The sequence below is a fragment of the Pseudomonas sp. 1912-s genome, assembly GCF_029269205.1.
GTDB lineage: Bacteria > Pseudomonadota > Gammaproteobacteria > Pseudomonadales > Pseudomonadaceae > Aquipseudomonas.
On sequence record NZ_JARIXR010000011.1, the window covers coordinates 1 to 115343 of the forward strand.

The window sequence follows — 115343 nt, forward strand, 5'->3', positions numbered from 1 at the left end:
ATGTATGTGTTAGGCCTGCCGCCAGCGTTCAATCTGAGCCATGATCAAACTCTTCAGTTCAAACATCTTTGGGTTTTTAAGAAACCCTAAACTTGGCTCAGCAATCGTTGGTTACATCTTTGATTTCTCGCGGAGTAACTTGTGATGCTGATAATCTTGTTGACTATCAGTCTGACTCCACAAGCACCCACACGAATTGCTTGATTCAGTTGTTAAAGAGCGGTTGGTTAAGATCTTTCGTCTCAACCGAGGCGCGCATTCTACAGCAGCCTCATTTGCTGTCAAGTGATTATTTTCAGAAGYTTTCAAAGTTTCCTTTGTAACTTCAACCACTTGCGCTTCCGATCTCTCGTTAGCGGGAGGCGAATTCTACAGCGTTACACGCTGCTGTCAACACCTCTTTTTCTCCGCTTTCGACCGAGAAGATCGAACCGTTAATAGAGCCAAACTACACCGCTCTATCAACTCCTTCCAGGCTTCGATGATCTGAAGCAGCTCGCTGCCGAAACCTACATAACTCTTTGTTTACCAAGGAGTTTTCCGTTTCGACTGCGCCGGAAGTGGGGCGAATTATAGACTTCCAGAATCTGCCGTCAACACCTTTTTTCACAATACTGTCATATCGGTCAAAAAAGCCCGGAAAAGCAAAGGCCGGCCCCAAGGGGCCGGCCTTCTATTACGCGAACTTACAAGCTGGGAAAGGCAAACTGCGACGCTTCATGGCTGGCCCGTTGCGGCCAACGCTGGGTAATCGCCTTGCGACGGGTGTAGAAACGCACCCCATCCGGCCCATAAGCGTGCAAGTCGCCAAACAGCGAACGCTTCCAGCCACCAAAGCTGTGATACGCCACCGGCACCGGCAGCGGCACGTTGACACCCACCATGCCCACTTCAATCTCGTCACAGAACAACCGCGCCGCTTCGCCGTCACGGGTGAAGATACAAGTACCGTTGCCGTATTCGTGATCATTGATCAGTTGCATGGCGGCTTCCAGGCTGTTCACCCGCACCACACACAGCACCGGCCCAAAGATCTCTTCTTTATAGATGCGCATCTCCGGCGTCACACGATCGAACAGACTGCCCCCCAGGAAGAAACCTTCTTCGTGACCGGCAATACTCAGACCGCGACCATCGACCACCAGCTCAGCGCCCGAAGCCACACCCTCTTCTATATAGCCACTCACTTTATCCCGCGCCTGCCCAGTCACCAGCGGCCCCATGTCCAACCCGCAGGAAGTGCCCGCACCAATCTTCAGCGCCTTGACCTGCGGCACCAGCTTGGCGATCAACGCATCCGCCACCTGGTCGCCGACACACACGGCAACAGAGATCGCCATGCAACGCTCACCACACGAACCATACGCTGCGCCCATCAAGGCACTGACCGCATTGTCCAAGTCCGCATCCGGCATCAGCACCGCATGGTTCTTCGCCCCGCCCAGCGCCTGTACGCGCTTGCCGCGTTTGGTGGCTTCGGAATAGATGTACTCGGCAATCGGCGTCGAGCCCACGAAGCTCAACGCTTTGACTTCCGGCGCTTCGATCAGTGCATCCACGGCGCCTTTGTCGCCGTGCACCACACTCAACACGCCTTTAGGCAAGCCAGCTTCCTGCAACAATTGTGCAATCAGCAATGTCGAGCTTGGATCACGCTCCGACGGCTTGAGGATGAAGCAGTTGCCGCAGACGATCGCCAGCGGGTACATCCACAACGGCACCATGGCCGGGAAGTTGAACGGTGTGATGCCGGCCACCACACCCAGCGGTTGGAAATCAGACCAGGCGTCGATGTTCGGGCCGACGTTACGGCTGTACTCGCCCTTGAGGATTTCCGGTGCCGAGCACGCGTACTCCACATTCTCGATCCCGCGCTTCAACTCACCGGCCGCATCTTCCAGCGTCTTGCCGTGCTCTTCGCTGATCAGCTGGGAGATGCGCGCTTCGTTCTGTTCCAGCAATTGCTTGAAACGAAACATCACCTGGGCACGCTTGGCCGGCGGCGTGTTGCGCCACGCCGGGAAAGCCGCCTTGGCCGAGTCGATGGCACTTTGAATGGTTTCACGGCTGGCCAACGGCACCTGGTGAATCACCTGGCCAGTCGACGGGTTGTACACGTCAGCCGTGCGACCGTTCTCGGTCACCAGTTGGCCGTTGATCAAATGCTGGATGAGGCTCATGCAGGGCTCCTGAAAAGTTGTTCTATATAGAAGGAGAAATCAGTCGATCTTGTTCAGCACTTCGCCGACCGCATCGAACAAGCGATCCAGGTCCTGCGGCTTGCTGTTGAAGGTTGGCCCGAATTGCAGGGTGTCGCCGCCAAAGCGCACGTAGAAGCCGGCTTTCCACAAGGCCATGCCGGCCTCGAATGGACGCACGATCGCATCACCATCACGCGGCGCAATCTGGATCGCACCGGCCAGGCCATAGTTACGAATATCGATCACGTTCTTGCTGCCCTTCAGCCCGTGCAACGCATTCTCGAAATGCGGTGCGACTTCGGCCACGCTCTGCACGAGGTTTTCCTTCTGCAGCAGGTCGAGTGCCGCCAGGCCAGCCGCGCAGGCCACCGGGTGAGCCGAGTAGGTGTAACCGTGTGGGAATTCCACCGCGTACTCTGGCGTCGCCTGGTTCATGAATGTCTGATAAATCTCGGTGCTGGCAATCACCGCGCCCATCGGGATCGCGCCGTTGGTGACTTGCTTGGCGATGCACATCAGGTCCGGAGTCACGCCAAAGCTGTCGGCGCCAAACATCGAACCGGTACGACCGAAGCCGGTGATCACTTCGTCGAACACCAACAGGATGTTGTGTTGATCGCAGATCTCACGCAGACGCTTCAGGTAACCCTGCGGCGGCACCAACACGCCAGCGGAACCCGCCATCGGCTCAACAAACACCGCTGCGATGTTCGACGCATCGTGCAACTCGATCAGCTTGAGCAACTCATCCGCCAGGGCAATACCGCCCAGCTCCGGCATGCCACGGGAGAAGGCATTGCTCGCCAACAGGGTGTGAGGCAGATGGTCAACATCCATCAGGCCCTGGCCAAAAATCTTACGGTTGCCGTTAACGCCGCCCAGACTGGTACCGGCGATGTTCACACCGTGATAACCACGGGCACGGCCAATCATCTTGGTCTTCGTCGCCTGGCCCTTCAGGCGCCAATAGGCACGCACCATCTTCACCGCAGTGTCGGCGCACTCGGAGCCGGAGTCGGTGAAGAACACATGGTTCAGGTTGCCCGGGGTCAGGTCGGTAATTTTTTCTGCCAGCTGGAACGACAAAGGATGACCGTATTGGAAGCCCGGCGAGTAGTCCAATGTGCCCAGTTGCTTGGCCACCGCTTCCTGGATTTCCTTGCGGGTGTGCCCGGCGCCGCAGGTCCACAGACCCGACAGCGAGTCATACACCTTGCGCCCCTTGTCATCGGTCAACCAGCTGCCTTCGGCCGCCACGATCAGGCGCGGGTCACGATGGAAGTTACGGTTGGCGGTGTACGGCATCCAGTGGGCGTCCAGCTTCAATTGGCTGGCCAGGGTGGACGGAGCGTTTTCGGGCATGTTCATGAGCAAAACCTCGCAAGGCAAAAGGCAGCGTAGGGATTTGAAAAGCGTTGTTGCAGCTAAATTGCCACGGGGATAAAGTCGGTGAAATTCAACTCTTCTAACCTTCAGTCAGGCCTTCACTAAACTATGAGCAGCCGTCGACCCGACCCACTGGCCCAAGTCAGCGACTTCGATATCCGCTTGTTGCGCATCTTTCGCAGCGTGGTGGAGTGCGGTGGCTTCTCGGCGGCGGAAACCGTACTGGGGATTGGACGCTCGGCCATCAGCCAGCAGATGAGTGACTTGGAGCAGCGCCTTGGCCTACGCCTGTGCCAGCGTGGGCGTGCGGGTTTTTCCCTGACCGAGGAAGGACGCGAGGTGTATCAGTCAGCGCTTCAGTTACTCAGCGCACTGGAAAGTTTCCGCACCGAGGTCAACGGATTGCACCAGCATTTGCGCGGCGAACTGATCATCGGCCTGACCGACAACCTGGTCACCCTGCCCCACATGCGCATTACCCACGCCCTGGCGCAGTTGAAGGAGCGGGGGCCGGACGTGCAAATCCAGATCCGCATGATCGCCCCCAATGAAGTGGAACAAGGTGTGCTCGACGGCCGCCTGCATGTCGGCGTAGTCCCCCAGGCAAGCGCCTTGTCGGGCCTCGAATACCAGCCGTTGTACAGCGAGCGCTCGCTGCTTTACTGCGCGGTCGGCCACCCGCTGTTTTTTGCCGACGACAAGCAACTCGAAGACGAGCGCATCAACAGCCAGGACGCCATCGCCCCGACCTTCCGCTTGCCGGCCGATATCCAGGCTCACTACCAGGCGCTCAATTGCACCGCCAGCGCCTCGGACCGCGAGGGCATGGCCTTCCTGATCCTGACCGGCCGCTACATCGGCTACCTGCCCGATCACTACGCCAGCCTTTGGGTACAACAAGGCCGACTGCGCGCGCTGAAACCGGCCACGCGTTTTTACGATTTGAGCCTCGCTTCGGTCACGCGCAAGGGCCGTCGCCCTCATTTGGTGCTGGAAAGCTTCCTCGAAAGCTTGGCCGCAACGCGCTAGCACGGGCCTCACATAAAAACCTGAGCAACTGGACAGCTTTTTGCAAGGCATGGTGACCTAGAACCGTCAGCCATGAGTTACCACGCCATGCCGCCAGAATCCTCCAGCCCCAGCGACCTGATCTACGGCCTCAACGACCGCCCCAAACCACTGCCCGCCTTGCTTGCTGCATTGCAGCATGTGTTGGCTGCCTTTGTCGGCATCATCACCCCGCCGCTGATCATCGGCTCCACCCTGGGCCTGACCGCCCACCTGCCCTACCTGATCAGCATGGCATTGATGGTTTCCGGTGTAGGCACCTTCATCCAGGCACGTAGGCCGTTCGGGATTGGCGCCGGGATGATCTGCCTGCAAGGCACCAGCTTCGCGTTTCTCGGCGCGGTGTTGTCGGCGGGGTTTCTGGTCAAGCAACGGGGCGGCAGCCCGGAAGACATCCTGGCGATGATTTTCGGTATTTGCTTCTTCGGCGCAGCGGTGCAAGTAGTCTTGAGCCGTTTCATCGGTCAGCTCAGAAGGGTGATCACGCCATTAGTCACCGGCATTGTCATCACCCTGATTGGTATCAGCCTGATCAAAGTCGGCATCACTGACTTGGGCGGCGGCTTCAACGCGCCGGACTTCGGTGCCCCGACCAACCTGGCGCTCGGCCTGTTCGTGGTGTTAACGATCATCCTGCTCAACCGCTCGAACACGCCGTGGGTTCGCCTCAGCGCGATCATCATCGGCCTGGCGTTAGGCAGCCTCGCCGCATGGCTCAGCGGCAAACTCGTCCCACAAGCCCTGCCTGACTTGCCATTGATCAGCCTGCCTACACCGTTCCACTTTGGTTTCAACTTCGACTGGAGCGCTTTCCTGCCGGTGGCGCTGATTTATCTGATCAGCACCATCGAAACCGTCGGCGACCTCACCGCCAACTGCATGATCGCCCGCCAGCCCATCAGCGGCCCTTCCTATATAAGCCGGCTCAAGGGTGGCGTGCTGGGGGATGGCATCAGTTGCATGATCGCCGCCACCTTCAGTGCCTTTCCCAACACGACGTTCGCCCAGAACAACGGTGTGATCCAACTGACCGGGGTCGCCAGCCGTTACGTCGGCCTGTACATCGGCGTGGTGCTGTTTTGTCTCGGAATGTTTCCGTTGATTGGCGCGGTGCTGCAACAAATTCCCAAGCCGGTGCTGGGCGGCGCGACCCTGGTGATGTTCGGCAGCGTGGCGGCCGCCGGCGTGCGCATCCTCGCGCAGGCACCGCTGGATCGACGCAGCATGCTGATCATCGCCACTTCGTTCGGCGTGGGCCTGGGGATCGCCGCCCAGCCAAACCTGCTGCACCTGATGCCCACCCTGGTGCAGAACCTGTTCGACTCGGCCATCACCAGCGGCGGCCTGACCGCCATTGTGTTGTGCCTGTTGCTGCCTGAACCCAAGGCCACCGCGGATGCCGCAAACCGGGCATTGGAAAGCGACACTCTGGAACCGCTTTGACGGTTTTATCGTATCGGGACTTGTCTGGGGCTTGAGGGTGGGTTATCTGTGCACACGTCGTCTTCATCGATCTGCACGGAAACCTCCATGAGCCTCGAAGTTCCTGCCCACAGCAACCACGCCGGAAAACCTGCAAGCCGCATTCGCCAAAAGAACGAACAAGCGATTTTGCAGGCCGCCGAAGACGAGTTCGCCCGTCATGGCTACAAAGGCACCAGCATGAACACCATCGCGGCGAGTGCCGGGTTGCCGAAAGCCAACTTGCACTACTACTTCACCAACAAGCTGGGGCTGTACATTGCCGTGCTCAGCAACATCCTCGAATTGTGGGACAGCACGTTCAACACGCTGACCGCCGAGGATGACCCGGCCGCCGCCCTGACCCGCTACATCCGCACCAAGATGGAATTCTCGCGGCGCCAGCCACAGGCCTCGCGCATCTTCGCGATGGAGATCATCAGCGGCGGTGAATGCCTGACCGAATATTTCAGCCAGGACTACCGCGCCTGGTTCAGCGGCCGTGCGGCGGTGTTCCAGGCCTGGATCGACGCCGGCAAGATGGACCCCGTCGACCCGGTACACCTGATCTTCCTGCTGTGGGGCAGCACCCAGCATTACGCCGACTTTGCCACGCAAATCTGCCGCGTGACCGGGCGCACCAAGCTGACCAAGCAAGACATGGAAGACGCCGGCACCAACCTTATCCACATCATTCTCAAAGGCTGTGGCATCAAGCCCGCCCTCTAAACGAAGTTACCCATGCCTTTCACGCTTACCGGCTTTTGCGAATTTCGCGAAGAAATTCGCAAAAGCCGCTTCATTACCCTCGCCGCCCCCATCGCCAGCCCACAGGACGCCCAGGCCTTCATCGACCAGCACAGCGACCTGAACGCCACGCACAACTGCTGGGCCTGGAAACTCGGCGATCAATACCGCAGCAACGATGATGGCGAACCCGGCGGCACGGCCGGGCGACCGATCCTGGCCGCGATCGAAGCGCAGGATTGCGACCAGGTCGTGGTGTTGGTGATCCGCTGGTACGGTGGCATTCAACTGGGTACCGGCGGCCTGGCCCGCGCCTATGGCGGCGGCGCCAACAAATGCCTGCAGGCAGCCGAGCGCGTCGAACTGATCAAACGCGTGCCGCTGAGTTGTTCCTGTGGTTTTGCCGAACTGCCCTTGGTGAAGTTACGGGTGGCCGAGTTGGGCGGGCTGGTGACAGAAGAAATCTTCACCGCCAATGGCGTCGACCTGCAATTGGCTCTCGGCGAAGCACACATCGACACGCTGCAAACCCAACTCGCCGACCTGAGCCGCGGACGCATTCTGCTGCAGCGCTGAAACTGCCCACATCTACTGTGCACCTGCCTGTGGATAACCTGAGCACACCCGCCTGTAACCCTTCTGTCACAAGGGTTTCAGGCGGTTGTTCAGTTTTTGCTCAGCCGGCCACACTAAAGTATTAATCCGGCTCAAAAACAGTCAGTTAGCCGGGTTATGTCCTTTAGAACAAAGGGCCGCAGCGCTTATATCCACCGATCACGCTTGCGCACAATTCCTGTGGAGCAACCTGTGGATAACCCGTGCAAGAGTGACCCGGCGGCAGAGCCCGCAACGCCCCGGCACAACTGATCATTTTTTAATCAACTCGCTGCCCTACGCACCGGCATTAATTGCGCTATCGCCCACAGCACTTCAAACACCACGACGATCACCAACACCGTACTGGCACCGTGGGCGAGCGCGTAAATCTGCCAGGTAGCAAACAGCACGCGGCCAGCTGCGTCATAGCGACCAAAAATCGCCTGGGGATCGCGGATTCGCAGCACCGACCACACGCAGACAATCGAGCCCATCAGGTTGGCCATCAACCTATGCACAGGCGCGAACGGCGGCAGCTCGCCGGGCAGGTTCAGCGCCACCAGGGCGTTATGCAGCAGGTCAAACGTCCAGGGTGTGACCAGCGCGGCGGTGACGATCAAGTCATACCAGCCGCTGGCCCGGACCAGTCGACGGTATTGGTGTGCAGTCCACATAGCAGCAAGCTCCTTCAATTCAAGAAGCCAGCAGGCTAAAGCCTGGAGTATGCTCAAGGGTCAAGCCCACCAGAGCTCTCTACATGCGTATCGGCGAATTAGCCCAGGCCAGCCAGGTCAGCCGCGACACCCTGCGCTTCTACGAGCAGCGCGGGTTGATTGCCGCGCAACGCAGCGCCAACGGTTACCGCGACTACCCCGCCGACATGGTGCAGTTGGTGCTGTACATCAAGACCGCCCAGCGCCTGGGCTTCAGCCTCAGTGAAATTGGCAACAGTGTCGGCGCATTGTGGCAAGCTCCAGACCCCGACAGCGCCGTCACCCAACTGCTGCAAGACAAGCTCAACCTGATCGAAACCCGCATTACTGAACTCGAACAACTGCGCCAGGAGTTGCAACAACGACTCGGGCAACGTTGCCCACTGAACCCGTGAACCTCCACCGTCAAAGGAAGCCATTCATGTCTACGTCAAAAACCGCACTGATTATCGGCGCCTCCCGGGGCCTCGGCCTTGGCCTGGTCAAGCAACTGCTGGCGGACGGCTGGGAGGTGACCGCTACCGTACGCGACCCGCAAAAGGCCGATGCGTTGAAGGCCCTGGGCCCGGTGCAGATCGAAAAGCTCGACATGGATGATCAACAGGCCGTGATCGCCCTGAGCCAGCGTCTCAAGGAGAAAACCTTCGACCTATTGTTCGTCAACGCCGGGGTCAAAGGTCCCGCCAATCAGGAGCCGGGCCACGCCACACTGGCTGAAGTCGGCCAACTGTTTTTCACCAACGCCGTGGCGCCGATCAACCTGGCCCAGCGTTTTGTCGGGCAGATCCGCCCGGACACCGGCGTGCTGGCCTTCATGAGTTCGATCCTGGGCAGCGTCACCATCCCCGACGGCTCGGACCTGGCCCTGTACAAAGCCAGCAAGGCCGCCCTCAACTCCATGACCAACAGTTTTGTCACCCAGTTGGGCGACCAGAAACTGACCGTGCTGTCGTTGCACCCGGGCTGGGTGAAAACCGACATGGGCGGCGAAAACGCGCACATCGACGTACCTACCAGCGTCCGCGGCCTGGTCGACCAGGTGAATGCCTACACCGGCAAGGGCGGCCATCACTTTGTGGACTACAAGGGCGACACCATCGCCTGGTAAAAACACCAGGATCGTTATCGGCGGATTGCCGTCGATAACGATCCACACGTAAACTGCGCACCTCGCCCTCCCCGGCGACCCTGGATCAGCAGACAGGGCAACACTGAGCTGGCAAACCTGAACCCATCATTCAGAGGAGCCGGCCAATGCCTGCGACCCGTATCTGGTTAAAAAACCCCCTCGCGATTTTCACTGCCAATGGCCTCGATGCCCGTGGCGGCCTGGTGCTGCAAGACGGTGTGATCACCGAAGTGCTGGGCTGGGGCCGAGAACCCGCCGTGCCCTGTGGACAAGTGTTCGATGCCCGTGAGCATGTGGTGCTTCCGGGGCTGATCAACACCCACCATCACTTCTACCAAACCCTGACCCGCGCCTGGGCGCCGGTGGTCAACCAGCCGCTGTTTCCCTGGTTGAAAACCCTGTACCCGGTGTGGGCCCGCCTCACCCCGGAAAAACTCGCGCTCGCCTCCAAAGTCGCCCTCGCTGAATTGCTGCTCTCGGGCTGCACCACCGCGGCAGACCACCACTACCTGTTCCCTGACGGCCTTGAACAGGCGATCGACGTGCAAGTCGACAGCGTGCGGGAACTGGGCATGCGCGCCATGCTCACCCGCGGCTCCATGAGCCTGGGCGAAGCCGATGGCGGGCTGCCACCGCAGCAAACGGTGCAACAGGGCGAAGTGATTCTGGAAGACAGCCGCCGCCTGATCCGCCAGTACCACGAGCGCGGCGACGGCGCGCAAATCCAGATTGCCCTGGCGCCCTGCTCCCCGTTTTCCGTCACCCCGGAAATCATGGAAGCCAGCGCCGAACTGGCGAATAACCTCGACGTGCGCCTGCACACGCACCTGGCGGAAACCCTCGACGAAGAAGACTTCTGCCTGCAGCGTTTCGGCCTGCGCACCGTGGATTACCTCGACAGCGTCGGCTGGCTCGGCCCACGCACGTGGCTGGCCCATGGCATTCACTTCAACCCCGAAGAAATCGCACGCCTTGGTGCCGCCGGAACCGGGATATGCCATTGCCCGAGCTCCAACATGCGCCTGGCTTCCGGCATATGCCCGACCCTCGACCTGCTCGCCGCCGGCGCACCGATTGGCCTGGGCGTGGACGGTTCGGCGTCCAACGATGCGTCGAACATGATCCTGGAAACGCGCCAGGCGTTGTACATCCAGCGCCTGCGTTACGGGGCCGAGAAGATCACCCCGGAACTGGTGCTGGGCTGGGCCACCAAAGGCTCGGCGCAGTTACTTGGCCGCAGCGACATCGGCGAACTGGCCGTCGGCAAACAAGCCGACCTGGCGCTGTTCAAACTCGATGAGCTGCGCTTCTCCGGCAGCCACGACCCGATCTCGGCACTGCTGCTGTGCGGCGCCGACCGGGCGGACCGGGTGATGGTCGGCGGCAAATGGCGGGTGATCGACGGACAGGTCGAGGGCCTGGATCTGAAGGGCTTGATTGCCGATCACAGCCAGGCGGCGCGGGCGCTGATCAGCGGGATCTAAGCCAGGCACAGATCAAATGTGGGAGCCGGGCTTGCCCGCGATGCAGGCACCTCGGTCTTTCAGTTGCACCGAGGTGATGCTATCGCAGGCAAGCCAGCTCCCACATTTGATCAGCGGTGTACTCAGGAAAGGTTACAACCCCAATAGCGACAACATGATAAACGTCGCAAACAACACAAAGTGGGTCATCCCTTCGATGGCGTTGGTTTCGCCATCGTTGAGGTTGATCGCGCTGACGATCAGCGTGATAAACACCATCACGGTCTGCACCGGTGTCATCGCCATTTGAAACGGCTGGCCGGTGTACAAGGCCATGGCTTCCATCACCGGCACGGTCAAAATCACCGTCGACAGCGACGCCCCCAGCGCGATGTTCACCACCGACTGCATGCGGTTGGCCAACGCTGCGCGCAATGCGGTCAAAATCTCCGGGGCGGCGGAAATCGCGGCCACGATGATCGCCGTAATCACCGGTGGAGCGCCCGTGCCCTCCAGGCCCAGGTCGAGAGTCTTGGACATCACCTCGGCCAACGCGCCAATCACAATCACGCCAAACACCAGGGTCCCGATGGAGAACGCCAGGTTGATCGGCGGCGACTCGTCTTCCGGCTGTTTCTTGCGGCGTTTTTCCGGGTAGCTGTAGCTGAAGAAATAACTGTGGGGCCCCACCTGCATCCGCAGGAACAGGGTGTAGAGCACCACCATCGCGCCGATGGTGAAGGCCGAGTAAATTTTCCAGTCGGCCTCAGGGATAAACTCCGGCACCACCATCGACACGCCCATGGCGGTAAGGATCATCACGCTGTAGGTCCGAGCCGAATCGTCGTTGTAGGACTGTTCGCCATGCTTGATCCCACCCATCAGCGCCGCCAGGCCAAGGATGCCATTGATGTCGAGCATCACCGCCGAATAGATGGTGTCGCGCACCAGGGTCGGAGACGGCTCGTTGCTCATCATGATCGCCAGAATCACCACTTCCACCAGCACGGCGGCGAGGGTCAGGATCATGGTGCCGTAGGGATCGCCAACCTTTTCCGCCAGTTGCTCGGCGTGGTGAGCCACGCGCATCGAGGCCACGACGATAAAGCCGATCAGCGCCACGCCGCCCAACAGCGCCACCATCTGCCCGCTGTGCAGCATCCAGTGCTCCAGCGGGTAGGCGGCGATGGCGGCAATCAGCGCCAGCAGCATGAATTTTTCTTGCTTGATTGATGTGAGCATTACAGGCCTTTTATACGCGGCAAATCCGTCATTGATGGGGTACAGACTGCACCGCGCCGCTAACGTTTCGTTACACCTTAGTTCACGCACCGCTTGCACGACGCCCGCGGATGCTCACCGCTTGGTCAGGTTTTACCGATTATTTCGGCGTGCGCCTGTAGAATGCCGCCATTGCACCTGATGAGAATTTATAAATGTACGATTGGCTCAACGCCCTGCCCAAGGCTGAATTGCACCTGCACCTGGAAGGCTCGCTGGAGCCTGAGCTGCTGTTCGCCCTGGCCGAACGCAACAAGATCGCGCTGCCGTGGGACGACGTCGAAACCCTGCGCAAGGCCTACGCCTTCAACAACCTGCAAGAGTTTCTCGACCTCTATTACAAGGGCGCCGATGTACTGCGCACCTCCCAGGACTTCTACGACCTGACCTGGGCCTACCTGCTGCGCTGCAAGGCCCAGAACGTGATCCACACCGAACCGTTCTTCGACCCGCAGACCCACACCGACCGTGGCGTGCCCTTCGAAGTAGTGCTCAATGGCATTGCCGCCGCATTGAAAGACGGCGAGCAGCAACTGGGCATCACCAGCGGTTTGATCCTCAGCTTCCTGCGCCACTTGAGCGAAGAGGAAGCCGAGAAAACCCTCGACCAGGCGCTGCCATTCCGTGACGCGTTCGTGGCCGTGGGCCTGGACAGTTCGGAAATGGGCCACCCGCCGAGCAAGTTCCAGCGCGTGTTCGACCGTGCCCGTCACGAAGGTTTCCTGACCGTCGCCCACGCCGGTGAAGAAGGGCCGCCGGAATACATCTGGGAAGCCATCGACCTGCTGAAGATCCAGCGTATCGACCATGGCGTACGCGCCATTGAAGACGAGCGCCTGATGCAGCGGATCATCGATGAGCAGATCCCGCTGACGGTGTGCCCGCTGTCCAACACCAAGCTGTGCGTGTTCGACGACATGTCCCAACACAACATTCTCGACATGCTTGAGCGTGGGGTGAAGGTCACGGTGAACTCGGATGACCCGGCGTACTTCGGCGGTTATGTCACCGAGAATTTCCATGCGTTGTACACCTCCCTGGGCATGACCCAGGACCAGGCCAAACGCCTGGCGCAAAACAGCCTGGATGCGCGGTTGGTCAAGCCTTAACGACCGACCGATGCGGCAAGCCGGGCAATTTCCAGTTGCCCGGCTTCACTGACCTGCAACGCCTGGGACTCATTGATCACACTGCCCCAGCTCGACTGCATGCACAGTTGCAACAGCGCGGCCCCCAACGCACCGCCCAGGTGCGGCTGCCGTTCGCTCCAATCAAAACACTCACACACGATCGGCTGCACCAGCGCCTGGGTGAAAATCCCCAGCCCTGCCAGTTTGCGCGCCCCCAAGGGCGTTACGTCCGTGCGCTGCTCCGCACGCTCGATCCAGCCGGCCGCCATCATCCGTTGATACACACCCGCTGCCAGTTCGCCACCTAAATGGCCTTGGCAAAGCCTGGCCCGCCGTAACGCAGCAGGCGCGATCAGTGACCGGGTATGAGTCGGCGTATTGCGGGCGACGCTGGCCATGGTGGTACAGGCCAGTGCATCCACGGCGGCCCCCACATCGGCTGCAGCCACACGAAAGAAGCGTTTGCCGCTCCGGGCTTCGACGCGCAACAGGCCGCCGGCCGTCAATCGCGTCAAATGGGCATTGGCTGATGCCGGGGACAGCCCCGCAAGTAGAGCCAATTCATCGGAGGGTTTGGCCGAGCCGTCCATCAACGCCCACACCATCGCGGTACGTTTGGGGTCGGCCAATAATGTTGCGATCTGACTGATGCAAGGTGCCCGTTCCATGTGCTCATTCACTCCCTGTTAAAGCATTCGTCTGCTGCGGTTCGCGCAAAAGTATAAGCGTGAAAACGCCGGGTTCCGTGCCGTCTTACAGCACAACCAACGACAGAGGCTGAAGGAAACTTCCCGATATTCCCGGGTTTATGGTGTAGAAGCCGACCGCTCCGGCAACTGCGCAGTCAATGTCGCACAACGGGCAACGAGCATTTCCCGCAGAAGATTGATCGGCTTGCTCAGTTGCGCGCGATGGGCGCACAACAGGTTGAGGGGCGTACGCTCGCCCCGCAATTCCGGCAGGATCAGGCGCAGGCGCCCGGCCAGCACATCGCTGCTCACATCCAGCCAGGACTTATAAGCAATACCGACCCCGGCCACCGCCCAGCGCCGCACCACATCGGCGTCATCACTGAAGCGGTCGCCGGTTACGGTCAGGCTGACGTCGCGTTTGCCATCGTTGAAACCCCAATGGTCGTGCACCCGGCTGCCGAGCATATACAGCAGGCAATTGTGCTGTGTCAGTTGCTCCAGATGCCGAGGCTCTCCGTGTCGCGCCAAGTAGCTGGGCGCGGCGCAGAGCACGCGGTAGTTGTCCGGGGCGATGGGCAGCGCGATCAGGCTGGAGTCTTCCGGCTCGCCATAGCGCAGGGCGATATCCACCGGCTGACGGAACAGGTCGGCAATCCGGTCGCCCAACAGCAGGCGCACGCTCAGCTCGGGGTACTCGCGCTGAAACTCATCCAGCCAGGGCAGCAGCTGGTTACGCCCGAAGTCCGACGGCGCCGACAGTTGCAGCACCCCGCTGACCTGGTCCTGGCCGCTGGCCAATAAACGCCGGCCTTCATCCAGGCTGCTCAAGGCCGCCCGGGCATACTCCAGAAAGCCCTCGCCCTCAGCCGTCAGGCGCAGGCTGCGGGTAGAGCGCGCCAGCAACCGCGCGCCCAGTTGCTGCTCGATGCGCTTCAACGCCGCGCTGGCCACCGCCGCCGACATGTCCATGACCCGCGCTGCAGCCGAGAGGCTGCCCAGGTCTGCGGCGCGCACAAACAACTGCAAATCGTCGAAACGCAGCATCCCGGCCCCATTATCAAAAAAACATTGAAAGAGACTGCTCTTTTAGCGGGTTTTATCTTCGAGAGAAATAGCCAATCATCTGTCCATCCCGTTCATCACGTGTCAGGAGTCGAATATGTCCGCTGCCTTTAACGTCATCGCCACGCTGATCGCCAAACCCGGCCAACAGGCCACCCTGGAAACCCTGCTGCGCGAGCTGCTGGAACCGACGCGCGTCGAAGCCGGCTGCCAGCAGTACGACCTGCACCAGGATCTGCAACACCCCGAGACCTTCTACATGCTCGAACGCTGGAGCGACGACGCCGCGCTGGCCGACCACGACCAGAGCGCCCATATCCAGAATTTCCGCGCCAAGGCCGCCGACGTACTCGAGCATTTCGAACTCAAGCGCCTGAAGTTTCTTGCCTGATCAACCGACCCCTTTTTTGGAAGCCCTCATGAAAGCCATCGCCTACTACGCCGCATTGCCCATCAACGATCCAAAATCCCTGCAAGACATCGAACTGCCAGAACCGGTCGCCGGCCCGCGTGACCTGCTGGTGGAAGTCAAAGCCATCTCGGTCAACCCGGTGGACACCAAGGTGCGCCAGAACGTCGCCCCGGAAAATGGCGCCGCCAAAGTCCTGGGCTGGGACGTGGCCGGTGTGGTCAAGGCCGTGGGCAGCGAAGTGAGCCTGTTCAAGGTCGGTGACAAGGTGTTCTACGCCGGCTCCCTGGTGCGCCCCGGCGGCAACAGCGAACTGCACACCGTAGACGAGCGCATTGTCGGCCATATGCCAAAAACCCTGGGTTTCGCCGATGCTGCAGCCCTGCCGCTGACCGCCATCACTGCCTGGGAATTACTCTTCGAACGCCTGCAAGTGCGCGAAGGCAAGGCCGATGAAGGCCAGAGCCTGCTGATCGTCGGTGCGTCCGGTGGTGTGGGATCGATCCTGACTCAACTGGCGAAACAACTCACCGGCCTGAAAGTTATCGGCACCGCCTCCCGCCCGGAAACCCAAGCGTGGGCCAAGGACCTGGGCGCCGACCTGGTGATCGACCACAGCAAACCCTTGAGCGAAGAGCTGAAAAACGCCGGCCATCCGCAGGTGAACTACGTCGCCAGCCTGACCCAGACCGACCAGCACCTGGACCAACTGGTGGAAGCGCTGATTCCCCAGGGCAAACTGGCGCTGATTGATGACCCCAAGGCGCTGGACGTGAGCAAACTCAAGCGCAAGAGCCTGTCGCTGCATTGGGAGTTCATGTACACCCGCTCGATGTTCGAGACCGCCGACATGATCGAGCAACACAACCTGCTCAACCGCGTGGCCGAACTGATCGACGCAGGTACCCTGAAAACCACGGTGGGCGAGCACTTTGGCGTGATCAACGCGGCCAACCTGCGCCGCGCCCACGAACTGCTGGAAAGCGGCAAGGCCAAGGGCAAAATCGTGCTGGAAGGGTTCTAACCAAACGATCTGTCAGTGTCGTCTGTTATTCACCTGAGTAATGGACGACACCGCTAGTCAGAGACTTGATCCTTGTCACATTTGTGGACGCATTCAGGTTTATATTGGCCGCCTTTGCCACGATTCTTTTACGCGAGGAAGTCAGCAATGAAGATCCTGATAAAAGCGTTAGCAAAATCCCACGGCAACAAATGGCAGGTTCGTCTCGACCAGAACGCCTTCACCTTCCGCAGTGAGGCCGAAGCCCGCGCGTTTGCCGACACCCTGCAAACCCGTATCCAGGCACCTCACCGATTCCCCGAAAGCCAGCAGCGTTCTGCTGGCTGACCTGCTCATTCCGCCGCTTGCAGTGCCCGTTGGCGCTGCAGGCGTCGGGTCAGCATCGCGAACGTCACGGCCAATACGCCACACAAGCTGATGACCATCGCCATCGGCATCGCCGTGCCGTCGTGCAACACCCCGACCAACGATGCCGCGCCGGCGGCCACACCAAACTGAATGCAACCGAGCAACGCCGACGCGCTGCCCGCCCGTGCGCCCTGCCCGCTCATGGCGCAGGCCGAAGTGTTGGGCAAAATGCAGCCCAGACTGGCGATGCAGATAAACAGCGGCACCAGCAGTGGCCACAAGGCGTCAGTGCGCAAAGCTGTAATGGCCAGCAACGACAGACCCGCCGCCAGGTACACCCACACGGTGCGCGACAACAGGAACGCCGGGCCGCGCGAGGCCAGCAGGCGCGCATTCACCTGTGCAACCAGGATAAAGCCGGCGGCGTTGGAGCCAAAGACCCAGCCATAGTGCTCGGCAGGCACGCCATAGAGTTTGATAAAGACGAAAGGCGAACCCGCGATGTAGGCAAACATGCCGGCAATCGAGATGCCACCGGTCAAGGCGTAGCCCAGGTACACCCGGTCCGACAGCAACCGGCCGTACTGGCGCAGGGCACCCGACAGGGGCTGACGCGGTTGATGGGCGGGAAAACTTTCCGGCAACCCGACTGCCACCGCGAGGGCCGCCATCACACTGAACGCCGTCAGCGCGATGAAGATCGACTGCCAGCCCCACACACCGACCATCACTCCACCCGCCAGCGGCGCAAGGATCGGCGCCAGCCCGGTGACCAGCATCAGTTGGGAAAACACCTTGGCCGAGCCCACCGCGTCGCATTTGTCACTCACCACCGCGCGGGAGATCACCATGCCCGCACAACCGCCCAGGGCCTGGACGAAGCGCGCGCCGATCAGCCATTCCAGCGAAGGTGCGTATGCACAGGCGAACGACGCCAGGGTAAACAGAGTGACGCCGCTGAGCAGCGGCCCACGCCGGCCAAAACGGTCCGCCAGCGGCCCATAGATCAACTGGCCGATCGCCAGGCCCGTGAAGTACACGGCCAAGGTCAGCTGAATATGTTTTTCGTCGGTGCCGAATGCCACGGCCATGGCCGGGAAACCCGGCAGGTAGAAGTCGATGGCCAACGGCGCGAACGCGCTCAAGGCCCCCAAAATCAGGATTATACGAAGGTTCATCAGGCACCCAGGTGAGTCGGCAGCCCAACAGTCTAGCCGGGCTCGGGTGCCTTGAACATTAAGTTAGCTCGCTAACTATCAGAAAGTCAGGCGAGTTTGACGCTGTAGCCTTCTTCGCTGATCAGGTTGATCACCTCCGCCGGGGACAGCAGGCTGCTTTCCACGCCGACTTCCTTTGCCGCGAGGTCGACCCGCACGCTGGCCGCCGGATCCTTATCCTGCACCGCCTGGGTGACCGAGCGAACGCAGTGGCCGCAGGTCATTCCTTCAACGCTGAACACTTGCATGACATGACTCCTTTGATGAGGTTGCCCGCAGTGTTGACCTTGCCACGATGGCAAGGTCAAGTTCTGAAAACATCGGCCGGGCTGGCATTCATTCGCGCCCTCGGCCAAGCTGCACCTATCCACGATGTGAACCTCGGAGAATTCGCCATGCGCTGGTCGTTTTTTGGCCTTGTCAGCCTGATGGGCTTGTTTGCCGCTGTGCCACCGGCCAGCGCGGATGAAGATTATGCGGTGCTGATCATTTCCCGGGAGCGCCTGGAAGTGCCGACCAACTGCGAGATTGGTTTGTATATTCAGGACCAGTTGGCCGGGCGGCTGTTCCAGGAGCAGGCCACGTCCTTCAACTTGCCGGCCGGGAATGTGTCACTGCGCCTGAAGTTACTGCCGGGGCAATCCCAGGGCTGCTTGCCGGGCATGCTCGCGCCGCCGGCGCAAAACATCACATTGAAGGCGGGCGACGTGCGCAAGTTGCGTATCGCGCAAGGGCCGGACGGCATGTATCTGAAGCCGGCGGCATTGGAATATTGAAACATTGATCTGAAGCCTTGACCTTCCCCACAGGTCAAGGTTGATCCTAGGGGCAATCTCTCCTGGAGTACTGCCCATGAACGGATCCACCACCTTCGACCTGCCCATCAGTGGCATGACCTGCGCCAGCTGCGCCGGGCGGGTTGAACGGGCACTGGGAAAAGTGCCCGGGGTGCAAAGCGTCAGCGTCAACCTGGCCAACGAACGCGCCCACATTGAAGTGCTCGGCCAAATGGACCCTGGCGTCCTGATCGCCGCCGTCGACAAGGCCGGCTACACCGCCACCCTGCCCCAAAGCGAAACCGCCACCCAAGCCAGCCAGGAACAACGGCTAAGCCATGAACGCTGGTCGCTGCTGCTGGCAATTTTGCTCGCTGCGCCGTTGGTGTTGCCGATGCTGGTGCAACCGTTCGGCCTGCACTGGATGTTGCCGGCCTGGGTCCAGTTCACCCTGGCCACCCCGGTGCAATTCATCTTCGGTGCGCGCTTCTATATCGCTGCCTGGAAAGCCGTGCGCGCCGGGGCCGGCAACATGGACCTGCTGGTGGCCATCGGTACCAGCGCCGGTTACGGCCTGAGTATCTATGAGTGGCTCACGGCAACCGCGGGCACAATGCCGCATCTTTACTTCGAAGCCTCAGCGGTGGTGATCGCCCTGGTGCTGCTGGGCAAATACCTGGAAAGCCGCGCCAAACGCCAGACCGCCAGCGCCATCCGCGCCCTGGAAGCCTTGCGCCCGGAGCGGGCGATTCAAGTGATCGATGGCCGCGAGCACGACGTCGCCATCACCGCCCTCAAGCTCAATGACCTGGTGCTGGTCAAACCCGGCGAACGCTTCCCTGTGGATGGCGAAGTGGTCGAAGGCCAAAGCCACGCCGACGAAGCATTGATCAGCGGTGAAAGCCTGCCAGTGCCAAAACAGCCCGGAGACGCCGTGACAGGCGGCGCGATCAACGGCGAAGGCCGACTGCTGGTGCGCACCCTGGCCCTTGGCGCAGAAAGCGTGCTGGCGCGGATCATCCGCCTGGTGGAAGACGCCCAGGCGGCCAAGGCACCCATCCAGAAACTGGTGGATAAAGTCAGCCAGGTGTTCGTGCCGGTGGTGCTGGTGCTGGCCCTGGCCACGCTGATCGGCTGGTGGTTGTATGGCGCTCCGCTGGAGGTCGCGCTGATCAATGCCGTCACCGTGTTGGTGATTGCCTGCCCTTGCGCCCTGGGCCTGGCCACCCCCACCGCCATCATGGCCGGTACCGGCGTCGCCGCCCGCCACGGGATTCTGATCAAGGACGCCGAAGCCCTGGAGCGTGCCCACGAAGTCAGCGCCGTGGTGTTCGACAAGACCGGCACCCTGACCTCCGGCGCACCAAAAATCGCGCACCTGGTTGCTGTCGATGGCAATGAAGCGGCACTGCTGCAACAGGCCGGCGCACTGCAACGCGGCAGTGAACACCCGTTAGCCAAGGCGGTGCTGGATGCTTGCGCCGAACGTGGCTTGAACGTGGCCGATGTCAGCGCCAGCCAGTCCCTGACCGGGCGTGGCATTGCCGGCACCCTCGACGGACGGCAGCTGGCGTTGGGCAACCGTCGCCTGCTGGACGAAACCGGCTTGAGCACCGGCGACCTCGCCGATTCGGCCAGCGCCTGGGAGGCCGAGGGCCGCACCCTGTCCTGGCTGATCGAGCAAGGCCCGCAGCCGCGCGTGCTGGGCCTGTTTGCCTTTGGCGACACCCTCAAACCGGGCGCCCTGCAAGCGATACAACAACTCAAGGCCCGGCAAATCAGCAGCCACCTGCTGACCGGCGATAACCGAGGCAGCGCCCGCGTGGTCGCCGAAGCCTTGGGCATCGACGACGTGCACGCCGAAGTGCTGCCCGCCGACAAGGCCGCCACCGTCGCCGAGCTGAAAAAGACCGGCGTGGTGGCGATGGTCGGCGACGGCATCAACGACGCGCCCGCCCTGGCCGCAGCCGATATCGGCATCGCCATGGGCGGCGGCACCGACGTGGCCATGCACGCGGCGGGCATTACCCTGATGCGCGGCGACCCACGGCTGGTGCCTGCCGCGCTGGAAATCAGCCGCAAGACCTACGCTAAAATTCGACAGAATCTGTTCTGGGCCTTTGTGTATAACTTGATCGGCATTCCGCTGGCCGCATTCGGCCTGCTTAACCCCGTCATGGCCGGCGCGGCCATGGCCCTGTCCAGCGTCAGCGTGGTGAGTAACGCGCTGCTGCTGAAAACCTGGAAACCCAAGGACCTGGAGGACGAGCGTCCATGAACATCGGCCAAGCAGCACGCCAAAGCGGCCTGAGCGCGAAGATGATTCGTTACTACGAGTCTATCGGTTTGTTGAAAGCGGCCCATCGCACCGACAGCGGCTACCGTATTTATGGCGCCGATGACCTGCACACCCTGGCGTTTATCAAGCGTTCGCGGGACCTGGGGTTTTCCCTGGAGGAAGTCGGCAAGCTGCTGACGCTGTGGCAGGACCGCGGGCGCGCGAGTGCCGACGTCAAGGCGCTGGCCCGCCAGCACATCGATGAGCTGAACCAGAAGATCCGCGAGTTGGGGCAACTGCGCGATACGTTGCAGGACCTGGTGGAACACTGCCAGGGTGACCACCGGCCGGATTGCCCGATCCTCAAGGAACTGGCGTCGGGCAGCTGTTGCGCCTGACGATTTAACTGACTGCACAAAAAACAAATGTGGGAGCGGGCTTGCTCGCGAAAGCGGTGGATCAGTCAACTGATGTATTGACTGACACTACGCATTCGCGAGCAAGCCCGCTCCCACCTTTGGATATCCACCAGCCGTTGGATCACTGCATCCAGGGCGGCGGTGGAGGCTCCTCCGAGGCTTTGCTCGGTGGCGCATCGTCTGCCGCGCGAATCGCCTGGCGACGCTCTTCATCGAGCCGCGCCGCTTCGATCTCGCGAATAACCCCGCCCACGTCAGCCAACTCTTCCGGCTCGTCGAACTCGCCGGTCAACACGCTGGCCGGGTGCAGGGTGCCGGCTTCGTACAGCGCCCACATCTCCTTGGCGTACTTGGTCTTCTTCAATTCCGGGGCAAAACGCCCGAAGTAGGAAGCCATGTTGCCCACATCCCGCTCCAGCATGCTGAACGCGTGATTGTTGCCTGCTGCATCCACCGCCTGAGGCAGGTCGATGATCACAGGGCCGGTCGGCGTCAGCAGCACGTTGAACTCGGAAAGGTCACCGTGCACCAGGCCGGTACACAACATCAGCACGATCTGGGTAATCAGGAAGGCGTGGTATTCGCGGGCCTGGTCCGGGTCCAGCGTCACGTCATTCAAACGTGGCGCAGCGTCACCGTATTCATCGGCCACCAGTTCCATCAGCAGCACGCCTTCGAGGAAGTCGTACGGCTTGGGCACGCGAACGCCCGCACCGGCCAGACGAAACAGCGCCGCTACCTCGGCGTTCTGCCAGGCGTCTTCGGTTTCTTTCTTGCCGAACTTGGAGCCCTTGGCCATGGCCCGGGCCTGACGGCTGTTACGGACCTTGCGGCCTTCCTGGTATTCGGACGCCTGACGAAAACTTCGTTTATTCGCCTCCTTGTAGACCTTGGCGCAACGTAACTCGTTGCCGCAGCGCACCACGTAAACAGCTGCTTCTTTACCACTCATGAGTGGGCGCAGCACCTCGTCGACCAGACCGTCCTCGATCAGGGGTTCAATGCGTTTAGGAGTCTTCATCAGCTTTTATTGTGGGTCCTTTATTACCAAACACGCGTATGGCACTCGTTATACGGCAATCCTCTCGCCGCGGGGAGAGGGTACCGACCTTTGACCGCTTAAGAATGCATCCAATATGCCAGATTAACCGGCGGCCCGATCATAGCCGAGATCAGCGCTCAATAATCGCCGTGACGCCCTGGCCCCCGGCGGCGCAGATCGAGATCAGGCCCCGGCCCTTGCCGGCGGCGTCCAGCAGCTTGGCCAGGTTGGCGACGATGCGCCCGCCGGTGGCTGCAAACGGATGGCCGGCGGCCAATGAACTGCCCTTGACGTTCAAGCGGCTGCGGTCGATGGAACCCAGCGGCGCGTCCAGCCCCAGGCGAGTCTTGCAGTATTCCGGGTCTTCCCAGGCCTTCAGCGTGCACAACACTTGGGCAGCGAACGCTTCGTGGATCTCGTAGTAATCGAAGTCCTGCAGTGTCAGACCATTCCTCGCCAGCAAACGTGGCACGGCATACACCGGCGCCATCAGCAGGCCTTCGGCGCCGTTGACAAAATCCACTGCCGCCGCTTCGCCATCACGCAGGTAAGCGAGGATCGGCAAACCCCTCTCCTGGGCCCAGGCTTCACTGCCCAGCAGCACCAACGAAGCACCGTCGGTCAGTGGCGTTGAATTGCCGGCGGTGAGGGTGCCCTTTTCGCTGCGCTCAAAAGCGGGTTTGAGGCTGGCGAGTTTTTCCAGGGTCAGGTCGGGGCGCAGGTTGTTGTCGCGGGTCAGGCCGAGAAAGGGCGTGAGCAAATCGTTTTGCCAGCCTTCGGCATAGGACGCCGCCATTTTCTGGTGGCTTTCCAGCGCCAACTGATCCTGCTCGGCGCGGGGAATCTGCCAGGTCTGCGCCATTAATTCGCAATGCTGGCCCATGGACAAACCGGTGCGCGGCTCGCCATTGCGCGGCAGTTCCGGCTTGAGGTGATGGGGACGAAGTTGTAACAGGACTTTTAATTTATCCGCCATGGATTTGCTGCGATTGGCTTGCAGCAGGATCTTGCGCAGGCCCTCGTTCACCCCGATCGGCGCGTCGGACGTGGTGTCGACGCCACCGGCGATCCCGCTTTCGATCTGCCCCAGCGCAATCTTGTTCGCCACCAGCAATGCCGCTTCGAGGCCGGTGCCGCAGGCCTGCTGAATATCGTAGGCCGGGGTCTGCGGCGACAGGCGCGAGCCCAGCACGCATTCGCGGGTCAGGTTGAAGTCCCGGGAATGCTTGAGCACCGCCCCGGCGGCCACCTCGCCAACGCGCAGGCCGTGCAGGTTGTAGCGTTCGATCAGGCCTTCCAGGGCGGCGGTCAACATCGCCTGGTTACTCGCCGTGGCATAAGGGCCGTTGGAGCGGGCGAAGGGGATGCGGTTACCGCCAATGATCGCTACCCGGCGCAATTGAGTCATGGAAAGCTCCCTGAAGGTTGTGGGGTGAGTCTTTGAGACTAGCCTAGGCTCAATCGAACGACTTTCACCTATTGATGGTCCACCGTTTGAACCCCAGCACTCGGAGAGCGTTCCATGTCTGACCGTTATATCGACTTCGCCAACTCCAGCCTCGGCCATCGCCTGGTCGCCGCCATTGGCCTGCCGTCGCCGGTACGCCTGGAACGCTGGCAGGCCGGCCGCCTGCGTCCGGTAGAGGGTGCGTTGCTGATCGGCGGCGGCCCGCTGGCGACAAAAATACTGCCGTTCGCCAACAAGCTGACCGACGCCATCTATAGCTACGGCAGCGAACCGTCGGCGGCCACCCCCTGGATTCCCGGCCACGGGCCCAAGCTAAAGGCCGTGGTGTTCGATGCCAGCCAACTGCAGCACACCGACCAACTCAAACAGCTGCGAGAATTCTTTCAGCCGCTGCTGAAAAATCTCGATCACAGCGCGCATCTGGTGATCCTGGGCCGCGCGCCGGAAAGCCTCAGCGACCCATTTGCCGCCAGTGCCCAGCGCGCCCTGGAAGGTTTCAGCCGGTCGCTGGCCAAAGAGCTGCGCAGCGGCGGCGTCCTGCAATTGCTGTACGTGGGCGACGGGGCCGAAGACCAGTTGGAAGGTGCGTTGCGGTTTTTCCTCTCGCCCAAAAGTGCCTACATCTCCGGCCAGGTGATTCGCCTGAACGCCTGCGCGACCCAGGTCGAAGATTGGACCCGCCCTCTCGCCGGGCGCAAGGCATTGGTAACCGGCGCCGCCCGTGGCATCGGCGCCTCGATCGCCGAAACCCTGGCCCGTGACGGTGCCGAAGTGGTCCTGCTGGACGTGCCACAAGCCAAGGCTGACCTCGATGCCCTGGCCGCGCGCCTGGGTGCCCGCAGCATCGCCCTGGATATCTGCGCCGAAGACGCCGCCACGCAGTTGATCGAACACCTGCCGGACGGCATCGACATCGTGGTGCACAACGCCGGCATCACCCGCGATAAAACCCTGGCCAACATGACGCCGGAATACTGGGACGCGGTATTGGCGGTCAACCTCAACGCGCCGCAAGTGCTGACCAAGGCGCTGCTGGACAGCGGCACCTTGCACGACAACGGCCGCGTGGTGCTGCTGGCGTCCATCAGCGGCATTGCCGGCAATCGCGGGCAAACCAATTACGCCGTGAGCAAAGCCGGGCTGATCGGCCTGGCCCAGGCCTGGGCGCCGCTGCTGGGCGAGCGCGGGATCAGCATCAACGCAGTGGCCCCGGGTTTTATCGAAACCCAGATGACCGCGCATATTCCCTTCGCCTTGCGTGAGGCCGGGCGCCGTATGAGTTCCCTGGGCCAGGGCGGCTTGCCCCAGGACGTCGCCGAAGCCGTGGCCTGGCTCGGCCAGCCGGGCTCCGGCGCAGTCAGCGGGCAGGCAGTGCGGGTGTGTGGGCAAAGTCTATTGGGAGCGTAAGCATGGAGTGGCACACCTTAGGCAGTACCCCGTTCCTGCCGCCGCTGTATTGGCGCGCGGCGCTCAAGCGCAAGATCACCGGCACCACGTTGCCCGAACAAGGGTTGCGCTGCCGGGTCAGCGTGAACGCCAACGATGTGGCGGCTTATCGCAAGGTCTGCGGGTTTGCCGACAGCCCGGTGTTGCCGGCGACCTATCCGCACATCCTCGCCTTCGGCCTGCAGATGCAATTGCTCACCGGCAAGGCATTTCCGTTCCCGCTGTTGGGGTTGATCCACCTGAGCAACCGTATCCGCATCCTGCGCCCGTTGGGCGGTGTGAGTGACCTTACGGTGGGCGTCTACGCGCAGAACTTGCAGCCCCACGCCAAGGGGGCAACGTTCGATATCGTCACCACGGTCGAGGATTCACTGGGGCTGCTGTGGGAAGCCGAAAGCCGGATGCTCTGTCGCGGCGTGAAGCTTGACGGCGTTGCAGCGGATCACAGCCTGCAAGCTCCCGCCAGCGTCAGTGAGTTGACCCGCTGGAAAGCCCCCGCCGATATCGGCCGCCGCTACGCTCGGGTGTCCGGCGACTACAACCCGATTCACTTGAGTGCCCTCACCGCCAGGTTGTTCGGCTTCCCCCAGGCGATCGCCCACGGGCTGTGGAACAAGGCACGCACACTGGCCGCCCTGAGTGAGCATTTGCCGGCGGCCAATATCGAGATAGACGTCGAGTTTAAAAAACCGGTGCGCTTGCCCAGTGAAGTCATCTTGTTGGCAAGTGCCGCCGGCTCCAGCGGTGAGTTGCAACTAAAAGGCGCCGGGGACATTGAGCATATGGTGGGGCGCTGGCGGCCGATCGCGTGATTAATTGTATATATACACCCTAAGTTATAGCGGGCTATCGATAGCCCGCTAAGTTTATTAACACCCTGATTTTAAAGACCTAGCCACTTTTAACCCTTCCCCCTATATACCCTTGGTATTAGTCGCTAAGCGGCCCAATCCTGCGTGTATATAAATCGTTAATACCAAGTTGAGCGTTGCGAGAAAAAGTACCCGGGACTGTTATAGCCATAACGGACGAATGTATCGCTGTCCCTAGAAACAGCGAACTTCGATAACAACAAAGGCTGTACCAGGTGCAAGGATCTCAATCATGAAAACTCAAGTCGTGTTGTGGAAAGCAAGTACCGCGCTGGCCCTGATTCTGGCAGTAAGCCTCGGAGGCTGCAGCAGCGGTGGTGGCGGTCATCACAGTAGCGTCGCAGCTTCGTCTCCGGATGCTGGTGGCGGAACAGGTGGTGGAACTGGCGGTGGTACCGGCGGTGGTACCGGCGGCGGCACAGATGGTGGTGGTACTGGCGGAGGCACGGGTGGCGGTACCGGTGGTGGCACTGGCGGCGGCACCGGTGGAGGTACAGGTGGTGGTACCGGTGGAGGCACAGGCGGCGGCACAGGTGGTGGTACCGGTGGAGGCACAGGCGGCGGTACCGGTGGCGGCACCGGTTCGACCACGCCTCTGGTCACTGGCCAGGTAGTGGGCGCCGTCGGCGGTGTCGTCGGTAATGTCGGCACCGCAGTGGGTGACCTGGGTACAACCCTGACCACCATCCCGATTGTAGGCACGACCGCTGGCGGGCTGGTCACCGCGACGGGCACTGCCGTCAACAGCATCGGCAGCGGCCTGACCAACGGGCTGGGAACATTGGGCACCAATAGCAATGCCTTGGGCACCACCGTTGCCGGTGTGGCTGATGGCGTTGCCGACCTGGGCACCGGCGTGTCCAACACCGGCAAAACCCTGGGCACCACACTGGGCGGCATTCCTGTCGTCGGCGGTTTAACCGGCGGCGTGGGCGGTGCGGCAGGTGGCCTGGTCGATAAGGTCGGCCAAACCGTGACCATGCTCGGCGACACCTTGAGCACGGCCAGCACCACCGGGCCACTGGGCAACGTGACCAATACCGTCGGCAAGAGCGTGCTGGTCCCTGTCGTCTCCCTGCTGGAAAACACCACCGGCAACCTCGGGAATAAAACCGGCCTGGGCAACCCGGTCGGTGGCGTACTGGATAAAGTCGGCTCCACTGTCACCGGCCTTGGCGGCCAGGTGGCCAGTGCCGGCGGCGCAGGCAACCCCCTCGGGACCATCGTGGGCGGCGTGTTGACAGGCGTTGGCACCACCCTTGATAAGTCGAGCGGCTACGTCAATCCAGCCACCACAACCCCGCAATCGGGCCTGCCTGAACTCGTCGGCGGTCTGGTCGCCAACGTTGGCAACGGCTTGAATATCGGTAATACCAACGGCACTGTCAGTGCAGCAGGCATCACCGGCGGCGCTGTGGGTAACACTGTCGCGTCTCTCGGTACGCTGATTGGCGGCAACGGCGTGGCCAACACAGGCGCCACGGCTCCGGTCGCCGGCCTGGCAACGAATGTCGGCGCAGCCCTGAACCCAGTGACGTCGGGCGTTGCCGGCCTGACTCAAAACATCGGCACCAGCACCGGTATCGGCGCCCCTGTCAACGGTCTGGTCACTCAGGTCGGTGGCGCAGTCAGCGGCCTGGGTGCCAACCTGACAGCCGCCAATGCCAACCCGGTCACTAACGCCTTGGGCGGTACCCTGAATGCCGTAGGCGGCACTGTCGGCTCGGTGGGCGGCTTGGTCACCGGTGGCACCAGCGGTAGCGGTGGCGGCCTGCTCGGTGGTTTGAATGTGGGTGCCAGCGCTTCTGCCGGCGGCACTGCAAACGCAAACACAGGCGGTGGTCTGGGAGGCTTGCTCGGCGGGCTGACCGGTAAAAAATAGAATTGCACCTGGCCATTAGACGGCCTCCCCTCCAGCGCCTACGCTTGGTTGAGACGAGAGATTCCAATGAGTCTCTCGTCTTTTTTATTGGCCAGTGAAAGGCCCTCCCGAACCGTGCCCCAGAACCCGGCGGGAATCCGCGAAACGCTGCTGCAGTTTGACCATGGAGTGTCCTATGCGCGCCTTGACACCGTTGTTTCTGCTCACCCTCATTGCCTCCAGTGTCCACGCCGAGACCCTGCCCAGTTTTCTCAACAGCAACGACACCATTCGCAACCTGCCGGTGCCCAACCTCCCCGCCGACGCCTATCGCCCGGTCACACCCCAGACCCAGTTGCCCGAGCCGGCGGCGGCCCAGGGCCAGCCGTTGTTGATGGACACCAAAGTGACCATCCGCAAGCTGCAAATCGACGGAGGTACGATCTATCCGCTCCAGGACGTGGCGAAGGTTTTCGAGCCGCTGATTGGCCATGAAACCACCGTCGCACAATTGATCGAAGCCACCCGCGGCATCACCCGCCGCTACCAGCAGGACGGCTACCTGTTGTCCTACGCCTACTTGCCCGACCAGCGCTTCGAAAACGGCCTGGTGCACGTGATCCTGGTGGAGGGCTACATCAAGGACTACAACGTGCAGGGCGACATCGGTTCAGTCTCGGCCTACGTCGATAAGCTGGCTGCCAAGCTGCTGGCCGAACGCCCGCTGACCCGCAAGACCTTCGAACGCTACACCACGTTGATGGGCCGTATTCCGGGGGTGACGCTGCAGGCGCAAGTACCGCCGCCGGGCACCACCGATGGCGGCACGCGCATGCAGATCCAGGCCTCGCGCAAACCCTTCACCAGCAGCATGAGCATGACGGACGACAGCCGGGGCGGCCTGCAAGCCCTGATCACCGGCACCAGCAATTCCCAGACCTCCATGGGCGAGCAGTTGAGCGTCAGCGGCCTGTTCCCGCCCGGCGAGGACAAGGAGCACTACTACCGCCTGGGCTACAGCCAGTTCGTGAACGCCGAGGGTACCCAACTGGTGGTCAACGCCGAGCGCTACCGCGCCGACCCGCGCAGCAATGTGCAACTGGATGGCGGTTTTGAACTCAAGCCCCACCAAGAGATTGACCGTTACTCCGTCGGCCTCAGCCATCCGCTGATCGCCTCCCCCACCGAGTCGTTGACCCTGGGCACGCGGTTGTATGCCGTGGACCAGACGACCCGTTATAAACTGGTGGGTTTCCCCCAACGTTTCGACCTGGAAACCAACCTGCGCGCCCTGGCGTTTGAAGGTGACTGGCGCAAGTCCGACACGCGCCAACTGCGCATCCTCAGCGCCGGCCTGTACCAGGGCATCGACGGCCTGGGCGCCAAGACCCGCAGCGACTTCGAGGGCATAAAGCCCGACATCGACTTCTTCCGCCTGCGCGTCTCGGGCGTACAAAGCGACAAGTTCTTCGACAACTGGCAAGGCGTGGCATCGGCGGCCTTTTACTGGAGCGACGACACCTTGCCCGACAGCGAACGCGCGACGTTCGGCGGGCAGAATTTCGGGCGCGGTTACCCGGATGACCAGGGGTCGGGCGACAAGGGTTGGGGCGTGGCGTATGAGGTCAACTACAGCTTCAACCGCAGCGGCGAGTGGGTAAAAATCCTGCAGCCCTACGTGGTACTGGACAAGGCCAAGACCTGGTTCAACGAGTTGCCCGTCAAGGGCAACAACATGTCATCGGCGGCCGTGGGCCTGCGCTTCGGCGATAACAAGTACTACAACATCGCATTGGAAGCGGCCAAGCCAATGTCAGACATTGCCCTGGACAGCTTCAATCGGCGGCCGCGGTATACGTTGAGTTTCAGCTACCAACTCTGAACCCTGCTGCAGGAGCGAGCTTGCTCGCGCCTACATCAGTCTGATTTTGGGGATGGGGAAAAGGTTGTTGAGGGTGTCGATCAACCGCACCAGGTAGATCGGCTTGCGAAACAGGTCCAGCACCTGCAAGCGCAGCATGTCACTGACATCGTCCATCTCGGCATGGCCAGACATGACGATCACCGGCAGGTGCTGACGCGAGGTGTGTTCACGCAGGCGCTTGATCAAGGAGATACCGCTTTCCTCGGGCATGCGCAGGTCGGTGATCACCAGGGCAATATCGGGATGCAGGGTCAACTCCTGCAACGCGAAGGTCACCGAGGTGGCGGTAAAACAGACAAAGCCCTCATTCTCCAGCGACTCGGCCAGTTCAATGAGGGCGTCCTCTTCGTCATCCACCAAAAGGATTTGTTGCCGGGGAGACAAAGAGGAATTCATGGAGAAATGCCTGATGCGCAATAGATCATTCAGCGGAACCTGCACGTGTTTGCGTGAGTACCCGCGTCAAGTATGAATGGCGGCCTGTATCGAAGTGAAGACGTTTGTCACCGCAGTCTTGATGGGCGTAATAAAGGCAGCCAGCGCCACAGCAACCATCGCCGCAACCAGCGCGTACTCAATACCCGACGCTCCCTCTCTGGAGTAGAAAAAAATCTGGACTTTGATGAAACCCATGCGAATAAGATCAAGGAACATAATGACTTCTCCTTTGCGCCCATGGCGCTGGTACCGCGGCATCACAAAATGATTCCGGTGTGCCACTAGAGCATTGTCAACAAACCCCATACCAACAACTGTAAGAACTGATTAATCACAAAGTATTAGTCGGCCCGCTGGCGCCAAAAATCCAACTTTTCCAGAGAATCCGGAGATATTTTTTGCCCGGTAATGGCATTTTGTCCTAGCTGAACTACCTTCAAATAGCGAAATAGTTAGATGTTGGAAGCGATTCGAATACGCAGGTATTAGTAGGAAAGAGCAGTGGATGCAGCAGGAAAAGGAGAGCCTTCATGAACAGTCGCATTAGCTTGATCCTCGCCGGACTGCTATTGGTGGGTGCGCTGATTGCAGGCTACTGGGGCCTGGTACTCAGCCGCCCTGCCCCTGTCGCACCGCCCGTGACCCCATCACCTGAAGTGGTGCAACCCGTCGCCGAAGACCAGACACGCCAACCCGTGGTGGTCCTGGCCCACGATGTTGCACCCTTTGTTGCCCTCACTGCCGCCGACCTGACCCTGGAAAGATTGCGCACGGTCCCCGCCGGCAGCCTGACCAGCCTCGACCAGGCCGTGGGCAAGGTCCCTTGGCGGCCGCTGTCGGCCGGTACCTGGCTGACCGAGGAGAGCTTCAACTCCGGCGGCACCCTGGCGCGGATGATCCGCCCCAACGAGCGCGCCCTGGCCGTCGCCGTGGATGAAGTGATCGGTGCCAGCGGGCAACTGGCCCCGGGGGACTATGTGGACGTCCTGCTCTTCCTGCGCCAGGAAGCCAGCAACCCGCAGCAGTCGGCACAAGTGGTGGTGCCCGCCTTGCGCCTGCTGGGCGTCGGCGACCAATTGGGGCTGACCAACGATGGCAAGCCCGGCTCTGTACCACCGACCACCCCGGACGAAAAACTCAAGGCACAGCAGAGTCGCGCCAGCGCACGAACGGTACTCCTCGCCGTGCCGGAGGAACTGCTGAGCCGGCTGATGCTCGCGGCCCAATCCGGCGTGCTGCGCCTGGCCGTACGCAGTGCCGACGAACAACTGCTGAGCCAATACTGGGCCGGTGAAACGGAGTCCGCGATCAACCTGGAAAACGCCAAGCGCGATCTCTACCAGTTCAACCAACTGTCCTTCAGCCAGGCTCCCGCCAACAGCTACGGCCCGGCCACGGCCAATGGTGCTTCAAAACGCTCGGGGGTCGAGGTGATACGCGGCAACCAGGTGACTCAACAAACGCCCTGAAAGCGCTAAGGATGCCTTGAATGAGCAGTCGTTCCGGTTGGTTTTTTTCACGAGTATTCGGGGCTCTTTTCACCCTGAGCCTGCCCGTCGGGGCGGCACTGGCAGCGTCAGGCAACTGCGCTGGCCTGGGCCAGCTTCCGGCGGTGCTGCAGGTGGGCGAAGGCACTCAACAGGCCATTCAATCGCCGGTGCCGATTACGCGGCTGGCCATTGGCGATCCGAAAGTGGCCGATGTGCAGGTCAATGGCAACCAGGCATTCCTGCTCACCGGCATCGCCTCTGGCACCACCAGCCTGATGGTCTGGACGGCCTGTTCCAGCAGCCCGCGCCAGAGCATGGTGTTTGTTCAAGGCAAGGCCACCTCGGCCCTGACCAGCCTGGCCCTGTCGCCGTCCGATGACCCGACGCTGCCCAGCCAGGTGCAAACCGACATTCGCTTTGTGGAAGTGAGCCGTACCAAGCTCAAGGAGGCCAGTACCTCGATCTTTGGCCGGGGCGGCAACTTTCTGTTTGGCGCCCCCAACAACGTCTCCAACGCAGCGGCCACGGGATTTCGCGGGCTCCCGGTGAACAACGACACCTTCAACATCGGCTTTGGCGGCGGGCGTGTCTCGGCCATGATCAACGCCCTGGAAAGCAGCGGTTTTGCCTACACCCTCGCCCGCCCGAGCCTGGTGGCGCTCAGTGGGCAAAGTGCGACCTTCCTCGCCGGTGGCGAAGTACCGATCCCGGTGCCCAGCAGCGGCAGTAACACCATTTCCATCGAGTACAAGGAGTTCGGTATCCGCCTGACCCTGACCCCGACCGTCATCGACCATGGGCGAATTTCCCTGAAAGTCGCGCCTGAGGTCAGTGAGCTGGACTACAGCAACGCGGTCACCATCCAGGGTATCTCGGTGCCCGCGCTGACGATCCGTCGCACCGACACCAGCATCTCCCTGGCCGACGGTGAAAGCTTCGTGATCAGCGGCCTGATCAGCACCAACAACACCTCCAGCGTCAGCAAGTTTCCGGGCCTGGGCGACATTCCGATCCTGGGTGCGTTCTTTCGCGACTCCAGCGTCAGCCGTCAGGAAAAAGAGTTGCTGATGATTGTTACCCCGCACCTCGTTCAGCCGCTGGCCGCCAACGCTCAACTGCCCTCGTTGCCTGGGGAAAAACTGCGCAATTACGACCCTAACTGGTACCGCCTGTATTTCCTCGAAAACGGCAATTTCGACCGCCGCAGTGGACTGTCCGAATGAGCGAGAGCCTGAGCCAGACGTTTTTGGCAATTACCCGCAACACCACGGATCTGGAATGGCTCCAGGGTGCACTCGCGCCTCTGGGCCAAGTGGTCAGCGCCGGCGCCGGCAGCCTCGACGAACTGTTGGCGCTGGTGGACGTGACATTCGCTAACCTGGTGTTTATCGGCCTGGACCGTGAACACGTGACCACCCAGTGCGCCCTGATCGAAGGCGCGCTGGAAGCCAAGCCCATGCTTGCCATCGTGGCCTTGGGCGATGGCATGGACAACCAGCTGGTGTTGAATGCAATGCGCGCCGGCGCGCGGGATTTCGTGGCCTATGGCTCACGCTCCAGTGAAGTCGCCGGCCTGGTTCGCCGCCTGAGTAAACGCTTGCCGGCGGTTACCCCCAACGCCCATCTGGGCGGGCTGACCGTGCTCTACGGCACCCAGGGCAATGCCGACGGCGCGCTGATCGCCAGCCACCTGGCGCTGGTGGTGCAAAAAAGCGGGCAACAAACGTTGTTGCTCGACCTCGGCCTGCCGCTCGCGGACAGCCTGGCGCTGCTGGGGCTGGAAAGCTCATTTCATTTCGGCGATGCCCTGCGCCACTTGCGGCGCCTGGACTCAACGCTGATCAACAGCGCGTTCACCTCGGCCGAAGCCGGCCTGCGCATCCTCGCCTACCACAACAATGACGAGCCCCTGGAGCGTACCAGTGCGGCCGAGCTGTACATGTTGCTCAGCGCCCTGCGCCAGCACTTCCAGCACATTGTGGTGAACCTGACCGGGCAGCCCGACAGTGAAGCCCTGCGCACCTTTGTCAGCCATTGCGACAAGCTGCTGTGGTGCACCGACCAAAGCGTGCCGGACTGCCGCCGTAACCTGGCGGTGCTCAACCTGTGGCGCGAAAAAGGCATGAAACTGGAGCATGCCCGCCTGTTGGTAGACCGCTATCTGAAAGGCGCCGCCCCGGACTCGGAAGCGCTGGGCAAAAGCTTCGGGCTGGAAGTGATCGCCGTATTGCCCTGGAGCCCGGAGGTGCGCCTGAGTGCGAAAAACCAGGCCCAGACCCTGTTCTCCCTGGCGCCTCGGGAAGGCCTGACGCAAGCGTTGCGCGCCTTGGGCGAGCGCCTGGCAAAACGCTCCGAAGGCCTGGAAAAACCTTCCACCAACTGGCTTAACCGCCTGCTGAGGACCAAATGAGCGGCGAGAAGCTGTTTGGTGTTCCCCCGCGCGGCAGCGTCGGCAACACCGATCACGACGGCCTGAAACTGGTGCTGCATCGCTACATCATCGATGCCATCGAAGAGTCGGGGAAAAACCTGCTGGAAGGCACCCGCCAGTCCCTGGCGCAATTTGTGATCGACAAGGTCGCCGAATACATCACGCGGATGCACCTGGCGATTTCCCGCTATGAGATGGAACGCCTGGCCGAAGAGATCGTCGATGAGCTGACCGGTTTTGGCCCGCTGGAAGTGCTGCTGCGCGATCCGACCGTCACCGAGATTCTGGTCAACGGCCCGCATCGGGTGTTCGTCGAGCGCGACGGCCTGCTGCAGCAGAGTGATTTGCGCTTCATTGACGACCACCATGTGGAGCGGGTCATGCAGCGCATCCTCGCGCCCCTGGGACGGCGGCTGGATGAGTCGTCGCCAATGGTCGATGCGCGCCTGCCCGATGGCAGCCGGGTCAATGCGATCATCCCGCCGATTGCCCTCGACGGGCCCTGCCTGTCGATTCGGAAGTTTCGCAAGGACATGCTCAAAAGCAGCGACCTGGTGGCCATGCAAACCATCGACCAGGCGATTTTCGAGTTCTTCCAGGACGCCGTCGGCAAACGCTGCAATATCCTGATCAGCGGCGGTACCGGCACCGGTAAAACCACACTGCTGAACATTCTCAGCCAGTTGATCAACCCTCGCGAACGCCTGGTCACCATTGAAGACGTGGCCGAGTTGCAACTGGGCCACCCCCACGTCGTGCGCCTGGAAACCCGCCCGCCCAATGCCGAGGGGCATGGCGAGGTGAAAGCCAGTGACTTGATCCGCAACGCCCTGCGGATGCGGCCCGACCGGATCATCCTCGGCGAGATACGGGGCGTGGAAGTCATCGATGTGTTGACCGCCATGAACACCGGCCACGACGGTTCGATGAGTACCGTGCACGCCAACAACGCCCAGGACGCCCTGCTGCGCCTGGAAACCCTGGTGGGCCTGACCGGCCGGGTCGTGGCGGAAAAAACCCTGCGGCAAATGATCTGTGCGGCGCTGGATGTAGTGATCCAGCTGACGCGCCTGCCCGACGGCCGCCGCTGCGTCAGCGAGGTGGTGGAAGTGGTGGGCATACGCGAGGACGTGTACGTCACCAACACCCTGTTCCGCCACGACAAGCGCACCGGCTTCGGCTTCCTGCGGGAAGCCGTCAATCCTGCGGGCGACAAGTTGCGCCACGAAGGCCACCTGCCGGTGTAGGAGGCAACCCGATGATCGGTCCGATGCTGCTCGCCCTGCTTGCCCTGGTCCTTCTGGTGCTCGGCGTGGGCCTGATGCGCAACGGTTTGCGCAAGGCCCAGACCGACCGGGTGTTGGAACGCCTGGCCGAAGGGCAGCCTCAGTCCATGAAAGACAACGCGGTAGCCACCAGCCTGGAACGCACCTTTATCCGTGCAGGCCTTGGCAGGCCGACCGAACGCCTGGGCCTGTGGCTGACCCTGTGGGCCGTTGCCGCCCTGCTGGGAGGGCTCCTGGGCCAGTGGATAGGCCTGTTCGTGATGGTGGTGGCACCGCCCTTGGCGTTACGCCTGTACATCGCCGTACGCTACCGGCGCCGGCTGCGCCGAATGATCGAGCAATTGCCGCAGTTGCTCGACCACGCCGTACGCAGCCTCAAATCCGGACGTACCCTGGCGGATGCGATCCTGAGCGGCATCGATGCCAGCGACGACCCGCTGAAAAAATCCATGGGCCGTATCAAGCGCAATGTGCAACTGGGTGTCAGCCTGCCCGACGCGGCTCAAGACTATGCCGAGTTTTATGAACAGGATGAACTGCGCCTGTTTGCCCTGGGCCTCAAGGTCAACCATCGCTACGGAGGCAATGCCAGTGAGCTGCTGGAAAACCTTATCAAGATGATTCGCGAGCGCGACCAGGGCGCACGGCAATTACGCGCCATGACGGGTGAAACCCGGGTGACCGCGCTGGTACTCGCGGTGCTGCCGGTGAGTGTCGCGGGCTACTTCCTGATCGTTAACCCGGTGTACCTGATGGCCATGTGGGATGACCACAGTGGCCAACGCCTGATGCTCGGTGCATTCGCCTTGCAAATCACCGGCTGCGTGGCGCTGTGGCGCATGTTGCGGAGTATTTGAGATGGCGATACTGATCAGTGCCGTATTGTTTCTTGCCGCGCTATCGCTACTGCTGGCCAATATCCTGAGCAGTCGTCGTCAACAACGCCTGGTCACCCAACGGCTGCAAGGCGAGCCAGGCCGCAACGACAAGATGAGTGAGTGGTTGCACCAGTTGGGCAGTACTCGAATCGGCCAGCGCACCGTCAGCCTCGACAACGAAACCCAAACCCTGCTCAATCGCATGGGCTGGAGAAAGGCCAGCCAGCGTTCGATGTTCGCTGCCTGTCAAATCGGGTCGCCGATACTTCTGCTGGGCCTGACCGCGCTGGCACTGGAGCTGTTTTTTCCCGACATGGAGCATGGTTCTGTGATCGCCTTGCTGGGCCTGATCATCGGTTACCTGCTGCCCAAGCGAATCCTGGTTGCACTCGCCAAAAAGCGCCAGGAACGCATCGCCCGGGAAGTGTCGACCTTCATTCCCCTGGTGCGCATCCTGTTTGAGTCCGGCATGGCCGTAGAGCAGGCGCTTCGGGTCATGGCCTACGACGCACAGAAACTGTTGCCGGTGCTGACCGCCGAACTGCGCCTGGTGCTGGCGCGCGTCGATTCCGGGCTGGAGTTGGGTGAAGAGTTGAACAAGACCAGCCAGCTACTGGCCGTCGATGAACTCACCGACACCTGCCTGATCCTTCAGCAGCTTCTGCATCAGGGCGGTGGTGCGATGAAGTCGCTGCAATCGCTCAAGCAACTGCTGGATGACCGGCGCCTGACCCGCTTGCAGGAATACATTTCCAAGATGTCCGCGAAGATGTCCGTGGTGATGATGCTGTTCCTGTTTCCCGCATTACTGATCGTATTGGCCGGCCCTGGCTTTATCGCCATCGCCAAAGCCTTCACGCCTTGAGAGGACATGCAATGAAGACCGTGATGATCGCCTGCAGCCTGTTGTTACTCGGTGGTTGTGCCAGTAACGGACAGCTGCCATGGGCGGGTTTCAGCGCTCAGGGCAGTTGTGCCAAGCCCAATTCCAATCAGGAGTTGTCGTTGAACCTGGCCGACGACATGGCCAACGAGGGCAAGCTGCACGCCAGCCTGGCCAACCTGCAAAACTTGCCGGACAACCTGCCCCAGGTACGCCAGCGTCAGGCCAAGGTGTACCGCCTGCTGGGGCGCAGCGAAGCCGAACCGTTGTACCGTAGCCTGCTCGGCACCTGCCTGGCCGCCGAAGGCGAGCACGGCCTGGGCCAACTGGCCGCCGCCCGGGGTGACAACGGCCAAGCCATGGCGCACTTGCAACGCGCGGCCAGGATGTCGCCCACCGACGAGAAAATCCGCAATGACCTGGGCGTCGTGTACCTCAATCAACGGCGCGTGGAAGACGCACGCTTCGAATTCCTCACGGCCATGGAGCTCAAGCAAAGCGATCAACTGGCGGCGATCAATCTGGTCACGCTGATGATCTATCAGGACAACTGGGAGCAAGCCGCACAAGTGGCCAGCCGCATGGGCCTGAGCCCCGAACAAGTGACACAGGCCCAAGCCCGGGCGCAGCAACTGAAAGCCCCAGTATCCATGGCGACAGCGCCAAAAGATCAGGTCGCCGCCGCCAGCGACGCGGCGCAGGCGCCGGTCAAATAGATCCAAGAAGGGAGTACCCACGATGAAACTCACACTGCTCGCCACGCTGTTGTTAGCCGGCCTGCCAATAACGGCTCTGGCGATTGAACCCGGGCCTTCTTCGCCACAACAAAAACAGACCGAGGGCTGGCTGCAGTTGCAGGTCAGCGGCGAACGGGCCTCCGCCAACGTGCAAAAGGCCACGCCCGCTGAGCGCGACCAGGCCACGCAACGTTGGCTGGACAGTTACAAACACTCTATTCCCGAGTACTACGACCAGAAACAGGGTGGCGCCGCTCCCGGCGGCGGCAGCAACTAGTGGGCAGTGACGCGCTGGCGTGCCGCCGAGTTACTCGGCGATAACGCCAGCGCCAGCTGGGTGCGGTTGTGCATATGGGTCAGGCGCAGCACCTGGGACACGTAGAGTTTCACCGTGTTTTCGGTGATACCCAGCTCACAGGCGATTTGATAGTTGGTCTGGCCCTTGCCTACCAGCCTGGCGACATCCAGCTGGCGTGGAGACAGCTGATTGAAGATCGCCGGTATTTCAACGCGGTCAGCGTCGCTGACGTCGCCGTCGGCTTCTGTCGACAAGCTGGATTGCGGGCTGCTGCGCACCTTGTCGAGGTCATGATAAAGATCGTCGATGGACGCCGAGAGAAACTGCAGCTTCTGGTTCAGATGCCCCAGGTCGAGGTTTTTCTGCCGGTCTTGCAACGCCACGACCTGGCGCTGCAACCCTTCGAGCAGCTCGCCGAGGTTGATCGGCTTCTGGTAGTAATCGGCAATCCCGGCACGCAGGGCCTTGATCACGTCCTGCTTGTCTGCACGCCCCGTCAACATGATGGCCTCAAACACCCGCTGCTTGCCGGCCAAGCGTTGCAGGGCCTGGACCAGCTCGATCCCGTCCATCTCCGGCATATGCAGATCGCACAGCACCAGACCGATTTCGGCATCGTCGCGAAAGCGCTCGATGGCCTGCTGGCTGGAGTGGCAAGGGACGCAGCGGTAACCGCTGCTTTCAAGAAATTCGCAAAGCTCTTCCACGATCAGGGGCTGATCATCGACAACGAGCACTTTCACTTCAGAGGTAAGCTTGTTCACGCGCTACTCCATGCCTGGGCAAGCCAAAGACCGACCGATCCATTCCGACCACTTTCCTATACAACCTACCCATAAACGTAGACGTACTTTCCTACTATGTACATAGCGATAGCCTACGTGGCGACTAATGGGATCCAAAGCCAGGCCAGGCAAAAACCGATCAGTAAAAACGGCACGAACGGCTGCTTGGTCGGGCGTGCCGGATCAAGGTATTGCAAAGTATTCCTAAGCCCTTGATTCATCAGCGGCCACAGCCTGGGGGCCAGCAGCAGCCACGCCGCGCTGGCAAGGCCGGCACCGATAAACGTGCCCAGTACGTAGAAGGAGTTGGTCGCCAGCCCCAATGCCACGATCAATTTCACGTCACCGGCGCCAAGACGGCCCAGTGCGTAACCGGGCACAGTGAACAGCAGGGCCAGGACAAACGCCAAGCCGCCCTCGGCAGCGGGTGCGCCGAGCCAGGTGGTGCCAGTCCAAAGGAGGTAAACCAGCGCCAGCAGGCCCGCGACGAGGGTCAAGCGGTTGGAGATCTCACGTCGACGGATATCTTGCACAGCGCACAGCGCCAGCCAAACAAGTAGGACGAGGCTTTGAATCACGTAAAAAAAATCCCTTTTTGCTGAATGATTCTATGCTGATATCAGGTAGTTGTAGTCAGGGTAGACGAGTCATGAAAAAAGGCCTCCCTAGAAAGCAAAAAGGTGCCGCCGCGCTGGAGTTCGCGATGGTCTTCATGATTTTTTTTGCCGTATTTTATGGCTTGGTCAGCTATAGCCTGCCGTTGCTGCTGATGCAGTCCTTTACCCAGGCCGCCGCCGAAGGCGTAAGGCGTAGCGTCGCGCTGGACCCAGCCACGGCAAACTACCCAACGGCCCTGCCCAACCAGGCCGTCGCGGCAGCCCAGGCGCAACTGTCTTGGCTCCCTCCCCAGTTCAAATTCCTTCCCACGTACGTCACGGCAACCTACACCCCGGCGGGGCTGTTGACGGTGAACATCAACTACCCGACGTCCAGCCTCCAAAGTGTGTTGCCGTTCCTGGTGTTGCCGGGCTTTGGTACCGTCCCCGCGCTGCCTCCCACGCTTTCCGCCCAATCGAGCATGCAGTTTTGACCTCAGGGGACAAACTGTTCGGCCGCCTGCTCGGACGCAGCAATCACCTGGCCACCGACGCGCCGACAGCGATGCCAGGCAGCGCCGCGTTGCTGTTCTACCTGGATGCTCAGGGTCGGGTGGTGGACGTCCGTGGCTCGCTGCGTCACCGGCTGGAACAGCCCGCCGCACAACAGCCACAGCCAACACCGCTGCTCGACTACCTCACGCCGATGAGCAGCCTGGCGATCGAAGGCGCGCCCGGCGACTGGCAAGGGCAAAGCCTGGACCTGGACTTCAAGGGGCTTGCCGGGCAAACCCTGCATACCCGCGGCTGGGTTCAGCCCGACGGCAAAGGTTGGCTGCTGCAACTGCTGGACATTGGCGACCTGATTGCCCAGCGCCAACTCACTCAGGTGCGCGAACACCAGCAGCGCGTGAGCGATCAGATCAGCGAGCAACTGCGGGTATGCAGCCTGACGCGCCTGCCCGAGGTACTGCACGACACACTCCAGAGCCTTTCCCAGCACTGGCGTATCCCCTGCGTCGCGATCGCCTTGCTGGATGAGCAGGGCCAGGAATGGCGCATCCAGGGCTGCTACACCGCCCACGACGCTCCGGCGCTCTGGAGCAACGGCCAGGCCTTGGGCTCCAGTCTCGACAGCCTGGGCGGTACGGCGCCGATGAGCCTGGAGGTGCACCGTGGCCACAGCGACCACCCGCGCCTGCAAGGCCTGTTTGGCAATGCCGATGGTTTTCTGGTGCCTTACCGGGACGGCAACGGCGTAGGCGCATGGCTGCTGTGCGGTTTCTATAGCCGCCAGGAACACACCAGCGACCGTGACTGGTTGCAACTGACCGCCGCCCTCGCCATGCCGTTGCTCAGCCGCCTGCGCGAACAGCGCCATCAGCAGCAGCTGGATCGCGTCGACGCGCTGCAGGGCCTGCTCGGTACCGGCTGGTGGGAGCTGCCTCCCCACAGTGAGGACATTGAACTCGCCCCGCAGTTGCTGCACACCCTCAGCCAGGGTGAGACCACCACACGGCTGTCGCTGCCGATGTGGCTCAACCTGATTCACCCTGCCGACCGCGAAGAACTCGCCAGCCGCCTGCAAGACCTCAAGCACCTGGGCAAGCCACTCTCCACCAGCGTTCGCCTGCAACGCAGCGACCCGGCGCAAAACCCCATCTGGTACCGCGTGCAAGGGCAAGCGCTGGGGGCGGGCGAGCAGCGTCGGCTGGTGGGTTTCATGCTCGACATCAGCGACATCAAAAACCAGCAACAACAGGCCGCCGCCGCCCACGCCCGCCTGGATAACCTGATCGCCAGTTCCCCGGCCGTGATCTACGTGCAGCGCTACGTCGAGGGCACGCTGCAACCGGTGTTCTTCAGTGACAGCCTGCTGCCGCTGCTGGGCCGCAGCCTGGCCGACTTCACCCCGGCGGCGCTGAACGAATGGATTCACCCCGACGACCGCGACCTCTACTTCGACCGTACCCGCCAACTGCTGCGCGAAGGCCACGTGAGCTGCCGCTACCGGGTGCGCGATCAGCAGGGCGATTACCACTGGCTGCTGGATGAAGCCCGGCTGCTGCGCGACGACCTGGGGTTGCCCGTGGAGGCCGTGGGCCTGTGGCTGGATGTCACCGAGGCAACCCTGGCAGCGCAACGGGTCAAGGAGAGCGAGGAGCGCTACCGGATCCTGGTGGAAGACTCCCCCGCCATGATCTGCCGCTACCGCCCGGACCTGACCCTGACCTTCGGCAATACCCCCCTGGCCAATTACATGGAGTGCCTGCCCGAGCAACTGCCGGGCATGAACCTCAGCCAGTGGCTGTCCGAAGAACAGCGCGAGGCCTTTGTGCAGCGCATCCGGCAGTTGACCCCGGAGTTCCCCGTGAGCACCGCCGAAATCAGCCTGCAACTGCCGGGGCGTACACACGCCTGGTGGGTATGGTCGGACCGCGGCGTATTCGACGAAGAGGGCCAGTTGCAGGAAGTGCAGGCCGTGGGCCGGGACAACACCGAAGTGCGCCGCTCCCAGCAGCAACTGACCCAGAGCGCGAAAATGGCCACCCTCGGCGAAATGGCCACCGGCCTGGCCCACGAGATCAACCAGCCGCTGAACGTGATGCGCATGGCCATCGTCAACGTGCTCAAGCGCTTGAGCAACGGCGATGCGCAGATCGACTACTTGACGGAAAAACTCCAGCGCATCGACGCCCAGGTTCAGCGGGCGGCCCGGGTAGTCGACCATATGCGCGTGTTTGGCCGCCGCTCGGAAGTCGAACAGCAACCCTTCAACCCGGCGCAGGCGGTGGAAGGCACACTGTCGTTGCTCAGTGAAGGCATGCGCGGCAAAGGCGTGGACCTGCGCGTGACGCAGGCGGACGTTGCGGTGCAGGTCAAAGGCTATGTCGACCAATTGGAGCAGGTGCTGATCAACTTGATGGTCAACGCCCGCGACGCCCTGCTGAGCAAGCGCGAGCACGACCGCGATTTGCAACCGTGGATCTCGGTGCAGATCGAGCACGACAGCCGCCATGTACGCATCTGGGTGGAGGACAACGGCGGCGGGATCGACCCACGCCTGCTGGAGCGGATATTCGAGCCGTTCTTCACCACCAAGCCCATTGGCGTGGGCACCGGCCTGGGGTTGTCGGTGAGCTATGGCATTGTCGAAAACATGGGCGGCCGGTTGAGCGTCGCCAACAGTGAGCACGGGGCGAAGTTTTGTGTGGAGTTGCCGGTGGTCGAAGCCTAGTTCACCAGCGCCGCTTGCCCGTGGGGCCGGCAACTGAGGTTGGCCCCCACTTCCACCGCATTCAGGTTCACCCCAAGGTTCGACAGCAAGGTGTTCACCAATGGATCGAGGATCGGGCTGAGCACTCCGCCGATAATCGTGCCCAGGGAACTGTTGAGCCCGTTGAGCAGCGTACCTGTCGTCGCCAGTAATCCTCCCAGCAGATTGAACCCCGTCGGCTTGTAGACCTGGAACTGAATCCCCGTTAACGCGTTGCTGATCGCGCTGAGAAGACTGGTTGTCGATGACGCGTAATACTGCGGAGGCTGGTTGATTTCCGGTGGTTGGAGGTACGTGTAGGGAGGCATAGCACTCGTCGCAGCGCCCACCGAACTATTGATGCTGAGGCCAATACCACCACCGTAAAAAGGCTTGCGGGTCGCGGGGTCGCACGTCGTCGGGCCGAGCCCCAGCAAGGGTCTGAAACAGGTAATGGCCCCGATATCCACCACTGGTAAAGGCGGAATCGGATTGAGCGTGGTGTTGCTGTTAAACGCGTTGATCAGCTGCGGACTCTGGCCAACTTGTACGGTAACGATCGAGGCGTTGGTTTGAGTGGTCAGGGTCTTGGTCGCGTCGCTCACACACGTAAACCCGGTGACGTAGCTCTCCGCCGAGCCCAGCTGAAGCACCACATCTATTCTGGCCGCTGGCGGATTTGAGGAAGACGACAGCACCTGCAGGTTCGTCATCTGGCAATAGCCGCCCAGCAGGCACAGCACCGAATTGATGGTCCCTCCCAAGTTCAAGCTCAACAGGTTGTTCAACACGTCTGAAAGTGGCCCGACCAAGCCGTTCAAGGCGACGTCCACCACCGGCAAGTCCAGCACCGGCAAGCCCAGAGTCAGGCCGACGCTCATTTGAGCCGTTCTTACATATATTCGCGTCGCCGGGGTTTTATCTTTGGCATAGGTAGGGTCACCGATCGCTGACAACTGCGGTGGCTGAATCACCTTTACCTGCACGCCCGCATTCACCAGTCCCGGGATATTTACCGGGATAGTCGCCACCACCCCGTTCTTGGTATTGGCCAATTGCACAAAAGCTTCGGCCAGCTGGAACACATTCAAACTGGTATTCAGCCCCGCCGACACCGCCCCCGTTTGCAGCTGCAACAGGCTGCCCAAGGTGACATCAAGATTGCCGATTATCGCGTTGATACTGGTGAGGCCACTGACCGCCACGCTGGCCGTACTGCCTCCGGCATTGAGCACCGTAATCGCCGCATCGAGCAGTTGGCTGATCTTGAGGTTCTTGGTCAACAGTTGATCGTAGGCACCCGCCGTCACCCCCACGTTCAACGCCAACTGGTTGAGGTAGCTGAGCAGGTTGATATTGGTGTCTACCAAGCCTTGCCAGCCAGCCACGCTCAGGTTCAATGAGCCGCCCAACAGTTGGCCGAACAACAGGTTCAACGCGGCCGACTTGGTCGAGTCCACGGTGACCAGTGTTGATTTGATCGTCAGTTGTGCTTGAGGCGGCAGGATCTTCGGCGCCGCCACGGCGACGGCAGACAGTTGGGTGTTCAAGTTGTAGCCGCCACCATTGGCCATTGCCCAGAGGCCCCCGGCAACACTGGTCATTACCGGTCGCGAGGCTATCACCTGGATGGCATCGGTCTTGGTCGAGTCTGCGGAGAACACTCGCTGGTTGGTGGCCCCGGTTGCCAGTACTCCGCACTTCACTATCAGGGCGCTTCCCGGCGGGATGACATAACCGTTGCGCACTGCACTGGCACCGGCATAGGTGGGCGCAGTGTTGGTGGCGGGCAGGCAATCACCCTTGCGCTGCACCGCTTCCAGTGCCGCCATGTCGGCGATGGACTGCAATTTGCGCTTTTCCACGTACAGACGACTGCTGTCGATCACCAGCAACAGGAACACCAAGGCCGTGCCCAAGGTCACGGCCGCTATCAAGCCAATGGCACCACGCTGCCTTGCGTACCCGGCCAGGCGGCCGGAACGAGGTCGAAGAGACATCGAGCACTCCTTTGCCGGCACACTGCCGAGCGCTTACTCTCCTGTGTTGCTTGGGAGTGTAGACAACCGCAGCGGGGGCTGCCGGCCAGTCGCCATACCTCGGCGACTGGCGGGGTGCTGATTACAGAATCAGTGTGGCGGGTAGTTGGAAAGCACCTTGGTCACCGTCGCGCGAATAGCGGCGCTGCGGTCCTGTGGCTCGGGGGAACTGGCGAGCATTTGCTCATCGCTGCCACGCCACACCAGCTTGCCGTCCTTGCCGTCGAGCAAATCGATCTGGATGGTCGCGACCTTGTAGGTGATGTTGCGGGTTTCGTTGTACATCGGCGCGCCCCAGTAACCATTCCACGGCCCGCCCCAGGCGCCGCCGTAATTGGTGGTGACTTGTTGCTGGCGGTCCTCAACGATCAGGTAAGTCTGCACATTCAGGTCAGCCTTGGTGCCCGGCGCCGCAGGGCGCAAGCCACGCTGGTCAAGTTGTTCGCCCACGGCCTGGCGGATGCGCTGTTCGGTGAGGTCACTCTTGATCCGCGGGTCATCCGGACGGTATTGCAACGCAGGCTCTTTCCAGCTCCAGCTGCGGTACGCGCCAAAGTCCCGGCTGGCGTCAAAATCGTGGTTGACCTGGCTGCTCTGGCAACCGCTCAGCAACACAACAACAGCAAGTGCAGCGATACGACGAAGCATGGTTTTTCTCCAAAAGACGAACTGAGCCTGAAATGAGAATAGCTGCTAACTGGGAGGATAAGCGGTCATTGCTTTCTGCATCGCCTCACGCAACGCATCGGCGCGCTCGCCGAGGCTGCCCTGGCTTGCGGTTTCAGCGCTGGTGCTCCACACCGGCTGACGGGTGCGGGCATCGAACAGGCTGATGCGCGCCACGGCCACCGTCACCTCATAGGTGCGTACCACCGGCACCGTGTTGTACATGCCGTAACCGTTGCCGTAGCGGTTATAGCCGCCGTAACCGTAGCCATAATCGTCCTGGACCTGGCGCAGGCGTTTTTCCAGGCGCACATCGGCGCTCACCAACAGGTCGGGGGCGCGGTTGTCATGCAAGGGGCGCAGGCCTCGCTGGTCGAGGGCGCCGCTGACGGCCTCGGCAATCTGCGCCGAATCGGCCCAGGCCGAGCCCGCCGGCAGTTGATTGTTGAGCCAGGCCCAACTGCGGTAGGCGCCATAGTCGCGCACCGGCGCCGGGTAAGCGCTGGCGTCAAAGGTGTTGGCCGCCTGGGCAGGCGCCGGCGGCATCGGGGCAGATGCCGCCACATACGGGTTGGGGCTTTGGCAACCCGCCAGGCCCAGGCCCAGCAGGATCAGTCCAAGACAGCGCTTCATTTCGACCTCCGCAGACTGGGCCGCTTAAACCGGACGGCAGATCCAGTGCAAATAACGCCCAAGTCCGGCAAAGCTTGGGTGACGACGGTGTGCGAGCTCCATCTCCAACAAATCCTGCAACTCGGCGCGGGCCTGGAATTCCACCGGCATATAGTCGTGGAACACCCGCACGCCACTCTGGGTTTCGACCTGCCACAGGCCCTCTAGTTGCGTCGCCAACTCCCGTGGGTCGAGGGGTTGTTGCGGCGTGAGGCTCTGTTTTTCACCGGCCATGTCGTTCTTGCGCATTTTGCGGAAGTGGCCTTTGAGCAGGTTGCGGTAAATCAAGGCGTCCCGGTTGTAAAAGGCCAGAGACAGCCAGCCGCCGGGCGCGGTCAACTGGTGCAGCACCGGCAGGATTGCGTGGGGCTCGGCCAGCCATTCCAGTACGGCGTGGCACAGCACCAGGTCGTAGGGCTGGGTGAGTTGGCCGAGCAAGTCCTGCCAGGGCGCTTGAATGAAGGTCGCCGTCTGCCCGGCTTCAGCGAAACGCTGGCGGGCGCCTTCAAGCATCGGCTCGGCGGGTTCGGCCAGGGTCACGTCATGGCCGCGCTCGGCCAGCCACAACGACATATGGCCCAGGCCCGCGCCGATATCCAGCACCCGCAGCGGGCGGTCCGGCAGCGCCTCAATCAGGTCGGCTTGCAGCACGGCCAGGCGAATCGCGCCCTTGGCACCGCCGTAGATCTTCTCGGCGAAACGGGTGGCCAACTGGTCGAAATGACGGTCGCTCATTTGGCAAACCGCCGTTCGCTGTCGGCCAGTTTGGCGCGAACCACTTGATCCATGTCCAACCCCAACTCGCTGCACAACAGCAGCAGATACAGCACGATGTCACCGACTTCCTGGCCTGCGTGGGCGAGTTTGTCGGCGGGCAACTGGCGCGACTGGTCTTCGCTCAGCCACTGGAAAATCTCCACCAGCTCGGCCATTTCAACGCTGGCGGCCATCGCCAGGTTCTTGGGGCTGTGGAACTGCTTCCAGTCATTGGTATCGCGGATGCGGTGCAGGCGTTCGGTGAGGTGTTCGAGGTTCATGGGGGGCTCCTGAAGGTGTATAGCTTCGGGCGCAAGCCGCGCGAAGGCAAGTGAATCCCTGCGGCCCGTAAACCTCTATGCTAGAAGGGAACTAGCTTGGGCCAATAACGACCAAAGGCTCAGGTTCGGCAGCTACGCCCACCGTCTTATCAGGACACACACATGCAAACAGACTTTTTCGGATGGCTGGGCCTAAAAATCGGCCAGATCATCCACTTCATCGTCGAGTTGTTCAGCGGGCTGTTCAACACCCTGTCCCACGCGGGCGGCGACTTTGTCGACGGGCTGGCCAAATCCTTAGGGATGGACACCTCAATCATCAGCATCCTCATGCTGATTATCGGGTTGATGCTGCTGTACTCGGCGGTGCGCGCGTTTATGCGGGCCTCGATCATCATGGGGATTATCTGGCTGATGCTCGGGCTCTGGGTGCTCAGCTGGGTGGTGCATTAATAAAGGGCCAGCAGGGTAAATCCCTTTAACTTGAGGGACGTTTCCGAGACAATCTTTCGGCCTTGTGCCTGCTGGGATGGGTGGCTAGTCTTCGGCCCTTCACTGCATATCAGTGATCGGGTTTAGTCGCCCGAGTTCAGACAGGCGCATGTCTCCCATGAGGTTTTATGGTGGCTGTGCGCAGGGCACCTTCGGGTGCGCCGGAGTTTTCCTGTCTGACCGGTCGACTAACCTGCGTATAGCCGCCACCCTTCGTTTAGTCGCGACAGGGCCGGCTCCTTCTGCAGACAGGAGCTACACGATGAATAAGCTTGTCCCCGATCCACCCAGCGACCTCCTCAAAGACCGCGCCGCCTTCAACCGCGCCCTCGAACACTACCTGCCGTCCCAGGGCTTCCACACCATCAACGAAGACCTGAGCTTCGAAGACTCCCTGCTCTACACCGCCAGCCTGCTGAGCAGCGCCTCGGCCACTGCGCTCGATTGCGGCGAGCTGCTGGAAAGCCCGCAGCGAGCGAAGATCCTGGCGGTCTGGCACTTGCTGGAAATTGCCAAGACCACCGTCGACCGCTCCATCGAATGCCTGCATCCGCGTAAGACTTAAGCCTTCATTGCCTGGCCGTCAGCTATCGCAGGCAAGCCAGCTCCCACAGGGGAATGCATTCCAAGTGTGGGAGCCGGGCTTGCCCGCGATAGCGATCGCCCAGGCAACAGATATGCGTACAGCCAGTTACACTACCGCTCCCCAAAGGAGCCCGCATGACTTCCCTGCTGACCGACTGGCGCGACCGCCCCACCCATCGCCGCGTGTGGGCCCTCGCCGCGCCGATGATTTTGTCGAACATCTCCGTGCCGCTGGTGGCGCTGGTGGACAGCATGGTCATCGGCCACCTGCCACACGCCCATCAACTCGGCGCCGTGGCCGTGGGGGCCAGCCTGTACACCTTCCTGGCCTGGGCCATGGGCTTTTTGCGCATGGGCTCCACCGGCTTTGCCGCCCAAGCCGCCGGGCGCGGTGATGGTGCGGCGCTGAGGCAGATTCTGTTGCAGGGGCTGCTGCTGGCGCTGGGCCTGGCGATGTTGCTCGGCAGCATCGGCATTCCGTTAAGCGGCCTGGTGCTGGACTGGATGCAGCCCTCGCCCGAGCTGAACCAACTGACCCGGGAATTCTTCCACACCCGCCTCTTCGGCCTGCCCGCGGCCCTGGCCAGCTACGCCCTGGTCGGCTGGTTCCTCGGTACCCAGAACGCCCGCGCGCCGCTGGCGATTCTGCTCACCACCAACCTCGTCAATATCGCCCTTAACCTGTGGTTCGTCCTGGGTCTGGATTGGGGCGTGGTCGGCTCGGCTCGCGCCTCGGTGATCGCCGAATGGACCGGCGCCCTCCTCGGCCTTGCCCTCACCCAAAAAGCCCTGCGCGCCTACCCCGGCCATATCGCCTGGGCCGCCCTCAAGCTGTGGCAAAGCTGGCGCCCGCTGCTGGCGGTAAACCGCGACATCTTCATCCGCAGCCTGGCCCTGCAATCGGTGTTTTTCATGATCACGGTGCAAGGCGCCCGCTTGGGCGATGCAACGGTGGCGGCAAACGCCCTGCTGCTTAACGGATTACTGCTGACGGCTCACGCCCTGGACGGGCTGGCCCATGCCGTGGAAGCCTTGTGCGGCCACGCCATCGGTGCCCACGACCGCCAGGCCTTGCGCCGTTCGCTGGTGGTAGCCTGCGGTTGGTCGCTGCTGGCCAGCATCGGCTTCGCGATCCTGTTCGCCGTGTTCGGCCACCTGTTTATCGCCATGCAAACCGACATCCCGAGCGTGCGCGAAACCGCAGATATCTACCTGCCCTACCTCGCCGTGCTGCCATTGATTGCCGTGTGGAGCTACCTGCTGGACGGCCTGTTCATCGGCGCCACCCGCGCCCGGGAAATGCGCAACGGCATGCTGCTGACGGTGGTGATTGTGCTGCCCTTCGCCTGGGCCTTGCAGGGCCTCGGTAACCACGGGCTGTGGATAACCTTCCTGCTGTTCATGGCCTTGCGCAGCCTCACGCTATGGGCAATTGCCTGGCGCCTGAACAAGCAAGACCGCTGGCTTACTGGCCCGGTGTGAACTTGATAAACGCGGTCACCCGGTCCAGCACCGGCGCCAGCCAGCGCAGCGGCCGGGCCATGGACGCCACCAGCGTCGCGTGGCTGGTCTTGGTGAAGTAGAACGCCTCCACCGGCACACCCGCCGCCCGCAACTTGTTCGCCAGGCCGCCGGTGTTGCGCTTGGGGTTGACCAGGTTGTCGTCCACCGACGCAATCAACAGGCTTGGTGGTGCACTTGCGCTGACGTGGTTGATGGGCTGGGAATCGGGTGGCGAATCCGGGTAGAAGAACACCGGGCGCACATCGCGGTTTTCAATCGGCAGGAAATCATACGGCCCGGCGAGGCCGATCCAGCCCTTGAAGATTGACGGCGACAATCCAACCCCGGCCAACCATTGTGGGTCCAGCGCCAGCATCGCAGCGTTGTAGGCACCGGAACTGTGGCCCATCACGTACAGCTTGCCGGGATCGGCGCCGTACTCGGCAATATGCTGGTGCGTCCAGGCAACCGCTTGGGCGCCGTCCTGCAAAAACAGTGGGTAACGCACTTGCGGGTAAAGCCGGTAATCGGCGATCACCACCACGATGCCACGCGAGGCCAGGGCTTCGCCGACGAAACCGTAGTCATCCCTGGAGCCGCTGTTCCAGCTGCCGCCATAGAAAAACACCACCACCGGCGCATTGGGCAAGGCAGTGACGGGACGGTAGATATCGAGTTTCTGGCGGGGGTCATCGCCGTAGGCGATGGAGGAGGTTTTGGTGAAGGTGCTGGAAGGTGTGAGTGCGTTGAGGACTTTGATGGGGGAGCAGGCTGCGAGCAGCGCGGCTATTGCCAGGGTGAACACTTGCAGAAGTTTGCTCGACATCGCCTAGCCCCTCTTTGCGTAAACCCTGGCCTTTGTGGTGAGCGGGCTTGCCCCGCGCGAGGCAAGCTCGCTCACCACAAAAAGCTGCGCCGTACCCCGTATCAGGAGGACAGGTAAGACGAGCGCGTCAGCCCCAGACGCAACGCATCCAGGAACTGGGTCCGCTCTGCCGCGGTGATCTTCGCGCTGGCGCACTTGTCACGGTAGTGAGTCATCAACTCCTCCGGCGACAAGTGCACGTAGCGCAGCATGTCTTCGATGGTGTCGTGGGTCTCGATCCCGGCGCTGTACACCGAACCGTCTTCACGCTGGTAGATGTTCACCGAGTCGGTGTCACCGAACAGGTTGTGCATGTCACCGAGGATTTCCTGGTAGGCGCCCACCAGGAAAATCCCCAGCAGGTAATCCTCACCTTCGTTCACCGCATGCACTGGCAGGCTGGTCTCGATGCTTTGCTCGTCGACGTACTGCTTGATCTTGCCGTCGGAGTCGCAGGTCAAATCCTGCAGCACCGCGCGGCGCAGCGGTTCTTCGTCGAGGCGATGCAGCGGCAGAATCGGCAGCACCTGGCCGATGGCCCAGGTGTCCGGCAGGCTCTGGAACACCGAGAAGTTGCAGATGTATTTGTCGGCCAGCTTGTCGTTGAGTTCGTCCAGCACCTGGCGGTGCGAGCGCTGGCGGGCTTTCAGCGAGTTGTGCAGGCGGCGGCACACGGCGAAGTAGCATTGCTCGGCCAGGGCCTTTTCGGCGAGGGTCATTTTGCCGTCAGCGTACTGGGTGGCCACGTCGCTCATGTAGTGGGTGGCGCGCCAGTAGGTTTCGGTGACCATTTCAATGTCGGTCGGTCCCAGCAGGTCCACCAGCCATTGCACGGTTTCCGGCAGGCTTTCCTTGTTCTCGATCAGCGGCACGTCGTCGTTGTGCTTCTCGACGTCGGTGACTTGCACCACCAGCATGGCGTGGTGGGCGGTCAGGGAGCGGCCGCTCTCGGAAAAGATGTTCGGGTGCGGCAGGCTCTGCGCGTCGCAGAATTCCTTGAGCATGCCCACGACCACACCGGCGTAGTCGTCCATGTCGTAGTTGATCGAGCTGGCGTTGCGCGAGTGGGTACCGTCGTAGTCCACGCCCAGGCCGCCGCCCACGTCGATGTGGTCTACCGGCAGGCCGAGGTTGCGCAGTTCGCCGTAGTAACGAATGGCTTCCTTGAACCCGTGCTGGTAGTCGGCCAGGTTGGCGATCTGCGAGCCCATGTGGAAGTGCAGCAGGCGAATGCCCTGGTCCAGGCCCGCCGCGCGGAAACGCTCGACCACCGACAGCAGTTGCGCCGCCGACAGACCGAATTTGGATTTCTCGCCGCCGGTGTCTGCCCACTTGCTCGACGCCAAAGACGACAGGCGCACCCGCAGGCCCACCTGAGGCTTGACCTTGAGGTTGGCGGCTTCTTCGATTACCAGGCCGACTTCGGATTCTTTCTCGATCACGATGAAGACGTTGTGGCCCAGCTTCTGGCCTATCAGCGCGAGGCGGATGAACTCACGGTCTTTGTAACCGTTGCAGACGATGGTGCCGCCTTTCGGGGCCAGGGCCAGCACGGCCAGCAGCTCCGGCTTGGAGCCGGCTTCCAGGCCGATGGACACATCCTGCGTGGCGATGATGTTCTCGATCACCGCTTCCTGCTGGTTCACCTTGATCGGGTACAGCGCGGTGTATTTGCTCTGGTATTCCAGGCGCTCGATATTCGCGTCGAAGGCGCCGGTCAACTGGCGTACGCGGTCTTGCAGGATGTCGGGGAAGCGCACCAGCAACGGCAAGGACAGGCCGCTTTTGCGCAGCTCGTCTACTTGCTCGTACAGGTCGACGGGCGTGCTGTTCGGGCCGTTCGGACGGACTTCAACGCGACCGGCATCATTGATCGCGAAATACCCGGCCCCCCAATGGCGAATCCCGTAAACACTGCGGCTGTCCGCAACTGTCCATTGGCTGCCATCGTCTTTGCGTGTGCGTCGTACGGACATCGAAGTCCCCTATAAATGAAGTCGAAGTGCACCGGCCTGATCAGAGGCTGGCGCAGTCTAAAGAATGAAAATGACGATTTGCCTGTGAGAGGGGTAGACCCCACTTGCAGGACAGAGTTTAGACACCGGTCAGGAACAGGCTCTGTGAAAACCATGGAGACGACAGTTCGCGTTCAGCGAGCAGGCCATCGGGGTGGTTTTCACAGAGGCTGCTAGCCGCCGGATTTCTTCGCCTTGTAACCCAGCTTGATCAGCTCGGCCAACAGCAACTCGACGTGGTCGCCCTGGATCTCGATCACGCCGTCTTTCAGGGCGCCACCGGTGCCGCAACGCTTTTTCAGCGTGGTGGCCAGCTCCTTCAGCGCATCTTCGGCCAGGGGCACGCCGGTGATGGTGGTCACCGTCTTGCCGCCACGGCCCTTGCTCTCGCGACGTACGCGGGCAATACCGTCGCCTTCGGGAATCAGGGTTGTTTTGCAGGTGCATGAGTCCACGGGCTGGCGACAGTCCGGGCAATGTCGACCTGCGTCGGTGGAAAATACCAGGCCACCAAGGGCGGCGAAGGATGCGGCTTTTTTGGCCACCGGCAATCCTCTTGGGAGGACAAAGACTGATCGGTGGGGTCACCGACCGCGAAGCCCCACTCAGGCAGGGGCAGCGCTACTGAACCGCGAGAGCGGTTCAGCCTGAAAAGTCGCGCAGTGTAACGGCAAAAAGGCCCCTTGCTAAGAGCCAAATGGCGCCAATTTATGCAACTTTAGCGACGCAGGGCCAAATATCGACGCAACCCTTCCTGTGCATCCGGGCAATAAGGCTTTTCTTCGGCCTCCTGCAACACCGTCGCCAGCGGCAGAAAGCGCGCTTCCATGACTTCTTCCGGCTGGATCCGCAGCGGCCCGTCCCACACAGCCGAGAACGACGTGCACCAGAGCCGGCTATCACCGTCTTCGAAGTAGAAGTGATCGTGAGCGGTCAGTTCGACGCCGCTGACCCCCAGCTCCTCCTCCAGCTCCCGGGCCGCCGACTCGGCGTAGGACTCGTGGGCCGCCACCATCCCGCCCGCCGCCGTGTCCCAGAACCCCGGGTACATGGCTTTGCTCAGGGTGCGCCGGTGCACACACAGCTCACCGGCCGAGTTGAACAGGAAGATAAAGGTGCAGCGCCCGATCAGCCCGCGCTGGCGCAAATCGGAACGCACCCGGGAGCCGAGCAGGTTGTCCTGCTCGTCGACCCAGGCAATCAGTTCGGCGTCGGAGGCGGCGCGGTGCGCTGCCTCCCGGGTGGAAGCGTCCATCATCAACCCTGGTTCAGGAGCTGACGCAAGTCGATCACTGCCGCGTTGGCCCGGGAAATATAGTTGGCCATGACCAGCGAGTGGTTGGCCAGGATGCCAAAACCACTGCCGTTGAGAATCATCGGGCTCCACACCGGTTCCTGCGAAGCTTCCAGCTCACGGATGATCTGGCGCACGCTGACGGTGGCGTTCTTCTTGGCCAGCACGTCGGCGAAGTCGACTTCAATGGCGCGCAGCAGATGGGACAAGGCCCAGGCCTGGCCGCGGGCTTCGTAGAACACGTTGTCGATCTGCATCCATGGGGTTTCCACCACTTCTTCGTCGACTTGCGGCACTTCACCCGGCGCCAGCGCTTCGGTTTTCAGCGCGGTGTTGAGCTTGACCCGGCCCACACTGGCCGACAGCCGTTGCGACAGCGAACCCAGACGGGTCGCTACATCACCCAGCCAGTTGTTCAGGTTGTCGGCACGCGCATAGAACAGCGCGCCGCGCTGATTCGGGTCAGACAAACGGGCTTCGTAGCGGCTCAGGGAATTGATGCCTTCCTGGTATTCCGACTCACTGGACGGCAACACCCAGCTCTTGTTGTCGAAGTTGAAGCGCGGCTCGGCCTTGGCCAGGTCCGCGTCTTCCGCCGACTGCGACTGCGAGCGGGCGAAGTCTTTGCGCAGGGCACGGGTCAGGTCACGCACCTGCACCAGCACGCCGTATTCCCAGCTGGGCATGTTGTCCATCCACAGGCCTGGCGGGAAGCGGTCGTTGGAAATGTAGCCACCCGGCTTGTTCAGCAAGGTGCCCACTACGGTCTTGAGGGTTTCGACGGTGGTGAAACCCACCACCATCTGCTTGCCTTCCTTCTCGGCGGCAATCTGCGCGTTCTGCTGCACCGGGAACAACGCAGGCTCTTCGCTCCAGTACCAACCCAGGGCACCGGTGACCAACAGATACAACGCGACCAGCGAGAGCAGCGCACGGCTCATCAGCAGGTTGCGGAAATAGCTGCGGGGGGCCGACTTGGTCTCGGGGGCCGGGCCCTTTGCACTGCCTGCGCGGTTTTTCCAGTCCAGCATGGCGATATCCTTTCAATCACTTGAGTTCAATAGCTACGACCACAACCCTACCCCATCGTGCCGAGCATCGGGGCGCTTTTAGTCGGGGGTGGCGCATATGCGCGGCTCGACTATAAAGGATGCACGCTTTTTACGCCCGCGCGACTGCAGGGTCGACAAATGAATATCCAGGACCTCGCAGTTAATTGACGTATGACACTCGTGCAAAGGAAAAGAGGTGCTAGCATAGAGCCATCAGTTCGACCTCAGCATGCAGCCTAACTAGTAGTCAGGATATGACCGAGCCAGAAGACCCCAGCCGTGAGCGCCTCAAGCACCATTTTGCCCAGCGGGTAATTCATCAGGCACGTCAAATTCTTGAGATCTGGCAGCGCCTGCAACGCAGCGAATGGTCGACCACTGACTTGTCCGAGCTCAGTGAGGCCAACCTGCGCCTGCTGCGTTTTGCCGAACGCTTCGAGCAGCCGGAACACGGCCAGCTGGCGCACCTGATCAGCGATTCACTCAAGGCCGTGGACGACAACCGCGGTCGCCTCAGCAGCCACCTGATCACCGAACTCAACCGTTTGATGCAGCGTTTGTCCCGCACCGGCCTGCGCCAGGGCGACCAGCTGGAACAAACCTTACTGCCGCCCATGCGCAAGCCGATCTACGTGATGCTGGCCGATCACGACCGCGCCGAGCGCCTGGCCAAGCAACTGGAATTCTTTGGTTTGAGTGCCCAGTCCCTCGACAGCGTGGCGGCATTTCGCGCCTCGATGGCCGAGCGCTTGCCCGCCGCTATCGTTATGGACGTGGATTTCTGCGGCGCCGGCCTCGGTCTCAAGCTTGCCGCCGAAGCCCAGGAAGGCCTTGAGCAAAAACTCCCGCTGCTGTTTTTCAGCCTGCACGAAACCGACACGCCCACCCGCCTGGCCGCCGTGCGCGCCGGTGGCCAGGAGTTCCTCACCGGAACCCTGGAAGCTTCGAGCCTGCTGGAAAAAATCGAAGTGCTGACCTGCGTTGCCCAGTACGAACCTTACAAAGTGCTGATCATCGACGACTCGCGGGCCCAGGCGATGCACACCGAGCGCCTGCTCAACAGCGCCGGCATCGTCACCCGCACCCTGATCGAACCGATCCAGGCCATGGCCGAGCTGGCGGACTTCCAGCCCGACCTGATCATCCTCGACATGTATATGCCAGCCTGTACCGGTACCGAACTGGCCAAGGTGATCCGCCACAATGACCGTTACGTCAGCGTGCCGATCATCTACCTCTCGGCCGAAGACGACCTGGACAAGCAACTGGACGCCATGAGCGAAGGCGGCGACGACTTCCTCACCAAGCCGATCAAGCCCCGGCACCTGATCACCACCGTGCGCAACCGCGCGGCGCGGGCGCGTAACCTCAAGGCGCGAATGGTGCGCGACAGCCTCACCGGGCTGTACAACCACACGCACATCCTGCAACTGCTGGAAGACTGCAGCTTCCGCGCACGCCGTGAAAACAAGCCGCTGAGCTTTGCGATGCTCGACATCGACCACTTCAAGCGGGTCAACGACAGCCACGGCCACCCCATGGGCGACCGGGTGATCAAGAGCCTCGCGCTTTTTCTCAAGCAGCGCCTGCGCAAGACCGACTATATAGGCCGTTACGGCGGCGAAGAATTTGCCATCGTGATGCCCGACACCGACCTCGACAGGGCTTGCCAGGTACTGGACGAGATTCGCGGGCGCTTCGCCGAGATTCACTATCCCGCCCAGCCTCAGGATTTGTGGTGCACGTTCAGTGCCGGCGTGGTGGAGCTCTGCGACGGCTCCGACAGCCTGATGATGGCCGCCCAGGCCGACGAGGCGTTGTACCGCGCCAAGGATGCAGGCCGTAACCGGGTGATGTCGGCCCGCGCATCAAAGCAAAGTGCCACCTTTTCACCGGAATCCACCGAATCCGTCATAACTCTGTAATAGAAACGCAATAACTTCAGGCACTTACTTCTGCTGTCGGTTGAAACCACGCATGCGCCTGAAGCTGCTGACGAATCTGAACACCCTCCTTCTGGTCGCCGTTTGCCTGGCCCTGGGCGCAACGCTCTGGTGGTCGCAACGCGCCCTGGAACGGCCTTATCTGCTGATGGAGCGCTACCTCGGCCTATCGCAGACCTTTCAGAACCAGGCCGCACGCAATATCGACGATTACCTCGCCAGCGGCGACGCCCTGCGCCTGAGCAGCGCCAGCCAGAGCCTGGAGAACCTGCTGCAGCACCTGGACGAACTGCCGGCCGACCTGGCGCACAACCTGCGCCCCAGCCTGGTCGACCTGGATACCTTCAGCAAAACCGACCTGCTGGCCGCCGGCAAACTGGCCGGCGACCCGCAAGCCCTGCTGCTGCAAGCCGAACGCGAACTGGGTGCCAACCTTGAGCAACTGAATCAGTACGCCAGCGGTGTGAATTCGCCGGAGTCTGCGCGTTATTTGCCGCCTTTATTGGCCGCCTCCCAGCACCTGGCCAAACTCTCCCTGGCCCGGGACAAACTGGTGAGCAGCGGGCGCAGCGAACTGGCCGACGATGTAGAACGCGAAGTCAGCAACATCCGCAGCCAGGCTGACGTGCTGGGGCAATTGCCCCTGCTGGGCGTGACAGCCAGCAGCGAGTCCAATACCGACGATTTCTCGGCCATGATGGGCCTGGAAAATACCGAAAAAACCGTGGCCCAGGACACCGGTGTCGACCTCAAACGCGAGCTCAACAGCCTGCTGACTCGCTACCCCGCCGAGCTGAAACGGACCCGCGAGCAAATCCAGCAACGCACCGAACTGGCCACCGCCACCCACCTGAAAATCAACGCCGTGCAGCAAGCCATCGCTGCGCTGGAGCCCGTGGTGCGGGCCCAGCACGCGCAGATCCAGGGCGAAGTGCGGCTGATGCAAGGCGTGATGATCGGCCTGATTTTGCTGATCGCACTGTTGATCGATACCTTGCAACGGCGCCTGGCTCGGGTGCTGACCAACCTGGCGCCGGCCTTGTCCACATGGGCCGAGGGCGACTTCAGCCAGCCCATTGCCTTGGGCAAGACCAACCGTGAGCTGCACGATATCGAAGAGTCCCTGAACCGCTTGCGCGCCTACCTGGTAGACCTGGTGGGCACCATCAGAGGCAACGCCGAGCAAGTGGCCGGCAGCAGCAGCGCGCTGGCGGAACTGAGCAGCGGCATGCATGACGGTGCCGAGCGCCAGGCCGGTGATACGGCGCAGATTCGCGATTCCCTTGGCGAACTGGAAGCGACGATCCAGCAGGTAGCCGGCGATGCCAGCCAGGCCGCCGCCGCCAGCCGCAGTGCGGGCGAGGCCGTGGAACAGGGCCAGCGCGTGATCGGCTTGAGCCTGACCGGCCTGCACGCATTGGTCGGCGAAGTGCAGATCAATGCGCAGATGATCGAGAAACTTGCCGAAGAATCCGCAACCATCGGCGGCGTGCTCACGGTGATTCGCTCGATTGCCGACCAGACCAACCTGCTGGCACTGAACGCTGCCATCGAAGCCGCCCGGGCCGGTGAGGCCGGCCGCGGGTTCGCGGTGGTCGCCGACGAGGTACGTTCCCTGGCCCAGCGCACCGCCGGCGCCACCGCCGAAATCCAGCACCTGATCGCCGGCCTGCAAACCGCCGCCCGGCAATCGGTGGAAGGCATGCGCGCCCAGGTCGAACACGCCGAAGCCACCGCCGAGCAAGCCCAGGCGGCCGACGGCGCGCTGGATGAAATCGTCGGGGCGATCCAGACCATTTCCGATACCGCCGTGCGGATTGCCGATGTGACGGCCCAGCAAAGTGGCGCCGTGAGTGAAATCCGCGATAACAGTGAGCGAATTCACCAGTTGGGCGAGGACAACTTGCTGCGAATTGGCCAAGGGCGTAGCCAGGGCGAGCACTTGCTGGTGCTGGGCGGGCAACTCAACACCGCCGTGCAGGCATTTCGCGTCTAATGCACATCCTGTAGGAGCCGGCTTGCCGGCGATGAGTCCCGAACTCTCACCGCAGCACTCACAGACGCCATCGCCGGCAAGCCGGCTCCTACAAGTGACCGAATCTGACACCTCGGTCACATATTTTGCGCAATCCTCGCTAATCGTGCTGCCTACTGCATAGAACTGGACAGTCACAAAGCCTTTGCGGCATAGTCGCCGGGTTCTACCGTGCCCACATCAATAACAAGGAACAGCCGATGGCGACCTTACTGGTTCTTCACGGACCCAACCTGAACCTGCTCGGCACCCGCGAACCGGGCGTCTACGGGGCAGTGACCCTCGAACAGATCAACCTCGATCTGGAGCGACGGGCACGTGATGCCGGCCACCATCTGCTCTACCTGCAAAGCAATGCCGAGTACGAACTGATTGATCGCATCCATGCCGCGCGCAGCGAAGGCGTGGACTTTATCCTGATCAATCCCGCCGCTTTTACGCACACAAGCGTTGCATTACGTGACGCGCTGCTGGCGGTGAGCATCCCATTCATCGAAGTGCATTTATCGAACGTGCACAAACGCGAACCTTTCCGCCATCACTCTTACTTCTCCGACGTTGCGGTAGGAGTGATCTGCGGCCTTGGCGCCAGCGGTTACCGACTGGCCCTGGAGGCCGCCCTGGAACAGCTTGAAGACACGGCCAAGCGCCCCTGACCGACCCTTTGGGAGTTGATGATTCATGGATATCCGTAAAGTTAAGAAACTGATCGAACTGCTGGAAGAATCCGGTATCGACGAGCTGGAGATCAAGGAAGGCGAGGAATCCGTACGGATCAGCCGTCACAGCAAGACCCCGGCCCAACAGTTCTACGCTCCACAGATGCAAGCGCCGGCCCCTGCCGCTGCGCCAGTGGCTGCTGCTCCGGTTGCGGCCGCTGCCGAAGCCCCTGCTGCACCTAAACTGAACGGTTTTGTGGTCAAGTCGCCAATGGTCGGTACCTTCTACCGCACCCCGGCACCAACTTCGCCAGCCTTTGTTGAAGTCGGCGCAACCGTGAAAGTGGGTGACACCATCTGCATCGTTGAAGCGATGAAGATGATGAACCACATCACGGCTGAAAAAGCCGGCGTCATCGAATCCATCCTGGTAGAAAACGGTCAGCCGGTTGAGTACGACCAGCCGCTGTTCACCATCGTTTGAACCGCGGAGCGCCTTCGATGTTGAAACCTGCGAAGAAACTGCAAAAAGTCCTGATCGCCAACCGCGGCGAGATCGCGCTGCGTATCCTGCGCGCCTGTAAGGAAGAGGGCATCAAGACCGTCGCTGTTTACTCGACGGCCGATACCGAATTGATGCACGTGAAACTGGCGGACGAAAGCATCTGCATCGGCCCGCCACTGGCCACGAACTCGTACCTGAAAGTCTCGAACATCATCGCTGCAGCTGAAGTCACCGGCGCGGATGGTATTCACCCGGGCTACGGCTTCCTCGCGGAAAACGCCGATTTCGCCGAACAGGTTGAGAAATCCGGGTTTGCCTTCATCGGCCCGAAAGCCGAAACCATTCGCCTGATGGGCGACAAGGTCTCGGCCAAGGACGCCATGATCGCTGCCGGCGTACCTACCGTTCCAGGTTCCGACGGCCCGCTGCCTGAAGACGAGGCCACCGCCCTGCGCATTGGTCGCGAAGTCGGTTACCCGGTGATCATCAAGGCCGCCGGTGGCGGCGGTGGTCGCGGCATGCGCGTGGTACACAAGGAAGAAGACCTGATCGAAGCCGCCAAGCAGACTCGCTCCGAAGCGGGCGCCTGGTTCGGCAACCCGATGGTCTACCTGGAAAAGTACCTGACCAACCCACGTCACGTGGAAGTGCAGGTACTGTCCGACGGCCAGGGCCACGCCATCCACCTGGGCGACCGCGATTGCTCGCTGCAACGTCGTCACCAGAAGGTACTGGAAGAAGCTCCGGCACCGGGCCTGGACGAGACCGCTCGCCAGGAAGTACTGGCTCGCTGCGTCAAGGCGTGCATCGACATCAACTACCGTGGCGCAGGCACTTTCGAGTTCCTGTACGAGAACGGTCGCTTCTACTTCATCGAGATGAACACTCGTGTGCAGGTAGAGCACCCGGTTTCTGAAATGGTCACCGGTATCGACATCGTCAAGGAAATGCTGAGCATCGCCGCTGGCAACAAGCTGTCGTTTACCCAGGATGATGTGAAGATCCACGGCCACTCCCTGGAGTGCCGGATCAACGCCGAAGACCCGAAAACCTTTATCCCAAGCCCTGGCCTGGTCAAGCATTTCCACGCGCCCGGCGGCAACGGCGTACGTGTGGATTCGCACCTGTACAGCGGCTACAAGGTTCCGTCCAACTACGACTCGCTGATCGGCAAGCTGATCACCTGGGGCGCCACCCGCGACGAGGCCATGGCCCGTATGCGTAACGCCCTGGACGAAATCGTGGTAGACGGCATCAAGACCAACATCCCGTTGCATCGGGATCTGGTTCGCGATGAAGGCTTCTGCGAAGGTGGTGTGAACATTCACTACCTGGAACACAAGCTGGCTAATCAGTAAGCGAAGTGATCCACCCAACAAAGCCGCCTTCGGGCGGCTTTGTTGTTTGTGGGATACAAAAAACACCTTAAAACCCTGTGGGAGCTGGCTTGCCTGCGATAGCGGTGGATCAGTGAGGTAATACTCCGCTGACACTGCGCTATCGCAGGCAAGCCAGCTCCCACATTTGGGCTGCGTGCAGTCAGTGGTGTCGTCTTCTGCCCGCCGCTCGCGTAAACTGGCGCGCTTTCGCAGCCCTACCCCGCTGCACACTCATTTTTTCAAAGGTGCCCGCCATGCCTTGGCTGCAAGTCCGTCTCGCCATCAGCCCAGAACAAGCCGAAACCTACGAAGACGCGTTCCTCGAAGTGGGCGCCGTGTCGGTGACCTTCATGGACGCCGAAGACCAGCCGATCTTCGAGCCCGAGCTCAACACCACCCCGCTGTGGTCCCACACCCATCTGCTGGCCCTGTTCGAAGACGGCACCGATGCCGCCAGCGTCCTGGCCCACATGGAACTGCTCACCGGCGGCCCGTTGCCGGAACATCACAGCGAAATCATCGAGGACCAGGACTGGGAACGCAGCTGGATGGACAACTTCCAGCCGATGCGTTTTGGCCAGCGCCTGTGGATCGTGCCGAGCTGGCACGCCGCCCCCGAGCCTGACGCCGTGAACCTGCTGCTGGACCCGGGCCTGGCGTTCGGCACCGGCACTCACCCGACGACCGCCCTGTGCCTGGAATGGCTCGACGGCCAGGACCTGCAAGACTGCAACGTGCTGGACTTCGGCTGCGGCTCGGGGATCCTGGCAATCGCCGCCCTGCTGCTGGGCGCCAAGGAAGCCGTCGGTACCGACATCGACGTGCAAGCCCTGGAAGCCTCCCGCGATAACGCCGGGCGCAATAACATCGCCGAAGAAAAATTCCCGCTGTACCTGCCGGAGCAATTGCCCCAGGTGAAGGCTGACGTGCTGGTGGCCAATATCCTGGCCGGGCCGCTGGTTTCCCTGGCGTCGCAGCTGTCGAGCCTGGTCAAGCCAGGCGGGCGCCTGGCGCTGTCGGGCATCCTCGCCGAACAGGGCGAAGACGTTGCCGCCGCCTACGCCCAGGATTTCGAGCTGGACCCGATCGCCAACCGCGACGGCTGGGTACGCATCAGCGGTCGTCGGCGCTAGAATGAGCGCCTGCATGAATCGGATGGCCGCATGACCGACAGTTTCGTCACCCAGTGCCCACATTGCCAAGCGCGCTTTCGCGTCAGCCATGCTCAATTGAGCGTGGCCCGTGGCGTGGTGCGCTGTGGCTCGTGCCTGCAAGTGTTCAATGCCGCGCGCCAACTGCTGGAGCAGCGCGCCAGCGCGCCCGCGTCCCAGGCACCGGCAGCAACTGAACCGCCACCCGAAGCACCGCGGGCCATCAGCCAGAAGCAATGGACCGCCGAAGAGCTGGACCTGGATAACCTGGACCTCGACGAAGAACTGGCCAAGCTGGAACGTCGCGAGATTCAACACACCCAACCCGTGGGTGCAGACCGTCGCCAACACGGTTCCGACCGTCGGCAAAAGGAAGATTCCCTCAGCGCCAGCCGCGATACGGCCAAAGCCGAGGAAGAGCAATGGGCCGCCAGCCTGTTCAGCGAGCCGCGGGACGATCGGGCGCAAGCCCCGCAACCGGACGATGAACCTCAACCGGCCAAGGCCACCCCCGGCAAACCCAAGCGCACCGAGCCTTCGATGTCGCTTGAAGCGGTCGAGCCGGACGACGAGCCGCCGCTGCACGCAGGCATCGCCGATGAAGCACTCGACCCGCCGGTAACCGCCGACCCCGTCGAACCGGAACCCGAACACCCCGAACGCCCGCAGCGCAAGCGCCCTCGCCCCGGGGCCAACGCCCACGACGACATGCTGCAGGACCTGGAAGACGACCCGCTGCACCTGTATTCCCAGAAGCGCTCCTCCGGCTGGGGCCGCCGCCTGTTCTGGGGCCTGTTGGTGCTATTGGCCGCCGCCGGCCTGGCAGGACAATACGTCGCCTACCAATTCGACGACCTGGCACGCCAGGACGCCTATCGCCCGTGGTTCCAGGAACTGTGTCCGAAACTGGGCTGCACCGTGCCATCACGGGTCGATATCGCCCACATCAAGAGCAGCAACCTGGTGGTGCGCAGCCACCCGGAGTTCGCCGGCGCCCTGGTGGTAGACGCGATCATCTATAACCGCGCGACATTTTCCCAACCGTTCCCGTTGCTGGAGCTACGCTTTGCCGACATGAACGGGAATATGATCGCCAGTCGTCGTTTCAAACCCGCCGAGTACCTCAGCGGTGAGCTGGCAGGCCAGACCGAGATGCCCTCCCAGACGCCGATCCACATTGCCCTGGACATTCTCGACCCGGGCAACAAAGCGGTGAATTACAGCCTGAGCTTCCACTCTCCCGAGTGATCCGGCTCATGGGCCGGGGTTTGACGGCAGATTATTGACTGCACCGCGTTTGACCAAACCGGTGGCGATAAGAAAATAACTGCTCAGATTTTATCCAATTCAGCCTTTATCCAGTCATCGAGAGCGGGTATCATGCCAACCCTTTTTCGAACTCTAATGATCCGGCCCCACAACAGGGAAGTCCTATGTCGGCGGTACGCATCGGCCCATACACATTGCACAACGGCTTGATCCTCGCCCCGATGGCGGGGGTCACCGACCAGCCCTTTCGTCAGCTTTGCAAGCGTTTGGGCGCAGGGCTTGTAGTCTCGGAAATGGTCACCAGCGACATGAGCTTGTGGAACACCCGCAAATCGCGGATGCGCATGATCCACGAAGGTGATCCCGAGCCCCGCTCGGTACAGATCGCCGGCGGTGATGCGCAAATGCTGGCGGATGCGGCCCGGGCCAACGTGGAGTTGGGGGCGCAGATTATTGATATCAACATGGGTTGCCCGGCCAAGAAGGTCTGCAACAAGGCCGCAGGCTCTGCCCTGTTGAAGGATGAGCAGTTGGTGAGCGAGATCCTGCATGCCGTTGTCGCTGCAGTGGATGTGCCGGTCACCCTGAAGATCCGCACCGGTTGGGACCGGGACAACAAGAATGGCCTGACGGTGGCGAAGATCGCCGAGCAGGCGGGCATTACAGCGCTGGCGGTGCATGGCCGCACCCGCGCCGACCTTTACACCGGTGAAGCCGAGTACGACACCATTGCCGCGATCAAGCAGGCGGTGTCGATTCCCGTCTTTGCCAATGGCGATATCGATTCAGCCGAGAAAGCCCGGCGCGTGTTGCACGCGACCGGCGCCGATGGCCTGTTGATTGGCCGGGCTGCCCAGGGGCGGCCGTGGATTTTTCGTGAGATCGAGCATTTTCTGCGTACCGGCGAAGTGTTGCCGGCACCGGAGTTGATCGAGGTGGAACGTATTCTGCTAGAGCATCTGGCCGCCCTGCACGCCTTCTATGGAGACGTGATGGGAGTACGCATTGCTCGCAAGCATGTGGGCTGGTATCTCGCAACCTTGCCGGGCGCCAGGGAGTTTCGCGCCCACTTCAATCGTTTGGATGATACGGAAGCACAGTGCGCCAACGTTCGTGAGTTCTTCTGCGAGCGTTACAAGAGCCTGGTGACAGGGGACGGAGAAGGGGTGGCCGCATGACGATGATGACCGAGACTTTAGTGAGTGGAACAACACCCGTGAGCGACAACGTCAATTTGAAACAGCACCTCAACACGCCGAGCGAAGAAGGCCAGACCCTTCGCGGGAGTGTCGAGAAGGCGCTGCACAATTATTTCGCCCACCTTGAGGGCGCTGCCGTCACGGACGTGTACAACCTGGTGCTCTCCGAAGTCGAGGCGCCGTTGCTCGAAAGCGTAATGAACTACGTCAAGGGCAACCAGACCAAGGCCAGTGAGCTGCTCGGTCTGAACCGTGGCACGCTGCGCAAGAAACTCAAGCAGTACGATTTGCTGTAAGCATTCAATCAAACCAGAAAGGCGCCCGCGTAAAAACGGTCGCCTTTTTTGCTGACTCCTTTGCTTTTGATGGAAATTGAAATGACCGACCAGACTACCCGCCTGCCGATCCGCCGTGCCTTGATCAGTGTCTCCGACAAGACCGGGATCCTCGAATTTGCCCGGGAGCTGGAAGCCCTGGGCGTGGAGATTCTCTCCACCGGCGGGACCTTCAAACTGCTGCAGGACAACGGCGTGGCCGCAGTGGAAGTGGCGGACTACACCGGTTTCGCAGAAATGATGGACGGTCGGGTCAAGACCCTGCACCCGAAAATCCACGGCGGGATCCTCGGTCGTCGCGGTATCGACGACGCCATCATGACCGAGCACGGCATCAAGCCGATCGACCTGGTGGCCGTTAACCTCTACCCGTTCGAAGCCACCATCAACAAGCCAGGCTGCGACCTGCCGACCGCCATCGAAAACATCGATATCGGCGGCCCGACCATGGTTCGCTCCGCAGCAAAAAACCACAAAGACGTGGCCATCGTGGTGAACGCCAGCGATTACGCCAACGTGCTGGAAAGCCTGAAAGCCGGCGGCCTGACCTACGCCCAGCGCTTCGACCTGATGCTCAAGGCCTTCGAACACACCGCTGCCTACGACGGCATGATCGCCAACTACATGGGCACCGTGAACCAGGCGGCTGAAACCCTCAGCACAGAAGGTCGCAGCCAGTTCCCGCGCACCTTCAACAGCCAGTTCATCAAGGCCCAGGAAATGCGCTACGGCGAGAACCCGCACCAGAGCGCGGCGTTCTACGTGGAAGCCAAGCCCGCCGAAGTCGGCATCGCCACTGCAACCCAACTGCAAGGCAAAGAGCTCTCCTACAACAACGTGGCCGACACCGACGCCGCGCTGGAATGTGTGAAGAGCTTCGTCAAGCCAGCCTGCGTGATCGTCAAGCACGCCAACCCGTGCGGCGTGGCCGTGAGCCCGGACGCTGAAGGCGGCATCCGCCAGGCGTACGAACTGGCCTACGCCACCGACACCGAGTCGGCCTTCGGCGGCATCATCGCCTTCAACCGTGAGCTGGACGCCGAGACCGCCAAGGCGATCGTTGAGCGTCAGTTCGTTGAAGTGATCATTGCCCCGTCCGTGAGCGAAGAAGCACGCGCCATCGTTGCTGCCAAGGCCAATGTGCGCCTGCTGGCCTGCGGCGAGTGGTCGGCCGAGCGTGCTGCTGCCTGGGACTACAAGCGCGTCAACGGCGGCTTGCTGGTACAGAGCCGCGACATCGGCATGATCGGCAGTGCCGACCTGAAAGTGGTGACCAAGCGCGCCCCGACCGAACAGGAAATCAACGACCTGATCTTCGCCTGGAAAGTCGCCAAGTACGTTAAATCCAACGCCATCGTCTACGCCAAGAACCGCCAGACCATCGGTGTCGGCGCCGGCCAGATGAGCCGTGTGAACTCGGCGCGTATCGCTGCGATCAAGGCCGAACATGCCGGCCTGCAAGTGCAGGGCTCGGTGATGGCGTCCGACGCTTTCTTCCCGTTCCGTGATGGCCTCGACAACGCCGCAAAAGCTGGCGTGACTGCAGTAATCCAGCCAGGCGGCTCGATGCGTGACGCAGAAGTGATTGCAGCGGCTGATGAAGCCGGCATCGCCATGGTGTTTACCGGCATGCGCCACTTCCGCCACTAACAGAATTCGAGGTTTTTGAAATGAATGTTTTGATCATTGGCAGCKGTGGCCGTGAACACGCCCTGGCCTGGAAAGTTGCCCAGGACCCGCGCGTCCAGAAAGTGTTCGTTGCACCCGGCAACGCCGGCACCGCCATTGAAGCCAAGTGCGAAAACGTCGCCATCGACGTGTTGGCCCTTGAGCAACTGGCAGACTTTGCCGAGAAAAACGTTTCCCTGACCATCGTCGGTCCGGAAGTGCCGCTGGTGGCCGGCGTTGTGGACCTGTTCCGCAGCCGCGGCCTGGACTGCTTCGGCCCTACCGCCGGCGCTGCCCAGCTCGAAGGCTCGAAAGCCTTCACCAAGGATTTCCTGGCGCGCCACAAGATCCCGACCGCCGACTACCAGAACTTCACCGAGATCGAGCCGGCCCTGGCTTATCTGCGTGAGGTCGGTGCACCGATCGTGATCAAGGCCGACGGCCTGGCCGCCGGTAAAGGCGTGATCGTCGCAATGACCCTGGCCGAAGCCGAAGACGCCGTACGCGACATGCTCGCCGGCAATGCTTTCGGTGAAGCCGGTTCGCGCGTCGTCATCGAAGAGTTCCTCGACGGCGAAGAAGCCAGCTTCATCGTGATGGTCGACGGCAAGAACGTGCTGCCGATGGCCACCAGCCAGGACCACAAACGCGTGGGCGACGGCGACAGCGGCCCGAACACCGGCGGCATGGGTGCCTACTCCCCGGCCCCAGTGGTCACCGCCGACGTGCACAAACGCGTGATGGACCTGGTGATCTGGCCCACCGTGCGCGGCATGGCGGACGAAGGCAACGTGTACACCGGCTTCCTGTACGCCGGCTTGATGATCGACAAGGCCGGCAACCCGAAAGTCATCGAGTTCAACTGCCGCTTCGGCGACCCGGAAACCCAACCGGTGATGCTGCGCCTGCAGTCGAGCCTGGTGTTGCTGGTGGAAGCTGCGCTGGCCCAGGCCCTGGACAAGGTCGAAGCCCAATGGGACCCGCGCCCAAGCGTCGGCATCGTGCTGGCCGCCGGCGGCTACCCGGCCGACTACGCCAAGGGCGATGTGATTGAAGGTCTGGACGCGGCTGCTACGCTGGAAGGCAAGGTGTTCCACGCGGGCACCGCGCTCAAGGATGGCAAGGTGGTCACCGCCGGTGGTCGCGTATTGTGCGCAACCGCCATGGGCAGCAGCGTAGATGCCGCCCAGCAACAGGCTTACAAGCTGGCGGCAAAGATCGACTGGAAGGGCTGCTTCTACCGCACCGACATTGGCTACCGCGCCATTGCCCGTGAGCGTGGCGAAAGTCAGTAAACAGCTATCCGTTCGGTTAGGCAGGGGCCCTTGGCCCTTGCCCTACTCTTGTGGTCCCGCGCATAGTTATACCCATGCATCAACCTACGAAGGGATTTCGCCGTGCGCTGGCTCAGGATCGCCATAGGTTTCACTGTCAGTCTGCTGACCTTGCTCTGCTTGCTTCCGGCCCAGGCCGCCGCACAAGGCAGTGGCTGGGCGGTATTGCTTGATGAACAGGCCGATCTGCAACTGAGCGATATCCGCTCGCCCCGCTACATCAATCAATTCAGCCCCATCGAACTGGACCGGATTACCGCCGCGCAACCGGACGGTGCGTTGTGGGTGCGCTTCAGGCTGCAACCCGGCAAGCACGAGCAAGTGCTGCGGGTATTCGCCCCCGACCTGTCTCACCTGAACCTGTACGTGCTCGACGGCGATACCCTGGTGGAGCAGCAAGCCACCGGCACCCGCCAGCCCCAGGCCGAGCGCCCGCTGCCCAGCAGCGACTTCATGCTGCCGATGCCCCAAAGCCAGAAGCCGCTGGACGTGTACCTGCGCATGGTCTCGGAACACGAACTGCGCCCCTACATCACCCTGGAGCCCGCCGTACTGGCCGCGGCCAACCAGAACCAGACACTCATCTACGGGCTGCTGTTCGGCTGCCTGGTGATGCTGATCCTGCACAACCTGACCCGCTACGCATACCATCGCTCCCGCAGCAGCCTGTGGCTCGCCGCCTGCGAAGTGCTGTTGATGCTCAGCCTGGCGCTGTTGCTCAACGTGGTGGGGCCGTGGCTGCCGAACTGGCACGCGGTACAAACCCCCGGCGCCTACCTCGCCCTGCTGCTGACGGCACCGTGCGGGCTGATGTTCGCCTACCGTTTTTTTGCCCCCCTGGGCCCGCACCCGCTGAACAAGCTGTTGATGGCCGACATCCTGCTGATCGTCCTGGTCGGGCTGTTGCTGCTGTTCGTCAATACGCTGCCCCTGAACATCATCACCTACGCCCTGGTGGCGCTGGCCGGCCTGAGCATGCTGTTCGTCTCGGCCTATCACTGGCAAAAAGGTTATCGCCCGGCGCGGCTGTTCATGGTGGCGATGGTGATCTTCAACATCGGCACGCTGATCATCCTGCCCGCGTTGCTGGGCCTGACACTGGTGGCGCCCCAAGGCTTGATCGTCACCCTGCTCGGCTTTATCTGCCTCAGCGGCCTGTTGATGAGCCTGGCATTGGGCGAACGCCAGCGCGCAATCACCGAAGACAACTTCAGCCTCAGCCGCGACCTGGCGGCCAGCAATGCCGAAATCGCCGCCAAGGCCGAGTTCCTGGCGAAGATCAGCCACGAAATCCGCACTCCCATGAATGGTGTGCTGGGCATGACCGAGCTGCTGCTGGGCACGCCGCTGTCGGTCAAGCAGCGGGACTACGTGCAAACCATTCATAGCGCCGGCAATGAACTGCTCACCCTGATCAACGAGATTCTCGACATCTCCAAGCTGGAGTCCGGGCAGATCGAACTGGACGACGTGCAATTTGACCTCAATGCGTTGATCGAAGACTGCCTGAGTATTTTCCGCGCCAAGGCCGAACAGCAGAACGTCGAGCTGATCAGCTTTATCCAGCCACAAGTGCCACGGGTGATCAGCGGTGACCCGACACGCCTGCGCCAGGCGCTGTTGAGCCTGCTGGAAAACGCCCTGCAAAAAACCGACGAAGGCGAAGTGCTGATCGTCGTGGCACTGGACGAGCGCAGCAGCAAACCGCGCCTGCGCATCGCCGTGCAAGACAGCGGCCTGCCGATGGAACCCGCCGAGCGCGACGCCCTGCTGCACAGCGAGTTGCACAGCAAGAACTTCCTGTCCGCCACCCGCTTGAGCGGCCATCTGGGCCTGGTCATCGCCCGCCAGTTGATCCTGTTGATGAACGGCGAGTTCGGCATCAAGAGTGGCAGCCAACAGGGCAGCACGCTGTGGCTGACCTTGCCGCTGGACCCGGAACGCCTGGAGCATCCGACCTCCGACCTCGACGGCCCGCTCAAGGGTGCACGCGTGCTGGTGGTGGACGACAACGACACCTGCCGCAAAGTGCTGGTGCAACAATGCACGGCCTGGGGCCTGAACGTGAGCGCCGTGCCGTCGGGCAAGGAAGCCTTGGCGCTGCTGCGCACCAAGGCGCACCTGCGGGACTATTTCGACGTGGTGCTGCTGGACCAGAACATGCCTGGCATGACCGGCATGCAACTGGCGGCGAAGATCAAGGAAGACCCGAGCCTGAACCACGACATCTTGCTGATCATGCTCACCGGCATCAGCAATGCGCCGAGCAAGATCATCGCGCGCAACTGCGGGATCAAACGCATCCTCGCCAAGCCCGTGGCCGGTTATACCCTCAAGACCACGCTCGCCGACGAACTGACCCAACGCAGCAAGGGCGCCGTGCAGCCTCGCCAGCCGGCGATCAGCGCCCCCGTTCCCGTGACGGTGCCGAGTGATTTCAAGATCCTGGTGGCGGAAGACAACAGCATCTCCACCAAGGTGATTCGCGGCATGCTCGGCAAGCTCAACCTGCAGCCCGACACCGCGAGCAACGGCGAAGAAGCCCTGCAGGCGATGAAGGCCCAGCGCTACGACCTGGTGTTGATGGACTGTGAAATGCCGATCCTCGATGGCTTCTCCGCCACCCAGCAACTGCGGGCATGGGAAGTCAGCAACCAGCGGATTCGTACGCCGATCGTGGCGCTGACAGCGCACATTCTTTCAGAGCATAAAGAGCGTGCACGCCAGGCCGGGATGGACGGGCACATGGCCAAGCCGGTGGAGTTGTCGCAGTTGCGTGAGCTGGTGGAGTATTGGGTTGCGCAGCGCCAACAGCGACCGGAACATGCACCTACCTGACCTGAAACAGGATATCCCTGTGGGAGCTGGCTTGCCTGCGATGGCGGTGTATCAGTCACACACACGAGTGTCTGAAACACCGCCATCGCAGGCAAGCCAGCTCCCACATTTGTTCCGTGGCGCCTGATAGACTCCCCACACGTCCCCGCCGCGAGCCGCGCCCATGCTCCATGTGCTATTCAGCGTTTACCTGAAGATGCTGGTGCTCTACAGCCCCTTCTTCGTGCTCTCCTGCTTTATCAGCCTGACTCGCGGTTACTCCAGCAAGGAGCGGCGGCGCCTGGCCTGGAAAGTGGCCCTCGCCACCCTGGTCTCGAGCGTGTTGCTCTACCTGTTCGGCCGGGTGATCTTCAGCGTATTCGGCATCACCGTCGACGCCTTCCGCATCGGCGCCGGCAGTGTGCTGTTTATCTCGGCCCTGGGCATGGCCCAAGGCAAGTCGGCGGTGCAGACCGACAACGTACAGCAGGACGTGACCATCGTGCCGCTGACCATCCCCCTGACCGTCGGCCCCGGCACCATCGGTGCGCTGCTGGTGATGGGCGTCAGCCAGCCGCATTGGGACGACAAGATCACTGCCATCCTCAGCATTGCCCTGGCCAGCCTGACGGTAGGCGTGGTGCTGTACCTGTCCAACCGAATCGAACGCATCCTCGGCGACCAGGGCTTGCAAATTGTCAGCCGGTTGATGGGGCTGTTTGTGTGCGCCCTGGCCGCGCAAATCATCTTTACCGGCGTACGCGGTTACCTGGTGCCGTAGATCAAATCCTGTATTTGGCGATAGCCAGCCGGACCTTGTCCCCTGCGCTGTCCCGCAGCAGTTGAAGCGTGGCTTCGTTGACCACCGAGCTGTTCAGCACCAGGCAGGTACGACCACTGAAGGCTTCAACGGAGCCACTGTCCCATTCCAGAAACGGCACGCCCACCTGCTTGCTGACACCGTGGGAACTGTAGGTCACCAACACCATCGAGACTTCCCCCGCCGTTTCCGAGCAGGACGCCAAGCCGAAATCACCACCGTCGTGGGTCGTGGTATTTCGTTTGAACAACTCGAATGAGGCCGGGAGCTGCTTCAAGGCCTCCACTGCATCACCCACCCGCTTGGGCAGTGCGCTGATCAACGGCCCCGACAAGAACGTCGAAGCCACCGCGGCCGCCACCAGATTCAGCGCCGCCAACTGCACCGACAACCCTTTGCGGGTCGTGTACACCCGCTCAAAACTGCTCCTGACCGGGATCCAGCCCAGGCTGATCATCACCTTGATAAATTCGTCGTACCAGGCCTCCGTTCCCCGTGCGATGCGCAACACATCGCTGACGTAGCTGCTCGCCAGCAGATAACTCTTGCGGGTGTATTCCTTGTTGAGGCTCGTCATGCCGTCCACAAACGACATGACACTATTGTTCACCACCGCCGCATTCAACCCATCATCGCCCTCGGGCCTCACCGGCGGGCCCCACCCGGACGACAGGCCGGACGCACCCGGCAGCCGGTAAGCGGCAATCAGCTTCCTGCGTTTTGCACTGTTGATCCGTCTGTTATTTCGCTCCATAGCCATTCTCCATAACCCCCAACATGGGGCTTAACGCCAACACTAGTCGAGTTGCCGGGGATTTTGAGTTACTGGAAATGGACGACAAAACGCGCTGCAGCACGCGGGAAAAACCACCCCGGGCGGCGGCGCTGAGTAAACGTTGGGGATGAACCGGCGGCGTGGAAAGGCGCCGTGTTTTTCTTCAGCCGGTAGAGAAAGGTACGACTCGACCCGATGCAAAAAACACTCGGCAAGCAGACCTTTCTTCCATCACCTGAGCGCTTTTTCAAGGCGGCCCCATGGCGGGGCCACCGTTTTTCAGGAGGCCGGTTTCTCGCCGTACCAACGTGGCGTGTACACCCACTCGCCACCACCGGCCCGGGGGAATACACAGGTGGTGGACGAGCCGATCAGCACCATGGTGCGCATGTCCACTTGCTCCGGGGTCAGTTGCCCCAGGGTCGTGACGCGCAGGGTCTGGCCCGGGCGGCCAATATCGCGGCCCAACACCACTGGCGTCTCGGCCGTGCGGTGCTGCGCGACGATCTCCAGGGCGCGCCCCAACTGCCAGGGCCGTGCACGGGAAATCGGGTTGTAGAACGCCAACGCCAGGTCGGCCTGGGACGCCAGGTCCAGGCGCTTCTCGATGATCGCCCAGGGCTTGAGGTTGTCCGACAGCGACATCACGCAGAAGTCATGCCCCAACGGCGCACCCGCCTGGGCCGCCGTGGCGAGGGATGCCGACACGCCCGGCAGGATCTCCAGGTCGACCTGATGCCAGGCCGGGTCGCTGGATTCGTGCAGGGCTTCGATCACCGCTGCGGCCATGGCGAATACGCCCGGGTCACCCGAAGACACCACCACCACCGAACGCCCTTGCGCCGCCAGCTCAAAGGCGTGACGAGCGCGCTGCATTTCTTCGCGGTTATCGGTGCAATGCTGGATCTGGTCCGGCCGGAATGGCCCGGCCATGCGCACGTAGGTTTCGTAACCCAGCACATCGGTGCAGCGGGCCAGCTCGGCCTTCACGGCGGGCACCATCAGCTCGGCAGCGCCGGGGCCCAGGCCGATGACCGCCAGGCGACCACGGGGGCGACCGATCTGGGACAGTTCCAGAGGGGCGTCGGCGACCGTGATCGCGATGTCCACCTGGGTCGCCAAATCGGCAAAGCGCAACGGTACGCCCAACTCGATTGAAGCTTCATGCAACGACGAATCAGCCATCTGCGTTTCAGCCGCCAGCAGACACGCCAGGGACTGCACGGCGAGCCCTGCGTCCTGCAACGCCGCACGAATGCGGGCGGCCAATTGCGGCCCCGGCTGGCAGGTGACCAACACGTTCTTCGGGTAAATCAGCAGTTCATTAGCCGCAGGCGTGCGCTCGGCACTGCCCACATGAATCGCCAGACGCGCTTGCTGATCCTGCGGCAAGTTGGCTTGGTCCAGCCACGGTGCCGCGCCTTCGATGCGCACCGACTCACCCGCCAGCAAGTCCGACACAAAGCGCTTGCCCAGTTCCAGATCCCCGAGTTGATAACCGCTGGGAGGGTTGAGCAGGCAGGTGCCAAAACGCAGCTCGCCACTGGTGGTGATCGCAGCGGCAACGCCCAAGGCGGCGGCAATTTCCCGCGCCAGTACGTTCACGCCACCGAGGCCGCCGAGCAGCGGCACCACGGCGCTGCCGTCTTCGGCGACCGCCAGCACGGCAGGCTCCACGCCTTTCTCCAACAGCAGCGGCGCCAGCGTGCGGATCACAATCCCGGCGGCGCACAACGCAATGATCGGCGTGCCCTGTTGATATAACTGGCGCACGGCAACGCCGAATTCGGTGTAGGGCTGGTCTGCGCCCTCGACCCGTCCGGCCAGGCCGTGGATCAACGCGTCGGGATACACCTGCTGGATAGCCCGGGCCGTGGCGAGGCTGCCCTGCCCCAGGATGACAATCGCGGGAGCCGTCATCAGCCTTGCCACCTTTCGCCGGGAACAATGATCAGCGAGAAGTACGGCGAGGACGTTGGATCGACCTGGTCCAGGGCGACGATTTTCTGATTGGCCATGGTCGCGCGCTCGACGTACAACGCCCGGCTCGCCAGCCCCAACTCCTCCAATACCTGGCGCACCTTGGTGAAGTTGCGCCCCAGCTTCATGATCACCGCCGCATCGGCATCCGCCAGGCGACGCTTGAGTTCGTCATGGGGCAATACGCCGGAAAGCACCGACAGGCTCTGGTTGCGGTACACCAACGGCGCGCCCAGCACAGAGGCGCCACCGAGCATCGAACACACGCCCGGGATCACCTGGGCTTCGTAACGCTCGGCCAGGCGGTCGTGCAAATACATGTAGGAACCGTAGAAGAACGGGTCGCCTTCGCAGATCACTGCCACGTCGCGCCCGGCATCCAGGTGCGCCGCCACGTCGACACTGGCGGTGTCGTAGAAATCGCTGATCACTTGTTCGTAGGACAACGGCGCCGGCAATACTTCCGTGGTCACCGGGTACACCAGCGGCATCAGGGTTTGCTGGGGCACCAGATGGTCTTCGATGATGCCGAAGGCGTTGCCCTTCTTGCCTTTGGCCACGAAGTACGCCACCACCGGCGATTCGCGCAGCAGGCGCAGGGCTTTCAGGGTAATCAGTTCCGGGTCACCGGGGCCTACGCCCAGGCCAATCAAACGTCCGCGTGCCGGCATTATTCGACCTCCGTGGCCAAGGCGTTCACCGCGGCGGCGGCCATCGCACTGCCGCCCAGGCGGCCCTGCATGATCACGAACGGTACGCCACGGCTGTCTGCAGCCAGCATGGCCTTGGATTCGGCAGCGCCGACAAAACCCACCGGGAACCCGAGGATCAGCGCGGGTTTTGGCGCGCCGGCGTCGAGCATTTCCAGCAGGTAGAACAAGGCAGTCGGCGCATTGCCGATCACCACCACGCTGCCTTCCAGGTGCGGGCGCCACAGTTCCAGGGCGGCGGCGGAGCGGGTGTTGCCCAGCTCGCGGGCCAACTCCGGCACGCTGTCATCGCGCAATGTGCAAATCACCTGATTGTTGGCCGGCAGGCGCGTACGGGTCACGCCTTCGGAGACCATCCGCGCATCACACAGGATCGGCGCGCCAGCGGCCAGGGCTTCGCGCCCGGCCTTGCCAGCACCTTCGGAAAATTGCAGGCCGTCGATGGCGTCGACCATGCCGCAGGCATGAATCACCCGCACGGCGAGTTTTTCCAGGTCGGCAGGAATGCGATCCAGCTTGGCTTCTGCGCGAATGATCGCGAAGGAGTTGCGATAGATCTCCTGACCGTCGCGGATGTAATCAATCATCGGTGTTGCTCCGTGGGTGGGCGCGCAACACGGCGCCCGCCGCTTCAATAGAAAGAGTGCGCGCGTGCAGGCGGCCGAAACCGGGCAGGCCTGCGTCGCGAAAATAGAGGTCGTAGTGGCCGGGGCTCACGGCCAGCAAGGTGACCGGCGCGGTGTGTGCGGCGGCGCAGGAACGCGGGCAGCCGGACACATGCACGCTGTGGCCTGGGGCAAGCGTCGCCAGTTGCAGGGCGTCGGCCTTGGTGTCGGACAGGCCTTTGGCGCAACCGCTGGAACCGGTGCAGGCAATCAGGCGCGCCAGGGGTTGGTCCACTGAACACAGAAAGCCAAGCTGTTCGAGGCGTTCGGTCACAGCCGCCGCATCCCGGATATTGGGCAGTAGCAGGCCTTGCCAGGGCGTGAACCGCAGGGTGGCGTCGCCATGCTCGACGGCCAGTTGCGCGGCACCCCTGAGCATCGCCGAATCCAGGCGGCCCAAAGGGGCGACGGCGGCGACGTAGCGCCGATTTTTTTGGCGCTGTGGATAACTTCCCAGGTGCAGCGGCGCGGGGTTTTCGCGGCGTGAGAAGCCGTCGACAGGCTGCAACGGCAGGTTTATTTGCCTCAGAAAGTTATCCACAGACGTTTCGGCCAGCAGGTGCCGCATGCGGGTGTGTTCGGGCCGGGCCAGCTCAAGGAACAATTCCAGCACCGCCACCACCAGTGCATGCCCCTGCGCCAAAGGCACCGCCGCCAGGGGCGCGTCCTGTGCCGGGCAGCCTGCCAGGCCGAACGCCAATAGCGTCTGGCCATTGGCGTTGAAGGCCGACAACCAGAGGTCGTGGTGGTGTTCGAGCATCGCCAGGGCCTCACCGCCGTCCAGCTGCACGGCGAACTTGGCCGACAGCCCATGGAAACGCGGGTGGGTTTCCAGGGTGGCAAGGATCTCGTCTGCCAACGGTCGGGTATCGAACAGCATGTCGCGGTCGATGCCGGCGCTGGGGCTGAGCATCAGGTTGCGCACATCGTCCCCGGCGGCGCTCCTGGGGCCCAGGTCGGCGGCCAGCAGGGCGGCGATCAATGCGTCCGGTTCGGCGCCGATCCCGCGAATCTGCAGGTTGGCGCGGTTGGTCGCCTCGATCACCCCGCCGGCATAGGCCTGGGCCGCGTCGGCCACGGCAAACGCCTGCTCGGCGCGGATCGAACCGCCCGCCAGTTTGATCCGGCAAATCCCGCCATCCAACGCCTGGACAATACGCAGCAACCCCGGACAAGCCGAGGGGCGCAAGGTATTGGACAGTGGTGGTGGTTTCACAGGGCTACCGGTTCACGGGTAAAGGCGCGGTATTATGCCTGCTTTGTCCGGCGGCATGAAAAGCCTGCCCGTCGGATGTCGTTCAAGGAATTCATATGTCGCCCTGGCTGACGGTAGTAGGCATCGGTGAAGACGGCTTCAAGGGCCTGGGCAGAAACGCCCGGCATGCCATGTTGCGCGCCTCGATAATTGTAGGCGGCCAACGTCAGTTGGACCTGTTGCCGGTGTGTATCCGTGGCGAGCGCGAGTTGTGGCCCAGCCCGTTTTCCCTGGAGCCGGTGCTGGCGCGCCGAGGTGAGGCGGTGTGCGTGCTGGCCAGCGGCGACCCCATGTTCTATGGCGTGGGTGCGAGCCTGGCTCGGCAGATTCCAGCCAACGAGCTATTGATTTTGCCGGCGCCCTCTTCTGTGTCCCTGGCGGCAGCGCGGTTGGGCTGGCCGTTGCAGGAAGTAGTGACGCTGTCGGTGGTTGCCCGGCCATTGGCGGCGCTGAATGCTCACCTCGCTACCGGCGTGCGTTTGCTGGTGCTGAGCAATGACGGCCAGAGCCCGGCGGCTATCGCGGCGCAGTTGGCCGAGCGCGGGTTTGGCGCCAGTCGCCTGAGCGTGTTTGAACACCTCGGCGGGCCGGATGAGCGGCGCATCGATAGCATCGCCCGGGATTGGCCTGGCGAGCCGATTGCCGCGTTGAATCTGGTGGCCATCGACTGCATGGCCGACGCCCACACACCGCGCCTGTCACGCCTGGCAGGGCTGCCGGACTCGGCCTTCAAGCATGACGGCCAACTGACCAAGCGCGACGTGCGCGCCATGACCCTCGCCCGCCTCGCGCCAATGCCCGGCGAACTGCTGTGGGACGTGGGCGCGGGCAGCGGCTCCATCGGGATCGAATGGATGCGTGCTCATCCCAGTTGCCGCGCGCTGGCCATCGAGGCCGACGAAGGCCGGCAAGTGCTGATCGAACACAACCGCGATGCCCTTGGCGTCCCCGGCCTGCAACTGATTCGCGGCACCGCGCCCCATGCACTCGCGGGCCTGGAAGCGCCGAACGCGATCTTCATCGGCGGCGGCGTGACCCGCGACGGCGTGCTCGACACCTGCTGGCACCACCTGCGCCCCGGCGGCCGGCTGGTGGCCAACGCCGTGACCCTGCAAAGCGAAATGACCCTGATGGCCTGGCGCGAACAACACGGCGGCGAGCTGACCCGCATTCATGTGGCCCAGGCCCAGCCGCTGGGGGATTTCGATACCTGGCGCCAGGCACTGCCGATCACCTTGCTGGAAGTGATCAAGCCGCTATGAAACGCATCCTGCTATTGGGCGGCGTGACGGAAGCCCTGGCCATCGCCCGCACGTTGGGCCCGGAGCATATCTATAGCTTGGCGGGTGTGGGGCGGGTGCCTACCGATCTCACCTGTCAGGTGCGGGTTGGCGGGTACGGCGGTGCTGAAGGCCTGGCGCAGTTCATTCGCGATGAAGGCATCGAACTGGTGCTGGATGCGACCCATCCGTATGCCGCGCAGATCAGCGCCAATGCTGCCCGTGCTGCGGGTTTGTGCGGCGTAGCCTGCTGGGCCCTGCGCCGCCCGGCATGGCAGCCACAGGCCGGTGATGACTGGCGCGAGGTGAGTGACTGGGCCGAGTTGATCGAAGCCCTCAAGCCATTCAAGCGACCACTGTTCACCCTTGGCCGCGAACCGTTGCAGCACCTCGATGAAATCCCCGCCGAGCAGTTCTGGACGCTGCGCGCACTGGACGTGTACCCCGGCAATCAACGCTGCGAAGTGATTGGCGCGCGCGGGCCATTTTTGATCGAGGATGAGCGGGCGTTGTTTGAGCGGCGGCAGATTGATGTGCTGATCAGCAAGAACAGCGGCAGCACGGCTACCGAGCCGAAGCTGGAAGTGGCACGGGAGCGTGGGGTGCCGGTGTTGGTGTTGAAGCGGCCGGTGTTGGCGGCGGTGGACCGGGAACTCTTGTCGCTCAAGGAAACACTCATGGCGTTGGCAAATTTCATTCGATAAGTCAGGATCGCTCGCTTGCTTGATTAGTAACCTATTTGTTACCTTCAGGACGGCCAATGATTGAGATTGAAGAATATCGACGCGATAACCAAATCAGCCCGTTCGATGAGTGGTTTTCATCCTTGAATGTAGCGGCAGCAACCAAAGTTTCAACTGCGCTGGTGCGGCTTGAACGGGGTAACACCAGCAACATCAAATGGTTCGAGGGATTCGGCGAATACCGTATTAACTGGGGGCCAGGCCTTCGAATCTATCTGATACAAGAAGGCCACCGATTAATCATCCTGTTCGGCGGTGGCGATAAATCGAGTCAAAAACGCGATATCAAAGTAGTGAAATCGCTGATCAATGAGCATCAGCGTGGCAAGAAATCGGAACAAAAGAGGTAGTCAGCATGGCGCTAACCCGCAGTTACAAACACACCATTGCCGAACGTGCTCAACGCGACCCTGAATTTGCCCAAGCACTCCTGGATGAGGCTGCTACGCTGTTTCTCAATGGCGAACCGGAAATCTCACGGGTAATTCTCCGTGACTTGGTCAATGCGACAGTGGGCTTTGAAGGGCTCGCGAAAGAGACAGCAAAACCTAGTAAAAGCCTGCATCGAATGCTGTCAGCCAGTGGTAACCCCAGTATGGATAACCTGGCTGCAATATTCGCAGTGATTCGGAAAGCGCTAGGTGTCGATATGCAGGTCCACGGCGTCCCTACGGCATAATGTGATCGCACTGCGACACCAAACCACACCGCCCCTTTTTACTTATCCCCCACGATCAGGCTAAATACCCACCTGATCGATTAACCCTACGGATTGTCCGCCATGGCCCGTCAACGCTTTGCAATTGCCTGGATAGCCTGCCTTGCAGTGCTGTTCAATGCGTTTGCCATGCCGCTGGCGAGTGCGATGCAGCAGGCGGACGACCCGGTCAAGCAATTGCTGTGGGGCAGTTTCTGCTCCTCCAATGCCACCAAGCTGACGGCCATTGCCCTGGGCAAGCTGGAAATTCCGGCACCGCAGCAGGACGATCACTCCACCATGCAGCATTGCTGGTGCTGCTCGGGCTCGGCGCCGTTGGTGGCGCTGCCGGGGCATTCGCCCACGCTGTATTTCGCACGATTCGATGCGGTGCAAGACCTGCCGCCGCCGTCATTGCAATCCCCTGCCCCGCGCCAGCAATGGCCGAGCCTTAACCCCCGCGCCTCTCCAACGGTCTGATTTCTTCGCAAGTGAACTGCGTTTAGAACCGTTCTGGAGAACTGCCATGCTTAAATCTTCCCTGCTTCTGGCTGCGTTGTTGCTGCCGGTGTGTGCTGCTGCCAATGCCGAAGACTTCAAGGTCGGCGAACTGGTGGTCAGCGAACCCTGGTCCCAGGAGCTGCCGCCCAACGCGCCGACCGTCGCGGCGTATTTCGTGATTCATAACCAGGGCGAGCATGCGGATCGCCTGCTCAGCGTCGACACGCCCGTGGCCGCCAAGGCCGAGCTGCATGAGCATGTGATGCAGGGCGATCTGATGAAGATGCAGCAGGTGGCCAGCGTCGCGGTGCCGGCCAAAGGTGACCTGACGTTCGCGCCCATGGCCTACCACGTGATGCTGCTGGACCTGAAGGACCGCAGCGTATTGCGCGACGGCCAGCATTTCCCGCTGACCCTGAACTTCGAGAAAGCAGGACCCGTGAAGGTGGAAGTGTCAGTGCAGAAGCAACCGCCCATGGCCAGTCACGAGCACATGCACGCCCAGTAGATAAACCTTCGTGGGCGCCCCACGCGCCAGGTTGTCCCCACACCGCCGTAAGCCAATGAGCCTTATGCGCGGCAGCTGGATCAGCCTGTTCGCCATGCTGATGATCTTTATCGGTCCGCTGATTTCCCAAGCGATGCCGATGGATCATCACGCCGGTATGTCGATGGCAATGTCCATGGACGCCCCGAGCTGCCATGGCGACGCCAAGCCTGCCACCGACCACCACAAGGCCCCCGACGAGCACCATGTGCTTTGGGAAAAGTGCGGCTATTGCAGCTTGCTCTTCAGTTGCCCGGCGCTGCCTGGCAGCGTGTCGTTTGTCACCCTCGGCAGCCCGCCGCCCGCCAATGCCCTCACCCCCGCCCCACGCCTGGGCCATGCCCGGCAAACCGTGTTCCCCGGCGCCCGCAGCCGCGCCCCGCCCATCATCGCGTAAGCCCTTCACACCGTTACTTCACCCCGGCCGACTTTAGACAGACAGCCGCAGGCTGCTGGCCGTGTTGTTTACGAATGAATGATGGAATTTTTCATGTCCAGGTTTTCTGCTGACACCCGTTTGGGATGCACTCCCGTGTTCGCCGTTCTATGCGGCGCGCTGCTGGTTCCACAGGCCCATGCCGACGAGCACGCCGACCACAATGAACTGAGCCCGACGGTGATCACCGCGATCGCCCCAAGCTCCCCCCTGACCGTCGTCACCAACCCCAAGGACCCGCGCCAACCGGTGCCCGCCAGCGACGGCGGCGACTACCTCAAGACCATCCCCGGCTTCGCCCTGGTGCGCAACGGCGGCACCAATGGCGACCCGGTGCTTCGGGGCATGTTCGGCTCGCGCCTGAATATCCTCACCAACGGCAGCATGATGCTCGGTGCGTGCCCGGGGCGGATGGACGCGCCCACCTCCTATATCTCGCCGGAAACCTACGACAAGCTAACGGTGATCAAGGGCCCGCAAACCGTGCTCTGGGGCCCGGGCGCTTCGGCGGGCACGATCCTGTTCGAGCGCGAGCCCGAGCAGTTCGGCGAGCTGGGTACGCGGGTCAACGCGAGCATCCTGGCGGGCTCCAACGGGCGCTTCGATAAAGTCGTCGATGCGGCCGCCGGCGGGCCGTTGGGGTATGTGCGGGTGATCGGCAACCAGGCCCACGCCGATGACTACAAGGACGGCAACAACGACACCGTCGCCTCGCGCTACGACAAGTGGAACGGCGACGTGGCCGTGGGCTGGACCCCGGACGCCGACACCCTGCTGGAACTCACCGCCGGCCGTGGCGATGGCGAGGCCCGTTATGCCGGGCGCGGCATGGACGGCTCGCAGTTCTTGCGCGAAAGCCTCGGGCTGCGCTTCGAGAAATCCAACATCGGCGAAGTGCTGGACAAGGTCGAGGCGCAGGTCTACTACAACTACGCAGACCACGTGATGGACAACTACACCCTGCGCGTCCCGTCGGGCACCGGGATGATGGCCGGGCCCATGGCAGCCAACGTCGACCGCCGCACCCTCGGCGCACGCATCAAGGCCACCTGGCGCTGGACCGATGTGCAGTTGATCAGCGGCCTGGATGCGCAAACCAACGAGCACCGCGAACGCAGCGCCATGGGCATCGACACCTACAAGGACCTGCCCCGCAGCAAGGACGCCAACTTCCACAACTACGGCGTGTTCGGCGAACTGACCTGGTACGCCGCCGACCGCGACCGCCTGATCACCGGCGCCCGCGTCGACCGTGCTTCGGCCAAGGATTTCCGGCAAACCCTCAGCTCCGGGATGATGAGCAGCCCCAACCCCACCGCCGGCAACACCCGCGCCGATACGCTGCCATCGGGCTTTGTGCGCTACGAGCACGACCTGGCCGACAGCCCCACTACCCTGTACGCAGGGCTTGGGCACTCGGAGCGTTTTCCGGATTACTGGGAACTGTTTTCCCCCGACACCGGGGCAGCCGGAGCGGTGAATGCCTTCGACGGCGTGAAGCCCGAGAAAACCACCCAGCTGGATTTCGGCGTGCAATACAAGTCCGCCGACCTCGACGCCTGGGCCTCGGGCTACGTCGGCCAGGTGCGGGACTTCATCCTGTTCGACTACCAGCCGGGAATGATGGGCACCACCTCCCAGGCGCGGAATGTGGATGCGCGAATCATGGGCGGTGAATTGGGTGCGGCGTACAAGCTGACCTCACATTGGAAAGCCGACGCCACCTTCGCCTACGCCTGGGGCAAGAACACCAGCGACGGCAAACCGCTGCCACAGATCCCGCCACTGGATGCACGCTTCGGGCTCACCTACAGCCAGGACGACTGGAGCGCCGGTGCCTTGTGGCGGGTGGTCGCGGCGCAAAACCGCATCGACCAGAACAAGGGCAACGTGGTCGGCAAGGACTTCGACAAGAGCTCGGGGTTTGGCGTGTTCTCGCTGAACGCGGCGTATCGCATCAACAAAAACTTCAAGGTCAGCACGGGCGTCGACAACCTGTTCGGCAAGGCGTACGCCGAGCACTTGAACCTGGCCGGCAATGCCGGGTTCGGCTACCCGGCCAATGACCCGCAAGCCATCAAGGAACCGGGGCGCACACTCTGGACCAAGGTGGACATGAGTTTCTAAGAGCGTCGCAGGCAAGCCGGCTCCCACAGTTGAAATGCATTCCCCTGTGGGAGCGGGCTTGCCTGCGATGGCGGCCTCGATAACACAAAAATTCCAAGCCTTTGCGGAGCAACCCCTGATGAACCCACCAAAGATTTCCTTCTACAACCTGGCCTGGCGCTGGCATTTCTACGCCGGGCTGTTTGTCGCGCCGTTCATGGTGCTGCTGGCCCTGACCGGCATCATCTACCTGTTCAAACCCCAGCTCGACCCGCTGATGTACGGCCACCTGCTGACCGTGCAAAGCGCCGAGCACGCATTGAGTGCCGACGAGCAACTGCAACGCGCCCAGGCCGCCTACCCACAAGGCAAGATCAGCAAATACCTGCCGCCTGCCGACGCCACCAGCAGCGCGCAGTTTGTGATGCGCAACGACGGGCAAGAAGTGACCGTATTCGTCGACCCGTATCGCGGCACCGTACTCGGTGAGCAAGACGCGAAGAACAATCTGCAAGCCATCGCCCGTGCGTTGCATGGCGAATTGATGATCGGCACCGTCGGCGATCGCCTGGTGGAACTCGCCGCCGGCTGGGGCGTGATGCTGGTGATTTCGGGGCTGTATCTGTGGTGGCCGCGAGGCACGTCGGCGGCGGGCATTCTGTGGCCCCGGCTGGGCAGTCGAGGCCGTTTGTTCTGGCGCGATTTGCACGCGGTCGCAGGCTTCTGGGGCGCGGCCTTTCTGCTGGTGATGCTGCTCAGTGGCATGACCTGGACCGGCTTCTGGGGCAAGCAATACGCCGAGCTGTGGAATAAATTTCCGGCGGCGATGTGGAACAACGTTCCGCAGTCCGACCAACAGGCCCGCAGCCTCAACACAGCGAGCCAACAGACCGTGCCGTGGGCCATGGAAAACACGCCGATGCCGATGTCCGGCGACCACGCCGAGCACATGAACCACGCCGGCATGAGCCACGGCCCCGCCGCCCCGGGCATCCGCCTGCAACAGGTGGTAGACCTCGCTCAGTCGCGCAAGGTCGAGCCCGGCTACAGCATCACCTTCCCCACCACCGCCGAAGGCGTATTCACCGTCGCGGTGTTCGCCAACGACCCGCGCAACGACGCCACCCTGCATGTGGATCAATACACCGGCAAGGTCCTCGCCGATGTGCGCTGGGAGCAGTACAACGGTGTGGCCCGCGCCACCGAAATGGGCGTGATGCTGCATGAAGGCAAGATGTTCGGGCCGGTCAACCAGATCATCGTGCTGCTGATTTGCCTGATGATCCTGCTCAGTGCCGTCAGCGGTGTGGTGATCTGGTGGAAGCGTCGTCCACAGGGCGGGCTGGGCGTTCCGCCGTTGCGTCACGACCTGCCGAAATGGAAAACCGCGATGGTGATCATGCTCGGGCTGGCGATTGTCTTTCCGCTGGTGGGCGCCTCGTTGATCGTGGTCTGGGCGTTGGACCGGCTGGTACTTTCACGCGTGTTTGGCCAACGTGAATCTGCCTCAGGTTCAGCATGAAGCAGGCGAGATGCCCTGCTTAGAGGCGTTATGTAGTCTTGCGCGGGCTTTCGCCCACGCCATGCGAAGTGTTATGTTGTAACACTTAGTGTATTTTCCGACTCGCCGCGCCCTGCGGCGAGTACCGCCTCGAAGAAGCGATTTATCGTCCGATGAACAAGTACCTTGCGTCCGGCCTGTGCCTGCTCGCCCTGCAAAACAGCGCCCAGGCCCTGACTCTTCCCGCCAGTGCCGTCTCCGCGCCGGCGGTCGATGACGAGCGCGTCGACCTGAACACCCCGACCACCGCAGGTTCGCGCCTGAACCTTACAGCCCTGCAAACCCCTGGCAGCGTTGAAAGCCAGACCGGCGAGCAAATCCGCGCACGGGGCGATGCCACGGTGCAGGACGCTATTTCCCGCGCCACCGGCATCAGCCGCACCGGCACCCCGGGCGACGGCGGTACCTCGTTGTCGGCACGCGGGTTCACCGGCCAGAGTTCGGTGCTGCAACTGTACGACGGCGCCCGCATGTTCGATGGCGCGGGCACGTCTACCTTCCCGGTCGACACCTGGTCCGTGGAGCGTGTGGACGTGCTGCGCGGCCCGGCCTCGGTGATGTACGGCCAGGGCGCCACCGGTGCGGTGATCAACACGATCCCGAAGAAGCCCTTCGAAGGCGAGATCGAAAACCATATCCGCCTGGGCTACGGTTCTTATGATCGCCAGCAACAAGCCCTCGACAGCGGCGGCTCGCTGACCGACACCCTGAGCTACCGCCTGAACATCAACCGGCTGCGCAGCAACGGTTTCATCGACCGTGGCGAGTCCGGCAGCGACTTCGTCAGCGGCGCCCTGCGCTGGCAGGCAGCCGACAACCTGAGCTTCACCCTGGCCACTGACTACGGCGACCAGACCCCGCAAAACGACTACGGCACGCCATTGATCAACGGCCAGTTGCACAAGGGCCTGCGGGACAAGAACTACAACGTCAGCAACGATATCCAGCACTACAACGACCAGTGGACGCGCCTGACCAGCGAGTGGCAGATCAACGATAACGTCACGGCCACCAACGAACTGTCGTACCTGAAAAACCAGCGCCGCTGGCAGAACGCCGAGAGCTACAACGCTGTCGACGGCGGGCTGGTGCGCCAGAGCTACCTGGGCATCAAGCACAATCAGGAACAGGTCGGCGACCGCCAGACCTTCACCTTCAAGCACGCCCTGTTCGGCCTCGACAGCCAGACCGTGACAGGTGTCGAGTACAACCGCATTCGCTTCCGCCTGGCCAGCAACTCGCCGTTCGATGACGTTACGAATGCCGGCCAGCCGGTGGACATCCTGCACCCGGTGCCGCAGCCGTTTGAAAGTGCCGACCCGTTCATTCCGCAGTCCGTGAGCACCACCAGGCAGTTGGCGGCCTTCGCCGAAAACCGCCTGCAACTGACCGACAAGCTGTCGCTGATCACCGGTGTGCGCCGCGATTACCTGCACATTGATCGTGAAGACCTGACACAGGACCACAACGACTCCAACAAAACCCTCACCGGCAACAACTGGAAAGCCGGCCTGGTCTACGCCATCACCCCGGACACCTCGGTGTACGGCCAGTACGCCACCAGCACCGACGGCGTCGGCAGCCTGATCACCCTGAGCCCGAGCCAGCAGAATTTCGGCCTGTCCACCGCCAAACAGACCGAGATCGGCCTCAAGCAAGCGTTCTGGGACTCGCGCGGCGAATGGACCCTGGCGGCCTACCACATCGTCAAAAAGAAACTGTTGGTCAGCATTCCCGGCACCGACTTGAAAGAACAAGTGGGCCAGCAATCCTCCAACGGCCTGGAAGCCAGCCTCGACCTGCAACTGCCAAACGCCTGGCAGTTGCAAGCCAACGCCGCCATCGTGCGGGCGCAGTACGACGACTTCTCCGAAGTGGTCAACGGCCAGGCCGTGTCCCGCGACGGCAACCGCCCCACCGACGTGCCGCGCCGCACCGCCAACCTGTGGCTGAGCAAAGCGGTGACCGACGACATCCGCGCGGGTGCCGGCGTGCGTTATGTCGACGCGCGTTTCGCCAACACCGCCAACACCAGCGAAGTGCCGAGCTACACCGTGGTGGACGCCACCGTGTCATGGAAAGCCATGCGCAACACGACATTGGGCCTGCAATTGAATAACCTGTTCGACCGCACCTACGCCGTCAGCCAATACAATGACGGCCAGCAATGGATTCTTGGCGAGCCCAGGTCGTTCTTTGTGACGGCGGACTACACCTTCTAATGAGAACGGCATGACCTCACTCAATCTCACCGACCTCGCCTGGACCCCACCAGGCCACGAGCACTGTCATCACCAGTTCCAACTGCGTGACGCCAGCCTGCACGTGAGCGCCGGTGAATTTGTCGGGCTGATCGGCCCCAACGGCAGCGGCAAGACCAGCCTGCTGCGTTGCGCCTATCGGTTCAGCAAACCGGCCGAGGGTGAGGTGCTGCTGGAACACCAGAACGTGTGGAAGCAATCCTCGAAGTGGTGCGCGCAACGTATCGCCGTGGTGCTCCAGGAGTTTCCCGACGCGTTCGGCCTGCGGGTGGATGAAGTGGTCGCCATGGGCCGCACACCTCACAAGGGCCTGTTCGACAGCGACACGGTTGAAGACCGCAACCTGATCCGCCAGGCCTTGGATAACGTCGGCCTGCTGGGCTTTGAAGACCACGCCTTCGCCACCCTCTCGGGCGGTGAAAAGCAGCGGGTGATCCTCGCCCGCGCCCTGGCCCAGCAACCGCAACTGCTGATCCTCGACGAACCGACCAACCACCTCGACCCGCGCTACCAGTTGCAATTGCTGCAACTGGTCAAGCGCCTGAACATCGGCACCCTCGCCAGCATCCACGACCTGAACCTGGCCGCCGCGTTCTGTGATCGCCTGTACGTGATCAACCACGGGCGCATCGTCGCCAGCGGTACGCCTCACGCAGTGCTGACCGCCGAACTGCTGCGCGAGGTGTTCGGCGTTGAAGCATTGATCGACACCCATCCCTTGTCCGGCTACCCCCGAATTACCTGGATAACCCAACCATGATCCTGCGCTCCCTGCTGTCTCTCGTTTTGCTGCTCGGCACTTCCCAGGCGTTCGCCGAAGCGACCCGTTACCCGCTGAAAATCCAGAGCTGCAACCGCGAAGTGAGCTTCGCCGAGGCGCCGAAACACGCGGTCAGCCACGACATCAACATGACCCAGATGATGCTCGCCCTGGGCCTCAAGTCGCACATGGCCGGCTACAGCGGCGTCACCGGCTGGAAGTCGGTAACCCCGGAAATGGCGCAGATCCTCGACGGCCTGCCGGAACTGGCGAGCAAATACCCGTCGGTGGAAACCCTGCTGAATGCCAACGTCGACTTCTTCTTCGCCGGCTGGGACTACGGCATGCGCGTCGGTGGCGACCTCACCCCGCAAACCCTGCAACCGCTGGGCATCAACGTCTATGAGCTGACCGAGTCCTGCGCCTTTGTGATGAAGCGCCCGGCCGCCACCCTGGAAGACACCTACAACGACCTGCGCAACCTGGGCAAGATCTTCGACGTACAGGACCGCGCCAACGCACTGATCGCGCAGATGCAGGCGCAGGTCGCCGACGTGCAGAAAACTCTGCCGGCCGAAAAGCCTCGGGTATTCCTCTACGACAGCGGTGAAGACCGCGCCATGACCTCCGGCCGTCTGGGCATGCCCCAGGCGCTGATCGACGCCGCCGGTGGGCGCAATATCCTCGACGACGTGGACGCCAGCTGGACCCGCGTCAACTGGGAAACCGTGGTGGAGCGCAACCCGCAGGTCATCGTGATCGTCGACTACAGCGAAATCACCGCGGACCAAAAAGAGCAGTTCCTGCTGAACAACCCGGCCCTGCAATCGGTGGACGCCATCAAGAACCAACGCTTTATCGTGATTCCCTACGTGCAGGCCACGCCGGGCATCGACAACGTGCTGGCGGTTGAAACCCTGGCCAAGGGGTTCCACGGCGAATGATCACCCGTCGCTACGCCCTGCTGCTGAGTGCCCTTGGCGCGTTGTTGCTGATCTCGTGCGTGGTCTCGCTGGGGTTCGGCTCGGCGCGGGTGCCGGTGGACGTGGTGTGGCGAATTTTGCTGCACAAAGCCTTCGGCCTTGGCGAGGTGGACTGGAGCGCAGGGCAGGAACACATCGTGTGGCTGATCCGCGTGCCGCGCATGTTGCTCGGGGCCTTGGTGGGCGCCGGGCTGGCGTTGATTGGTGCGGTGTTGCAGGCCGTCACACGCAACCCGCTGGCGGACCCGCATCTGCTGGGCGTGACCTCCGGCGCCACCCTGGGCGCGGTGATTGTGGTGCTGCATGTGGGCGAAGTCATCGGCCTGTTGACCCTGCCTATCGCGGCGTTTATCGGTGCCTTGTTGAGCATGATCGTGGTGCTGGCGGTGGCCAGTCGCAACGGTCGGCTGGAAAGCGACCGGTTGCTGCTGTGCGGCGTGGCGGTGTCGTTCGTGATGATGGCGGTGGCCAACTTGCTGCTGTTCATGGGTGACCATCGTGCGGCGTCGGCGGTGATGTTCTGGATGCTCGGCGGCCTCGGCCTGGCGCGCTGGGAGTTGCTGGCAATTCCCTTCGCCACGGTGTTGCTGGGGCTGGTGTTGCTGCTGGGCATGGCGCGTCCGTTGAACGCGCTGATGGCCGGTGAACAGACTGCCGTGACCCTGGGCCTGAACGCGCGCAACGTGCGGCTCAAGGTGTTTTTGATCGCCTCGCTGATGACCGGTGTGCTGGTGTCCATCAGCGGCTCCATCGGCTTTGTCGGGCTGATGGTGCCGCACATTGCCCGGCGTCTTGTGGGCGCCGAGCATCGCCGATTACTGCCGGTGTGCGTACTGCTGGGCAGCGTGTTCCTGGTGTGGGTCGATGTGGCCGCCCGCACGATGATCGCCCCCGAAGACCTGCCCATCGGTGTGGCCACGGCGGCCATCGGCGGGCTGTTTTTTATCGGCTTGATGCGCAAGCGTTAAACACCGGCGCAGCCTTCAAAGCTCATCTCGATCCCGCCCAAACTCCATGTCATCGTCGCCCGACCCTTGCAGCTCGTCGGCTTGCCACTCCTCACCCACCGCGCCACGGTGGGTCCAGAACGCGTCGGTGTCGAGCACGGAGAGGTTGCCGAACACCCTCAGGCGCCCGACCAACTCGCTGGGAGACGGCTGCAAGCTGGGGCTAAGCAGCGCAATCTCCTGGGTCGAAAAGCTCGGGACGTATTTGAGCAACGCGCCTCCCCGGCATGTCAGATAGCAACTTTCGCCCCCCGGCGAATTACGCTGCAGCACCGCTACATAGCGTCGCAAATCCTGAACGGCGACGAAATTGTCCAGCAGGCTCTGGTCGATTGCCGCTTTGCTTGATGTCGACGGGATGACTTTGTAGAACGCCTGCACTGCGGCGATCACGTACGGATGAAGCGAATGCGAGGGGGGCAGGTACAGCCCTCCGTGATCGGACCAGAACAACATGTCCAGGGTCGTGCGGTTCTCGTCGACTACATTCACGTCTTGCACCGGGTCGAGCGCGACATAGCCTGGTGTCAGGGGAGGCACCAGAACGGCGCCCAGATAGTCTTTCCCCGAGAAAGGTCCCACGCGATCCCGGGCAGACCGGGCGGCATCATCGGCATGGGTAAACAGCGGGCCGCAAAATGAATGGAGATGCGGATTGTCGCTGATGCTGTGTGGTTTCCTCTCGGAACGCCATTGCGCGGTGACCGGTTCCTGGCGACCCCAAATCCGGCTCGTCAACCGGATATACAGGTCGCCCTTGGTGGCCAGGTCGAGAACGTAGTCCTGCACGCGCATGGAACCTTCGAGCAGCCGCGTACTGACGCTGTGCGCCTCATTGACCAAACCATATACCGCATCCGTTGCCGTCAGCTGATAGCTGAGCAATGCACCGTCGGCGCAGAGCAGATACAGCGGGGGCACACGCCCGTTGGCCGAGCTCTTGACGAAGTTCAGTGCATTGGCGATCTCCTGCGGCCCGAAGAAGCTGTAGACCATGTCATCACCAGGTTCGCTGATCGCCTCGTTGTGGGCGCACAAGTACAAACCCTCGATCCGGTACCCCTGGGGCAACTGGCCGCCGACAAACACTTGTGCAAGCCGGGCGTAACTGTCCCTCACCAGTGGCAAGGTGGCCATGTACAGCGGCTGCTTGATAGCCTTGAGTACGTAACCAAACGCCAGTTGGGCAGTCGGTTTGTACAGCAGTTGAACATGACGCACCGCATCGAAGGCACGGGTAAATATCGGGCTGCAGGGCGGGTCGGCCTGGGTTGCACGGATCAACAGCGGGGGCGTGGGGAAGATATTGGCTATGAATTCATCCCTGACCGGACGTCCAGGCCCCCACAACACACTGCCCTCAATCACGCGCAAACTGCCCGCCTTCGCGACCTGAGTCACAAAGTCCAACGGCCGCAGTGTGCCTTCACGAATCTGCTGTTCGATTTGGTTGTCTGCGCAGTCCCCCCGGACCAGGTTGCGCGCCGCCAGCTTGTTTTTGAGGGCCTCTTCAAGGACGGAATTCGACAGCTGGTAACTGAGGATAGAACCGTGAAAACCCAAGACATATTCACGCTTGATGTGCGCCTCGCGGTGCAACAGGGTCGACAACACCGCCGTGGGGATCATGCCGGTGTAGATGGCTTTTTCGGTGGCTGACAACAGGATCGGCACCTCCTGCTCCACCAGCGATGAGTATCGCGCGACAATCGTACTGCCCGTCGGATAAAGGCCCTTGGCAACGATTTGCCCAGGGTAAATCCAGTCGATGGTGAAGCCCCGTGGAGGCACCGCCAACGGCTCGGTCGCCGCAAACAGACCATTGCGCAACCTGAGGACCACCCCGCCATAGATACGACGACGGCCATCACCGACCAGCGCCGCGACATGGCGCACGGCGTCATCGGGGCTGGCAAACTCCGGGCTCAAACGCCGTCGCGTAATGTTCTCGTAGCCCGACCAGGTACCACTCACCGCACCCAATTTGTCCCAACATGGGCTGGTGCGCACCACATGAAGTTGCCCGCGTTGCGCCCAGGTCCTGACAAAGTCCAGTGCCTGTGTCTGACCGGACGCCAGCAATGCCTCGCTCTCTTCAAATTCGGCGTCCACCGGCCCACCAATGCCGATGGTAATAGGTGACGGTACGTACCGCAGCAGCGCGCCCTCAAGGTTGGAAAAGTACACCGGCAGGTTGCTGCCGGTGTTGTATTTGCGCCCCCTGCGCACCGAGTCGTAGAGGGCGACGTACAGCACATTCGGCCTCACGAAATAAGCCGTCAGCCAGTCGATTGCCGTGTTCAAGCCCGTTGGCTTCCATTGTTGCGAGCGAAACAGGCTGTGCAGCACAAAGCCATTGGGAAACCGGTAGTCACCGCCGCCGGTCGCGGCAAACAGACTATTGAGTTTGAACAGGGTGTTAACCCCATCAATACAAACCACCTCAGTGGCAATGAACTGCTGCTTGTCCTGGTGTTTGAGCACAAACGCAAAACAGTCCTGTAACGCCAGGTTGCGCCCATGCACCCGCGCATGCAGATTTCGCGCAGCCAGATCGGCCGTGGTAAATACCGCCCCGTAAGTGGTGTAGTCGGGCGGGCCGAATCGGCGGGCGTAGTTGAAATGTGGCACCCAATTGCGCTGAACTTTCGCGCGTGGCCCCCATAAAGGGTTGCCGTCGATCACTCTCAAATCGCCGCTTTCAGCCAGCCGGGCAACCCACTGGGCAGGCTTGAGCGCGTCGATGGCGAACGGCTCAATTCTGGAGGTGCTGCCGGGTGTATAGGACAACAACACGTCTTGCCCACCCGACAGATATGCCGTTTGCTGCGATGCGATGACCGAGCGTGCTTCCTCGGGGGAAAACACCTGCAGATTGATCAACGCCTCTTCTCGCGACCAGCGACGCTGCTCGACCCAGGCAGGGTCTACCATCGACAGCGCTGGATGGGAGCCGTAACGCCCGTGCAACTCATAGTTCGGCGGAGGAATCAGCGGGCCCTGGGCATCCACCGGGAAAAACAGTGTGCCGTCAAACGGATTGGTCGGGCTTTCCACTGGCCGGGTGGCGATAAAACGCCCGTCTTCACCCTTGAGAATATAACCGCCGTAGTAACGGTCCCGACGATTGCCGATCTGTTCATGGGCGTACACCGCTGCATCGGTGGCCGAGAGAAATGAGCCGTTCCAACTCATGGCGTGCAACGAGGTCAGCAACGCGGAGCGTGTATCCACCGGCCCCACATCGCGCCACAGTGCGCCTGGCTGCACCACTGACAACTCGGTGACGGCAATTACTCGACGCACATAGTCCCTCGGGCTCAGGGTACCGTCCGCCAGCGCCGCTTGGGCGCCATTGTCGTCGAGTACGCCGTCAGGACTCTGGTTGACCAGGTCACCCGCCGCACTGGCGTGTGGCACCTTGATCTTGAGCAGTGCGCCATCCGCGACCTGCGCGTAAAGCCCCAGCCCAAGGCCCGGCTCCTGATTGATCCGGGTCGCACGCGCCTGGTTGATGGCGGACATCATCTGCGCCGGGGTCACAAAGGTGGAATACAACCAGCCTTCCCTGGCGCTGACTTCGGTTTCCGAAGGGGAGGCACGAACGTAGATGGCCTCAATGGCATGGTTGGCGGGTAACGCCCACTCGTTGTCGGCCTTCTTCGGAAAAACCCCAGTGGGTGAGAACAACGGCTGGCTCCGTGCGCTGGGAAAGGTCGCGACGTAGCGCTCCTCACCTGCCTGCTTGAGGACAAAACCAAATGAGTTCACCGCCGATTCAACCTGTGCGGCCTTCACCGCGTCTTCAGCACGGGTGAATATCGAGGTGCAGAGCGGTGGCGTCAGCGCCTTGGAGATGAAGGGTTCGAACACCACCCAGTCCGCCGGCACCTTGCCTGCGTCGCCGCCCCACAAGGCGGTCGGCACGATCAGGCTGAGTTCGCCCAGCGTGGAGATTTTTTTCACCAGTTGATCGAATGAGCCGTATACCCCGACGGGATCATCCGGTCTTTTTCCGTCCCGGATCCACAGGGCGAAGCGGTGCTCTTGATACGAACCGCTGGGCGCGTAGCGAATCAGCGAGCCATCGGGGCCGGAGAGATACGCGGCCGGGAAGAACTCCCTATCATCAACGTCATGAGTAAAATCCGAGCCCGAGAAAAACCCCAGGAAAGCTTTCACCATCCGTGCATCAAATGAAGGATTCCGCGCCTGGATGAGGGCATGTTGCGCCGGGTGCGAATGGTAGCTGGCCACACAGGTGTAGCCCTTGGGCTGCTGGTAGTAACCTTCGGCGCTGAGCGCCAGGACCTTGAGCAAATTGAACTGCATGTCGTCGCCGGGCAGCGGTTCGGTGGCAAAGTACTTGCCCGTCGCATCCCGAAGGATCACACCGCCGTACTCGCGCTCCCGGCGCGTGCCGATTTGCAGGTGAGCCCAGTAAGCCGCGTCCTCCTCTTTTAAAAATGCCGGACTCACTGGAGGCAGGCGTGTGGCGCCCCGGTTTGAAGCGGCCGCACGTTGTTGCCGCGATAGTCTGATAGCCATGAAAAACTCCTTGTCAGGCGGATGTGTCTTTTCAGTTGGCTGGCATTCTCGCCACACCTGCCTGTGCCCAAGCGGTAGGTAATTAGCGTGCAGCACCGTTAAGGTGCGCCGTCGTGCACGACCGCTGCCCAAGGCTTCGACTTGGTGCGCCGCCCCACAAAGTGGCGCCCAAAACCCTCATAAACAGGCGATCTCCCTCCTCGGCACAGCCTTTGCAAAAGCCTGTGCAACGCCCTCATAACAACATTGAGTTCCTGGAGATCGCACCATGAAGCGTCGCAGCTTGATCAAGGCTTTCACACTGTCGGCATCCATCGCCGCGATGGGCTTGACCTGGACCGTACAGGCCGCCGAGACCATCAAGGTCGGCATCCTGCACTCGCTGTCCGGGACCATGGCGATCTCCGAGACCTCGCTGAAAGACATGGCGCTGATGACCATCGACGAGATCAACGCCAAGGGTGGTGTGAACGGCAAGATGCTCGAACCGGTGGTGGTCGACCCGGCTTCCAACTGGCCGCTGTTCGCTGAAAAAGGCCGGCAGTTGCTGACCCAGGACAAGGTCGCCGTGGTGTTCGGTTGCTGGACCTCGGTGTCGCGCAAATCAGTACTGCCGGTGTTCGAAGAGCTCAACGGTTTGCTGTTCTACCCGGTGCAATACGAAGGCGAAGAGATGTCGCCCAACGTGTTCTATACCGGTGCGGCGCCGAACCAGCAGGCGATCCCGGCCGTGGAATACCTGATGAGCGAAGAAGGCGGCGGCGCCAAGCGTTTCTTCCTGCTGGGCACCGACTACGTGTACCCGCGCACCACCAACAAGATTTTGCGTTCGTTCCTGCACTCCAAAGGCGTAGCGGATAAAGACATCGAAGAGGTCTACACCCCGTTCGGCCACAGCGATTACCAGACCATCGTGGCCAACATCAAAAAATTCTCGGCCGGCGGCAAGACCGCGGTGATCTCCACCGTGAACGGCGACTCCAACGTACCGTTCTATAAAGAACTGGCCAACCAGGGCCTGAAAGCCACCGACGTGCCGGTCGTCGCCTTCTCCGTGGGCGAAGAAGAACTGCGCGGCATCGACACCAAGCCACTGGTGGGCAACCTCGCGGCCTGGAACTACTTCCAGTCGGTGGAGAACCCGGTGAACAAGAAATTCGTGGCCGACTGGAAAGCCTACGCCAAGGCCCACAACCTGCCGGGCGCGGACAAAGCCGTGACCAACGACCCGATGGAAGCCACCTACGTGGGCATCCATATGTGGGCGCAGGCGGTGGAGAAAGCCAAGTCCACCGACGTCGACAAAGTGCGTGAAGCCATGGCCGGGCAGACCTTTGCCGCGCCGTCGGGTTTCACCCTGACCATGGACAAGACCAACCACCACCTGCACAAGCCGGTGATGATCGGTGAGATCCAGTCCGACGGGCAGTTCTCGGTGGTGTGGCAGACCCAGGAGCCGATCCGTGCCCAGCCGTGGAGCCCGTACATTCCGGGGAATGACAAGAAGCCGGATTACGCCGTCAAGAGCAACTGAACCAAGGGGTGTCGGCACCTGAGAGCTGACACAAACCCTGTGGGAGCTGGCTTGCCTGCGATGCGGACACCTCGGTATGTCTGATGCACCGCTATCGCAGGCAAGCCAGCTCCCACATTTGTTCGAGCAAGGCCCAAGAATATGCCCACTGCCCTCCACCGCTTCATCCTCGCCGTCCTGCTATTGCTGCCCTTCGCCGCACACGCCAGCGACGCCGAAGACTTCCTTGCCGCCAACCCGATGCAACAAGCCAAGCTGCTCCAGGACTGGGCCGCCCAGCCCGACCCGGCACGCATCGAGCTGGTGGACGCCCTGCAACAAGGCCAGATCACCGTCAACGGTGAAGCCAAAACCGTACGCCTGAACAACCGCCTGCGCGGCCTGATCGACAACGTACAAGCGAGCCAGGCACTGCTCGCCGCCGACCCCAAGGTGCGCCTCGCCGCCGCGCAAACCCTGCAAAAAAGCGCTACACCTGCGCAGCTGAAATTCCTCGACCAGCAACTCGCCGGCGAAACCAACGACGACGTGCACGTGGCCCTGAGCCTCGCCCTGGCCAACCTGCAATTAGTGGACGCCGACCCGGCCGTGCGCCTCGCCGCTGTGCGCTTGCTCGGCGGTACCGGCGACCCGCTGGCCCGCACTCGCCTGGAGGCCTTGCTCGCCCCCGGTGTCGAAGCCGACGCCGCCGTGCACACCGCCGCCGAAACCAGCCTGGCCCAGGTCAAGCGCAAGCTGATGGTGGGCGAGATCCTCGGCCAGGCCTTCAGCGGCATGTCCCTGGGTTCGATCCTGCTGCTGGCCGCGCTCGGCCTGGCGATCACGTTCGGCCTGCTCGGGGTGATCAACATGGCCCACGGCGAAATGCTGATGCTCGGCGCCTACTCCACCTACGTGGTGCAGTTGCTGATGCAGCGCTACGTGCCCCAGGCCATCGAGTTCTACCCGCTGATCGCGCTGCCGGTGGCGTTTTTTGTCACCGCCGCCATCGGCATGGCCCTGGAACGCACGGTGATTCGTCACCTCTACGGTCGCCCTCTGGAAACCCTGCTCGCCACCTGGGGCATCAGCCTGATGCTGATCCAGCTGGTGCGCCTGGTGTTCGGTGCGCAGAACGTTGAAGTGGCCAACCCGGAATGGCTGTCCGGCGGGATTCAGGTGTTGCCCAACCTGGTGCTGCCGTACAACCGCATCGTGATCATCGCCTTCGCGCTGTTCGTGGTGGTGCTGACCTGGCTGCTGCTGAACAAGACACGCCTGGGCCTGAACGTACGGGCCGTGACCCAGAACCGCAACATGGCGGCCTGCTGCGGCGTGCCCACCGGGCGCGTGGACATGCTCGCCTTTGGCCTCGGCTCCGGCATCGCAGGCTTGGGCGGCGTAGCCCTGAGCCAGATCGGCAACGTCGGCCCGGACCTCGGCCAGAGCTACATCATCGACTCGTTCCTGGTGGTGGTGCTCGGCGGTGTCGGCCAGTTGGCCGGCAGCGTCATGGCGGCCTTTGGCTTGGGTATCGCCAACAAGATTCTCGAACCGCAGATCGGTGCCGTGCTCGGCAAGATCCTGATCCTCGCGCTGATCATTCTGTTTATCCAGAAACGCCCGCAGGGACTCTTCGCACTGAAAGGACGGGTGATCGACTGATGAACCAGCCATTGATGCTCACAGCCTCGCAAAAGGCCGGCCCCAAGGTGACCGTCGCGGTCGGTGCAGTGGTGCTGATCCTGCTGCTGGCGTTGCCATTGTTCTCGCTGCTGTCACCGGAAAATCCGCTGCACGTTTCCGCCTACACCCTGACGCTGGTGGGCAAGATCCTGTGTTACGCCATCGTCGCCCTGGCGCTGGATTTGGTGTGGGGTTATGCCGGGATGTTGTCCCTCGGCCACGGCCTGTTCTTTGCGCTGGGCGGTTACGCGATGGGCATGTACCTGATGCGCCAGGCCTCCGGTGATGAATTGCCGGCGTTCATGACGTTTTTGTCGTGGACCGAACTGCCGTGGTACTGGACCGGCACCAGCCACTTCCTCTGGGCCATGTGCCTGGTGGTGTTGGCGCCGGGATTGCTGGCGCTGGTGTTCGGTTTCTTCGCCTTTCGCTCGCGGATCAAGGGCGTGTATTTCTCGATCATGACCCAGGCCCTGACGTTTGCCGGGATGCTGTTGTTCTTTCGCAACGAGACCGGGTTTGGCGGCAATAACGGCTTTACCAATTTCCGCAGCATCCTCGGGTTTGGCATCACCGAACCGGGCACCCGGGCGGCGTTGTTTGTGGCCACCGTGGCGCTGTTGGTGGCGAGCCTGTACATCGGCTGGCGCCTGGCCCAGAGCAAGTTCGGCCGGGTGCTGACCGCGCTGCGGGATGCGGAAAACCGCCTGATGTTCTGCGGTTACGACCCACGCGGCTTCAAGCTGTTTGTGTGGGTGTTGAGCGCGGTGTTGTGCGGTTTGGCGGGGGCGTTGTATGTGCCGCAAGTGGGCATTATCAACCCCAGCGAAATGTCGCCAACCAACTCCATCGAGGCCGCTGTGTGGGTGGCTCTGGGCGGACGCGGAACCCTGATTGGCCCGTTGCTGGGCGCCGGTGTGGTCAACGGCATGAAGAGCTGGTTCACCGTGGCCTTTCCTGAGTACTGGCTGTTCTTCCTCGGGGCGCTGTTCATCATCGTCACCCTGTATTTGCCCAAGGGCGTGATCGGCCTGCTGAAGAAAAGGGGCGACCAATGAGAATCACAGCGACGGCCGAATTCATGCTCGAACCCATCCTCGAACCGAACAAAGACCAGGGCAGTGCCCGCGATGCCATCGGCCTCGGCCAGGCGGCAGGCAAAGGCCTGAACACCCGCCACGGCACGATCCTGACCCTGGAAGACATCAGCGTCAGCTTCGACGGCTTCAAGGCGTTGAACGACCTGAACCTGTACATCGGTGTCGGCGAATTGCGCTGCATCATCGGCCCCAACGGCGCGGGCAAGACCACGCTGATGGACGTGATCACCGGCAAGACCCGGCCCAGCCACGGCAAGGCCTGGTTCGGCGAAACCCTGGACCTGACCAGCATGAGCGAAGTGCAGATCGCCCAGGCCGGCATCGGGCGCAAGTTCCAGAAACCCACGGTGTTCGAAGCCTTGAGCGTGTTCGAGAACCTCGAGCTGGCGCAGAAGACCGACAAGTCCGTATGGGCCAGCCTGCGGGCGCGCCTGAGCGGTGAACAGAAAGACCGCATCAGCGAAGTCCTCGAGACCATCCGCCTGACGGCCTCAGTCAATCGCCCCGCCGGCTTGCTGTCCCACGGCCAGAAGCAGTTCCTGGAAATCGGCATGCTGCTGATGCAAGACCCGCAACTGTTGCTGCTGGACGAACCGGTGGCGGGCATGACCGACGCCGAAACCGAATTCACCGCCGAGCTGTTCAAGCGCCTGGCAGGCAAGCATTCGCTGATGGTGGTGGAGCACGACATGGGGTTTGTCGGTTCGATTGCCGACCACGTGACGGTGTTGCACCAGGGCAGCGTGCTGGCGGAAGGGTCGCTGGAACAGGTGCAGGAAAATGAGCGGGTGATCGAGGTTTACCTCGGTCGCTGATGCTTTATGTGGGAGCTGGCTTGCCTGCGATGGTATCGACACGGTGCAACTGATACACCGAGTCGCCTGTATCGCAGGCAAGCCAGCTCCCACAAGGAATTGAGGAGACTTTGAACATGCTGCAAGTCGACAAGCTGCACCAGTACTACGGCGGTAGCCACATCCTGCGCGGGCTTTCCTTTGAGGTGAAAGTCGGCGAAGTCACCTGCCTGCTGGGCCGCAACGGCGTGGGCAAGACTACCTTGCTCAAGTGCCTGATGGGTTTGCTGCCGGCCAAGGAAGGTGCGGTGAACTGGGAAGGCAAAGCCATTACCGGTTTCAAACCGCACCAGCGGGTACACGCCGGGATCGCCTATGTGCCTCAGGGCCGGGAGATTTTTGGCCGGCTGACGGTGGAAGAAAACCTGCTGATGGGCCTGTCCCGTTTCCCCGGCGCCGAGGCCAGGGAAGTGCCGGCGTTCATCTACGAGCTGTTCCCGGTGCTGCTGCAAATGAAGCAGCGCCGTGGCGGTGATTTGTCCGGCGGCCAACAACAGCAGCTGGCGATCGGCCGGGCCCTGGCCAGCCGCCCGCGCCTGTTGATCCTCGACGAACCCACCGAAGGCATCCAGCCGTCGGTGATCAAGGAGATCGGTGCGGTGATCAAAAAACTCGCCGCACGCGGTGACATGGCAATTCTGCTGGTGGAGCAGTTCTACGACTTTGCCGCTGAACTGGCCGACCAGTACCTGGTGATGTCCCGGGGCGAAATCGTCCAGCAGGGGCGTGGAGAAAATATGGAAAGCGAGGGTGTGCGCGGGCTCGTTACGATCTAATCTGTAGCGTCCTAACGATAAGCACTGACCATGACCCTACCAGCCCCCACCGCGCTGTTCACCCCCAGCTGGCATGCCGAGCTGGAACTTGGCTACGCGCGTTTCGGCGACACCACACGCCCGGTGATGCGCCGCCACCTCGGCCCGCTGCGGGTGCAAAAGCACCTGTACGCCGAAGGCCCCGAGGTGTGCCAGCACATCATCGTGCACCCGCCGGGCGGGATTGCCGGCGGTGATCGCCTCGATATCACAGCGCATGTGGCCGAAGGTGCCTGGGCGCAATTGACCAGCCCCGGCGCGGCCAAGTGGTACCGCGCCGGCGGCCCGGCCTACCAGAAGCTGGAGCTGACGGTTGAGGCCGGCGCCACCCTGGAATGGCTGCCGCAGGAGACCATCGTGTTCAGCGCCGCCCAGGCCGAACTCACCACCCGCATCGACCTGCAAGGCGATGCCCGGCTGTTTTACTGGGACGTGGTCGCCCTCGGACGCCCCGCCAGCGGCGAGCGTTTCGACCTCGGGCACTTCCAGTCGCACCTGGATATCCGCCGCGACGGCCAGTTGATTTGGCATGAACGCCAGCGCATTGTGGGCGCCGACGGTTTGCTCGAATCGCCCATCGGGCTGGACGGGCAACCGGTGTTCGCGACCTTGCTGGTGACCGGTGAAATCGACAGTGAATTACTCGAACACTGCCGCTCGCTGCCCCACGCGGTACGCGGCGACCTGACCCAACTGCCCGGCCTGCTGGTGGCCCGCTGCCTGGCCAGTGAAGCGCTGCTGGCCCGCGGCTGGCTGATCGCGCTGTGGCGCCTGCTGCGCCCGGCCGTGCTGGGCCGAGAAGCGGTATCACCGAGAATCTGGAGCACATGAAGATCAAACGTTGACCCTGTTCCCTGTGGGAGCCGGGCTTGCCCGCGATGGCATCACCTCGGTGCATCAGCCCTACCGAGTCGCCAGCATCGCAGGCAAGCCAGCTCCCACAGAAAGCAGCTTTCACATTGGATCTCCGGTGTTTTTTACGAATGTATTTCATAGTGGACCTTGAACGATGGACCTGACCCCACGGGAAAAAGACAAACTGCTGATCTTCACCGCCGGCCTGGTGGCCGAGCGGCGGTTGGCGCGCGGTGTGAAGCTCAACTACCCGGAAACCATCGCCTACATCTCTGCCGCGCTGATGGAAGGCGCCCGTGATGGCCGCACCGTCGCCGAGCTGATGCACTTCGGCACCACCCTGCTCACCCGCGAACAGGTGATGGAAGGCATTCCGGAAATGATCCCGGACATCCAGGTGGAAGCGACCTTTCCCGACGGCACCAAGCTGGTCACCGTCCACCAACCCATCGCCTGAGGCCTGCCATGTCCTTTTTGATACGTGATGCGGTGCACGCCGATTTGCCGGCCATTCGCGATATCTACAACGACGCCGTGCTGAACACCACGGCGATCTGGAACGAACAACCGGTGGACCTGGGTAACCGCCAGGCCTGGTTCAGCGCCCGTCAGTCGCAGTTCTACCCCATCCTGGTGTCCGTCGAAGACGAGCAGGTCACAGGCTATGCCTCGTTCGGCGACTGGCGGCCCTTTGAGGGCTTTCGCCACACCGTCGAACACTCGGTGTACGTGCGCAGCGACCAACGCGGCAAAGGCCTCGGCCCCCATCTGATGACCGCGCTGGTGGAGCGGGCGAAAGCCTGCAACAAACACGTGATGGTCGCCGCCATCGAGAGCGGCAACCAGGCCTCGATCCGCCTGCATGAGCGCCTGGGCTTTGTCACCACCGGGCAGATGCCCCAGGTCGGCACCAAGTTCGGTCGCTGGCTGGACCTGACCTTCATGCAACTGACACTCAACCCTGGCGCCGAACCGCCCAAGGAGTGACACCGATGAACGCCCAACTGCGTCGAGTCAATGCCGAGAGTTTTGCCCATTACCGCCAGGGTTTGGTTGAGCTATTGCTGGACGCCGTAAAGCACGGCGCTTCGGTAGGCTTCATGGCCGACTTCGACGAAACCCAGGCCCGCAGCTACCTCAGCGGCGTGCAGGCGAGTATCGAAGACGGCAGCCTGCTGCTGTGGGTGGTGGTGCGCGATGAAGTCGTGGTGGCCAGCGTGCAATTGGCGCTGTGCCTGAAAGCCAACGGCCTGAATCGTGCCGAAGTGCAAAAGCTGCTGGTGCACAGCGAGGCCCGGCGCCGAGGTCTCGGCCAACAACTGATGGCCGCCCTGGAGCTGAGCGCCCGCCAGTACAAACGCGGGCTGTTGTACCTGGACACCGAAGCCGGCTCCGGCGCCGAAGCCTTCTACCAGTCGCTGCGCTATACCAAGATCGGTGAACTGCCCAACTACTGCCAAAGCCCGGACGGGCGCTACACCCCGACCGCCATCTACTTCAAGACCCTGGGACAACCTGCATGATTCCTGGCGAATTTCAGATCCAGCCTGGCGACATCGAACTCAACGTGGGCCGGCGCACCGCCACCCTGAGCGTGGCCAACAGCGGCGACCGGCCGATTCAGGTCGGCTCCCATTACCATTTTTTCGAAACCAACGACGCGCTGACGTTCGACCGCGCCGCCAGCCGTGGCATGCGCCTGAACATCCCGGCGGGCACGGCCGTGCGCTTTGAGCCGGGGCAGAGTCGCGACGTGGAACTGGTGGAATTGAGCGGCAAGCGCCGGGTGTTCGGGTTTGCCGGACGCATCATGGGCGACCTGTAGTTTTTCTGGTGTCTGCTCGGGCCTCATCGCAGGCAAGCCAGCTCCCACAGGGGAATGCGTTCCAAATGTGGGAGCGGGCTTGCCCGCGATAGAGAGCGAAGCGAACGATTTCAAACTTTCCTGAATCTCAAGGCATGCACATGAAGATTTCCAGACAAGCCTACGCCGACATGTACGGCCCCACCGTCGGTGACAAGGTCCGCCTGGCCGACACCGAGCTGTTCGTCGAAGTCGAACAGGATTTCACCGTCTACGGCGAAGAAGTGAAATTCGGCGGCGGCAAGGTGATCCGCGACGGCCAGGGCCAGAGCCAACTGCTCGCCCATGAGGTGGTCGACACCCTGATCACCAACGCGCTGATCATCGATCACTGGGGCATTGTGAAGGCCGATGTCGGCCTGAAAAACGGCCGCATCGCCGCCATCGGCAAAGCCGGCAACCCGGACATCCAGCCCGGCGTGACCATCTGCGTCGGCGCCAGCACCGAAGTGATTGCCGGTGAGGGCATGATCCTCACCGCCGGCGGCATCGACACCCACATCCACTTCATTTGCCCACAGCAAATCGAAGAGGCGCTGACCAGCGGCGTCACCACCATGATCGGCGGCGGCACGGGACCGGCCACCGGCACCAACGCCACCACCTGCACCTCCGGCCCGTGGCATTTGGCACGCATGCTCCAGGCCTCCGACTCGTTCCCGATGAACATCGGCTTCACTGGCAAAGGCAACGCCAGCCTGCCGGAGCCGCTGATCGAACAGGTCAAGGCCGGCGCCATTGGCCTCAAGCTGCACGAAGACTGGGGCACCACGCCGGCGAGCATCGACAACTGCCTGAGCGTCGCCGACGAGTACGACGTGCAGGTGGCGATCCACAGTGACACCCTCAACGAATCCGGCTTCGTCGAAACCACCCTCGCCGCGTTCAAGGGCCGCACCATCCACACCTACCACACCGAAGGTGCCGGTGGCGGTCATGCGCCGGACATCATCAAGGCCTGTGGTTTCCCCAACGTGCTGCCCAGCTCCACCAACCCGACCCGGCCGTTTACCCGCAACACCATCGACGAACACCTGGACATGTTGATGGTCTGCCATCACCTGGACCCGAGTATTGCCGAAGACGTGGCCTTCGCCGAAAGCCGCATCCGTCGCGAGACGATTGCCGCCGAAGACATCCTGCACGACCTCGGCGCGTTCTCGATGATCAGCTCCGACAGCCAGGCCATGGGCCGGGTCGGTGAAGTGATCACGCGCACCTGGCAGACCGCCGACAAGATGAAAAAGCAGCGCGGCCCGTTGCCGGGTGACGGCGAAGGCAACGACAACTTCCGCGCCAAGCGCTACATCGCCAAGTACACCATCAACCCGGCGATCACCCACGGCATCAGCCATGAAGTGGGCTCCATCGAAGTGGGCAAGTGGGCCGACCTGGTGCTGTGGCGCCCGGCTTTCTTTGGCATCAAGCCGACCCTGATCCTCAAGGGCGGCGCGATTGCCTCAAGCCTGATGGGCGACGCCAACGCCTCGATCCCGACGCCGCAGCCGGTGCATTACCGCCCGATGTTCGCCAGCTTCGGCAGTTCGTTGCACGCCACCAGCCTGACCTTTATCAGCCAGGCGGCCTTGGCGGCGGGCTTGCCCGAACAGTTGGGGTTGAAGAAGCAGATTGCGGTGGTCAAGGGTTGCCGGACAGTGCAGAAAACCGACCTGATCCACAACGATTACCTGCCCGACATCGAAGTCGACCCGCAGACCTATCAGGTGAAAGCCGACGGTGTGTTGCTGTGGTGTGAACCGGCGGATGTGCTGCCGATGGCCCAGCGTTACTTCCTGTTCTAGGCAGCCGAAAAGGCCTGGGTCGTTGAACGCCCAGGCCTTGATCTTCAGAGCGGATGCTCAGCCAACAGTTGTCGACTTAACCTCTCGATCAATCCGGCCTCCTCAATCTGCAACTGCCCCTCCAGGTCATCGGATTGTTGCGTGTAGGCCTCCTGCGTCAACGCCCCGGACTCAAAGCGCTGATGCAGGCTGGCCTGGCGTTCCTCGAAGGGCGCGCGCTGCGCCTCGAATTGCGCGCGGTAGGTGTTGGTCACGTAGTCTTTCCAGAAGTCCCGAGCCAGCAGTGCGTGAAACTCCGCCGGCGAGTTGTTCATGGACACGATGCTGGTGTACACCTGATCCAGCGTTTGCTGGGAGACATCGGCCATCCGGGTAAACCGGACCTGGCTCGGCTGGGCCGGCAGCGCCAGACGGTCCTTGAGGCCGTAGCGGTAAGCCAGCCGGATCTCGACGTCTTCCAGGCGTTCGATGCGCGCGGCTTTTTCCAGGGACGTCAGTCCAGGCGTGTGGTGGATGGCCGCCGTGCGACGCTCAATGTCCGCCAAGGCGATTCGCTCCACATGATCGAGACGAAACAACCCACGGGCCAGCTTCAACAATGCCGCCGCTCGTTGCCCTTCGCCTGCCTGGGTCTCGGCCCGGTAGACCAGCGACATGATTTCCAGGTTACTGAATGACAACGCCGCACGGTCACAGCAAGCAGGCCTGCCCGCCCACTCGAACATCTGCTCGCGCAGGGCGGCGGATTTCGGGGTGTCTTCAGTGATGCTATCGATAACCGCCCAAACGCGCCGCTGCATATCCCCATGGGCAGCACCTGCCTCCTCAAGGTCATTGAGCACGCGAAAGAACCCTGCGGCGCCCTCTTGCGCAGCCAGGCCACTCCACTGCGACTGCCGCGTCGCCATATCCACTGCCGACAAGTCCCGCACCCAGCGCTGCAGCTCCGTGCGCGCCTGCGGGTTCAGGCTCCCGGCCCCTGCGCGAACATGCGTGGGCGGTTCATCCTCAATCGGCTGGTATTCGAATGCATACCGGCTTCTTTCCCGCACCAGTGCCGGTTGCTCGCGCTCCAGGCGCGCCCAGTAGTCGACCAACTGCTGCTGGGCAACGTCAGACAACGGGTTGCCCCCCAGGAAGGTCACGTTGTTCAAACGAGCCCTCTGCACCAGATGCTCGGCGGCCGGTGCGACCACCTCCTGCGCAATCGTGGTAATCCGGTTGCCGGTCAGGTCGATACGGTCCACCAACGGTTGGTCCGCCAACCCCACGGGCCAGGTTTCAATCTGCGTGTTGTTCAAGAACAGCGAGCGAATGTCGCTGATTCGGGTGAAGTCCGGGCTGATGCCCAGCGGGTTGTCCGTCAGCACCAATGAGCGCAGCGTGGTGCGTTCAGACAGTATCCGGGCGGTTTCAGGCGTCAGGCGGATGCGATTGTATTGCAGGTGCAGGCGGGTCAAACCGTGCATGTCAGCTATTGCCGGGGGCAATTCAGTCAGCTGGTTACGCGACAAATCCAGCCAACGCACGCGCTGATAACGCCGCAGGAAACCCTCCGGCGAGGCACTCAGGTTCATGCGTGACAGGTTCAGCGCGCCCACATGGCTGAAGTCTGCATCCAGGTCCGGCAGGCTGGGCAAGGTCAGCCCACTGAGGTTCAGCTCCAGGCCGATAGGGGTGCCGTCATTGGCCCGCATTTGCGGGGTCTCCCGTCGCCAGCAGCGCCGGATACGCTCCATTGCCTGGTAACGGTCGCCCCGGTTGGCCGTGGCTTGCGCCACGCGATTGACCCGCACATATCCCTGCGACTCACCTCCGCCGGAGAACGCCCAGGACGACAGTTGACTGTTCAACACCTCAAGCTCGCGCTCCAGCCCGGTCAGCTTCGCCTCGGCCTGATCCAGCGGCTGCAGGAGAGCCTGGATTTGATCATCGGTAAAGTCGGGGTACAGCGCGCGTGCCCTGGCGGCCAACGGATCAGCGATTGCGAATGCGCCATCCAGCCCGCCCACCAACAGTTCCGGCCGGGTTTGCGCGAGCCGCTCCCGATACGCCTTGAGGTGCTGAAAGTCGTCGTAGGACAGCCGATTGCCGCGTAACAGGGTCACCCGATTGGCCCTGGCCTGGGCGTCCAGATGCTCTGGCGCAGGGTTGTGGATGGCCGAGGGCACCTCACGCAACTGGTTGTCGCGCAGGTCCACCAGGCGCAACCCGGTTAGATCCCGCAACCCGACAGGCCATTGGTTGATGTCGGTGGCCCGCAGGTTGAGCCGCTGCAAACCGGTCAGGGTGCTGAAGTCCGGCAAGCGGCCCAGCAGGTTGTTTTGCAGGTCCAGGGTTTGCAGGGTGTTCATGCGCTCCAGAATCGCTACCCCGCGCTCGTCCAGGCGGATCATGCAGCCACTCAGGTCCAGGTCAACCAGGTCTGGCATCTGCGCGACCGTCTCGGGTATACGGCTGACGGAGAGGGACTTGAGGCGCAGCCGCCTGAGCCGGGCAAAGTTCTTGAGGAAGGCATCGGCGCTGCCGTCAAAACTGCTACTGGTGATCACCAGTTCCTGAACGTGGTTAAAGCTGGCATTTAACGGCGGTAAATCCCTCACCCGTTCCAGGCTCAGCATGGAGCCGCTCTGGCGCTGCCAGCAACGGTTGATGGTCTGCGCGACGGCACGCCTTCGCGCAATGTTGATCTGGTCGGGCGTGCCGTCTGCCGTGAGTGGCTCTTTGGCCCACACGAACAGCGCCTGCTTCAGGCTCAGGTGCTCGGCCTCCAGTCGAGTCAGTTCGCTGCCGGCTGTGTCACCCAGGGACTGCAGAAACGTGTCGGCTTCAGCCTCAGTGAAATCGGGGTACAACTTAAGCACCCGGCCGCGACGGGTGCGAAAAATACTCGCCAGCTGCTGACGCAGCGGCATCCCCCCCAATAACCGTGAGCCCGGTTCCAGGCCGGGCCTGAGCACACGCTGGCCTTGCAGCACAGCCCTGAACTCGTCACGCGGTAACGGTGCCTGTTGCACCGCCTGCTTCAGCCCTTCGGCATTTTCCAGGGAGAACCCCAGCACCTGGCGTTCGCCTGTGGTCAGGGCGGCCAGCACCGCGGTGTACAGGCTCGACGTTCCCTCCTGGGCAAACCCGCAGGCTTCGTTGAACACCAACGCAGCGCGCAACGGTGACTGCGGCGCGCCGAGGGTGTCCACCAAGCGCCCCTGGGGGCCGCCCTCCCTCAGTTCGAAGCGCGCCTGCGCCGGCCAGCCGGGCAGCGTTTCAAGGCTGCGCAAGGCCAGCCGCTCACTGTCGACGCTGGCAGAGATATCCAGATGCAGTCCTTCATAAGCCCTGGCCAGTCGCAACTCCTGCTGACACCACTGCGCCAGTTCATCAATGCGCGGCGGCAGCGGCCCGGGACACCCCAGCGCTTCCAGGTCCTGCTCGGTGGCGGCCTCCAGCAGTTGCTCCACCACCGCGTCCGGCAGATGCCGGTAACGGGACTGCACTCGTTTGACCATCGGGTCGGGGCTGGCGGGCCGTGCGTCGTAGAGGGATTCGAACAGCATCAGCCGGTTGTGACGGGCGTCGGCGGCGATGGCCTTGCGCAGTTCGATGGCACGCTGAGCAACGGTCAGGTCCGGCGCGCCCGGCACATTGCGAAGATCGATCCTTTCGCTCTTGAGCACGTTCAGCAGGGCAGGCAGCAACGTGCCGTTGACGCGGGTGTCTTCAGTGATCACTACGGTCAACCTGCGCGACGGGGCATCGGGTGTAACGGCATCCTCCCAGATCAACCGCCCCTGAGCGTCCACCACCCGGATGGCGGGCTTCGGCGGCAACAAGCCCTGGCTGCGCATCACCTTGAACTGCAGGCGCAGGTCGGCCCTGCCAAATTCCTGCGGGTCTGCGCTGCTGATCTGTTGCGCAAAAACCTCCAGGTCATGCTCGATGCGAAAACGCGCCAGGGTATCGTCCAGCAGGGCCGAAGGCCGGTCCTGCTCAACGTACACGCGGCGCAATGCGTCGTAATCGGTCCCGCTGGCCACGCGTACACGCTCAAGCTGTGCATCGCTAAGACCCTGGGCGCGAAACCCCAGGCGCCGCATCAGCGCCGGGCCATCCCAGGCCATGGGCTCCTCGCCGCCATGGGTCCAGAGGCCGGCACCGTTGTGCTCCAGCGGTACCGCATAGCCCTCGGGCCGGGTCGGATGGGGGATTCGGTGCTGCCCGCTCGCCGGATCCTCCTCGACCACATAGTGCCCGCCGTCCAGCGGCAAAATGTCCTGGCCGTCATGGCGATACAGGCCCAGTTCGTTGGGCGTTGATTCGGCGGGCAGGCTCACATTGCTGCGATAGGGGGCAAGGTCGGGCTTCCACAGGCGCCGCTCGCCGCCGGGCAACGTCACCGGCTTGAGCCCATCGATCACTGCGGGTGTCTGGACGGAGGGCAGCTTTGCCAGGCCCTTGCCGGCGCCCGCCATCAAGGCCATCAAGGCCAGGTTTTGTGCCACGTCGATCAGGTGCTGCCGGGCGGCTTCGCGGTCACCCTGGCTCCAGTCCATCACGCCTTCGAAGGTCTCGGCCAACAGTTGCTCGACCATCACCGCCAGCATGATTTCCCCCAGCACCGGCACGAACATCGACACCAGGCCAACCACCGCAAACCCGCCCTCCCACAGGTGGGCGATTTTCTGCGCGCGCACCCTGGCATCCACATCGGCGGTCGGCACCGCTTGATGGCGGGCGTCGGCAATAATCTTGTCGCGGTTGCTCTCGTAAAGGTCGGCCCATAGATCCACGTTGGGCGACCACAGGCCATACCGGGCGACGACCATGGGTTTGAGATCAGGCGCTTGGGCGGTTTCCCGCGCCGACGCTTTTTCCGGCGGCAGCTCCTGGGGTTTCAACAGTGCCGTGAGCAGCGGAGCGGCAAACTCGAACACCGACTGGAAGATAGGCGAGCGCACCACGGCGTTGAGGTTCGACTGCGAACTCGACACGGGCTGGGTAAAACGACTGAAGTAATACGGACGCCTGGCGCCATCGACAAACTGGCTGAAAAACCGCTGGTAGCGCGTCGGGTTCGGCCCGTCGGTGAAGGCGGCCTGATCGGCATCCGGCGCGAGCAATTGGCGGGTCAGTTCTGTTTTCAGGTCAGCAAACGTGTTGTAGCGCTTAAGCGGATGCTCGGGGTCATAGGGCACATAGACAATCGAGGCGTCGCCGTAGCGGTATTTTTCCACTGGCTCGAACACCACGCAGCCATTGAGCTTGAGCCCCATCACGCTCAGGGCACAGAACCACACGGGCTTGCCACCAAGGGTGGGGTTACGCTCACCGGCGATCACGTCCAGCACCATGGTGTAGTCGGCGGGCTCGATGTCTTTCCTGACCAGGGCCAGGTAAGCCGCCGCCTTCAAGGCGTCCTTCTGGCTGGCGATGACCGCCTCCCGCAAGGTGGCTTCATCCTCGGGATGCAAAAAGCCCTTGAGGTAGGTTTGATACTGCGCGCCGATGTCCAGGCTGCGGCAAAGGGTGATGAACTGCGGGACGGTCAGCGAGGTGCTGACCGGCTTGGCGTCTTGAGTGATGAACCCCGACACCGGGTCAAAGGCGTCGGCCTCAGCTTCATCGGCTTCAAAATTATGCAGCGCCCCGTGCAACAGCGAGACTTTCAACACGTTGAAGGCCCCGGCCTCAATGCCCAGCACACCCAATGTCAGGGTTTTATCGAGGTAGATAAACGTGTGCTCGACGTCCAGCTCAACCTTGAACTGGTCCTTGAGCGCCTGAGATAAAAGCGCCTTGGCAAACACCTCGACGCTCTGCAACCCGGCCAGACGTTCGTCCACCACCTGCTGTGATTGCAGGCTGGCCTGGGTGTACGCCTTCAAGGTCGTGCGTTGTTGAAGCGTCAGTGCCTGGAACCAGAGCAGGTGCTCCAAGTCATTCAACTTGAGTTGCATGCGCCGTTGCGCTGACGCCTTGATGAGCCATTCGGGGAGGCTGTTGTTTATAAAGTCCCCATGGATACTGCTGCTTCCTGGCTGTGCTGAGACCTTGGCGGGGAGGTCGGCTGCTTGAGGGTCTGGCATACGCAAATACCTTGGAATCGGAGAGGGGCGATTACCTTAATCAGCCCGGTTCCAAGGTCGGATGTAAGTATGTAGAGCAGCCGTTATTCGACGACCAGACGCCCCAGCCGCTGCTTGAGCATCTGGTTCTCGGCACGCAGTTGCTGCACTTCTTCCAGCAGGTCCAGCGCCAGGGCGACGCCTTCCCATTCCAGCTCCAGGTCTTTTTGCAGCGCCGACGCACGCTTGGCCAGGGCCAGTTCGTAATCGGTAAACCGCCAGGACTCAGGGCTTTGCCCCGCCGGTTCAAGAATGCCGTGCTCGACGATTTCGATCACGTAGGCCACCGACAGGTCGGTGGCCTCACAAAATTCTGCCATGTTCACTTGAACCACACGGGGACTGCTCATCGTTAGCTACTCCATGTTTCTCTCGGATCGAAAGCGGCCTTTTCAGCCAATGCCTGCCACAACGCCTTGACCTCGTCGTCGGTGTTTTTCGGCATGACCGCCTTGAGTTGCACAAACAGGTAACCGCGCTGCCCGGCCTTGTTCAACAGGCCGTGGCCCTTGGCGCGCATGCGCTGACCGTTCTGGCTGCCGGCCGGCACCTTGAGGTTGATCTTGCCGGTGAGGGTCGGCACGGCTACCTCAGTACCCAGCGCCAGCTCCCACGGGGCCAGCGGCAGGGTGATGATCAGGTTCTCGCCTTCCACGTCGAACTTGGGGTGTGGCGCGAACTTGATGATCAAGTACAGATCACCGTTGGCACCGCCGCCAATCCCCGGCGCGCCCTGGCCCTTGAGGCGGATGCGTTCACCGTCGGCCACACCGGCCGGGATCTTCACGTTCAGGCTCTTGGTGGTGTTGCTGACGTGCTGGCCGGCGGCGTTGTACTGCGGCACCTGGAAGGTGACCGGCTTGGACTCGTTGGACAGGGTCTCTTCGAGGAAGACCGGCAGTTCCATTTCCACATCTTGCCCTCGACGCCCGGCACTACGGCCCTGGGCACCACCAAAACCATTGCCGCGCGAACCGAAGATCGAGCTGAAGAAGTCCGAGAAGTCACCAGTGTCCTGGCCACCGCCGCCGTAGCCGCCACGGCTCTGCCAGCCTGGCGGGCCCTGGAATGGCTGGCCGTGCTGGCCGTATTTGCGCAAATCGTCGTATTCAGCGCGCTTGTCGGCGCTTTTCAGCGCTTCATAGGCTTCGGACGCGTCCTTGAACTTGGCTTCGGCGTCCTTTTCCTTGCTCACGTCCGGGTGATATTTGCGCGCCAGCTTGCGATAGGCGGCCTTGATCGTCTTGTCGTCGGCAGTCGGCTCGACGCCGAGAATCTTGTAATAGTCTTTGAAGTCCATCGGGAGTATCACCGTCCGTTATCGATATCGCACTGCCAGCGTCACAGCATGCGCCTGTTTGCGGCGTCTGGATTGACCGATCTCAATCTTGTGACCCGGGGGTGCGTCAGAAGTTTATCGGCGCTGCGGGCAGAAACTTGCAGCCACCAACCGTATGGGGAGGATTTGGGGGCAAAGGCCGGGCTTTCAAGGTAACAAGTGTGCTGTATTTAGCGGATAGTCGGCCTACGCATCTGCACGCGGGTGGCATACACTGCGCGGCCGTTTTTCAACCGGAACCCGATTGACATGAAAAACCCATCCCCAGCCCGTGCCTGCGGTATCGACTTCGGCACGTCCAACTCCACCGTCGGCTGGATTCGTCCCGGCATGGAAACGCTTATCGCGCTGGAGGACGACAAGATCACGCTGCCGTCGGTGGTGTTCTTCAACTTCGAAGAGCGTCGCCCGGTGTACGGTCGCCTGGCCCTGCACGAATACCTGGAAAACTACGAAGGCCGGCTGATGCGCTCGCTCAAGAGCCTGCTGGGTTCCAAGCTGATCAAGCACGACACCAGCGTATTGGGCACGGCCATGCCGTTCACCGACCTGCTGGCGCTGTTTATCGGCCAGCTCAAGAGCCGCGCCGAGACCACCGCCGGGCGTGAGTTCGACGAAGTGGTACTGGGCCGCCCGGTGTTCTTCGTGGATGACGACCCGATGGCCGACCAGGAAGCCGAGAACACCCTGGTGGACGTGGCCCGCAAGATCGGCTTCAAGGACATCTCGTTCCAGTACGAACCGATCGCCGCAGCCTTCGACTATGAGTCCACCATTGAAAAAGAAGAGCTGGTGCTGATCGTCGACATCGGCGGTGGTACGTCCGACTTCTCCCTGGTGCGCCTGTCGCCCGAGCGTCGCCAGATCGACAACCGCCACGACGACATCCTCGCCACCGGCGGCGTGCACATCGGCGGTACCGACTTTGACAAGCAACTCTCGCTGGCCGGCATGATGCCGCTGTTCGGCTACGGCAGCCGCATGAAGAGCGGCGCCTACATGCCCACCAGCCACCACATGAACCTGGCGACCTGGCACACCATCAACTCGGTGTACTCGCAGAAATCCAAGCTGGCGCTGGGCAGCATGCGCTACGACATCGAGGACACCGGCGGCATCGACCGCCTGTTCAACCTGATCGAACAGCGTGCCGGGCACTGGCTGGCGATGGAAGTGGAAGAAACCAAGATCCAGCTGACGCAGCAGGACAGCCGCCATGTGCTGCTGGACCGGGTTGAGCCGGGGCTGAGCGTGGAGTTGAGCCGGGCGTTGTTCGAATCGGCCATTGATGGCTTGCTGGAGCGGGTGCGCAACAGCGTGACCCAGTTGCTCAACGACGCCTCGGTGGACGTGGCCCAGGTGGACACGGTGTTCTTTACCGGGGGTTCCAGCGGCATCCCGGCACTGCGCCACAGCATCTCGGCGATGCTGCCGAATGCGCAGCATGTGGAAGGGAATATCTTTGGCAGTATCGGCAGTGGTCTGGCGATTGAGGCCAGCAAGCGCTACGGCTACTGAGTGACAAACCCCACTCCTTTTGCTGAAGGAGCTTGTTGTGGCGAGGGGGCTTGTCCCCCGTTGGGCTGCGAAGCAGCCCCATCAAGGTAAACGCATTTTTTCAGATTAAACGCGTTACCTGGTTTGGGGCCGCTTCGCAGCCCAACGGGGGACAAGCCCCCTCGCCACAACAGCCCTCCCGCCAAAGTGCCGGTGCTGGCTGTTAAACCATCCCCGCCAGCTTCAACTCACTCTTCAAGTACGCATAATAAATCGGCCCCGCCACCACCCCCGGCAGGCCGAAGGCGGCTTCGAACACCAGCATCGCCAACAACAATTCCCACGATTTGGCACTGATCTGCCCACCGACGATGCGCGCGTTGAGGAAGTACTCGACCTTGTGGATGACGATCAGGTAACCCAACGCCGCCACCGCCACCCAGATCGACAGCGACAAGGCCACGATGGTGATCAGGGTGTTGGACATCAGGTTGCCGATCACCGGCAACAGGCCCAGCAGGAACGTCAGCACGATCAGGGTCTTGGTCAACGGCAGGTGGATCCCGCACAGCGGCAGCACCACGGCGAGGAAGATCGCGGTGAAGGCGGTGTTCAGTGCGGCGATCTTGATCTGGGCGAAGACGATGTTGCGAAA

At 62.1% G+C, this 115343-nt stretch carries 103 protein-coding genes (1 of these 103 running past the window's edge); 69 read left to right on the forward strand and 34 right to left on the reverse strand.

Annotation, left to right across the window (positions count from 1 at the left end):
• Nucleotides 1-686: 686 nt before the first annotated feature.
• Both P3C29_RS15855 and P3C29_RS15860 read right to left on the reverse strand, forming a co-directional pair.
• A complete protein-coding gene (locus P3C29_RS15855; RefSeq protein WP_201126085.1) occupies nt 687-2180 on the reverse strand; it encodes a CoA-acylating methylmalonate-semialdehyde dehydrogenase in 1494 nt (497 codons plus the stop codon).
• Nucleotides 2181-2219: 39 nt separating this feature from the next.
• The gene (locus P3C29_RS15860; protein WP_010174133.1) at nt 2220-3569 is read right to left on the reverse strand and encodes an aspartate aminotransferase family protein; all 1350 of its coding nucleotides are present in this window, start codon (nt 3567-3569) and stop codon (nt 2220-2222) included.
• Nucleotides 3570-3695: 126 nt separating this feature from the next.
• On the opposite strand from P3C29_RS15860, the gene P3C29_RS15865 reads away from it, so the two are divergent.
• From P3C29_RS15865 to P3C29_RS15880, 4 genes are all read left to right on the forward strand, one after another.
• Nucleotides 3696-4616 (forward strand): LysR family transcriptional regulator, encoded by a 921-nt coding sequence (locus P3C29_RS15865; RefSeq protein ID WP_275964894.1) that lies wholly within the window; start codon nt 3696-3698, stop codon nt 4614-4616.
• An 87-nt stretch (nt 4617-4703) separates the two neighbouring features.
• The gene (locus P3C29_RS15870; protein WP_201126269.1) at nt 4704-6098 is read left to right on the forward strand and encodes a nucleobase:cation symporter-2 family protein; all 1395 of its coding nucleotides are present in this window, start codon (nt 4704-4706) and stop codon (nt 6096-6098) included.
• 87 nt (nt 6099-6185) lie between these two features.
• Nucleotides 6186-6845, forward strand: a complete 660-nt coding sequence (locus P3C29_RS15875; RefSeq protein ID WP_010174127.1) for a TetR/AcrR family transcriptional regulator — start codon at nt 6186-6188, stop codon at nt 6843-6845.
• A gap of 12 nt (nt 6846-6857) precedes the next feature.
• Nucleotides 6858-7439, forward strand: coding sequence for a YigZ family protein (locus P3C29_RS15880; protein WP_010174125.1), 582 nt, complete (start codon nt 6858-6860; stop codon nt 7437-7439).
• 302 nt (nt 7440-7741) lie between these two features.
• Here the strand turns inward: P3C29_RS15880 and P3C29_RS15885 are convergent, their stop codons facing one another.
• Nucleotides 7742-8134 (reverse strand): hypothetical protein, encoded by a 393-nt coding sequence (locus P3C29_RS15885; protein ID WP_201126082.1) that lies wholly within the window; start codon nt 8132-8134, stop codon nt 7742-7744.
• Between the two features lie 83 nt (nt 8135-8217).
• Here P3C29_RS15885 and P3C29_RS15890 point away from each other — a divergent pair, with 83 nt between their 5' ends.
• The 3 genes from P3C29_RS15890 (at nt 8218) to P3C29_RS15900 (ending at nt 10786) form a co-directional block, all read left to right on the forward strand.
• Nucleotides 8218-8568, forward strand: coding sequence for a MerR family transcriptional regulator (locus tag P3C29_RS15890; protein ID WP_201126081.1), 351 nt, complete (start codon nt 8218-8220; stop codon nt 8566-8568).
• 26 nt (nt 8569-8594) lie between these two features.
• The gene (locus P3C29_RS15895) at nt 8595-9281 is read left to right on the forward strand and encodes an SDR family oxidoreductase (protein WP_201126080.1); all 687 of its coding nucleotides are present in this window, start codon (nt 8595-8597) and stop codon (nt 9279-9281) included.
• 146 nt (nt 9282-9427) lie between these two features.
• Nucleotides 9428-10786: an 8-oxoguanine deaminase gene (locus tag P3C29_RS15900; RefSeq protein WP_201126079.1), complete on the forward strand. Its 1359-nt coding sequence runs from the start codon at nt 9428-9430 to the stop codon at nt 10784-10786.
• Between the two features lie 132 nt (nt 10787-10918).
• Here the strand turns inward: P3C29_RS15900 and P3C29_RS15905 are convergent, their stop codons facing one another.
• Entirely contained in the window at nt 10919-12007 is a 1089-nt protein-coding gene (locus P3C29_RS15905; RefSeq protein WP_010174114.1) for a calcium:proton antiporter, read from the reverse strand.
• Between the two features lie 194 nt (nt 12008-12201).
• On the opposite strand from P3C29_RS15905, the gene P3C29_RS15910 reads away from it, so the two are divergent.
• Nucleotides 12202-13155: an adenosine deaminase gene (locus P3C29_RS15910; RefSeq protein WP_201126078.1), complete on the forward strand. Its 954-nt coding sequence runs from the start codon at nt 12202-12204 to the stop codon at nt 13153-13155.
• Here P3C29_RS15910 and P3C29_RS15915 read toward each other — a convergent pair.
• On the reverse strand, nt 13152-13844 hold the full coding sequence (locus P3C29_RS15915) for a helix-turn-helix transcriptional regulator (protein WP_275964895.1): 693 nt from the start codon (nt 13842-13844) through the stop codon (nt 13152-13154). The two genes, P3C29_RS15910 and P3C29_RS15915, sit on opposite strands and share 4 nt — an antisense overlap.
• Nucleotides 13845-13982: 138 nt before the next feature.
• Entirely contained in the window at nt 13983-14912 is a 930-nt protein-coding gene (locus P3C29_RS15920; RefSeq protein WP_010174108.1) for a LysR family transcriptional regulator, read from the reverse strand.
• A gap of 115 nt (nt 14913-15027) precedes the next feature.
• Here P3C29_RS15920 and P3C29_RS15925 point away from each other — a divergent pair, with 115 nt between their 5' ends.
• The 3 genes from P3C29_RS15925 (at nt 15028) to P3C29_RS15935 (ending at nt 16690) form a co-directional block, all read left to right on the forward strand.
• A complete protein-coding gene (locus tag P3C29_RS15925; RefSeq protein ID WP_010174107.1) occupies nt 15028-15321 on the forward strand; it encodes a putative quinol monooxygenase in 294 nt (97 codons plus the stop codon).
• Nucleotides 15322-15349: 28 nt separating this feature from the next.
• The gene (locus P3C29_RS15930; RefSeq protein WP_169386446.1) at nt 15350-16363 is read left to right on the forward strand and encodes a zinc-binding alcohol dehydrogenase family protein; all 1014 of its coding nucleotides are present in this window, start codon (nt 15350-15352) and stop codon (nt 16361-16363) included.
• Between the two features lie 147 nt (nt 16364-16510).
• A complete protein-coding gene (locus P3C29_RS15935) occupies nt 16511-16690 on the forward strand; it encodes a hypothetical protein (protein WP_010174105.1) in 180 nt (59 codons plus the stop codon).
• 5 nt (nt 16691-16695) lie between these two features.
• On the opposite strand, the gene P3C29_RS15940 is transcribed toward P3C29_RS15935, so the two are convergent.
• Nucleotides 16696-17889: a multidrug effflux MFS transporter gene (locus tag P3C29_RS15940; RefSeq protein WP_201126076.1), complete on the reverse strand. Its 1194-nt coding sequence runs from the start codon at nt 17887-17889 to the stop codon at nt 16696-16698.
• Between the two features lie 86 nt (nt 17890-17975).
• Nucleotides 17976-18176: a cation transporter gene (locus tag P3C29_RS15945; protein ID WP_063033291.1), complete on the reverse strand. Its 201-nt coding sequence runs from the start codon at nt 18174-18176 to the stop codon at nt 17976-17978.
• 147 nt (nt 18177-18323) lie between these two features.
• Between P3C29_RS15945 and P3C29_RS15950 the strand changes: the two genes are divergently transcribed.
• The 3 genes from P3C29_RS15950 (at nt 18324) to cueR (ending at nt 21380) form a co-directional block, all read left to right on the forward strand.
• Nucleotides 18324-18704 (forward strand): hypothetical protein, encoded by a 381-nt coding sequence (locus P3C29_RS15950; RefSeq protein WP_003211148.1) that lies wholly within the window; start codon nt 18324-18326, stop codon nt 18702-18704.
• Nucleotides 18705-18780: 76 nt separating this feature from the next.
• Nucleotides 18781-20982 (forward strand): heavy metal translocating P-type ATPase, encoded by a 2202-nt coding sequence (locus tag P3C29_RS15955; protein WP_275964896.1) that lies wholly within the window; start codon nt 18781-18783, stop codon nt 20980-20982.
• Entirely contained in the window at nt 20979-21380 is a 402-nt protein-coding gene (gene cueR / locus P3C29_RS15960; protein WP_076017943.1) for a Cu(I)-responsive transcriptional regulator, read from the forward strand. Before P3C29_RS15955 ends, cueR begins: the two co-directional genes overlap by 4 nt.
• A gap of 142 nt (nt 21381-21522) precedes the next feature.
• Here cueR and P3C29_RS15965 read toward each other — a convergent pair whose 3' ends face one another.
• Nucleotides 21523-22422, reverse strand: a complete 900-nt coding sequence (locus tag P3C29_RS15965) for a PA4780 family RIO1-like protein kinase (RefSeq protein WP_010174098.1) — start codon at nt 22420-22422, stop codon at nt 21523-21525.
• A 151-nt stretch (nt 22423-22573) separates the two neighbouring features.
• Nucleotides 22574-23851 (reverse strand): acetyl-CoA C-acetyltransferase, encoded by a 1278-nt coding sequence (locus P3C29_RS15970; RefSeq protein WP_275964897.1) that lies wholly within the window; start codon nt 23849-23851, stop codon nt 22574-22576.
• Nucleotides 23852-23965: 114 nt separating this feature from the next.
• Here P3C29_RS15970 and P3C29_RS15975 point away from each other — a divergent pair, with 114 nt between their 5' ends.
• From P3C29_RS15975 to P3C29_RS15990, 4 genes are all read left to right on the forward strand, one after another.
• Nucleotides 23966-25318 (forward strand): 3-oxoacyl-ACP reductase, encoded by a 1353-nt coding sequence (locus P3C29_RS15975; protein WP_275964898.1) that lies wholly within the window; start codon nt 23966-23968, stop codon nt 25316-25318.
• A 2-nt stretch (nt 25319-25320) separates the two neighbouring features.
• The gene (locus P3C29_RS15980; RefSeq protein WP_201126073.1) at nt 25321-26169 is read left to right on the forward strand and encodes a MaoC/PaaZ C-terminal domain-containing protein; all 849 of its coding nucleotides are present in this window, start codon (nt 25321-25323) and stop codon (nt 26167-26169) included.
• Between the two features lie 292 nt (nt 26170-26461).
• A complete protein-coding gene (locus tag P3C29_RS15985) occupies nt 26462-28111 on the forward strand; it encodes a collagen-like triple helix repeat-containing protein (protein WP_275964899.1) in 1650 nt (549 codons plus the stop codon).
• A 175-nt stretch (nt 28112-28286) separates the two neighbouring features.
• Complete coding sequence (locus P3C29_RS15990) at nt 28287-29972, forward strand: ShlB/FhaC/HecB family hemolysin secretion/activation protein (RefSeq protein WP_201126071.1); 1686 nt, start codon at nt 28287-28289, stop codon at nt 29970-29972.
• 30 nt (nt 29973-30002) lie between these two features.
• Here P3C29_RS15990 and P3C29_RS15995 read toward each other — a convergent pair whose 3' ends face one another.
• Both P3C29_RS15995 and P3C29_RS16000 read right to left on the reverse strand, forming a co-directional pair.
• Entirely contained in the window at nt 30003-30410 is a 408-nt protein-coding gene (locus tag P3C29_RS15995; protein WP_010174083.1) for a response regulator, read from the reverse strand.
• Nucleotides 30411-30476: 66 nt separating this feature from the next.
• Complete coding sequence (locus P3C29_RS16000) at nt 30477-30668, reverse strand: Flp family type IVb pilin (protein WP_201126070.1); 192 nt, start codon at nt 30666-30668, stop codon at nt 30477-30479.
• A 314-nt stretch (nt 30669-30982) separates the two neighbouring features.
• On the opposite strand from P3C29_RS16000, the gene cpaB reads away from it, so the two are divergent.
• The 8 genes from cpaB to P3C29_RS16040 are packed head-to-tail and all read left to right on the forward strand — an operon-like array spanning nt 30983 to nt 38434.
• Nucleotides 30983-31921, forward strand: a complete 939-nt coding sequence (gene cpaB, locus P3C29_RS16005) for a Flp pilus assembly protein CpaB (RefSeq protein WP_275964900.1) — start codon at nt 30983-30985, stop codon at nt 31919-31921.
• 20 nt (nt 31922-31941) lie between these two features.
• On the forward strand, nt 31942-33165 hold the full coding sequence (locus P3C29_RS16010) for a type II and III secretion system protein family protein (RefSeq protein WP_275964901.1): 1224 nt from the start codon (nt 31942-31944) through the stop codon (nt 33163-33165).
• On the forward strand, nt 33162-34352 hold the full coding sequence (locus P3C29_RS16015) for a pilus assembly protein (protein WP_275964902.1): 1191 nt from the start codon (nt 33162-33164) through the stop codon (nt 34350-34352). Before P3C29_RS16010 ends, P3C29_RS16015 begins: the two co-directional genes overlap by 4 nt.
• Nucleotides 34349-35620, forward strand: a complete 1272-nt coding sequence (locus P3C29_RS16020) for a CpaF family protein (RefSeq protein ID WP_275964903.1) — start codon at nt 34349-34351, stop codon at nt 35618-35620. Before P3C29_RS16015 ends, P3C29_RS16020 begins: the two co-directional genes overlap by 4 nt.
• An 11-nt stretch (nt 35621-35631) precedes the next feature.
• On the forward strand, nt 35632-36516 hold the full coding sequence (locus tag P3C29_RS16025; protein WP_275964904.1) for a type II secretion system F family protein: 885 nt from the start codon (nt 35632-35634) through the stop codon (nt 36514-36516).
• A gap of 1 nt (nt 36517) precedes the next feature.
• A complete protein-coding gene (locus tag P3C29_RS16030) occupies nt 36518-37402 on the forward strand; it encodes a type II secretion system F family protein (RefSeq protein ID WP_201126066.1) in 885 nt (294 codons plus the stop codon).
• 11 nt (nt 37403-37413) lie between these two features.
• Nucleotides 37414-38136 carry a tetratricopeptide repeat protein gene (locus P3C29_RS16035; protein WP_275964905.1) on the forward strand — a complete coding sequence of 241 codons (723 nt, stop codon included), beginning with the start codon at nt 37414-37416 and terminating at the stop codon, nt 38134-38136.
• 22 nt (nt 38137-38158) lie between these two features.
• On the forward strand, nt 38159-38434 hold the full coding sequence (locus P3C29_RS16040) for a DUF3613 domain-containing protein (protein ID WP_201126064.1): 276 nt from the start codon (nt 38159-38161) through the stop codon (nt 38432-38434).
• Here P3C29_RS16040 and P3C29_RS16045 read toward each other — a convergent pair.
• Both P3C29_RS16045 and P3C29_RS16050 read right to left on the reverse strand, forming a co-directional pair.
• On the reverse strand, nt 38431-39219 hold the full coding sequence (locus P3C29_RS16045; RefSeq protein ID WP_275964906.1) for a response regulator transcription factor: 789 nt from the start codon (nt 39217-39219) through the stop codon (nt 38431-38433). The genes P3C29_RS16040 and P3C29_RS16045 overlap by 4 nt on opposite strands.
• Before the next feature lie 113 nt (nt 39220-39332).
• Nucleotides 39333-39818, reverse strand: a complete 486-nt coding sequence (locus P3C29_RS16050) for a prepilin peptidase (protein ID WP_275964907.1) — start codon at nt 39816-39818, stop codon at nt 39333-39335.
• 71 nt (nt 39819-39889) lie between these two features.
• On the opposite strand from P3C29_RS16050, the gene P3C29_RS16055 reads away from it, so the two are divergent.
• Nucleotides 39890-40330 carry a TadE/TadG family type IV pilus assembly protein gene (locus tag P3C29_RS16055; protein WP_275964908.1) on the forward strand — a complete coding sequence of 147 codons (441 nt, stop codon included), beginning with the start codon at nt 39890-39892 and terminating at the stop codon, nt 40328-40330.
• Nucleotides 40327-43074 (forward strand): PAS domain-containing protein, encoded by a 2748-nt coding sequence (locus tag P3C29_RS16060; protein ID WP_275964909.1) that lies wholly within the window; start codon nt 40327-40329, stop codon nt 43072-43074. Before P3C29_RS16055 ends, P3C29_RS16060 begins: the two co-directional genes overlap by 4 nt.
• Here P3C29_RS16060 and P3C29_RS16065 read toward each other — a convergent pair.
• From P3C29_RS16065 to P3C29_RS16085, 5 genes are all read right to left on the reverse strand, one after another.
• Nucleotides 43071-45092: a pilus assembly protein TadG-related protein gene (locus tag P3C29_RS16065; protein ID WP_242487126.1), complete on the reverse strand. Its 2022-nt coding sequence runs from the start codon at nt 45090-45092 to the stop codon at nt 43071-43073. The genes P3C29_RS16060 and P3C29_RS16065 overlap by 4 nt on opposite strands.
• 129 nt (nt 45093-45221) lie before the next feature.
• Nucleotides 45222-45779 (reverse strand): DUF4136 domain-containing protein, encoded by a 558-nt coding sequence (locus P3C29_RS16070; RefSeq protein WP_010174054.1) that lies wholly within the window; start codon nt 45777-45779, stop codon nt 45222-45224.
• 45 nt (nt 45780-45824) lie between these two features.
• Nucleotides 45825-46430 carry a DUF4136 domain-containing protein gene (locus tag P3C29_RS16075; protein ID WP_010174052.1) on the reverse strand — a complete coding sequence of 202 codons (606 nt, stop codon included), beginning with the start codon at nt 46428-46430 and terminating at the stop codon, nt 45825-45827.
• Between the two features lie 24 nt (nt 46431-46454).
• Entirely contained in the window at nt 46455-47204 is a 750-nt protein-coding gene (locus P3C29_RS16080) for a methyltransferase domain-containing protein (protein ID WP_010174050.1), read from the reverse strand.
• Nucleotides 47201-47506, reverse strand: coding sequence for a MazG-like family protein (locus P3C29_RS16085; protein ID WP_010174048.1), 306 nt, complete (start codon nt 47504-47506; stop codon nt 47201-47203). Before P3C29_RS16085 ends, P3C29_RS16080 begins: the two co-directional genes overlap by 4 nt.
• A 162-nt stretch (nt 47507-47668) precedes the next feature.
• Between P3C29_RS16085 and P3C29_RS16090 the strand changes: the two genes are divergently transcribed.
• The 3 genes from P3C29_RS16090 (at nt 47669) to P3C29_RS16100 (ending at nt 50065) form a co-directional block, all read left to right on the forward strand.
• On the forward strand, nt 47669-47959 hold the full coding sequence (locus P3C29_RS16090; RefSeq protein WP_169386467.1) for a hypothetical protein: 291 nt from the start codon (nt 47669-47671) through the stop codon (nt 47957-47959).
• A gap of 301 nt (nt 47960-48260) precedes the next feature.
• On the forward strand, nt 48261-48563 hold the full coding sequence (locus tag P3C29_RS16095) for a hypothetical protein (protein WP_201126060.1): 303 nt from the start codon (nt 48261-48263) through the stop codon (nt 48561-48563).
• A 155-nt stretch (nt 48564-48718) separates the two neighbouring features.
• The gene (locus P3C29_RS16100) at nt 48719-50065 is read left to right on the forward strand and encodes an MATE family efflux transporter (protein WP_169386468.1); all 1347 of its coding nucleotides are present in this window, start codon (nt 48719-48721) and stop codon (nt 50063-50065) included.
• Here P3C29_RS16100 and P3C29_RS16105 read toward each other — a convergent pair.
• The 5 genes from P3C29_RS16105 to P3C29_RS16125 all read right to left on the reverse strand — a co-directional run bounded on the left by P3C29_RS16105 (nt 50049) and on the right by P3C29_RS16125 (nt 55291).
• Entirely contained in the window at nt 50049-50912 is an 864-nt protein-coding gene (locus P3C29_RS16105) for an alpha/beta hydrolase (protein WP_275964910.1), read from the reverse strand. The two genes, P3C29_RS16100 and P3C29_RS16105, sit on opposite strands and share 17 nt — an antisense overlap.
• A gap of 101 nt (nt 50913-51013) precedes the next feature.
• On the reverse strand, nt 51014-52927 hold the full coding sequence (speA, locus tag P3C29_RS16110; protein ID WP_275964911.1) for an arginine decarboxylase: 1914 nt from the start codon (nt 52925-52927) through the stop codon (nt 51014-51016).
• A gap of 212 nt (nt 52928-53139) precedes the next feature.
• Nucleotides 53140-53511 (reverse strand): translation initiation factor Sui1, encoded by a 372-nt coding sequence (locus P3C29_RS16115; protein WP_010174042.1) that lies wholly within the window; start codon nt 53509-53511, stop codon nt 53140-53142.
• A 173-nt stretch (nt 53512-53684) separates the two neighbouring features.
• Nucleotides 53685-54221 carry an NUDIX hydrolase gene (locus P3C29_RS16120; RefSeq protein WP_010174041.1) on the reverse strand — a complete coding sequence of 179 codons (537 nt, stop codon included), beginning with the start codon at nt 54219-54221 and terminating at the stop codon, nt 53685-53687.
• A gap of 2 nt (nt 54222-54223) precedes the next feature.
• A complete protein-coding gene (locus P3C29_RS16125; protein ID WP_088424722.1) occupies nt 54224-55291 on the reverse strand; it encodes a DUF2333 family protein in 1068 nt (355 codons plus the stop codon).
• 275 nt (nt 55292-55566) lie between these two features.
• Between P3C29_RS16125 and P3C29_RS16130 the strand changes: the two genes are divergently transcribed.
• From P3C29_RS16130 to P3C29_RS16190, 13 genes are all read left to right on the forward strand, one after another.
• Nucleotides 55567-57237 (forward strand): PleD family two-component system response regulator, encoded by a 1671-nt coding sequence (locus P3C29_RS16130; protein WP_010174038.1) that lies wholly within the window; start codon nt 55567-55569, stop codon nt 57235-57237.
• A 52-nt stretch (nt 57238-57289) separates the two neighbouring features.
• Complete coding sequence (locus tag P3C29_RS16135; RefSeq protein WP_275964912.1) at nt 57290-59251, forward strand: methyl-accepting chemotaxis protein; 1962 nt, start codon at nt 57290-57292, stop codon at nt 59249-59251.
• Nucleotides 59252-59490: 239 nt separating this feature from the next.
• Nucleotides 59491-59946 (forward strand): type II 3-dehydroquinate dehydratase, encoded by a 456-nt coding sequence (aroQ, locus tag P3C29_RS16140; protein ID WP_003217307.1) that lies wholly within the window; start codon nt 59491-59493, stop codon nt 59944-59946.
• A 25-nt stretch (nt 59947-59971) separates the two neighbouring features.
• Nucleotides 59972-60433 carry an acetyl-CoA carboxylase biotin carboxyl carrier protein gene (gene accB / locus P3C29_RS16145; protein WP_003217309.1) on the forward strand — a complete coding sequence of 154 codons (462 nt, stop codon included), beginning with the start codon at nt 59972-59974 and terminating at the stop codon, nt 60431-60433.
• A 17-nt stretch (nt 60434-60450) separates the two neighbouring features.
• Nucleotides 60451-61812 (forward strand): acetyl-CoA carboxylase biotin carboxylase subunit, encoded by a 1362-nt coding sequence (accC, locus tag P3C29_RS16150; protein WP_010174033.1) that lies wholly within the window; start codon nt 60451-60453, stop codon nt 61810-61812.
• Between the two features lie 275 nt (nt 61813-62087).
• Nucleotides 62088-62966, forward strand: a complete 879-nt coding sequence (gene prmA, locus P3C29_RS16155; protein ID WP_275964913.1) for a 50S ribosomal protein L11 methyltransferase — start codon at nt 62088-62090, stop codon at nt 62964-62966.
• 30 nt (nt 62967-62996) lie between these two features.
• Nucleotides 62997-64232, forward strand: coding sequence for a DUF3426 domain-containing protein (locus P3C29_RS16160; RefSeq protein ID WP_275964914.1), 1236 nt, complete (start codon nt 62997-62999; stop codon nt 64230-64232).
• Nucleotides 64233-64417: 185 nt separating this feature from the next.
• Nucleotides 64418-65431: a tRNA dihydrouridine synthase DusB gene (dusB, locus tag P3C29_RS16165; RefSeq protein WP_010174025.1), complete on the forward strand. Its 1014-nt coding sequence runs from the start codon at nt 64418-64420 to the stop codon at nt 65429-65431.
• A complete protein-coding gene (gene fis, locus P3C29_RS16170) occupies nt 65428-65748 on the forward strand; it encodes a DNA-binding transcriptional regulator Fis (RefSeq protein ID WP_003186237.1) in 321 nt (106 codons plus the stop codon). Before dusB ends, fis begins: the two co-directional genes overlap by 4 nt.
• Before the next feature lie 81 nt (nt 65749-65829).
• Complete coding sequence (purH, locus tag P3C29_RS16175) at nt 65830-67437, forward strand: bifunctional phosphoribosylaminoimidazolecarboxamide formyltransferase/IMP cyclohydrolase (protein WP_275964915.1); 1608 nt, start codon at nt 65830-65832, stop codon at nt 67435-67437.
• Between the two features lie 20 nt (nt 67438-67457).
• On the forward strand, nt 67458-68750 hold the full coding sequence (purD, locus tag P3C29_RS16180; protein WP_275964916.1) for a phosphoribosylamine--glycine ligase: 1293 nt from the start codon (nt 67458-67460) through the stop codon (nt 68748-68750).
• A 102-nt stretch (nt 68751-68852) separates the two neighbouring features.
• Nucleotides 68853-71627 (forward strand): hybrid sensor histidine kinase/response regulator, encoded by a 2775-nt coding sequence (locus tag P3C29_RS16185; RefSeq protein ID WP_201126053.1) that lies wholly within the window; start codon nt 68853-68855, stop codon nt 71625-71627.
• A gap of 163 nt (nt 71628-71790) precedes the next feature.
• A complete protein-coding gene (locus P3C29_RS16190; RefSeq protein ID WP_003217330.1) occupies nt 71791-72387 on the forward strand; it encodes a MarC family protein in 597 nt (198 codons plus the stop codon).
• A gap of 1 nt (nt 72388) precedes the next feature.
• On the opposite strand, the gene P3C29_RS16195 is transcribed toward P3C29_RS16190, so the two are convergent.
• The 5 genes from P3C29_RS16195 to cobG form a co-directional block, all read right to left on the reverse strand.
• On the reverse strand, nt 72389-73180 hold the full coding sequence (locus P3C29_RS16195) for a hypothetical protein (protein ID WP_275964917.1): 792 nt from the start codon (nt 73178-73180) through the stop codon (nt 72389-72391).
• A gap of 300 nt (nt 73181-73480) precedes the next feature.
• The gene (gene cobJ, locus P3C29_RS16200) at nt 73481-75121 is read right to left on the reverse strand and encodes a precorrin-3B C(17)-methyltransferase (RefSeq protein ID WP_275964918.1); all 1641 of its coding nucleotides are present in this window, start codon (nt 75119-75121) and stop codon (nt 73481-73483) included.
• Nucleotides 75121-75852: a precorrin-2 C(20)-methyltransferase gene (locus P3C29_RS16205; RefSeq protein ID WP_003217336.1), complete on the reverse strand. Its 732-nt coding sequence runs from the start codon at nt 75850-75852 to the stop codon at nt 75121-75123. The genes cobJ and P3C29_RS16205 overlap by 1 nt, the downstream gene beginning before the upstream one ends.
• Entirely contained in the window at nt 75852-76478 is a 627-nt protein-coding gene (locus tag P3C29_RS16210; protein ID WP_010174005.1) for a precorrin-8X methylmutase, read from the reverse strand. The genes P3C29_RS16205 and P3C29_RS16210 overlap by 1 nt, the downstream gene beginning before the upstream one ends.
• A complete protein-coding gene (cobG, locus tag P3C29_RS16215) occupies nt 76471-77757 on the reverse strand; it encodes a precorrin-3B synthase (protein ID WP_275964944.1) in 1287 nt (428 codons plus the stop codon). Before cobG ends, P3C29_RS16210 begins: the two co-directional genes overlap by 8 nt.
• A 110-nt stretch (nt 77758-77867) precedes the next feature.
• Here cobG and cbiE point away from each other — a divergent pair, with 110 nt between their 5' ends.
• The 13 genes from cbiE (at nt 77868) to P3C29_RS16280 (ending at nt 90654) form a co-directional block, all read left to right on the forward strand.
• A complete protein-coding gene (gene cbiE / locus P3C29_RS16220) occupies nt 77868-79073 on the forward strand; it encodes a precorrin-6y C5,15-methyltransferase (decarboxylating) subunit CbiE (RefSeq protein ID WP_275964919.1) in 1206 nt (401 codons plus the stop codon).
• Entirely contained in the window at nt 79070-79795 is a 726-nt protein-coding gene (locus tag P3C29_RS16225; protein WP_275964920.1) for a cobalt-precorrin-6A reductase, read from the forward strand. The genes cbiE and P3C29_RS16225 overlap by 4 nt, the downstream gene beginning before the upstream one ends.
• A 56-nt stretch (nt 79796-79851) precedes the next feature.
• A complete protein-coding gene (locus tag P3C29_RS16230; RefSeq protein ID WP_201126046.1) occupies nt 79852-80184 on the forward strand; it encodes a type II toxin-antitoxin system RelE/ParE family toxin in 333 nt (110 codons plus the stop codon).
• Between the two features lie 5 nt (nt 80185-80189).
• Complete coding sequence (locus P3C29_RS16235; protein WP_046485680.1) at nt 80190-80513, forward strand: transcriptional regulator; 324 nt, start codon at nt 80190-80192, stop codon at nt 80511-80513.
• 102 nt (nt 80514-80615) lie between these two features.
• On the forward strand, nt 80616-81011 hold the full coding sequence (locus P3C29_RS16240) for a DUF2946 domain-containing protein (RefSeq protein WP_010173990.1): 396 nt from the start codon (nt 80616-80618) through the stop codon (nt 81009-81011).
• A 46-nt stretch (nt 81012-81057) separates the two neighbouring features.
• A complete protein-coding gene (locus tag P3C29_RS16245) occupies nt 81058-81540 on the forward strand; it encodes a copper chaperone PCu(A)C (RefSeq protein WP_010173988.1) in 483 nt (160 codons plus the stop codon).
• A gap of 64 nt (nt 81541-81604) precedes the next feature.
• Entirely contained in the window at nt 81605-81976 is a 372-nt protein-coding gene (locus tag P3C29_RS16250; protein ID WP_010173985.1) for a DUF2946 domain-containing protein, read from the forward strand.
• Between the two features lie 93 nt (nt 81977-82069).
• Nucleotides 82070-84142: a TonB-dependent copper receptor gene (locus P3C29_RS16255; RefSeq protein ID WP_275964921.1), complete on the forward strand. Its 2073-nt coding sequence runs from the start codon at nt 82070-82072 to the stop codon at nt 84140-84142.
• 118 nt (nt 84143-84260) lie between these two features.
• On the forward strand, nt 84261-85643 hold the full coding sequence (locus tag P3C29_RS16260) for a PepSY domain-containing protein (RefSeq protein WP_275964922.1): 1383 nt from the start codon (nt 84261-84263) through the stop codon (nt 85641-85643).
• A 152-nt stretch (nt 85644-85795) separates the two neighbouring features.
• Nucleotides 85796-87904 (forward strand): TonB-dependent receptor, encoded by a 2109-nt coding sequence (locus tag P3C29_RS16265; RefSeq protein ID WP_275964923.1) that lies wholly within the window; start codon nt 85796-85798, stop codon nt 87902-87904.
• A 10-nt stretch (nt 87905-87914) separates the two neighbouring features.
• Complete coding sequence (locus tag P3C29_RS16270; protein WP_010173977.1) at nt 87915-88703, forward strand: ABC transporter ATP-binding protein; 789 nt, start codon at nt 87915-87917, stop codon at nt 88701-88703.
• Nucleotides 88700-89647, forward strand: a complete 948-nt coding sequence (locus tag P3C29_RS16275; protein ID WP_201126043.1) for an ABC transporter substrate-binding protein — start codon at nt 88700-88702, stop codon at nt 89645-89647. Before P3C29_RS16270 ends, P3C29_RS16275 begins: the two co-directional genes overlap by 4 nt.
• Complete coding sequence (locus P3C29_RS16280; protein WP_010173972.1) at nt 89644-90654, forward strand: iron ABC transporter permease; 1011 nt, start codon at nt 89644-89646, stop codon at nt 90652-90654. The genes P3C29_RS16275 and P3C29_RS16280 overlap by 4 nt, the downstream gene beginning before the upstream one ends.
• Before the next feature lie 15 nt (nt 90655-90669).
• Here P3C29_RS16280 and P3C29_RS16285 read toward each other — a convergent pair whose 3' ends face one another.
• Complete coding sequence (locus P3C29_RS16285; RefSeq protein WP_275964924.1) at nt 90670-95241, reverse strand: DUF4329 domain-containing protein; 4572 nt, start codon at nt 95239-95241, stop codon at nt 90670-90672.
• A gap of 268 nt (nt 95242-95509) precedes the next feature.
• Between P3C29_RS16285 and urtA the strand changes: the two genes are divergently transcribed.
• From urtA to ureC, 11 genes are all read left to right on the forward strand, one after another.
• Nucleotides 95510-96775 (forward strand): urea ABC transporter substrate-binding protein, encoded by a 1266-nt coding sequence (gene urtA / locus P3C29_RS16290; protein WP_201126042.1) that lies wholly within the window; start codon nt 95510-95512, stop codon nt 96773-96775.
• Nucleotides 96776-96916: 141 nt separating this feature from the next.
• Nucleotides 96917-98419, forward strand: a complete 1503-nt coding sequence (gene urtB, locus P3C29_RS16295) for an urea ABC transporter permease subunit UrtB (RefSeq protein WP_010173967.1) — start codon at nt 96917-96919, stop codon at nt 98417-98419.
• The gene (gene urtC, locus P3C29_RS16300; protein ID WP_275964925.1) at nt 98419-99498 is read left to right on the forward strand and encodes an urea ABC transporter permease subunit UrtC; all 1080 of its coding nucleotides are present in this window, start codon (nt 98419-98421) and stop codon (nt 99496-99498) included. The genes urtB and urtC overlap by 1 nt, the downstream gene beginning before the upstream one ends.
• A gap of 23 nt (nt 99499-99521) precedes the next feature.
• A complete protein-coding gene (gene urtD, locus P3C29_RS16305; protein ID WP_275964945.1) occupies nt 99522-100355 on the forward strand; it encodes an urea ABC transporter ATP-binding protein UrtD in 834 nt (277 codons plus the stop codon).
• A gap of 116 nt (nt 100356-100471) precedes the next feature.
• Nucleotides 100472-101170, forward strand: coding sequence for an urea ABC transporter ATP-binding subunit UrtE (gene urtE, locus P3C29_RS16310; RefSeq protein ID WP_010173963.1), 699 nt, complete (start codon nt 100472-100474; stop codon nt 101168-101170).
• A 30-nt stretch (nt 101171-101200) separates the two neighbouring features.
• A complete protein-coding gene (locus P3C29_RS16315; protein ID WP_010173961.1) occupies nt 101201-102040 on the forward strand; it encodes an urease accessory protein UreD in 840 nt (279 codons plus the stop codon).
• A gap of 178 nt (nt 102041-102218) precedes the next feature.
• On the forward strand, nt 102219-102521 hold the full coding sequence (gene ureA, locus P3C29_RS16320) for an urease subunit gamma (RefSeq protein WP_003217383.1): 303 nt from the start codon (nt 102219-102221) through the stop codon (nt 102519-102521).
• An 8-nt stretch (nt 102522-102529) separates the two neighbouring features.
• Nucleotides 102530-103051 (forward strand): GNAT family N-acetyltransferase, encoded by a 522-nt coding sequence (locus P3C29_RS16325; RefSeq protein ID WP_010173958.1) that lies wholly within the window; start codon nt 102530-102532, stop codon nt 103049-103051.
• Between the two features lie 5 nt (nt 103052-103056).
• Entirely contained in the window at nt 103057-103587 is a 531-nt protein-coding gene (locus P3C29_RS16330) for a GNAT family N-acetyltransferase (RefSeq protein WP_010173956.1), read from the forward strand.
• A complete protein-coding gene (locus P3C29_RS16335) occupies nt 103584-103889 on the forward strand; it encodes an urease subunit beta (protein WP_010173954.1) in 306 nt (101 codons plus the stop codon). Before P3C29_RS16330 ends, P3C29_RS16335 begins: the two co-directional genes overlap by 4 nt.
• Before the next feature lie 140 nt (nt 103890-104029).
• Entirely contained in the window at nt 104030-105730 is a 1701-nt protein-coding gene (gene ureC, locus P3C29_RS16340; protein ID WP_275964926.1) for an urease subunit alpha, read from the forward strand.
• 44 nt (nt 105731-105774) lie between these two features.
• Here ureC and P3C29_RS16345 read toward each other — a convergent pair whose 3' ends face one another.
• The 3 genes from P3C29_RS16345 to P3C29_RS16355 all read right to left on the reverse strand — a co-directional run bounded on the left by P3C29_RS16345 (nt 105775) and on the right by P3C29_RS16355 (nt 113152).
• Nucleotides 105775-111684, reverse strand: a complete 5910-nt coding sequence (locus tag P3C29_RS16345) for an NEL-type E3 ubiquitin ligase domain-containing protein (RefSeq protein ID WP_275964927.1) — start codon at nt 111682-111684, stop codon at nt 105775-105777.
• Nucleotides 111685-111896: 212 nt separating this feature from the next.
• Nucleotides 111897-112202 (reverse strand): chaperone modulator CbpM, encoded by a 306-nt coding sequence (locus P3C29_RS16350; protein WP_010173951.1) that lies wholly within the window; start codon nt 112200-112202, stop codon nt 111897-111899.
• Between the two features lie 2 nt (nt 112203-112204).
• Nucleotides 112205-113152, reverse strand: a complete 948-nt coding sequence (locus P3C29_RS16355; protein ID WP_010173950.1) for a DnaJ C-terminal domain-containing protein — start codon at nt 113150-113152, stop codon at nt 112205-112207.
• A gap of 288 nt (nt 113153-113440) precedes the next feature.
• Between P3C29_RS16355 and P3C29_RS16360 the strand changes: the two genes are divergently transcribed.
• The gene (locus P3C29_RS16360) at nt 113441-114709 is read left to right on the forward strand and encodes an Hsp70 family protein (RefSeq protein ID WP_093202293.1); all 1269 of its coding nucleotides are present in this window, start codon (nt 113441-113443) and stop codon (nt 114707-114709) included.
• A gap of 202 nt (nt 114710-114911) precedes the next feature.
• Here the strand turns inward: P3C29_RS16360 and P3C29_RS16365 are convergent, their stop codons facing one another.
• Nucleotides 114912-115343, reverse strand: partial view of an AI-2E family transporter gene (locus P3C29_RS16365; protein ID WP_003217402.1) — the final stretch only. It continues 582 nt past the right edge of the window; only the last 432 of its 1014 coding nucleotides appear in the window; the start codon falls outside the window, past its right edge; the stop codon is at nt 114912-114914.

Bases quoted from the DNA above. Each gene is read 5' to 3' on its own strand.
- P3C29_RS16065 (WP_242487126.1), bottom strand. From the start codon at position 45,092: ATGTCTCTTCGACCTCGTTCCGGCCGCCTGGCCGGGTACGCAAGGCAG.
- P3C29_RS16250 (WP_010173985.1), top strand. From the start codon at position 81,605: ATGCGCGGCAGCTGGATCAGCCTGTTCGCCATGCTGATGATCTTTATC.
- P3C29_RS16105 (WP_275964910.1), bottom strand. From the start codon at position 50,912: ATGTCGAGCAAACTTCTGCAAGTGTTCACCCTGGCAATAGCCGCGCTG.
- P3C29_RS16020 (WP_275964903.1), top strand. From the start codon at position 34,349: ATGAGCGGCGAGAAGCTGTTTGGTGTTCCCCCGCGCGGCAGCGTCGGC.
- cobJ (WP_275964918.1), bottom strand. From the start codon at position 75,121: ATGACGGCTCCCGCGATTGTCATCCTGGGGCAGGGCAGCCTCGCCACG.
- urtB (WP_010173967.1), top strand. From the start codon at position 96,917: ATGCCCACTGCCCTCCACCGCTTCATCCTCGCCGTCCTGCTATTGCTG.
- P3C29_RS16325 (WP_010173958.1), top strand. From the start codon at position 102,530: ATGTCCTTTTTGATACGTGATGCGGTGCACGCCGATTTGCCGGCCATT.
- P3C29_RS15945 (WP_063033291.1), bottom strand. From the start codon at position 18,176: ATGCAAGTGTTCAGCGTTGAAGGAATGACCTGCGGCCACTGCGTTCGC.
- P3C29_RS16345 (WP_275964927.1), bottom strand. From the start codon at position 111,684: ATGCAACTCAAGTTGAATGACTTGGAGCACCTGCTCTGGTTCCAGGCA.
- urtA (WP_201126042.1), top strand. From the start codon at position 95,510: ATGAAGCGTCGCAGCTTGATCAAGGCTTTCACACTGTCGGCATCCATC.
- P3C29_RS15905 (WP_010174114.1), bottom strand. From the start codon at position 12,007: ATGCTCACATCAATCAAGCAAGAAAAATTCATGCTGCTGGCGCTGATT.
- P3C29_RS16275 (WP_201126043.1), top strand. From the start codon at position 88,700: ATGATCCTGCGCTCCCTGCTGTCTCTCGTTTTGCTGCTCGGCACTTCC.
- aroQ (WP_003217307.1), top strand. From the start codon at position 59,491: ATGGCGACCTTACTGGTTCTTCACGGACCCAACCTGAACCTGCTCGGC.
- P3C29_RS16135 (WP_275964912.1), top strand. From the start codon at position 57,290: ATGCGCCTGAAGCTGCTGACGAATCTGAACACCCTCCTTCTGGTCGCC.
- P3C29_RS16025 (WP_275964904.1), top strand. From the start codon at position 35,632: ATGATCGGTCCGATGCTGCTCGCCCTGCTTGCCCTGGTCCTTCTGGTG.
- P3C29_RS16330 (WP_010173956.1), top strand. From the start codon at position 103,057: ATGAACGCCCAACTGCGTCGAGTCAATGCCGAGAGTTTTGCCCATTAC.
- P3C29_RS16055 (WP_275964908.1), top strand. From the start codon at position 39,890: ATGAAAAAAGGCCTCCCTAGAAAGCAAAAAGGTGCCGCCGCGCTGGAG.
- ureA (WP_003217383.1), top strand. From the start codon at position 102,219: ATGGACCTGACCCCACGGGAAAAAGACAAACTGCTGATCTTCACCGCC.
- P3C29_RS16360 (WP_093202293.1), top strand. From the start codon at position 113,441: ATGAAAAACCCATCCCCAGCCCGTGCCTGCGGTATCGACTTCGGCACG.
- P3C29_RS15915 (WP_275964895.1), bottom strand. From the start codon at position 13,844: ATGGAACGGGCACCTTGCATCAGTCAGATCGCAACATTATTGGCCGAC.
- P3C29_RS15870 (WP_201126269.1), top strand. From the start codon at position 4,704: ATGCCGCCAGAATCCTCCAGCCCCAGCGACCTGATCTACGGCCTCAAC.
- P3C29_RS15955 (WP_275964896.1), top strand. From the start codon at position 18,781: ATGAACGGATCCACCACCTTCGACCTGCCCATCAGTGGCATGACCTGC.
- P3C29_RS15950 (WP_003211148.1), top strand. From the start codon at position 18,324: ATGCGCTGGTCGTTTTTTGGCCTTGTCAGCCTGATGGGCTTGTTTGCC.
- P3C29_RS16265 (WP_275964923.1), top strand. From the start codon at position 85,796: ATGAACAAGTACCTTGCGTCCGGCCTGTGCCTGCTCGCCCTGCAAAAC.
- P3C29_RS16130 (WP_010174038.1), top strand. From the start codon at position 55,567: ATGACCGAGCCAGAAGACCCCAGCCGTGAGCGCCTCAAGCACCATTTT.
- P3C29_RS15890 (WP_201126081.1), top strand. From the start codon at position 8,218: ATGCGTATCGGCGAATTAGCCCAGGCCAGCCAGGTCAGCCGCGACACC.
- P3C29_RS15980 (WP_201126073.1), top strand. From the start codon at position 25,321: ATGGAGTGGCACACCTTAGGCAGTACCCCGTTCCTGCCGCCGCTGTAT.
- cbiE (WP_275964919.1), top strand. From the start codon at position 77,868: ATGTCGCCCTGGCTGACGGTAGTAGGCATCGGTGAAGACGGCTTCAAG.
- P3C29_RS16285 (WP_275964924.1), bottom strand. From the start codon at position 95,241: ATGGCTATCAGACTATCGCGGCAACAACGTGCGGCCGCTTCAAACCGG.
- P3C29_RS16015 (WP_275964902.1), top strand. From the start codon at position 33,162: ATGAGCGAGAGCCTGAGCCAGACGTTTTTGGCAATTACCCGCAACACC.
- prmA (WP_275964913.1), top strand. From the start codon at position 62,088: ATGCCTTGGCTGCAAGTCCGTCTCGCCATCAGCCCAGAACAAGCCGAA.
- P3C29_RS15985 (WP_275964899.1), top strand. From the start codon at position 26,462: ATGAAAACTCAAGTCGTGTTGTGGAAAGCAAGTACCGCGCTGGCCCTG.
- accB (WP_003217309.1), top strand. From the start codon at position 59,972: ATGGATATCCGTAAAGTTAAGAAACTGATCGAACTGCTGGAAGAATCC.
- P3C29_RS16125 (WP_088424722.1), bottom strand. From the start codon at position 55,291: ATGCTGGACTGGAAAAACCGCGCAGGCAGTGCAAAGGGCCCGGCCCCC.
- P3C29_RS16245 (WP_010173988.1), top strand. From the start codon at position 81,058: ATGCTTAAATCTTCCCTGCTTCTGGCTGCGTTGTTGCTGCCGGTGTGT.
- cueR (WP_076017943.1), top strand. From the start codon at position 20,979: ATGAACATCGGCCAAGCAGCACGCCAAAGCGGCCTGAGCGCGAAGATG.
- P3C29_RS15910 (WP_201126078.1), top strand. From the start codon at position 12,202: ATGTACGATTGGCTCAACGCCCTGCCCAAGGCTGAATTGCACCTGCAC.
- P3C29_RS16080 (WP_010174050.1), bottom strand. From the start codon at position 47,204: ATGAGCGACCGTCATTTCGACCAGTTGGCCACCCGTTTCGCCGAGAAG.
- P3C29_RS16255 (WP_275964921.1), top strand. From the start codon at position 82,070: ATGTCCAGGTTTTCTGCTGACACCCGTTTGGGATGCACTCCCGTGTTC.
- P3C29_RS16355 (WP_010173950.1), bottom strand. From the start codon at position 113,152: ATGGACTTCAAAGACTATTACAAGATTCTCGGCGTCGAGCCGACTGCC.
- P3C29_RS15925 (WP_010174107.1), top strand. From the start codon at position 15,028: ATGTCCGCTGCCTTTAACGTCATCGCCACGCTGATCGCCAAACCCGGC.
- P3C29_RS15885 (WP_201126082.1), bottom strand. From the start codon at position 8,134: ATGTGGACTGCACACCAATACCGTCGACTGGTCCGGGCCAGCGGCTGG.
- P3C29_RS16225 (WP_275964920.1), top strand. From the start codon at position 79,070: ATGAAACGCATCCTGCTATTGGGCGGCGTGACGGAAGCCCTGGCCATC.
- P3C29_RS15930 (WP_169386446.1), top strand. From the start codon at position 15,350: ATGAAAGCCATCGCCTACTACGCCGCATTGCCCATCAACGATCCAAAA.
- purH (WP_275964915.1), top strand. From the start codon at position 65,830: ATGACCGACCAGACTACCCGCCTGCCGATCCGCCGTGCCTTGATCAGT.
- P3C29_RS16075 (WP_010174052.1), bottom strand. From the start codon at position 46,430: ATGAAGCGCTGTCTTGGACTGATCCTGCTGGGCCTGGGCCTGGCGGGT.
- P3C29_RS15990 (WP_201126071.1), top strand. From the start codon at position 28,287: ATGCGCGCCTTGACACCGTTGTTTCTGCTCACCCTCATTGCCTCCAGT.
- P3C29_RS15920 (WP_010174108.1), bottom strand. From the start codon at position 14,912: ATGCTGCGTTTCGACGATTTGCAGTTGTTTGTGCGCGCCGCAGACCTG.
- P3C29_RS16270 (WP_010173977.1), top strand. From the start codon at position 87,915: ATGACCTCACTCAATCTCACCGACCTCGCCTGGACCCCACCAGGCCAC.
- P3C29_RS15875 (WP_010174127.1), top strand. From the start codon at position 6,186: ATGAGCCTCGAAGTTCCTGCCCACAGCAACCACGCCGGAAAACCTGCA.
- P3C29_RS15995 (WP_010174083.1), bottom strand. From the start codon at position 30,410: ATGAATTCCTCTTTGTCTCCCCGGCAACAAATCCTTTTGGTGGATGAC.
- P3C29_RS16190 (WP_003217330.1), top strand. From the start codon at position 71,791: ATGCTCCATGTGCTATTCAGCGTTTACCTGAAGATGCTGGTGCTCTAC.
- speA (WP_275964911.1), bottom strand. From the start codon at position 52,927: ATGTCCGTACGACGCACACGCAAAGACGATGGCAGCCAATGGACAGTT.
- P3C29_RS16085 (WP_010174048.1), bottom strand. From the start codon at position 47,506: ATGAACCTCGAACACCTCACCGAACGCCTGCACCGCATCCGCGATACC.
- urtC (WP_275964925.1), top strand. From the start codon at position 98,419: ATGAACCAGCCATTGATGCTCACAGCCTCGCAAAAGGCCGGCCCCAAG.
- P3C29_RS15935 (WP_010174105.1), top strand. From the start codon at position 16,511: ATGAAGATCCTGATAAAAGCGTTAGCAAAATCCCACGGCAACAAATGG.
- P3C29_RS16100 (WP_169386468.1), top strand. From the start codon at position 48,719: ATGACTTCCCTGCTGACCGACTGGCGCGACCGCCCCACCCATCGCCGC.
- P3C29_RS15900 (WP_201126079.1), top strand. From the start codon at position 9,428: ATGCCTGCGACCCGTATCTGGTTAAAAAACCCCCTCGCGATTTTCACT.
- P3C29_RS16230 (WP_201126046.1), top strand. From the start codon at position 79,852: ATGATTGAGATTGAAGAATATCGACGCGATAACCAAATCAGCCCGTTC.
- P3C29_RS16120 (WP_010174041.1), bottom strand. From the start codon at position 54,221: ATGGACGCTTCCACCCGGGAGGCAGCGCACCGCGCCGCCTCCGACGCC.
- urtD (WP_275964945.1), top strand. From the start codon at position 99,522: ATGCTCGAACCCATCCTCGAACCGAACAAAGACCAGGGCAGTGCCCGC.
- P3C29_RS16210 (WP_010174005.1), bottom strand. From the start codon at position 76,478: ATGATTGATTACATCCGCGACGGTCAGGAGATCTATCGCAACTCCTTC.
- ureC (WP_275964926.1), top strand. From the start codon at position 104,030: ATGAAGATTTCCAGACAAGCCTACGCCGACATGTACGGCCCCACCGTC.
- P3C29_RS15895 (WP_201126080.1), top strand. From the start codon at position 8,595: ATGTCTACGTCAAAAACCGCACTGATTATCGGCGCCTCCCGGGGCCTC.
- P3C29_RS16315 (WP_010173961.1), top strand. From the start codon at position 101,201: ATGACCCTACCAGCCCCCACCGCGCTGTTCACCCCCAGCTGGCATGCC.
- P3C29_RS15975 (WP_275964898.1), top strand. From the start codon at position 23,966: ATGTCTGACCGTTATATCGACTTCGCCAACTCCAGCCTCGGCCATCGC.
- P3C29_RS15965 (WP_010174098.1), bottom strand. From the start codon at position 22,422: ATGAAGACTCCTAAACGCATTGAACCCCTGATCGAGGACGGTCTGGTC.
- fis (WP_003186237.1), top strand. From the start codon at position 65,428: ATGACGATGATGACCGAGACTTTAGTGAGTGGAACAACACCCGTGAGC.
- P3C29_RS15855 (WP_201126085.1), bottom strand. From the start codon at position 2,180: ATGAGCCTCATCCAGCATTTGATCAACGGCCAACTGGTGACCGAGAAC.
- P3C29_RS16205 (WP_003217336.1), bottom strand. From the start codon at position 75,852: ATGCCGGCACGCGGACGTTTGATTGGCCTGGGCGTAGGCCCCGGTGAC.
- dusB (WP_010174025.1), top strand. From the start codon at position 64,418: ATGTCGGCGGTACGCATCGGCCCATACACATTGCACAACGGCTTGATC.
- P3C29_RS16010 (WP_275964901.1), top strand. From the start codon at position 31,942: ATGAGCAGTCGTTCCGGTTGGTTTTTTTCACGAGTATTCGGGGCTCTT.
- urtE (WP_010173963.1), top strand. From the start codon at position 100,472: ATGCTGCAAGTCGACAAGCTGCACCAGTACTACGGCGGTAGCCACATC.
- P3C29_RS16160 (WP_275964914.1), top strand. From the start codon at position 62,997: ATGACCGACAGTTTCGTCACCCAGTGCCCACATTGCCAAGCGCGCTTT.
- P3C29_RS15865 (WP_275964894.1), top strand. From the start codon at position 3,696: ATGAGCAGCCGTCGACCCGACCCACTGGCCCAAGTCAGCGACTTCGAT.
- P3C29_RS15880 (WP_010174125.1), top strand. From the start codon at position 6,858: ATGCCTTTCACGCTTACCGGCTTTTGCGAATTTCGCGAAGAAATTCGC.
- P3C29_RS16095 (WP_201126060.1), top strand. From the start codon at position 48,261: ATGAATAAGCTTGTCCCCGATCCACCCAGCGACCTCCTCAAAGACCGC.
- P3C29_RS16350 (WP_010173951.1), bottom strand. From the start codon at position 112,202: ATGAGCAGTCCCCGTGTGGTTCAAGTGAACATGGCAGAATTTTGTGAG.
- P3C29_RS16035 (WP_275964905.1), top strand. From the start codon at position 37,414: ATGAAGACCGTGATGATCGCCTGCAGCCTGTTGTTACTCGGTGGTTGT.
- P3C29_RS16260 (WP_275964922.1), top strand. From the start codon at position 84,261: ATGAACCCACCAAAGATTTCCTTCTACAACCTGGCCTGGCGCTGGCAT.
- P3C29_RS15860 (WP_010174133.1), bottom strand. From the start codon at position 3,569: ATGAACATGCCCGAAAACGCTCCGTCCACCCTGGCCAGCCAATTGAAG.
- P3C29_RS16195 (WP_275964917.1), bottom strand. From the start codon at position 73,180: ATGGAGCGAAATAACAGACGGATCAACAGTGCAAAACGCAGGAAGCTG.
- P3C29_RS16040 (WP_201126064.1), top strand. From the start codon at position 38,159: ATGAAACTCACACTGCTCGCCACGCTGTTGTTAGCCGGCCTGCCAATA.
- cpaB (WP_275964900.1), top strand. From the start codon at position 30,983: ATGAACAGTCGCATTAGCTTGATCCTCGCCGGACTGCTATTGGTGGGT.
- P3C29_RS16030 (WP_201126066.1), top strand. From the start codon at position 36,518: ATGGCGATACTGATCAGTGCCGTATTGTTTCTTGCCGCGCTATCGCTA.
- P3C29_RS15940 (WP_201126076.1), bottom strand. From the start codon at position 17,889: ATGAACCTTCGTATAATCCTGATTTTGGGGGCCTTGAGCGCGTTCGCG.
- P3C29_RS16000 (WP_201126070.1), bottom strand. From the start codon at position 30,668: ATGTTCCTTGATCTTATTCGCATGGGTTTCATCAAAGTCCAGATTTTT.
- P3C29_RS16090 (WP_169386467.1), top strand. From the start codon at position 47,669: ATGCAAACAGACTTTTTCGGATGGCTGGGCCTAAAAATCGGCCAGATC.
- accC (WP_010174033.1), top strand. From the start codon at position 60,451: ATGTTGAAACCTGCGAAGAAACTGCAAAAAGTCCTGATCGCCAACCGC.
- P3C29_RS16280 (WP_010173972.1), top strand. From the start codon at position 89,644: ATGATCACCCGTCGCTACGCCCTGCTGCTGAGTGCCCTTGGCGCGTTG.
- P3C29_RS16070 (WP_010174054.1), bottom strand. From the start codon at position 45,779: ATGCTTCGTCGTATCGCTGCACTTGCTGTTGTTGTGTTGCTGAGCGGT.
- P3C29_RS15970 (WP_275964897.1), bottom strand. From the start codon at position 23,851: ATGACTCAATTGCGCCGGGTAGCGATCATTGGCGGTAACCGCATCCCC.
- P3C29_RS16235 (WP_046485680.1), top strand. From the start codon at position 80,190: ATGGCGCTAACCCGCAGTTACAAACACACCATTGCCGAACGTGCTCAA.
- P3C29_RS16335 (WP_010173954.1), top strand. From the start codon at position 103,584: ATGATTCCTGGCGAATTTCAGATCCAGCCTGGCGACATCGAACTCAAC.
- P3C29_RS16240 (WP_010173990.1), top strand. From the start codon at position 80,616: ATGGCCCGTCAACGCTTTGCAATTGCCTGGATAGCCTGCCTTGCAGTG.